This is a genomic window from Thalassospira sp. ABL2_045, assembly GCF_056161285.1.
Genome location: NZ_JBSWYV010000012.1, coordinates 1 through 115,343 on the forward strand (window position 1 = coordinate 1; position 115,343 = coordinate 115,343).

Genomic DNA, 115,343 nt, shown 5'->3' on the forward strand with positions numbered 1-115,343 from the left:
CTGATGTGCCGACCCTGGATGTGTCTGACGCTTCGGGTAACGAAGACAGCGCCATTGCGCTGGACATCGACGCTGGTCTCACGGATTCCAGTGAAACGCTGACGGTCACGATCTCTGGTGTTCCGGATGGTGCGACCTTGTCAGCGGGTACCGATAATGGTGACGGCACCTGGACACTGGGTTCGGATCAGCTTGAAGGTCTGACGATTACACCGGCTGAGGATTTTAGTGGGTCGTTTGATCTTGGTGTGACGGCGACCTCGGCAGATGGATCGGATGTTGCAACCACGACGGACAGCATTACCGTTGATGTTGCGGGCGTCGCGGACGCTCCGACGCTCGACGTCACTGATGCATCAGGTAGCGAAGATTCCGCCATTGCGTTGAATATTGACGCTGGTCTGGCCGATTCCAGTGAGACTTTGACCATCACCATTGGCGGCGTGCCTGAGGGCGCTGTTCTTTCTGCAGGTACGGACAATGGAGATGGCACTTGGACATTGACCAGTGGAGATCTGGAAGGTCTGAGCGTTACGCCTCCGTCTGATTTCAGCGGCAGTTTTGATCTCGAGATCACCGCAAGCACTCAGGACGGCATCGATATCGCATCAGTCACAGACACTGTGATGGTTGATGTGGCCGGCGTTGCTGATGCTCCGACGCTGGATGTCTCCGATGCATCTGGCAACGAAGACAGCGCCATCGCTCTCGACATTGATGCAGGTCTTACGGATTCCAGCGAAACTATGACGGTCACCATCTCGGGTGTGCCGGATGGCGCGAGCTTGTCGGCGGGTGTCGACAATGGCGACGGCACCTGGACACTGGGTTCGGATCAGCTTGAAGGTCTGACGATTACACCGGCTGAGGACTTCAGTGGTTCGTTTGATTTGGGCGTGACGGCAACCTCGGCTGATGGATCTGATGTTGCGACGACAACTGGTTCTATCACGGTTGATGTAACCGGTGTCGCTGATGCGCCGACCCTTGATGTGTCTGATGCAAGCGGTAACGAAGATAGTGCGATTGCCCTTGATATTGATGCTGGCCTAACCGATAGCTCCGAAACCCTGACGGTCACGATCTCCGGTGTGCCTGATGGTGCGACCTTGTTGGCGGGCACGGATAACGGCGATGGCACCTGGACACTGGGTTCGGATCAGCTTGAAGGTCTGACGATCACGCCGGCTGAAGACTTCAGTGGGTCGTTTGACCTTGGTGTGACGGCTACCTCTGCGGATGGATCGGATGCTGCGACCACGACGGATAGTATCACCGTTGATGTGGCTGGTGTGGCTGACGCACCGACACTCGACGTTAGCGATGCGTCAGGTAACGAAGACAGTGCGATCGCTCTCGACATTGACGCCTCACTCGCTGACAGCTCCGAGACGCTGACTTTGACTATCTCCGGCGTTCCGGAGGGCGCGACCCTATCTGCCGGGACCGACAATGGTGATGGCACGTGGACACTGGGATCGGATCAGCTTGAAGGCCTGACGATCACGCCGGCTGAAGATTTCAGCGGGTCGTTTGATCTTGGTGTGACGGCAACGTCGGCAGATGGTTCGGATGTTGCGACGACGACGGACAGCCTCACGGTGGATGTCGCCGGTGTTGCGGATGCGCCGACCCTCGACGTCAGCGATGCATCCGGCAACGAAGACAGTGCAATTGCATTGGATATCGATGCAAGCCTCACAGATTCCAGCGAGACGCTGACGGTCACGATCTCTGGTGTGCCTGATGGTGCGACCTTGTCCGCTGGCATGGATAACGGTGACGGGACCTGGACGCTGGGTTCAGATCAGCTCGAAGGTCTGTCGATCACGCCGGCTGAAGATTTCAGCGGGTCGTTTGATTTGAGTGTTTCGGCAGCTTCGGCAGACGGTGAAGATGTTGCCAGTGTGAGTGATACGATCACTGTTGATGTCGCGGGCGTTGCAGATGCACCGACTTTGGATGTCAGCGATGCTTCGGGAGCAGAAGACAGCGATATTGCGCTTGATATCACGGCGGGACTTTCTGATGCGTCGGAAGTTCTGTCTGTGACGATTTCCGGTGTGCCGGATGGCGCGAGCCTGTCTGCTGGTACGGATAATGGTGATGGCACCTGGAGCTTGGCGTCAGGAGACCTTGAGGGGCTTACCATTACTCCGGGGGATGACTATTCCGGTTCGTTTGATCTTTCGATCAGTGTGACTTCGACCGATGGGACAGATACGGCGACGATTAGCGATACCATCACCGTGGATATTGGCGGGGTTGCCGATACGCCGACACTTGATGTGTCTGATATCTCGGGCGACGAAGATACGGACATCTCATTGGGTATTGATGCCGGGCTGAGCGACAGTTCCGAAACCCTGACGATTACGGTTTCCGGTGTTCCGGATGGCGCAACCCTGTCGGAGGGGACGAACAACGGCGATGGCACCTGGACTCTGAGCCCGGATGATCTGGAAGGTCTGACAATCACGCCTGCTGATGATTACTCCGGGTCGTTTGATCTTGATATCACGGTGACCTCTTCTGATGGCAGCGACACCAACAGTGTCAGTGACACGATTACTGTTGATGTGGCTGGTGTGGCGGATACGCCAACCCTTGAGGTCGAGGATGCCAGCGGTGACGAAGGAGCAAGCGTTGCCCTTGATATTGATGCGGCGGTCACCGATTCCAGTGAAACGCTGACCGTGACCATCAGTGGCGTGCCCGAAGGTGCAAGCCTGTCGGCCGGGACCGATAATGGTGATGGCACCTGGAGCCTGACACCCGCCCAGTTGTCGGGCCTGACCATAACGGCTGCCAGCGATTATTCCGGCACGTTCGAGCTGACCGTTGCGGTGCAATCGCGCGATGGCGAGGATACGGCGACCACGTCAGCCATTCTTGAAGTCACCTTTGACGAAGTTCAGGACGAAGATGAAGTCATCTGGGACCCGAATGATGATGGTGAGATCGAAACCGGTTCGGGCAATGACACGGTTGGTGGCAATAACGGCGATGACACCATCAGCACCAATGCCGGCGATGATACGATCTGGGCCGGGAATGGCGATGATGTCGTGTATGCGGGCAGCGGTGACGATACCATTCAAGGCGGTGAGGGCCGTAACACCCTTGATGGTGGCACCGGCAACGACTACATCACCGGCGGCAGCGACCGTGACACCATTACTTCCAGTGCCGGGGACAACATTGTCTATGCCGGTGAGGGCCGCAACTATATCGAAACCGGCGCGGGCGATGACAGCCTGTATGCCGGAAGTTCGAATGACACCATTCTGGGCGGCGATGGTGACAACTATGTCAGTGCCGGCGAGGGCCGCAACGACATCACCACCGGCGCCGGGAACGACAGCATCCAGGCCGGAAGCGGTAACGACACGGTAAGTGCCGGTGACGGCGATAACTATATCAATGTCGGCGAAGGCAAGAACACCATCACGTCCGGTCTCGGTGAAGACACCATCATGACCGGATCGGGTGATGACGTGATTGATGCGGGTGACGGCGATAACACCGTCACGGCCGGGGAAGGGCGTAATACCATCGATACCGGCAGCGGCGATGACACCATCACCACAGGAAGCGACAAGGACACGATTTCCGCAGGTGATGGCAATGACAGCATCGATGCTGGCGATGGTCGTAACACCGTCTGGGGCGGGGGTGGAGACGATTCGATCCACGGTGCCTGGGGCGATGACACCTTCTATGGTGGGGATGGTAACGATATCCTCAATGCCGATGGCGGTGATAACGAGTTTGACGGCGGTGCCGGTGACGACACCCTGACGGCCGGTTGGGGAGAAGACACGTTCTTTGGTGGCGCTGGCAACGATACGCTTGATGGTGGAGGCAGTGACGACACCCTTGATGGGGGTGACGGCGATGACAGCCTTCTGGGCGGTGCTGGTGATGACGAGCTGATGGGCGGTGCTGGCAGCGACATGCTGCTGGGCGGCGAGGGTGATGACACTCTGATTGGCGGGATTGGCGATGACAGCCTGTATGGCGGCGGCGGATCCGATCTGTTCATCTTTAATATGGGCGATGGCAATGACCATGTAGATGGCGGTGCCAACGGCTGGACAACCGATACCATCGAATTGCACGGCGTTGGCGGCGGCGATATCGACTCGAGCGACTGGACCCTGGTCCTTGATGAGGGCGAGATCACCAAGAGCAAGGGAAGCGCGTTTGAACTCAGCACCGATTCGTCGGGAACAATCGTGTTTTCTGACGGTTCCGAGTTGACATTCTCCAATGTCGAACGTATCGAGTGGTGACGAATTCACATTTCGGATGCCGTCGGGACGAAATCCCGGCGGCATTGCCGGTTTTCTGGGGGTAAATGCCCTGTCACGAGTTGACAGCAATGGTGTGAAGCCCTATACAGCGGACCTCGAATTTTATCGGATTACCTTATTTAGAACGGAGTAAGTGCAGTGAAGCGCACCTACCAGCCAAGCAAACTCGTACGGAAACGCCGCCACGGCTTCCGTTCCCGCAGCGCGACCGTCGGTGGCCGCCGTGTGCTGACCGCACGCCGCGCCAAGGGCCGCAAGCGTCTGTCGGCCTAATGTTGTGACCGTTTCGGTGGAACGCCTTAAAAAGCGGGCGGAGTTTCTCCGCGTTGCGGGCACCCGCCGGAAATGGGTTACACAGGGATTGATCCTGCAGGGCGCACCGCGGCCGGGGATCAAACCGGACACAGAATACGCCGGTGAAGACCGACTCGCACGAGTCGGGTTTACCGTCACCAAAAAGGTGGGAAAGGCCGTCGTCCGCAATCGCGTTCGGCGGCGTTTGCGTGCTGTGGCAGAGCAATTGATGAGCGAACACGCATTGCCCGGTTGGGATTATGTCGTGATCGGTCGTGCCCAGACCATTGATCGGCCGTTCGATAAGCTGGTTGATGATATGCGTTTTGCCCTGCGTCGGGTTCCTGATGCCAAGCCGTCTGCGCCTGATGCGCGCCGTCCCCGCAAGGGGCGCGCCAACAGCAAGCCAGCCGGTACGACCAAGGCAGGAGGCCCGGGAAAATGACATTCATGCGTGCTCCCGGTTTTTTTGCCCGTCTTCTTCAAATCGCAGTTCGCGGTTATCAGCTGTTTTTATCGCCATATATCGGGTGGTCGTGCCGTTATCAGCCGACCTGTTCGGCTTTCATGCTCGAAGCATTGGCCCGTCATGGTGCATTAAAAGGTGGCTGGATGGGATTTAAACGGATAATGCGTTGCCATCCATGGGGTGGTCATGGTTATGATCCCGTGCCCGGATGTGGCTGCGAACACAACAAAGCGTCGTCGGATGGTGAAAACCGGTCCCCGGCGCTTTCGTCATGTAAATAGAATATGCGGTCGGCGCGCGCTGGCTGAACAAAGCGGAAAGAGGCGATGAACGAACAACGTAACCTGTGGGTAGCAATTGCATCGGCAGTTGTGATTCTTATCGGGTGGCAATTCTTCTTTGCGCCCGAGCCTGATCCTCAGGTTCGTGAAGCGCAGGTTCGCGAACAGCTGAATGCGGACGGAACAAACACCCCGCAGGTCTCCAGCCCGGCCGTTCCAGGCGGACAGCCCGCCGTTCCGGCAGTCAAGCGCGAAGACGCGCTGGCCAAGTCGCCGCGTATCAAGATTGATACCCCGCGTGTCGAAGGTTCGATTCGTCTTGTTGGCGGTGTGATCGACGATATCCAGCTTCAGGATTATCGCGAGACCGAAGAAGACGACAGCCCGCTGATCCACGTTCTGAACCCGACTGGCAGCAATGATGCCTATTTCGCGGAGTTCGGTTGGGTTGGTGCGAAAAGCGGCATGACGCTTCCCAACAGCGATACCGAATGGACCGCAAGCAGTGAATTGCTGACACCGGACAGCCCGGTCACCCTGTCCTGGGACAACGGCGAAGGCCTGACCTTCAAGCGCGAAATCGCGATTGACGAGAACTATCTGTTCACCGTCAATCAGTCGGTCGTCAACAATACGGGCGGCGATGTCGTTCTGTATCCCTATGGCCTGATTTCGCGCAAGAACAAGCCGCAGACTGCCGGTTTCTATATTCTGCACGAAGGTCCGCTTGGCGTGATCGACGGCACCCTGACCGAGATCGACTATGACGATCTGGCAGATGATGGTGCGGTCGAGCAGAAAACCACTGGTGGCTGGCTGGGTATTACCGACAAATACTGGCTGGTGGCACTTGCCCCGTCTTCGGACGAGGAAATGACCACGCGCTTTAGCCACCATGTCGCGGACAATGCCGACAAGTATCAGACAGATTATCTTGGTGCGCCGCGCACCATTGCATCGGGATCTGAAGGCGGGGCCGAAACCCGTCTGTTCGCCGGTGCAAAGGAAGTCACCCTGCTTGATACCTATGCCGAGGATTACGGGATCACCAACTTCGATCTCGCGATTGACTTTGGCTGGTTCTACTTCCTGACCAAGCCGTTCTTCCTGTTCTTGCAGTATCTCTATCATCTGGTTGGCAACTTTGGTGTCTCGATCCTGATCATCACGGTCATCATCAAGGCGATCATGTTCCCGCTGGCCAACAAGTCGTACAAATCGATGAGTGCGATGAAAAAGCTGCAGCCGCAGATCACCGAGATGCGCGAGAAGTTCAAGGATGATCGTCAGCGTCAGCAGCAGGAAATGATGGCGCTCTATAAGCGTGAGAAGATCAACCCGGCGTCCGGCTGTTTGCCGATTATCGTTCAGATCCCGGTGTTCTTTGCGCTCTACAAGGTTCTGTTTGTCAGCATCGAGATGCGCCATGCGCCGTTCTTTGGCTGGATTCAGGATCTGTCGGCACCGGATCCGACGTCGCTGTTCAACCTGTTTGGTTTGATCCCGTGGGATCCGCCGCAAATGCTGATGATCGGTATCTGGCCGTTGATCATGGGTCTTACCATGTATCTGCAGCAGAAACTGAACCCGGCCCCGGCTGATCCGACCCAAGCGAAGATCATGATGTTTCTGCCGTTCATCTTTACCTTCATGCTGGCAAGCTTCCCGGCAGGCCTGGTGATTTACTGGGCATGGAACAACCTGCTGTCGATCGCACAGCAGCGCTACATCATGTACAAGATGGGGATTTAATCCCCATCTACCCCTTCACGGGTTGACCTTCCCTTCGGGGAGAATCCCCGATCCATCGGGGAAGGAAAGACGATGACACAAGAAAACCTGCCGTCGGCAACTGCCATTCCGACGCATGAAGACTCAGTGATCGAAGCCGGGCGGAAGCTTTTTAGCCGCCCGGTTAACTTCGTTCTTGGCGTGGCCCAGCTTGAACAGCTGCCGCCGGAGGACAAAACCGAGATCTGTTTTGCCGGTCGTTCGAACGTGGGCAAGTCCAGCCTGATCAATGCGATCACCGGGCGCAAGGACATTGCCCGCACGTCGAACACACCCGGTCGTACCCAGCAGCTGAACTATTTCGATCTGGATGGTGCATGCTATGTCGTGGATTTGCCGGGCTATGGCTTTGCCCAGGCCCCAAAGGATATCGTTGATACCTGGCATGCGCTGATCAAACAGTATCTGCGCGGGCGGGTAACGCTTCGCCGCGTGTTTGTTCTGATCGATTCCCGGCATGGCTTTAAAAAGGCCGATCAGGATATGATGAAGCTGCTTGATGAGGCCGCGGTGCCGTATCAGGTTGTGCTGACCAAGGCAGACAAGCTAAAAAAAGGGCAGCTTGAAAAACGCATAAAGGAAGTAGTCGACGGGTTGGTCAAGCACCCGGCTGCTCTGCCGCAGATTTTTGCGACTTCAAGCGAGAAAAATACCGGACTTGCCGAACTGCGCGCAGAGATTTCAACGCTGCTTTAGAAACGGCGCCCGCAAAGAGCGATAATATGGGGAAGTGACATGAACGAAGAAATCCGTTCTGAAGAAGACCAGTCGGAAGCCAGCGCATACCGCATGCTGGCACGTGCGAAAGTACTCTCCGAGGCTCTTCCCTTTATGCGCCGATTTAACGGCCAGAAAATTGTCGTCAAATATGGCGGTCATGCGATGGGCGATCCGGAACTGGCGCGTTTGTTCGCCCAGGACATGGTGCTGCTCAAACAGGTTGGCATGAACCCGATTGTGGTGCATGGCGGCGGGCCGCAGATTGGTCAGATGCTCAAGCAGCTTAACATCCAATCGGAATTCATCGACGGCCTGCGCGTGACCGATCAGCAGACCATCGACGTCGTCGAAATGGTGCTGGCGGGCAAGATCAACAAGGAAATCGTCTCAAACATCAATGCCGCTGGCGGCGTTGGTGTCGGCCTGTGTGGCAAGGATGCGCATCTGATTACAGCACGCAAGCTGACGCGTACCAAGCGTGATCCGGAAAGCAATATCGAGAAGGTTCTTGATCTCGGCTTTGTCGGTGAACCGGCAACCGTCAATCCGCATGTTCTCGATTGCTTTATTGATACCGACATCATTCCGGTGATCTCGCCAATCGGTGTGGGTGAAGACGGACAGACATATAATATCAACGCTGATACGGCCGCCGGCGCGATCGCCAAGGCCGTTGGGGCAAGTCGTCTTTACATGCTGACCGATGTAAAAGGGATCCTTGATCAGGATAAAAACCTTGTACGGGACGCCGACACCGCCCACATCAACGCTATGATTGCGGACGGAACCATTCAGGGCGGGATGATCCCGAAAACGGAAACCTGCATGGATGCCGTGGAAAACGGGGTCGAAGCCGCTGTGATCGTTGATGGGCGTGCACCGCATGCAGTTCTGCTTGAGCTGTTCACCGAACGCGGTGCCGGCACGATGATCCGGGGTGACTAAAGGTCTGTAATCGTCCGACACTTTCGGTTAGTCCAATTCGACGTATATCTGGCTCCGCTGGGCAATTTGGGGTATGTTGAGGCCAATTGGTATGCGGTTGACGCGTAACATATTGACTTTGTTGGTAAAACACGAGTCCGGGGCACCCGTTGTGACCACAGCGGACGGACGAACAGATATCCCGTCATTGGGATTATGCTGACGCAACTCTCAAGGCGCTGCGCGAACGTGGCCTGCTTCCGACACCCGAACTTTATCATGTCTGGTTTGTCTATTTTGCCGAAGAAAACCCGGAAATCCTTCGGGTCATCGATGCAGTGCGCGCAAGTGGCGAAGACCTGGCCCAAGACACCCTTTTGCAGCTTCATTACCGCTATATCTTTGATCGGCAAGCCGCAGACCTCCTGCAGTGCGGGATGGAAGATTTCTCCGAGCTTGTCGAGGACAGCGACGAATGCCTGACCACAGCGCGCAGCGGTTTGCAGAACTATGGGGCATTGCTTGGGCGGTCGCTTGAGACGCTTAAGGACAACGAACAGGTCAGCCCGGTTCTGAGCGAAGTGATAGAACAGACCGATCAGATGCAGCAAACCGTTGAAGGATTGCATCAACGTCTTGATCGCTATCTTGGCAAGGTCGAACGGCTGCAGCGCGAACTCGAAGAAACCCGTGAGCGGTCCTATACCGATGGCCTGACGCGCGTTTCCAACCGCATGTATTTCGAAGAACAGCTCAATCAGCTTGTTGCCGAACATGATTCCAACATAAAGGCCGAGCCGTTCTGTGTGATGATTGTCGACCTTGACCAGTTCAAGGCGGTCAATGACCGGTTTGGTCATCGCATCGGCGATGAAATCCTTGTTCTGATGGCATCCATGCTCAAAGCCAACATCAAGGGCCGCGATGTTGTCGCCCGCTATGGTGGGGACGAGTTCGCCATCCTTTTGCCCCAGACGCCGCTGGCCGATGCCATGGTTCTGGCAAGCGATATGAGCAAACACATCGCCGCACGTGAAATCAAGTCAAAGCAGTCGGGCATTTCATTTGGCCAGATGACCGTTTCGGTCGGTGTTGCTGAATATGTTGCCAATGAAGGTGGGGCGAAATTGATCGACCGCGCGGACCGGGCGCTGTAACGGGCCAAGAATGAAGGTCGTAACCGCAACTGCGCGGCGTAATCGACGATTTCCAACCTTTGATGCGCACGGCCTGCGATGATTTGCGCGCCCTTTGCATGTGTGCCATGAAGGGCGCGGGCTTGCATTGAAGAGTTCAAAAGCGTATGTAACCAGCGCCCGGCAAGGATAGATGTCCTTGCCGGGCGTTCCGCACTTGCCGCATCCCTTTTGATTTGTGCGGGCGGAAATATTCCCGAATTCGAACTTTGGATCGCAAAAGGCCGAGCATGAAAGAGCCGCGCGTCGTCACATTTGGTTGTCGCCTTAACACCTATGAATCCGAGGTGATGCGCGACCATGCCAAAACGGCCGGGCTTGATGATGCGATTATCATCAATACCTGTGCGGTCACGACCGAGGCCGAACGCCAGGCCCGTCAAAGCATTCGCCGTCTGCGGCGTGAGAACCCGGACGCGAAGATTTTCGTGACCGGATGCGCGGTTCAGGTCAATCCCGACAAGTTCGCCAATATGGGCGAGATCGACCGTATCTTTGGCAACGATGCCAAAATGAAGGCCGAAACATTTGCCATGCCCGATCATGAACGTGTTGTCGTCAACGACATCATGTCGGTCGAGGAAACGGCAAGTCATCTTGTGTCTGGCTTTGAAGGGCGTGCACGCGCCTTTGTGCAGGTCCAGAACGGCTGCGATCATCGTTGCACGTTCTGCATCATTCCGTTTGGGCGCGGGAATTCCCGCAGTGTCCCGATGGGCGAGATCGTCAGTCAGGTACGCGAGCTGGTGGCCAATGGCTATGGCGAGGTGGTTCTGACCGGTGTCGATATCACGTCCTATGGTCATGATCTGCCGGGCCAGCCGACGCTGGGCCAGATGTCGCGCCGTCTTCTGGCACAGGTGCCCGAACTGCCACGCCTGCGCATTTCATCAATTGACCCGGTCGAGGTCGACGAAGACCTGTTTCGTCTGATCGAGACAGAGCCGCGTTTGATGCCGCATATGCATATCAGCCTGCAGGCCGGTGATGACATGGTGCTTAAACGCATGAAGCGTCGTCACTTGCGTCAGGACGTGGTCGATTTCTGCAAAAAGGTCCGTGATCTGCGCCCGGATGTAACGTTTGGCGCCGATATCATTGCCGGTTTCCCGACCGAGACCGATGAAATGGCGGAAAACACCCTGCGTCTGGTCGATGAATGCGGCCTGATTTATCTGCATGTGTTCCCGTATTCCTCGCGCCCAGGCACGCCGGCCGCCAAAATGCCGCAAGTGCCCAAGGACCTGCGCAAGGAACGCGCAAGTGCCCTTCGCGAGGCAGGGGATGTTCAGCTTAACAAGTTCCTGCAATCGCGGATCGGGATGGTCGAGAATGTGTTGGTCGAAAAGGAAAATACCGGCCATACGGAGCATTTTGCTCCCGTTCTGCTGGATCGCGTGATAGAAGCGGGCACAATAGCCAAGGCCAAGGTAACCGGCCTTGAAGATGGAAAACTGATTGCGGAGCTTGCGGGATGAGTGAAGAGGGGAAAAAAAGCTGGTTTAGCCGCCTGAAAGACGGGCTGAAACGGTCCTCCTCAAAACTGACAACCGGGATTTCCGATATCTTCACCAAGCGCCGTCTGGATGATGATGCGCTTGAGGAATTCGAAGATCTTCTGATTACGTCCGACCTTGGTGTCACGACCGCTGCGAAACTGAGCGCGGAACTGGCCAAGACCCGGTTCGACAAGGAAGTCGATTCCGCCGAAATCCAGGAATTCATTTCCGAAGAAGTCGCCAAAATCCTTGATCCGGTGGCCAAGCCGCTGGTGATTGATGCCAATAAGAAACCGCACGTGGTGCTGGTTGTCGGTGTTAACGGATCGGGTAAGACCACGACGATCGGCAAGCTTGCCAAAACCTATAAGGATCAGGGCCTTAAGGTCATGATGGCGGCGGGTGATACATTCCGTGCCGCCGCGGTTGAGCAGCTTATCGTCTGGGGGGAGCGTACCGATTGCCCGGTGGTCGCGCGCGAAACCGGTGCGGATGCCGCAGGTCTGGCATTTGACGCAATTGAGCAGGCCCAGCGCGAAAATTATGACCTTCTGCTGATTGATACGGCCGGGCGCCTTCAGAACAAGGCGCATCTGATGGATGAGCTTAAAAAGATCGTCCGCGTGATCAAGAAGCGCGATGAAACGGCCCCGCATGACACCCTTCTGGTGCTGGATGCCACCACCGGTCAGAACGCCCATTCACAGGTCGAAACCTTTGGCGAGGCCACGGATGTTTCGGGCCTGATCGTGACCAAGCTTGATGGCACGGCAAAGGGCGGCGTCGTCGTCGCACTGGCCGAGAAGTTCGGCAAGCCGGTACACGCGATTGGCGTCGGCGAAGCGGCCGAGGATCTGCGCCCGTTCGAAGCCAAATCCTTTGCCCGTAGTCTTGCCGGTCTTGAAGACTGACCAATCAGCGCTATCTGCGGCAGATTAAGGTGCCCGGAACCCTTTGGGCTTAAAGAAATCAAGGAGCGACTTCGTCACCACGAAGTCGCTCCTTTTGTATTAAATCTGGGCGTATCCACCATCGACGAAGACTTCACTGCCTGTCATGAAGCTGCTGTCATCAGACGCAAGAAATGCAGCGACAGCGGCAACCTCGGCAGGGTCTCCCATGCGGTCAAGTGCAGTGCCGTTGCTCAGGCCTTGGATGATTTCCGGGGTTAGCAACTCTGCAATCTTGTCGGTTTGGGTCGGTCCCGGGCTTAGGACATTTACGCGAATGGACGTCCCGCGCAGGTCTTGCGCCCAACTCCGCACAAGGTTGCGAACAGCTGCTTTTGATGCGCTATAGATGCTCATCGCTGGCGTTCCCATTACCCCGGTTGTGGAGCCGGTCAAAATAACCGAACTTCCGGGCTTCAGGAGTGGCAGGGCCTTCTGCACGGTAAATACAGTCCCTTTGACGTTGATATCGAACGTGTAGTCAAAGTGTTTCGAGGTGATTTCGCCAAGGGGTACGAGCTCCCCAACGCCGGCATTGGCAAATACGACATCAAGCGTTTCACGTTCCGTCCGGATGGTCTCAAAGACGTGATCCAGATCTTCTGGCTTTGTGATATCGGCTTGAAGCCCGCGAACAGAGCCACCGATTTCTGCAACTGCGGCATCAATGACGTCTTTGCGACGGCCTGAAATATAGACAAAGGCACCTTCGGCGACGAAACGCTTGGCAGATGCGAGGCCGATGCCGCTTGCGCCGCCGGTAATCAGAACAGTCTTTCCTGTGAGTTTGGTCATCTTTCTGGTCTCCGAAATTAGGGTTGACCAAAACGATATGGATGAACATACTTTTTAACAAGTATGCACCTTTTAGTAAGTACTATGGCAAACAGTAAAGAAGCAGCAGCTCAACCCTTCATATGTGGCCTTGATGCCGCCTTGCGGGTGATCGGTGGAAAGTGGAAGCCGTTGATTTTGTTCTTCTTGGCCAAGGAGCCAAGAAGATATGGCGAATTGAAGCGGTGTGTTCGCGGCGTCAGCGACAAAATGTTGATCCAGCATCTCAAAGAGCTGGAAAATGATGGCGTTGTTGTGCGCACCGATTATCAGGAAATCCCGCCGCGCGTGCTTTACGAGCTTTCACCGTTCGGGTTCAGCCTGGCGAATGCCTTGGTGCCGCTGTGCAGTTGGGGCGAGGAAAACGCTGATATCATAGGGGAAAACCTGAATGCCAAATCTAAAGGTTGAGCATCAGGCAGGCACGTAAGACCGTGACCGACTGCCGGTTTCGACTCGGTTTTTGGGCGATGTCCCAAAAAAAGCAGCCCGTTGGGCTGCTTTTGTCTTTTTTAGAGTTGCTTGAGAATGTCGTTCAGCCGTTGATGAAGATCATCGGTTACACGGTGGAGCTCGCGAATGGGACCACCGATCTCATCGGGTAGTTTGTCGGCTGGAAGTTTGTCGATCTCGCTCGACAAAAGCTCAGCCTTGTTTTTGACGCCATTGGCAAGCCGCGTATCGGCATTGCCCAGCAACCAACCCATCACCTTGTCGCGGAGCTCTTCAAGATTTTGAAGATCCGGGTCGGGCGAGGCTGCATTGATCCCATATGGGCGCAGGCCCAGTTCAAGCTGTCGTGCAATGCTGCGCAGGTTGCCGGCACTGTCATGACACAGCGCCTTAAGCTCGGCATTTTGGGCCACCGGATAGATCGCCTCAAGGCGCAAGGCGAAATCGACCGTGTCGCGCATGACATCATTGATTTCGTCTTGCTGTGGCAGGGTTTTGCCATCTGAACTGCCGTCGCCTTCGATCTGATCGACAAAGCTGTTGGGGGCAAAGACGGGCAGCACGCCAGCATGGATGGAAAACAGGGCGGGCAGTTTCCCGATGATTTCGCCATCGGCCAGAATGGGGGCACCTTCTTCGCCCTCGACCTTGATGGCGTCGCACTGCATGGTGGTGGCATAGCTGCTGTCATCGACAGAGCCGAATAAAAGTTCGGCCGCGATATCAAGACCGCTTAGCGTATCGACGCTGTCGCGGATGGCAAACATGTGCAAAAGACCATCTTCCGGGCTTTTGGTTTCACTGGGGCGCAAACCACCACCGAAATACCGGCCATTGGTGATCGTCACCTGACGCAATTTCATGTTCTGCGGTGCTTCGTCGCCACAGGTAATCGTCAGGTCGAGTGGATCCATTTCATGCCAGCTTTGCCAGTTGGCAACCGCATAGCTGATCGCGCCCAAGGTGCGTTTAAGGTCCGGGTTAATGCGTTTGCGCGCATCTGCTGGCACTCCGATGCTGGCCGCATTCACAAAGCTTTTGTCATTGACGCTGCCGATATCAAGCATGCGGATCTGGCCATGAATGGCGGCGCGGGCCGCATCAATCAGGTCATCGGGCAGGGTCAATGTGCGGGCAAAATCGTTGGCAGTGCCAAGCGGCACGGGGATCAGAACCACCTTGTTGGCAATAACCGTATCAAGAACGGCGTTAATCGTGCCGTCACCGCCGCCAACGGCAACAATGTCGCCGGGTGCGCATGCGCTGTTGATCTGGTCCTTGATGGCGTCGGGGTCGTCACACAGGGTCAGCTCGGTCTTGTAACCGGCATCCTCGAACACAGTGCGGAGCGGCTGCGCACCGTTGCCGCGCCAGTCTTCAGGCAGTTTTGCCTTGGTCAGCAGCAGGTGAACCTTACCAGTCAGATCAGAGCTTTTCATGACGTTGCACCTTTGTTGTATAGGGCACAAAAAAGAACCGGCGCCCGCAGGCGCCGGTTTATCACATCATAGCTGGATGATCACGAGATCGTTGCACGCAACATCCAGGCTGCTTCTTCGTGGACACCGATCCGCTCGGTCAGCATGTCGGCGGTCTTGACGTCGTCGACATCTTCGGCGGCGGCAACGCCATCGCGAAGCAGACGGGCCATCTTCTCGTGATCTTCGACCAGTTCCTTGACCATGTCGTCGGTGGCAAGAAGCTTGGTCTGATCCGAGATCACCGAGTTTTCCATCATCTCGCTCAGGCCGGTCGGCGCTGCAAAGCCAATTGCACGAATGCGTTCTGCCATATCGTCAATTGCCGTATTGAGATCTTCGTAATGCTCCTCGGTCATTTTATGGAGCGAATAGAAGGTCGGGCCAACCACGTTCCAGTGAACGCCACGAATTTTGGCATACAGTACATGCGACGATCCAACGATCTGCGTCAGCATTTTCGCCAGTTCGCGACGATCCTTGCGGTCCACGCCGGTCTCGACGGGAAATTCCTTCGCAACGGTCTGCATACTGCTATGTGCCATAACTAAAACTCCTTTTGTTTACTGCGCGCCCGTGAAATCGGTTTGCGCATTCTAACTGCGCTGTACCCCGCTTCGTTGGTGGGCGCTTGGGAATGTAACGTCACGTTCTCAAAAAGGTTCCACGAAATAAAATCACCTTAATCGGAACATTCTTTCGAACCGCCCGTTGTGATGGGTAAGCAGCGCGCAAGTAATTGTGCTGTGTTTATTAAACAAGGAGGTTGTGATGTTGAACAAGAATATGCTGATGATCGGTACTGTACTTATGTCTGTTTCGGTAGCGGCTCCGGCCTATGCCGGGTCCGATGCATCTAACACGATGGCAACCGACGATGCGGTAGAGTCCGATGTCAACAAGCTGGGTAATGAAATTGCCGCCCAGTATGAAGAAGCCAAGGACTTTACGTTCGAACAGAAAGAAGATTTTCTTGCCTGGGTCGATAGCAAGTCAGAGCAGCTCGGCGAACAGTATGACGATGTTTCCGCAGAAGTCGAAAATGACAGCGAGGAAGCCGTCGAAGAACTGGCCGAAGCTTGGGACAGCGCAAGCGACGAGCTGAGCGATGCGCTTGAGGATGCCCAAGAGGCATCTGCGGACACCTGGGAAGATGTGAAGGCCAACACTGTAAGTGCGCTTGAAGATGCGCAGAAGGCCATCTCGGACAATCAGACCGCTGAATAAGACGTCACAACCTGAACTCGGCGCCTGACGTCCGAGGTTAGCAGCCCGCCCGGCTTCGGGCGGGCTGCTTTTTGTTTGGGAAATCTAGGAACAGGCAATGTCGCGCGATCAAAAAAAATCAGAACAGCCGATAAAACGCGCAGTCGATTATGCGCAAACCCGACTTGCGAAACTCGCAGAAGGCCGCAAGGGGCTGGGCGGGATCTCCGTCGCGTCATTCCTTGAAACCACCATTATTCCGATTCCGATCGAAGTCATTGTGGCCCCGATCATGGCGGCATCGCGCAAGCGCGGCTTTATTGTTGCCACCGTGACATTGGCGGGCAGTGTACTTGGTGCGCTGGCACTTTATCTTCTGGCCTGGGTGCTGTTTGATGAATTTGCCCAGCCTTTGATTGATATGGTCGGCGGTCAGCAGCAATTTGATGATCTTGAAGCCCAGTTCCAGGAGGGCGGCTTCTGGGTTGTCTTTGCCATCAGCATAACGCCCGTCCCGATGCAGATTGCAGCGCTGGCGGCGGGGGCGGCGTCCTATCCATTCTGGCTGTTTTTGATTGCGATTACCGCATCACGTGCGCTGCGATATTATGGATTGTGGGTGCTGGTTCTTGGCTTTGGGGCCGGAATCGCCAAGATATTCGAGGGCAAAAAGCCGGATCTGAACGGTAAAAACGCCTGAAGCTGACCCAAATCATCGATGAAAAACAAAAAGGCCCAGCATTTTGCTGGGCCTTTTTGTTGGGGAAATCATTTTTTTATTCCGGCTCAATCCGGAAATCGCTGGTGCTTTTGCCATCGGTATCGGGATCTTCTATGTCCTCAGCGACCAAACCGCGACGAATTAGTTCGCGGATTGCGGCAGCGCGCGTCGGCATCCGATGGTCAAATCGCCAGTCATCAATGACCTTAAGCTCGTCATCATCAAGCATGATTTGGAGCTTTTCTGTTCTTTTCGACGTCGGCACGTAGGGTTTCCTGTCAATTACAGCGGTTCTCAGAACCGTCTGAAGCCATTGAAAATCAAAGCGTTCAAGAATTTTGGAGTAAGTTACGTTACCGCTGTTTGTTCCATAACACAACCATCTTGCTGAATATCTGTCAGTTCGATCGCTGATGTAAGTAATGTAAAGTAATCATAAGTGGTAATGCAGGTATAATGATGAAGTGAATTACGTTGTGTAAAGTAAGTTTGTTCCTTGTGTTGTGTAGTCTATGTGTCTTCCTTGTGTTGCCTAAGTAGAGCATACGATTTTTCTTTTCTTTTTATTTTGGTTTGTTACGGTCAGCTCATCCGAACAAGGAGGTTGTGATGTCTGAACAAGTGATGAACGAAATCGAAGATCATGTCCCTGCACTGCGCCGTCATGCGTATCGCCTGACCGGCAGCACCGATATGGCGCAGGACCTGGTCCAGGACACGCTGTTGAAAGCCATCAGCAAAAAGGACCAGTTCGAAGAAGGCACCAGCCTTAAAGCCTGGTTGCACCGTATTCTCTTCAACACGTTCATTTCCGGAAAACGTCGTGAAAAGACACGCGGCCCGCAGGTCGACTGGGATGACCTTGGCGATGTCTATGGTCATGGCAGCAATCAGATGGCGCGCTTGCAGCTTCGTGACGCGGACCGTGTTCTCGAAGAGCTACCCGAACAGGAACGCGAAGCCATCATGATGACGGCTGTTGATGATGTGTCCTATCAGGATGCAGCTGACCAGATGTCCGTTGAAATCGGGACGGTCAAATCCCGCGTTGGCCGCGCACGCCGTAAATTGCGCGCTTCGGTTGGTCGAATCGAAGCCCGTGAACACGCATCACGTTATGTCTCGGAGGCAGCATGATATGAGCCCAGTTCTTGCGATATATGGCAAAGATCACATTCTTGGCTATGTACGCGGGACGCTTGAAGACGACGAAGAAAAACAGGATATCGAAAGTCTGGTCGAGAGTGACCCACGTGCTGCGAAGATTGTGCTTGAGTTGGAGTCTGCCGAATTAGGTGACCCATGGGCACTTGATGAAGCTGTGCAACGAAGATTGAAAAAGTTGCAGGAGCTAGCGGACGAGCACCGATATTCTGGTGTGATGCTAGGGGGCGGTCGAATAGACCATGCATCAAATTGAATTGACATAAATGACCAATGGTCATATAAAGATTGCACATCAGGGTTGATCGTCTTTTCCCTCAACGTCTAAGGCCCTTCCCTGAAATTGCCGAAACCGTCCCCCGGTTTCGGCATTTTTTTTGTCTGCGTTTCCGAGCTGTGATGATTTCAGCGGGGCGTTGTGCTGAACAGGCGGTCGGTTATGATGGGCTCCGCAAAACTGTCATTTGGAATTTTTGAAAATAACTCCGACATATTGTGCATAAGCTTCTGAAACTTCCGGGAAAGGTTTGGTTTGATATCCTTTCGATTGTCTCAAATCCGGCGTTTTGACGTCTGGATTGAAAGAGGTCACAAAGTTTTCGGTTGTCAGAAGACGGGCGGGCGGTGATAAATCTCTCGCTCCAAGGGCTTTTGTCATTGATCCGTCGCTGTTTTATGCTGCGTGATCTGGCAAGAGACCCAAACAACAATAACAAAAAGGAGCATCCAATATGGTTTCTGAAGTCCACGGATCGGTACGCGATCTGTTTGAATTTACCGACGCTGACAAGGCACTTGCGCGCATCAAGGATATTTATGCGACCGGTGCCAATGCCGTCCAGGAGGCCTTTAACCGTTTCGGTCAAGGCCAGCAATCTTCCCCGGTACGTGCCTATTACCCGTATCTCGGCATCGAAGTGCCGCCCGAAAAGCTGCATGTTGAAAGCACGCTGTCATTTGGCGCACCGCGCGATCCGGGTGTTTATGGCACGACCCTGACCCGACCGGATCTGTTTGAAGAATATTACCGCGAGCAGATCGAACTTCTGCTTAAAAACCATGACGTTCCGGTCGTGGTAGGTGTATCGGACCGTCCGATCCCGCTGCCGTTCATGGTTGAAACCGCAACCGACAGCATCGGGCCGAACGACATCCGTCCGATGCAGCTGATCTTTGATATGCCCGATCTGGCACGCACCGACGATGATATCGCCAATGGCGTTCATTACGGATCAAATGCCACGCCCGGACCAAAGCCGCTGTCGCTGTTTTCGGGGGAACGTGTTGATTACTCGCTGGCGCGTTTGCGTCATTACACGGCAACGGCACCCGAACATTTCCAGAAGTTCGTCCTGTTCACCAACTATCAGCGCTATGTCGATGAATTCATCGAATTCGCCAAGGAACAGCTTGAAGACCCCAAAAGCCCTTATGTCGCGTTTGTCGAACCGGGGCCGAAGGTCAGCGTGCGCAAAAACGCACCGAAGGGCTGGGTGGAAAGAGGTGAGGCGGTCAAGCAACTGCCGCAAATGCCGTCCTATCACCTGATCCGTGAAGACGGTCTTGGTGTGACGCTGGTCAATATCGGGGTTGGTCCGTCAAACGCCAAAACGGCGACGGACCATATCGCCGTGCTGCGCCCGCATTGCTGGTTGATGCTCGGTCACTGTGCCGGTTTGCGACGCAGCCAGTTGCTTGGGGATTATGTTCTGGCCCACGGTTATGTCCGTGATGACCATGTACTTGATTCCGACCTGCCGCTGTGGATTCCGGTGCCGCCGATTGCCGAGGTGCAAGTGGCCCTTGCGGACTCGGTCACCAAGATCACCGGTCTTAAGGGCCGTGAAATGAAGGCCCGTATGCGTACCGGCACGGTGGCCACCACCGATAACCGGAACTGGGAATTGCGATACAGCGAATTGTTTGTCCGCCTTAACCAGTCGCGTGCGATTGCGGTCGACATGGAAAGTGCGACCATTGCTGCCAATGGGTTCCGGTTCCGTGTGCCATACGGCACGCTCTTGTGCGTGTCGGACAAGCCGGTGCACGGCGAGTTGAAATTGCCGGGTATGGCCAACAATTTCTATCGCCAGCGCATTGGCCAGCATTTGCAGGTCGGGCTTGATACGATTGATACGCTCCGTCAGGACGTCAATCAGCTCCATTCCCGCAAACTGCGCTCCCTAGACGAGCCCGCCTTCCGCTAGGACGATGTCTGGCGAAACGTCTGGACGTTAAAAGCAAAACCCCGCCTGTGGTAAAATGCCGCAGGCGGGGTTTTGTTATGAAAATGTGACGAATGCCTGCGGGGCCGCTTTTGGCTTTGCCGCCTTAAAGTGATTGCGTATGGTCAGGCAAAATCAGGGTAGGGCAGGAAAACACATGCCAAACGCGACGCCAGGAAACGATACCGCAAACAGTTCAACTGACAATCGAGCCCCAAGCTTGCCGGATGGCGGGATTAGTCTTTGGCAGATTTTCCTGATTTTCCTGCGCCTTGGTCTGACCAGCTTTGGCGGACCCGTTGCCCATATCGGCTATTTCCGAGAAGAATTTGTCGCACGCCGAAAATGGCTCAGCGATGCCCGCTATGCCGATCTGGTCGCCCTGTGCCAGTTTGCACCGGGCCCGGCGAGCTCGCAGGTCGGGATGGGCATTGGCATGGCGCTGGGTGGATTGCGTGGATCCTTGGTCGCCTGGCTCGGCTTTACCATGCCATCCGCCGTTGTTCTGGCCATCCTTGGCATGACGTTTGTCGGATTTGATCTTGGCAGTGTCGAAGGGATTATTCGCGGCCTTAAGCTTGTGGCGGTTGGTGTGGTCGTGCATGCGCTTTTGGGGATGGCGCGCAGCCTCTGTCCGGATATGCCGCGCGCGATCCTTGCGGTTCTGGCGGCTGCGATCATGATTGCCAGTGATACGGTGATGGCACAATTCGCCGTCATCCTGGGCGGAATGGTTGCCGGCTTCTTGTTGCTGAAAAACAAAGTAGGCGAAGATTCCGATCCCGGTCACGCGCCGCGCTCGGCCAAGGGTGCGGTTGTTGCCCTAGTGGTGTTCTTCGCCTTGCTTGTCCTTTTGCCGGTTCTTGCCAGGTTTGATCCGACCGGTCTTTTTGCTGTCATTGACGGGTTTTATCGCAGTGGCGCGCTGGTGTTTGGCGGCGGGCATGTTGTCTTGCCCCTGCTGCAAAATGCGGTTGTGGCGCCGGGCTGGGTAGATGCCGAAACATTCCTGGCTGGTTACGGCGCAACGCAGGCCGTGCCCGGCCCAATCTTTACCTTTGCGGCCTATCTCGGTGCGGCCCTGCATACCGGTTCAGGTGGAACCGGGTTGGCGGTCAGTGCCCTGACCTCACTGGTTACGTTGGTCGCGATCTTTTTGCCGGCATGGCTGTTGGTGGTCGGGCTTTTGCCATTCTGGGATCGCGTGCGTCATATTGCATCGATGCGGGCCGGATTGATGGGGGTGAACGCCGCGGTTGTCGGCCTTTTGGCCGCGGTGCTTTATGATCCGATCTGGACCGGCGCCATTCTTGATGTGTTTGATATTGGCTGTGTGGTGCTGGTCTTTGCCATTCTGCAATGGCGGATCGTGCCGGTCTGGGCCGTGGTTGGTACCGGTGCTGTGATCGGTTATCTGGTCGGGGTTTTGTGACGCGCGCGGCCTTGATCAGCCGTCAGTGGCCTCGACGGGCGCGTCCGCACTATCGGGTTCCGGGGTATCGGTCGGCATGTTGGCTTTGTCCGGGAATACGGCACTCAGCTCGCTGATGAACTGGCGCAGATCAAATGCACTGCGTTTGCGTGTGACGCCAAACCGCACGATCACCAGATCACGCGACGGAATAACCGTCAGGGATTGTCCATCATGACCAAGCGAGAAAAAGGCATCCTCGGGCAGTTGGGTGATGTCTTCGCGCGGCATGCCATCCTCATCCCGGCTGCCGGGCAGATCTAGCCACCAATGCGCTCCATACAAACCATGCGGGTCTTCTGCCGCCGGGCTGGTCGAATACCCCACCCAACCTTCGGGCAGCAGACGTTCATCGTTCCATACGCCATCCTGCAGGAACAGCTGCCCGATCTTGGCCCAGTCGCGCGCCGATGCATGCATGAAGCTTGAAGCGATAAAATACCCTTCCGGGTCGGTTTCGATCACCGCACTGCTCATGCCCAGCGGGCGGAACAGAAGTTCCGTCGGGCGGCTGAGATAGGTTGTGCGTGAACCGCTCAGATTGCGGATCGCAGCCGAAAGGATGTTACTGGCCCCGGAATTATAGGAAAACTCACTGCCCGGCGTGTTTTCAAGCGGTTTGGAAACAGCAAATCCGGCGGCAGCGGGTTCGATAAACAGCATCTGCACCACATCCGATAACGGATTGGCATAGCTTTCATCAAACTCAAGGCCGCTTCGCATGCGCAGCAGATCATCGTAATTGATGGTTGCGCGCGGGTCGCCCGGTTCTGCCTGCCATTCATTGATCAGGACCGGGTCCTGAAGATCGGCAATCATGCCTTCGAACCGCATGCGCCCCAGAATGACGTTGAACACGCTTTTGGTCATCGACCAGCCCGGAAGCGGTGTATCGGCCGTAATCCCCTCAGCATAGCGTTCGGCGACCACTTTGCCATCATGCAGGATAACAACTGCACGCGTTCGGCGTTCGGGATGCAATCCCGGCTCATCCATGACATCAAACAGGATGTTGTTAAGTTCCCTGCGATCGACATTGGCCGGAAGGGATGCGGGCAGAAGCGGGCGCGCCTCAACCGGTTTCATCACCGGCGTTGCGTTGCGCAACTGTGCGATATGCTCGGCATCATCGGCCAGTGTGCAGCCAAGGTTCGGGCGATAAACCGCAAAACGTTTGCGAAAGCCGAAAGCGTGCGCACTGATGGTCTGATTGCGCAAATCGACATTGGTGGTGATCAGCGATAACAGGGGATTATTGTCCGCAAGAACATCGACTTCGCGTGCACGCGTCGATGTCAGGCCATTTACGAAAATGGCGGAACACATGATCTTGGCACTATAGGCCGCCCCGACGGGGGCCAGCCAGATAAAGAAAACAGCAAGAACAGACAGGCCGATCAATATCAGTCCGATAAAGATGGCCTTGATCCACTGCATTCCACTTCCCTAAATCTTTTTGAATTTGTTGGGGTAGGAAAGGGTCGCCTGCTTCGCGGGATAGGTCAAGCCATCGTATCGTATAGTTCCATTACGATTTTTGTCTAATAAAGGCTTTGCTGGAATTCGAATTCCTGATGGAAATCAGGAAACCGGCAAAATAGAACCCGCCCAGAACCGCCGCAGCCCCGGCCCAGCCATTGCGATCAATCATCGCCCCGGCAAAGGGCGGCACGACAACGACGAAAATTTCGGCAAACTGGGCGAGCATCCCTTGCAGGGCAGGCATCGAAAGGCCGTCCTTGGCGATTTTCGGCAACAGCGCAAAGCACGTCCCGGCCACGGCCCCCTGACACACGTTAAATATGATCAGGGCTGTGATGCTCAGCGGGACCGAGGTGCTGACAAACAGGGTCGAGATTGCAACGGCCATGATCGGCAGAAACAGCATCAGGATTTTTCTGCCCGGAACGTCGCGACCCAAAACGGCGCCAGCAGCCACACTGCCGACAATATTTCCGGCAATTGCCGTCGTGCCGATGATCCCGGCCGACAGTGCAATTCCGATATCAAGATTATCGGCCAGCATCGCAGGCATGAAGGCAACGGCGGCTGATGTCGCTCCGGCAAAGGCGCCAAAGGTCAATGCGACCTGAAGGGCGGTACGGGATTTCAAAACACCGATGACGCCCAAAAGTAGCGATCGGCGCGTGCTGCCGGTTTCAGGTTTGTCCATAAAGGCCAAAAGCGGCAGTAAAACAAGGATTGGCAGGGTGCAGGCGCCAACAGCAAGGCGCCAGTCAAGCCAGGTGACCACGGCGGCACTGATCCAGTTGCCCAGTGCAATGCCAACCGGGATAAAGGTGCCCCAGATGCTCATGGCCATGGCGACCAGCTTCGGATTTTTGAATGCCGCCATCCAGCTTGGCGCACCGACGACTATCAGAAGATAGCCAACACTGGTGACAAGCCGCCCGACATATAAAAGCGCGCTTGCACTTGCGGTGGCAAAAATCAGGGCGCCCAAAATCATCATCACACCGCCAAGTACCAGTGATTTGCGCAATCCTGCACGTGCGGCCCAGACCCCAGCGGGAATGGCACAAAGTGCGCCTGCTGCGGTAATCAGCGATGCCACCAACCCAAATTCCGCCTGACTAAGCCCGAACCCCGCGCGCAAATCCGGCGCAATCGGGCCAATCAGCCCGACCTGCATCGAGGCGGTCAGTCCAAGTCCGTAAAGAACAATGACGGCGGTGATGGGCGGCATCGGTCCATTCCATGGGGCATGCATCAGCGGGGCGCGTGACCTGATTACCCGATATCGCCCACTGAAAGCCACGTATGAAATATGCGCGGCCCGATCAGATCAGATGTGATCAGATCAGATCAGATCAGATGTGTTTTGGTTGCTGATCAAAGCCGGTGGTCAGACGAACCGCCGTGCCGTCCGAGAGGAAAAAGCGCTCCCACAGGATATAACTATCGACAATCCGCAATGGATCGCCATCCCGGCGAGAGTTTTCAAAGGTCAGGTGATCAGTCTGATCTTCGTGCCACCCCAGATCATGCAGGCTTTTTTCCGCCGACGCGATTTCCGGGGTGGCAAACCGCCAAAGCGAGGTGCCCAGAAGTGGTGCGACTTCCCGTTGCCATTCGTTTTCACGCGGGCTGGACGCACAAAGCAACCGGTGTGATCGATCTTCGATCAGATGCACGCGTTGTGATGAATGCAAGACCAGCCGTTTGATGGCCTGATCCAGACGGAAATTGCGTTTGTGCGTCATCATTTGATGGATCAGGTCATATTGCAGCGGGGCCGGGCTTTGCGCCCCGCTTTCCCAGCGCGATACGGTCGCCTGTGTTACGCCGAGAATATCGGCCAGACGCGATTGCTTGATATCGCTTGTGCGTCGCCATTGGCGCAAAAGGCGACCAAAATCCTTGTCTGGTGCGGTGCTGTTGGACAGGCGTTTCATGACGATCAACCGGTTTTGGACAGAACCCAATCTATCACAGAATGCGGTGGCGGACAGCCGTGTCGCAATCAGGCGGCAAACCGACCGATATCAATTTGGCAACGGCCATATTTGCGGCTGTCGCAAAGCTCAAACCCATCCAGCGTGATTTCCGGATCACGCGGATCACGCTCGGCCACGATCAGGGTATTGCCATCAATCCAGCCTGCCTTGGCAAGGGCTGCGATGCTGGGTTCGATCAATTCCTTGCCATAGGGCGGATCAAGAAACACCATGCTGGCCGGTTGGCTTGCACGTGGAGGCTTGGTGGCGTCTGCACGCTGGGCACGGGCCTGATCGGAAATACGAAGCGTGTCGATATTCTGTTCAATAATCGCAATCGCCTTGCGATCATTATCAAAAAACACTGCCTGATCTGCCCCGCGTGAAATGGCTTCAAGCCCCAGCGCGCCGGATCCGGCAAAGGCATCCAGAATGACGCCGTCATAAAGCGGATTGAAGTCATCCTCATACCAACGCGATGCGTGGGACAGGATGCTAAACAGTGCTTCGCGCACGCGATCGAGCGTCGGGCGTGTGTCGCGTCCTTCCGGTGCGTTCAAGACCCGGCCACGATGGGTGCCGCCAACAATCCGCATTTGGCTCAGTCCTTCTTGCCGCCGCGCGGGCGGTTGCCAGCAGGCTTGCGACCAGTCGGTTTGCCGGTTGGTTTACCTTGTGGTTTGCCGCGACCACCATCACGTCCGGCGTTGCGTCCGCCGTCACGACCACCATCACGTCCCCCGGCAGCCTTGCCGTCCGCACTGTACCGGCCGCGACCCTTGTTGGTCGGGCGTGCGGATCCGCGTTCTTCGCGCATGTCACGTTCCTGCCGCCCCGAACCGGATGCCGCTTTGCCACGGCCACCTGCGCGCGGTGCGGCACCGATGCGGGGTCCCTTGCGGGCCGTACCCGAACGTTCGCGGGTTTCGCGCTGCTCGGTGGCGTCGTCGGCTTCTGCGTTGGCATCAGGACCGCCTTGCGGCCGTTTTCGCTGGGCCGGTTGGCCAAAAACGGTACGCGGGGCTTTGGGGCGCGCGGTACCGCCACGGGCGACGGATTTCTTTTCGGAAACCTTGGAATAGTCCCCCTTGAAGAAGGCCGCGAGCTGTTCTTTCATCACCTTGCCGGTGACTTCCTCGCACTCGCCCGGGGCCAGATTGCCCAGCTGGAACGGACCATAGGACACGCGCATCAAACGCGTGACTGGCCAGCCGAGATGTTCCATAACACGGCGGATTTCCCGGTTCTTGCCTTCGCGAAGCGTCACCGTCATCCAGGCATTGGTGCCTTTTTGAACATCAACCTCGGCATGGATGGAGCCGTAATTGACCCCATCGACCGTCACACCGTCTTCAAGCTGCTTGAGCTTGGCTTCATCAATCTGACCATGCACGCGCACACGATACCGGCGTGCCCAGCCTGTGGCGGGCAGTTCCAGATAACGGGCAAGCTCGCCATCATTGGTCAGCAACAGCAACCCTTCGGAGTTCAGGTCAAGTCGCCCGACCGAGATCACGCGCGGCACATAGCTTGGCAGATGCTCAAAGACCGTATCGCGGCCCTGTTCGTCGCGGTGGCTGGTGACCAGACCGCGCTTTTTAAACAGGCGCCAAAGACGCGGCTTTTCCTTTTCCGGCAGCGGCTTGCCATCTACGATGATCTCGTCTTCGTCGGTCACGGTGACTGCCGGGGTTTCAAGCTTCTTGCCATTAAGGCGCACAAGCCCCTCGGCGATCATGCGTTCGGCATCGCGGCGGGAGCAAACACCGGATCGCGCAATGCGCTTGGCAATGCGTTCTGGCTTGTTGTCATCCGGGGTGGTGTTTTTGTCGCTCATTTGCGGGCCTCGGAAATCAGGGCGTCAAAAATCTTCGCATCGCCCGAACTGATATGGAATTCGGGATGCCACTGGACCCCGAGACAATAACGATATTTCGGATGTTCAATCCCTTCGATAACACCATCGGGCGCATAGGAATTGATGATCACATCCGGGCCAACCCCGTCAGCCGCCTGATGGTGGGCGGAATTGACCGACAGTGTTTTCACATCGCCAACGATTTTGGCCAGAAGCGTATTGGGCTCAACCGTCACATCATGGCCCGGCTCGTTGCGCGGGTTTGGCTGTTCGTGGGGCAGGCAGTTTTCAATGCTGTCGGGGATATGCTGGATCAGCGATCCGCTCAGAATAACATTCAAAAGCTGCTGACCACCACAAATGCCCAGAACCGGCATGTCGCGCTCAAGCGCGCCTTCGGCCATTGCCCATTCAAATTTGGTGCGCCGATCCTTGGTGACAACAGTGTCATGGGTTTCCGTCGCGCCAAACAGGGTCGGGTCAACGTCAAACGCCCCGCCGGTGACCACCAGCCCGTCAATCAGATCGAGCAGGTCTGGCACCAGCTCAACCTCATGGGGCAGGGGCATCGGAATGCCGCCAGCCTCGGTCACCGCACCGGCATAGTTTTCACGCAGCGCATACCACGGGAATTTGGAATATCCGCCCGGTTCTTCGGAATCGAGAGTGATACCAATGATCGGCTTGCGCGTGGTCATGATGAAAACAACCTTGGTGCTGGTGACGGGATTGAGAATTAAAGTTAGCCGGAAACTACCTGTGTAACCCTTTAAGGGCAACGGCAATTCACGCCGATGGTCCATGCGTTCTGTGCAAACAGCCACCGATTGCAAGCTATACCGATACGCCGTGATGATGGCTTGACCGATGATGTGTGTGGTAGCACTCTGAATGCACACACCCTAAAATGAAGTAAAAACAAGATCAGCCGTGACACGGGACGTTCTTTGTCACAAGGCACAAGCGGGATGGAAAGATCATGAGTGCAGACAGCTATATGGATATGGCGCTTGAAGAAGCCCGTGCCGCCGCCCGGCGCGGCGAAGTGCCCGTCGGTGCCGTTCTGGTCGATGCCGATAGTGGCGAGGTGCTCGCGCGCGCCGGCAACCTGACCGAGGAAATGAACGATCCGACCGCCCATGCCGAAATCCTCGTCATCCGGGCCGCCGCCGGGGCCAAGGGTGAACCGCGTCTGCCCAACTGCGATCTTTACGTCACGCTTGAACCGTGCCCAATGTGCGCGACCGCCATTTCATTTGCCCGTCTGCGGCGTGTCTATTTCGGGGCCTATGACCCCAAGGGCGGCGGGGTGGATCACGGCCCGCGCGTATTTGAAAGCACAAGCTGCCATCACCGCCCGGAAGTCTATGGCGGGATCGGCGAGGTCGAGGCCGCCAAGCTTCTGAAGGATTTCTTTGGCAGCTTGCGCTAGGCGTTTCATTGGTTGGTTGTTTGGGGCCGAAGCTTAGTTTTCCGGCACTTCGCGAAACATCACCATGCCGCCGTGATAAAGCACGTCATTTTCAAAATGGCCATCGGCGGTGAAGCCGGTATCATCCTGATAGGTGATGTAATTGCCCGAGACCTGATAATCGCCCTGATAGGCGGATTGCCGGGTGCCACGGGCCTCGTCATAGCGGCCATTAGCACGCAATTCCTGACGGATATGACCATCTTTTGTCACCCACATGCCGACATAGGGATGGGGCAGGTTTTCTGTGCTTTTGGGCATTTCCGGCTCCTGTTGGCCAAGGGCTGGTGGTGCGAACACCACCAGCAAGGTTAGAAAGCAGAAGAATTGCAGGCCGGTTTTCATCAAAATGCCGATGCGGTCGGACGCACGATCACCTCGTTAACGTCGACGTCTTCGGGTTGATCAAGCGCATAAAGCACGGCCCGTGCAATCGCATCCGGGGTAAGGGCGATCTGACGGAACTGGGTCAGCAGATCCTTGCTGGTCGGATCGGTGATGTCATGACCCAGTTCGGTTTCCACCACGCCCGGTGAAATCGTGGTTACGCGAACATTGGTGCTTTCTTGGCGCAGGCCTTCGGAAATCGCGCGGACCGCATATTTCGTGCCGCAATAGACAGCGGCACTTGGCACCACCGAATGGGCTGCGATCGATGCGGTGTTGATGACATGACCGCGACCCTGTTCCTTAAACAGCGGTAGGACAGCAGCGATGCCGTTCAGGACCCCGCGAATGTTCACATTGATCATGTTGTCCCATTCGGCGGTTTTAAGTTCCGACATGGGCGCAAGCGGCATCACACCGGCATTGTTGAAGATCGCATCAACCCGGCCAAACAGGTTGTGGGCGTGATAAACAAGCGCCTCGACACTGTCGGCATCGGTGACATCGACGGATCGGGTCATGGTTGATCCGCCGGCGGCCTCGATCTCGGCTGCGATCTCGTTGAGGCGTTCGGTGCGCCGTGCTGCCAGAACAACCCGGGCACCATGGCGAGCAAGAAGTTTTGCGGTCGCTTCGCCAATGCCGCTGCTGGCACCGGTGATGATGACGGTTTTGTTTTCGACGTAATTGATCTGGTTCGACATGACATCCTCCGTGTGTTTGCGTCACGGCGCTTAACCTGTCGTCTAAAGTGGGATTTCGAAATACACAGAACTCGAAACCGATTGCCTATTCCTCCAAGTGGCGATGTCTGTGCTTTTCCCGCTCGCCCACGGGTGTATATTCCATGGAAGGAAAACCAAGGGATTCTGGATGGAAAACTATCAAAGACTGTGTGCGCTGATTGACAAATACTGCGATCCGGATGGCACGGCCAAAACTTCGATTGATCCGGTGTCGCTGTATCGTTCAACCGGTCCGTCCCTCAAGGTGCCGACGATTTACCGGCCTTGCCTGTGCCTGATTATCTCGGGCGTCAAGGAAGTCACCCTTGGCGATGAGATGTTTCGATATCAGCGCGGCCAACTCCTGGCGGCGTCGGTAGACTTGCCGATTGTCGGCCATGTGACGGTGGCCAGCACCGATACGCCCTATCGCAGTTTGTCGCTGGATCTTGATGCCAAGACCCTTGGTGATCTGGTGACGGATATGGGCCTTGATCTGGGTATGGATGGTGAAAGCAGCCGCGGGCTTTTTGTCGAGGAAACGTCGCAGGAACTTATGGACTCCGTCCTTCGCGTCGTCGAATTGCTGGATCGGCCTGATGAGAGGCAGGTCATGTTGCCGATGTTGATCCGCGAAGTGCATTATCGTTTGCTGCGCACCGGCAAAGGGATCGAAATCGCGCGTCTGGCAATGGGGGGTAGCACCATGCAGCGCATTTCATCCGTCCTGCGATTGATGAAGGATAACTTTACTAAGCCGCTTCTGGTCGAGGAGCTGGCAAACCATGCCAATATGAGCCCGTCTTCCTTCCATCATCATTTCAAGCAGGTCACGGCAATGAGCCCGCTTCAGTACCAAAAGCGCCTGCGCCTGACGATGGCACGTCAGATCATGCTGGCCGAGATGAAGGATGCGGCAAGTGCGGCCTATGCGGTGGGGTATGAAAGCACATCGCAATTCAGTCGCGAATATTCCCGCATGTTTGGCGCCCCACCGATGCGCGATATCACCGCCATTCTGGGGCAGTCGCGACATCCGGGCGCACACGGAAATATCCCCGGCAGCCAAATCTGATTGCCGGGGATCAAATATGCGTTGTCGTGGTGGCTGGGTTAACCCTGTTGCTGATTACCCAGTGCCGGCAAGTGCTGGAACATCCAGGTTTCACTGAGCGGGCTATCGCCGCGCTTCAGATACATCCGAAGGTCAACCGGATCGGTGCCAGAAGCTTTAAGGTCAAAGGCCGCGCGCCAGATACGCGTATCCATGATCGGTTCGATCTTCGTACGGACAATCTCGCCGCGTGAGGATGTCACAACCACTTCCGGGAATTCGCCATAGGCAAGGGTTCCCAAAACCTCGCCTTCGAACTCGACGGAAAACTTGATCTCGTCTTTCGGGCGGTTGGTGCCGGGCTCTCCGCCACGGCCCATGCGGGTGGCGGTGGCGCGTGCGAGTTCCTTGACCGGGAAAGGATTGTGGGCCTGCCAATGCAGGCGGTATTTGAACTGATAGCTGTTGCCTGCCTTGGCTTCGCCATTGGGCACCCAGAAGGCGGCAATGTTATCGTGGATTTCATCGTCGGTCGGGATTTCGATCAGCTGTACCGCGCCGTCATTCCATTCACCTTTCGGTTCGACCCACAGGCTCGGGCGGCGGTGATAGCGCACGCCATCCAGATAGTTATTTACATCGCGATCTCGCTGCATCAGGCCAAAGCCACGCGGGTTATGGTCGCCAAAGGCCGATGCGCGAATGGTTTCCGGGTTATTGAGCTGTCGCCAGATGCGCTCGCCGCCACCGGTCCAGAGCTCCAACCCGTCGCTGTCATGCACTTCCGGGCGCCAGTCAAAGCGGAATGATTTGTTCTGTTCGGAATACCAGAACATGCTGGTTAGCGGCGCGATGCCCAGCCGTTCGATGTCTTTTCGCACAAACAGATGCTTTTCAACATCCATGGTGACCCCTTCGCCGCGATAAAGCAGGAATTTATAGGCACCCGTGATGCTCGGCCCATCCAGCAGGGCATAGACCGTCACCGGGTCTTCGGGGTTCTTGGCCGGTTCGATAAAGAACTGTCGGAAATCGGGGAATTCTTCGGGGGTGTTGGACGCAGTATTGACCGCGATCCCGCGTGCCGACAGGCCATATTGGCCTTCATCACCAATGGCGCGGAAATACGAAGCGCCAAGAAACGCCGCCCAGTCCTGGGTTTTCCAATCATCACGCGCCTGATTTTCATGCAGGCGGAAACCGGCAAAGCCGCTATTGGCGGGCAGTTGGTGGGCAATGCTGTCTTCAGGCATGTCAAAGTAATCGGGCTTATAGATCACCTCGCGCGCCTGCCCGTTTTCTAAAAGATACATATGCACCGGTTTGGCGAAATACATACCCAGATGGAAGAAGGTCAGCGGATAGGTGCCCGATCCGTCAGAAAACGGCGAATGATCGCGTTTGTAATGCAGCTTGCCATGGGTATCGTAATCGATCTTGCCGACAATTTCCGGGTTCGGGGCAACAGGTGCTTCATAGGGCTCGGTCGCCATTACCTTGGCGCGTTCGATCAGGCTGGCAAAATCAAAGCTTTGCGCATTGCCCAGATCAAGACCGGAGACCTCGGCCATCGCATGGCTATAAAGCGACATTCCCGGCAGGATCAGGCCAGCGGCGGCGATGGATTTCAAAAAGCGTCTGCGTTCCACGGAAGTCGTCATTTTCACCATGTTCCGATGATTGCGTTACTCGGCAAAGCATACCGGGCAGTGTGGAGGTAATCGGGACGAATGATGGCAAATTCAAGGTGACGATACGCTGACCTGACACGGACGCGCGGCGCTTGACGAACAGTGTTATTTGTGTGAAATCAATTTCTTGTCGGTATCCGAAATTCGGATAAAGGGAATTCGATGTGGTCTGGTCTTGCCAGATCATTGACCGAAGCTGCCCCCGCAACTGTAGGCGGTGAGCATTTTCTGATTTAGCCACTGGGTAATGCCCGGGAAGGCCAGAAAATGCAGTGACCCGTGAGCCAGGAGACCTGCCGACATAAGCACGACGGACCGGGCGGGGTGCCCCGGAGGATGTCGGTACATGTCGCGTTATCCGCAGGTTGGAGCTCATTCTATCTGCGTTTAATCCCGAACATTTCCCGCCATTTTTCAGCACGCTAGCCAGTCCCTTGACGAGAGCAACTGTGATGTTATGTTATAACATAACATTTATGAGGCGGGTTGGTTCCATTCCATAAAAAGGGTTTCGATCTGCCTCCGTGAGAGGACAATGACGTGATTACAATGAACAAACAGGGTCTGGCAGTCGGGGTGATTGCTGCTGGATTGGCATTCATGAGTGTGGGCGCTCAAGCAACCGATTATCCGCTGACGCTTGAGAATTGCGGGCGCAGCGTGACTTTTGAAAAGGCACCGGAACGCGTTGTTTCGCTTGGCCAAAGCAATACCGAAATCCTGTATCGGTTGGGATTGGCTGACAAGGTTGTCGGAACCGCTGTGTGGTTTAATCCGGTGGCAGAGAAATACCGCGAAGCCAATGCCAAGGTGAAGCGCCTGGCCGATAATGATCCCAGCTTTGAAAGTGTTGTTGGTCAGAAACCAGATCTTGTCACCAACCAGTATCAGTGGCATGTCGGCCCGAACGGTGCGGTCGGCACGGTCGCGCAGTTCAATGAGCTGTCCATTCCGGTTTATACCGCACCGGCCGATTGTGTCGGCAAGGATAACAGCACGGGTGGGGATGGTACGCGCCTTGATGCGTTTTCGATGGATCTGATCTATCAGACGATCAGCGAAATGGCCCTGATCTTTGACGTTGAAGATCGCGGTGAAAAGCTTGTTGCAGACCTGCGCGCCCGTGAACAGGCGGCGCGGGCCAGTGTCGAAAGCATCGATGGTAGCGGTATCAGCGCCCTTTTCTGGTTCTCAAGCGCCGAGATTGATGTTGATCCCTATGTTGCCGGGCAAAAAGGTGCACCGGGTTATATCGCCAATATCCTGAATGTCAGAAATGTCATCGACAGTGACGATGAATGGCCGAAAGTCGGTTGGGAAACTATTGCGCGCGCCAATCCGGACATTATCGCAATCGGCAAAATGGAACGTCGCCGTTTCCCGGCTGATGACTGGGAGCTGAAAATGAAGTTTCTCAAATCCGATCCGGTGACCAGTCAGATGGATGCGGTTCGCAATGACCGGATTGTGGTGATTGACGCAATGTCGATGAATCCGACGATCCGTACCATCGATGGTATTGAATTGATGGCCAAGGCGATTGTCGATCTGCGCCAGAGCCAAATCAATTGACGGTCCTGCTATCTTCAATCGTCGGACGTCGCACCAGCGCAGCTTTTGCTGCGCTGGTGTTGCTTGGCCTCGCGCTCGCCTTTGCCGCGTCGGTGGGGGAAACATCCATCCCGATCCGTACGGTGATGGATACCATCGCCAATCATGTGTGGGGTGCCGGTTACGCGATTGATCCGATTGATTCCGGTATTGTCTGGAACTATCGCCTGAGCCGGGCGGTGGTTGCTGCGTCCTGCGGGGCGGCATTGGCCCTGTCCGGCGCAGTCCTGCAGGCACTTTTACGTAATGCGCTTGCCGATCCCTATTTGCTTGGTATTTCTGCCGGGGCGTCAACGGGGGCGGTCAGTGTTGCGATGCTCGGTATCGGGGCTGGCATGTTTGGCATGTCGGAGGGCGCGTTTATCGGCTCTGTCGTGGCGTTTGCCTTTGTCTCGCTGCTGGCGTTGCAGGCAGGACGCGGCACCGGTGCGATCATTTTGGCGGGTATTGCCGGTGCGCAGCTTTTTAATGCCCTGACGTCGTTTATCGTCACAAAGTCCGCGAGTGCCGAGGAAGCTCGCGGCATCATGTTCTGGCTTTTGGGTAATCTAAGTGGTGTGCGCTGGCCGGATGCGTCACTTGCCCTGCCGATCGCCATTGTTGGATTGCTGGTCTGTCTTTGGCATGCGCGCGCACTTGATGCCTTTACCTTCGGTCGGGACTCAGCCGCATCACTTGGTGTGCCGGTGCGTCGTGTTTACGTCATCCTGATTGGGGTTTCGGCGCTGATGACGGCGGTGATGGTCAGTATTGTCGGATCCATCGGGTTTGTCGGGCTGGTTATTCCGCATGCGGCGCGTTTCTTCGTTGCCAATCGTCATGGGCTTTTGTTGCCCTTGTCCGCATTGATCGGCGCACTTTTCCTTGTCGGGGCGGATGTGATTTCCCGGGTGATTGTGCCGGGGCAGGTTCTGCCAATCGGGGTGATTACGGCCCTTGTCGGTGCGCCGGCCTTCGCGCTTATTCTCTGTCACGGAAGGGTCTTGCGATGACCTTGGAACTTCGCAATGTCGACTGGTCGGTCGGTTTCAAAAAGATCGTGCGGGATGTCAGCTTGCGCGTTGAGCCGGGCGAATTCCTTGGCGTCATCGGCCCGAATGGATCGGGTAAAACCAGCATGATGTCGGTTTTGGCCGGTATCCGCCCGCCATCTGATGGCATGGCGCTGCTTGACGACCAAGCAATGGGCAAGGTTGGGCGTCGCAATCTGGCGCGCCGGATCGGATTTGTCGAACAGCAGGCCGATACCATTGATCGCATCACCGTGCGCGAAGCTGTTTCGCTTGGGCGGACACCCTATCTCAGTCTGCTCTCGCCTTGGTCCGGGGGCGATGATGATATCGTTGCCAACGCGCTTGAACGGGTTGCGATGGCCAATATGGCGGACCGCATATGGCACACATTGTCCGGTGGGGAAAAGCAACGGGTTCATATCGCCCGTGCACTGGCACAGCAACCTGATTACCTGTTTCTGGATGAGCCGACCAACCATCTTGATATCCGTCATCAGCTTGGGCTTTTGGAGCTGGTGCATGATTTGCCGGTGACTGTGGTGGCTGCTCTGCATGACCTGAACCATGCAGCGCTGTTTTGTGATCGGATCGCGATGATGGATGGGGGACAGCTGATCGCAATCGGAACGCCGCGCGAGATTTTGACCCGCAAGAATTTGCGAGATGTGTTTGGTGTCGAGGCCGATATCGAAATCGAAAGCGATGGTCGTTGTCACATCCGATATCGGGTCGGTGGCGAGATGGATGTTGAAATCAAGAAAGGCCGGGTTGCGTAAACCGGCCTTTCTTGGTTTCGGATGTTTAATCCGATTATATCTGTTCGCGGGCAACCGCGCGCCAGCCGATATCGCGGCGACAGAAACCACCTTGCCAGTCAATCGCATCAACCGCCTCATAGGCGCGTCTCTGGGTTTCGGTCACCGTCGCACCACGTGCGGTCACGCCAAGAACGCGGCCACCGGTCGCGACCAGCTTGTCGCCATCCATTTTGGTGCCAGCATGCAGGACCTTGACCTTGTTCATGGCATCTGCCGCCGGGACGTTCTTGATCTCGGTACCTTTTTCATAAGACCCCGGATAGCCCTTGGCGGCCATGACGACGATCATGGCGGTTTCGTTGTGCCATTCGGGTTTGACGTTGTTGAGTGTGCCGGTCGCGGCACCATCGAGGATATCAAGCACGTCGGATTTCAGACGGGTCATCAGGACCTGACATTCCGGATCGCCGAAACGGATGTTGTATTCGATCAGTTTCGGATTGCCGGCATCATCAATCATCAGACCGGCAAACAGCACGCCCTTGAACGGATGACCTTCATTTGCCATGCCCTTGACGGTCGGAATGATGATCTGATCCATGACCTTGGCTTCGACTGCATCGGTAAAGACCGGGGCCGGGGAATAGGCGCCCATGCCGCCCGTATTGGGGCCGGTATCGCCTTCGCCAACAGCCTTGTGATCCTGGGCTGCGACCAGCGGAATGACGTTTTCACCATCGCAAACAGCAAAAAATGAGGCTTCCTCACCTTTGAGGAATTCCTCGATCACGATTTCTGCACCGGCATCGCCAAACTTGCCGCCCACCATGCATTCGTCAATGGCAGCAAAGGCTTCGTCATTTGTCATACAAATGGTGACACCCTTGCCAGCCGCCAGACCATCGGTCTTGACCACAATCGGCGCACCCTGTTTTTCGACAAAGGCCTTGGCGTCCTTGGGCTCGGTAAAACGGCCATACGCCGCAGTTGGCACGCCGAACTTTGCCACCATGTCCTTCATGAAGCCTTTGGAGCCTTCAAGCTGGGCTGCGGCCTTGGAACAGCCAAAGGATTTGATGCCCTCGGCATCAAGCGCATCGACAAGACCCGCAACCAGCGGCGCTTCCGGGCCGACAACGACCAGATCAACCGCGTTGTCCTTGGAAAATTTCACCAGACCATCAATGTCGCTATCTGAAATCGCAACGCATTCGGCCGAATCCGCAATGCCGGCATTGCCCGGTGCGCACCACAGTTTGGAGATGCGCGGGCTGCGCGCAATCGCCCAGCACAGTGCGTGTTCACGTCCGCCGCCGCCAACGACCAGAACCTTCATGACTTTATCCTTCGACTTGTCCGATTGCTTGATGGTCCAAGCGTGATGAACTAGGCTTGTTGCCAAGTACGCCACGCCCTGCATTTCATGCGGGCTTTTAGCATAAAGTACCCTTGATGACGCAAGATTTGTTCGACCCTTACGCCCCGGTTCCCGAAACGCCTGCAAAATCGGGAAATACGCCCGAATTTTCGGTTTCCGACCTGTCAAACGCGCTGAAACGCACAGTCGAGGATGCCTTTTCCTTTGTCCGGGTGCGCGGCGAAATTTCCGGGTTCAAGCGTGCTGCCAGCGGGCATCTGTATCTTGCACTCAAGGACGACAAGGCGGTGCTGGATGGCGTGTGCTGGCGCGGGCAGGCGGGCAAGCTTGGCCTTGTGCCCGAAGACGGCATGGAAGTCATCGTCACCGGACGACTAACGACATTCCCCGGTCGGTCGAAATACCAGATCGTCATCGAGACGATGGAAGTGGCGGGCGAAGGCGCGCTTTTAAAGCTTCTGGAAGAACGCAAAAAGAAACTCGCCGCGGAAGGTTTGTTTGAGCCGGAACGCAAAAAGCCGATCCCGTTCCTGCCTGATGTCATTGGCATTGTCACATCACCCACCGGGGCGGTGATCCGTGATATCATGCACCGCCTGCGCGATCGTTTTCCGCGCCGGGTTCTGCTGTGGCCCGTGCTGGTACAGGGGCAGGGGGCGGCTGATCAGGTCGCTGAGGCCGTGCGGGGTTTTAATGATCTTTTGCCCTATGGCCAGATCCCGCGTCCCGATGTGCTGATCGTTGCGCGCGGTGGCGGGTCACTTGAAGATTTGTGGTCGTTTAACGAGGAAGTTGTCGCCCGTGCGGTGGCTGAATCTGACATTCCGGTGATATCGGCCGTCGGGCATGAAACCGACACCACCCTGATTGATTTTGTCTCTGATCTGCGCGCCCCAACCCCAACCGGGGCGGCGGAAAAGGCTGTGCCGGTGCGAAGCGAACTGATCGGGCAGGTCGAGGAAGATGGTCTGCGTCTGGCACAGGCTGTGCGGCGTTTGGGTGTTGAGAAGAAAACAGCTCTTGAAAGTCTGGCGCGCGGTTTGGGTGATCCCAAACGCATGCTCGAAGAACGCAGTCAGACCCTTGATAACTGGGCGGATCGATTGCCGCGCGCGGCCGTCAATGTCACGCAGCAGGCACGTGCACGCTTGAATGAAGCCAGTGCGCGACTGGTCAGTCCGCGTGAACAGCTTTCGGAAAAACGCGGACGTCTGGAAAATGCCGCCCTGCGTTTGGACGGGGCGATGAAATCGGCCCTGCAGATGCAGCAATCATGTCTTGATCGGGCAAGTGCCGGTCTGCGCCCTCGTGATGCCAAACGTGATATGGCACGCGCCGACAAGCAGATCATTGATCTGGCCAGCCGTCTGCAGAGGGCAGTTCGCAATACCCTGACGCGAGAGGCCGAAGGGCTGGCGCGTTATGACAGGCTTCTGGAGAGCTATTCCTATCGCAATGTACTCAAACGCGGGTTCGCGGTGGTGCGTGATGGCGCAGGTAACCTGATTGGCAAGTCGGCCGATATCGTTGCGGGTGAGGGCTATGATCTTGAAATGGGCGATGGCGTTACCCGGGTAACAGCAGGCGAGGGTGTCGATGTCAAATCCGCTTCTGACGCGGGTGGTGGCTCGCCAGAAGCGCATAAAGAATCATCCGCCGAACCGGCAGCAGCGAAACCCGAAAAGCCCACCAAGCCAAAACCGGCAAAGAAGAAAAACCCGCGTCCTAAGGACGATGACAGGCAAGGGAGCCTTCTGTAATGCGTAAAACCATTTCCGGCATGCTGGCGCTGGCTGGCCTTTTGGTGATTGGCGCGTCTGCCCAGGCCGCCGAGCCGACCTACAAGGGTGCGTTTGTTCAGGGCGGGATCGTGTTTGGACAAACCGATGCCGGATCGAAGGTGCTGCTTGATGACGAGGCAATTGACACAATCGCACCCGATGGCCGGTTTGTTTTGGGCTTTCCGCGCGACTACGAAGGCCCGGCACGGGTCAGCATCCAGCATGCCGATGGCAGCATCGAGGCGTTCAGCTACGAGATAACGGATCGCGAATTTAACATTCAGCGAATTGATGGGCTGGCCCCCAAAATGGTCAATCCGGACCCGGAAGTGATCAGCCGCATTCAGGATGATTCGCGTCAGGCGCGTGAAGCGCGAACCGAACGCTTTTCCGAGGACTTCCTGCAAAGTGGTTTTATCTGGCCGGCAGTTGGTCCGATCAGTGGCGTTTACGGATCACAACGCATCCTGAACGGGGAACCGCGCGCACCGCATTGGGGCATTGATATCGCCGTTCCGGCTGGCACGCCCGTCATCGCACCGGCAGATGGTATTGTGACACTGGCGCATCCCGATATGTATTTCTCCGGTGCGACCCTGTTTATCGACCACGGCCTTGGTGTTGTGTCGGCCTTTTTGCACCTGTCGGAGATGGAGGTGCAGGTCGGCGATGTCGTGCGTCAGGGCGATGTGATTGCCAGGGTGGGATCATCTGGGCGATCAACCGGCCCGCATCTGGATTGGCGGGTGAATGTTGGTGCTGCCAGAATTGATGCCCAATTGCTGGTGCCGCCGATGGAAGAAGCGCGCAAAACGGCAAATGCCAATAACTGAGCGGAACTAAGATCATGAAAACCCACGGAGCTGTTGCCGCAGGACATTCTGTTACCGCAAATGCGGCGGCCCGTGTACTGGAAGAAGGCGGCAATGCCTTTGATGCGGTGATTGCCGCGATGTGGGCAGCCTGTGTGGCCGAGCCGGTTCTGGCATCCCTTGGCGGCGGTGGGTTTGTTATGGCCAGACCTGCCGGGAAAACGCCGCGGCTTTATGATTTCTTTGTCGAGACCCCGCTTGAAAAACGATCCCGTGAAAACCTTGAATTTGAAAGCCGCCTTGCGACATTTGCCGGTGGCGTGACGCAGGAATTTCACGGCGGCTATGGATCAGTCGCTACGCCGGGCGTGGTTTCGGGGCTTTTTGCCGTGCATGACGATCTGGCCAAACTGTCGATGGCGCAATTGGCCGAACCGGCGATCGAGGCCGCAAAGGATGGCGTAAAACTTGATGCGTTTCAGCGCTATGTCATGGGCATTGTCGAGCCACTTCTGGCCTTTTCGCCCGATAGCCGACAGGTGTTTGGCAAGGCGGGCGAAACCAACCCGGACAATTTCGATTTGCTTGATGCCGGTGTGGCCCATCGCCAGCCTGATCTGGCCGACAGCATTGCCTATCTGGTCGAAAGTGGGGCGGAAGGATTTTATAAGGGCGATCTGGGCTCCAAGCTCGCATCTGAATGTGCGGCGCATGGTGGCTACCTCACCGCGCAGGATTTGGCGCATTATCGGGTTCTGGTCCGTGATCCGCTGTTGGTGTCCGGGCGCAAGGGACGGTTTGTTCTTAACGCACCACCAGCGTCTGGCGGGGTTCTGGTCGGGTTTGGTTTGAAGCTGGCGCGTGAAATGGCGCTCGGTGGGTTTGGTTCGGAACGTCATCTTGAGGCGATGTCACGGATCATTCATGCCACCGGTCTTGCCCGTGGGGAGTATGGGGCAAGTTCCATCATTCTCGGCGATGAGTTGTGTGAGCGGTATCGATCAATGATTGGCGAACGGCCGCTCAGTCAGCAGGGAACGACCCATATCTCAGTCGTGGATGCCGATGGCAACCTTGCGGCCGCGACGATTTCAAATGGCTCCTCATCGGGCCGTGTTGTGCCCGGGACCGGGATCATGATGAATAACATGCTGGGCGAGACCGATCTTTCACCCGACGGTTTTCATAACTGGCCGTGCGGGGTTCGGATGACCTCGATGATGACGCCAGCCCTTTATCTGGGCGAGGACGGAGCGTCGGTTGCGCTTGGGTCGGGCGGATCAAACCGCATCCGGTCGACCATGTTGCAGGTATTGCTCAATATCGATGCGTTTGACATGACCCTGCATGGGGCGATTTCTGCACCGCGTATGCATGTCGAGGATGATCTTTTATCGGTTGAGCCCGGATTTGATGGCGCATTGCTGGATGGGTTGAGCCTTGCCAATCAGCATCGCTGGGAGTGCGAGGACATGTTCTTTGGCGGCGTGCATGCAGCCAAGGTCAGTGGTGACGGGGACATGCTTTCGGCGATTGGCGATGGTCGGCGCAATGGCCATCAGGTCATTGTCGGTCAAAGCGGGTAATTGATATGGCGGGGCTTAGCGGAACCGCTTAACAACTGCGAAGATCAACGAGAAGATCATGACCAGAATGATGGCGACGGTGGCGATCAAAAGCGCCTGCTTGGTGCGTAATTCGTAGGCCTGCTTGCGCTCTATATAGACGATGACATCGCGGCGCAGCTGATCCATCTCCGGGACGACATCAAGGCTGTTGAGATACAGCGTGGCGCCCGCACGTGCGAGAAGATCGTTTGTCTGGTTCATCTCGCGGGTGAAGACGGCAAAGCGTTCCTCGGTATCGGCCAGATCATCAAGAAGGTCGGCGTCATCCTGCCCGGCAGCGGCGATTGTAATCGTGGTTCGGGTCAGATCGCGGGCATCATCCTCGATACAGTCCGAAAGAGATTTCCGCGGTTGGTCGGTTGTACATTCAACCTGTCGCTTGCCGAATTCTTCAAGGGCGCGGCGAATATGTCCCTTGAGTTGCTGATCAAGTTCGGAAATCCGCAACCGGATATCGCGCGCCGTATCGCGAATGGTCGTATCATCCTGATCAAGCGCCATTGTTGGCCAGGCAACAAAGAGCGACCCTGCAAGGATAAGACACAAAATGATCAGCAAGCGGCGCAAGAAAGGTGGGCTCCGAAGACGCGTTCAACAAGAAGCGAAACCCCAGTCTGTGCCAACAGGGTTCCCATTCGGTTAATGCCACTATCAATTCGTTTGTATCGGGTTTATTTCGGCCAGCGTCGATGAAGCCATAGCCACTGTTCGGGGCGTTCGCGGATCCAGCTTTCCAGAGTGGCGTTGACTTCGGTCATGATCGCCAGGGTGTCTTTGTGGCGGTCGCCTGTGCGCGGAACTGATAGTGCCGGATAAAAGGTCATGCGGAAATGCACGCCATTGAGACGTTCGACCCGGACCGGAATAATTGGTGCGTCATATTTGATGGCAAACTGGGCCAATGCCGGGGCTGTCATCGCATCACGGCCAAAGAACGGGACGGCGATACCGTCGGCCATTTTTTGGTCCACCAGCATACAGGCGTGGCCGCCTTCTTTCATAAAGCGGGTCAGTTTGCGCGCACCATCGGGGCCTTTTTTAACCAATTGCCCCCGAAATGTTTTGCGCGCCCGCATAAACAGATTGTCGACCCACGGGTTGTCCGGTGCGCGATAGACACTCATCATGTCCATCTCAAGCACGGTGGCGATGCACATGCTGACTTCCCAGTTGCCGATATGACCGGTGAAGAACAGGCCCGGCTTGTCATCATCTTTTGTCGCGAGTCCATGTTCGGCCCCAACGATTTCAATGTTCGGGCCCCCCGGTTTCAATTTGTGCAGGTGGGGGATTTCGCCAACAGACCGACCCAGATTTTCCCACATGCCGATGATGATCTTATCGATCTCTTCCGGGGATTTTTCGGGGAAAGCCGCGACCAGATTATTGCGCGCCTTCTTGGTCTGGCCGACCTTGGGGCCAAGTGTGCGCAACAGCCAGCCGCCAAAGGCCGATGCCGTTCCAATCGGCATTGCGGCAAACATCCAATAGGCCAAATACGCCCCGAACCCCTGTAGCGGGTGGGAGATGTATTTCTGGCGCATCTTGTAGAGCTGGCTGTTCTTATCCATCGGCGAGTACTGACGTCACGATCTTTGCAAGCTGATCTGGTGCCTCGAACACCAGACGAATATCGAGACTGCTTATGCCGTGCCGGCTTTGGCTTGGCAAGCGCATCAAGTCCTTTTGGGTGGTGACAAGCCGTGCATCAAGCCGTGTTGCGGCTGCGCGCAGGTCGGTCAGCTCCTGGGACGTGAAGGGATGGTGATCCGGGAAATCGCGGGTCTCGATGATCTGCGCCCCAGCCTGTTTCAGGCTGTCATAGAATTTGGACGGGCGCCCAATACCGGCAAAGGCCAGAAACCGTGCCTGATCAAATGCTGCCGCGTTGGTTGGCGCAACAGCCGCCCTTAAGACCGGAACAGAAGCCGGCAGGTGGGTGATGAATTCAGGTGTCTGATCGCCAATCAGGATGATGGCCCGAACCTTTTCCAGACCACTGATCAGGGGTTCACGCATCGGACCTGCGGGCATGACGCGGCCATTGCCGATACCGTAAGTGCTGTCGATCACGGCAAAGCTGCAATCCTTGATCAGGGTCGGGTTTTGCAGTCCGTCATCGAGAATGATCGCATTGGCCCCGGCACCACAGGCCATTTCTGCACCCAAGGCACGGTTGCGTGAAATCCATGCCGGGCCGTGCTGGGCGAGTAAAAGCGGTTCGTCCCCGACCTTGTCTGCGGTATCAGCTTGCGGGTCCACCCGATGCGGACCTTCGATGGATCCGCCATAGCCGCGGCTGACAAAATGCGGGGTGCGGCCAAGCTTTGTCAGCAGCGCATAAAGCGCCACTGCGGTTGGGGTTTTACCGGCCCCGCCCACGGTGAAATTGCCAACGCAAAAAACCGGGCAGCCGGGATGACGTGGTGTCGTGGTCAGTTTGCGAAAACAGGCGCCGGCGCGCCAAGCCGCAGAAAGCGGACTGAGGAGCTTCGGGATAACCCCGTCATGCTGCCAAAATTCCGGATCACGCATGATCGACCTCTTTGATGGCCTTTTGTGTCATCAAGGGACGCAGGGCATCCATGGTACGGTCGAGAACTTCGGCCTTGGAATTCGCATAATCCAGGGCAGCTTTGGCGATTTTTTCGGCACTGTCCGGATCGCGAAGCAGGGCGGTGACTTGGCGTGCCAGATCATCGGCATCGCTTGCCGGGCGGCAGGCGCCACTGGCCAGCATTTCGGAACTGATGGCTGCAAAGTTGCTCATATCCGGGCCATGCAGGATGGCGCAGTCAAGGCGTGCCGGTTCAAGCGGGTTTTGCCCCCCGCCGACACAAAGCGTCTTGCCCATAAAGACAATCGGCGCGATGCGGTAAAACAGGCCAAGCTCACCCATCGTATCGGCAAGATAGACATCGGTACCGGGTGTGATGTCATGTCCAAGGCTGCGACGCGATACCTGAAGACCCTGGGCAACCAGATCGGATTCGATATCATCGGCGCGATCAGGGTGACGCGGTACGATGATGGTCAAAACACCTGTATGGTCCTTGGCGAGTTTCTTGTGCACATCACCGGCAATTTCTTCTTCGCCCTTAAACGTGCTTGAAGCCAGCCAGACCGGGCGGCTGCCGATTTGTTGCTGCAGCTTGGCGAGTGCCGTTTCCTCTGCAGGTAGTGGGGGGGCTGCGAATTTCAGATTGCCGACAGTTTGAACAGAAGAAGCACCTAGTTTTTCAAACCGCGCAGTTTCCTTGCTGCTTTGGGTCAGGATCACATCAAAGGCGGAAATCACCGGGCGGATAAAGGACGGATAGCGTGAGTATTCCTTGAAACTCTTTTCCGAAATACGCCCATTCAGCAGGGCCAGTTTGACGCCAGCTTTTTGCGCCTTGGTTAAAAGGTTCGGCCAGAAGTCGCTTTCCAGCCAAAGCGCGACATCGGGCTTCCAATGATGGAGGAACCTTGCAACGCAGACTTGCCGGTCAATTGGCACGAACTGGTGAATGACACCCTTGGGCAGGCGGGCATGCATCATGGTTGCCGAGGTGACCGTGCCTGTGGTGACCAGAATGGAGGCCTCCGGATATCGACGGCGGATTTCATCAATCACCGGCAGGGCCGAAAGGGATTCACCAACACTGGCGCCATGTATCCAGACCAGATGGCCTTTGGGGCGTGCGGCACCGGGATGACCAAACCGCTCGCCAATGCGGCCAGCATCTTCCTTGCCACGGTTTTTGCGCCGGTTGAGATACAGGTTAACCACCGGGCCGAGAAGGCGGGTCGCGGCGCGATAGGCGTAAAACAGGCTCATGACCCGGTATCCCCCGCAGCCATCGCTGATCGCTTTTGCTTGGGCAATTCATCTGGGCCCGCTGGCGGGATCACATCAAGGCCAAGTTTGCTGTCGGTTTCCTGGGTCAGTCGGGTTAGCGCCTCTTCAAGCTCGATCCGTTTGGCTTCAAGGCCGGCTTCATCAAGTTTGCGATCAACAAAAATCGGATCGCCCCAATGAAAGACCCCGCGCGAGAAGGGCAACGGCAGAACAAAGCGATCCCAGCTGCCAAACACCTTCCGGTTCGAGGCTGAATAGGTTAGCGGAAAGACAGGAACACCCGCCATGCGAGCCGCCTGAATGACGCCGTCAGAAGCGCGCATGCGCGGACCGCGCGGGCCATCCGGGGTCATGCCGACCACTTCACCGGCTTTCAGCGCCTTGAGGATCTGGCGCAGGGCGGCTGCACCGCCCTTACCCTTGCCGGTCGATCCGGCGATGGTTTTGATATCAAACTGGGCCACCGTGCGTGAGATGATTTCCCCGTCGCGGTGCGATGAAATCAGCATGTTAAACGGCCGGTCGCCGCCAACAGAACGCCACGTATAGGGCATCATCAACAGACGCTGATGCCAGAAGGCGACAATAAACGGCTTGCCCTCTGTCAGGTAATGGGCTGGATGATCACCGCCTTCGGTGCGCCAGCGTCCGGTAGCACGGATCAGGCGCACATATGCTGCTGCAAGCCAGCACAGAGTGCTGCGCATTGTGTCGCTTTTTATGATCCGTTTATGCCACTGCACGCCCGATTGTCCCGAAGTTGCCCGGATCAGTTTCCGTTTTCTTCCGAGAATTGCAAGTTATAGAGATGGGCATAAGCCCCTCCTTGCTCTAGCAATTCATCGTGTTTGCCCTGTTCGGTCACGCGACCGTTGCTGATCACACAAATCTTGTCGGCATCAACAATGGTCGACAGACGGTGTGCGATCACAAGGGTGGTACGCCCCTTCATCAATTCGGAAAGCGCGCCCTGAATATGGCGCTCAGATTCCGTATCAAGGGCGGAGGTCGCTTCATCAAGCAACAGGATCGGCGCGTTTTTGAGCATCGCACGTGCAATGGCGATACGCTGACGCTGACCACCGGAAAGCTTCACGCCATGCTCGCCGACAATCGTGTCATAGCCATGTTCAAGCTGCCCGATGAAATCATGGGCGGCGGCCTGCCTTGCGGCTTCTTCGATCTCGGCATCGGATGCACCGGCCCGGCCATAGGCGATGTTGGCCCGCACCGTGTCATCAAACAGGGTGATTTCCTGACTGACGAGTGCTGTTGCCTTGCGCAGGCTTTCAAGCGTCACATTGCGGATATCCTGCCCATCAATGGTAATCGCACCCTGATTGATGTCATAGAAACGCGGGATGAGGTTCAGAATGGTTGATTTGCCTGCTCCCGACGGGCCGACAAGGGCCACGGTTTCGCCCGCCTTGATATCCAGATCAATCTCGCGAAGAGCAGTGATTTCCGGGTTATAGGCAAAGGCAACGTTTTTGAAATTGATGTTGCCACCCGAAACCACGAGGTCCTTGGCGTCCGGGGCGTCCTTGATTTCAGGTTCGATATCCAGAACCGTAAAGACGCGCTGGGACGCGGCGAGGCCCTGTTGCAGGGTGATGTTGATGTTTGCCAGGCGTTTAACCGGCTCGTAGGCCAGAAGAAGGGCGGTGATAAAGGCAAAGAAGCTGCCCGGGTCACTCGCCCCATCAATCACGCGGCTGCCGCCATAAATGATGATCGCGGTGATGGCTGCACCACCAAGCGTTTCCATGATGGGCGATGAACGTGCGCTGACCGTTGATGCCTTGAAGCTCAGCTTGAAGACGGTTTCAACCAGCTTGCCCATGCGTGAACATTCATAGGGCTCCATACCGTAGGCCTTCACATGGCGGATGCCCTGGAAGGTCTGTTCAAGCAGGGTGGCGAACTCGCCAATCTGCTGCTGGGTATTTGCGGAAACCTTGCGCATGCGTTTACCCAGTCGCGCAATCGGATAGATCGCAGCGGGGAATACGGTAAACGCGATGATCGCAAGCAGCCAGTCCTTGTAGAACATCACACCGACCAGAACCACGGCCGTCAGCAGGTCCTTGCCAAACCCGGTGAGCGAGTTTGAAACAGCCGCACGCATCGCAGTGATGTCATTGGTGAAGCGCGTGATCAGCTTGCCGGTATTGGTGCTGTGGAAGAAGCCGATATCAAGGCGAATGACATGTTCATAAAGGCTGTTTTGCAGATCCGCCAGAATACGCCCGCCGACATAGCTCATCAGAACGGTCTGGCCATAATTGGCAAAGCCCTTGAGCGCGAAGGATCCAAGAACAGCCGCCCCGACCGGTACCAGCATGTTTTCCTGCTTGTTGATGAAAACATCATTGATGATCGGATCCATCAAAAGCGCATAAAGGCCAGTCGCACCAGCCATTGCCGCCATACACAGAAGCGCAAGAAGGATCTTGCCGAAATAGGGTGCAACGGCATCCTTAACGATGCGTTGGACCAGCGGCCATGTGCCCCAATGTTCTGCAGTATGGTCGAGGGAATTCTTGGGCAATAATCTGTTCCTGATCTTCGAAGCCATTTCCACGTTGTATCAACGTGATACTATCTCTATGGATATGGCTGCAAAATATGATTTAAGTGCACGCGCTGTTGCTATCATGCCGGGCCATAGGCGGCAAGCCGCAGCGCGCGTATTCGGGACACAAAATCGACTGTGCGTGCAGTGACCGCGCAGCGACATATAAGACAAATAAATGAACGAGCAACTCCACGCACTTGTTGAACATACCCTTGCCCAGGGCGTGGGTGCACGCGTTTTCCCGCTGCGCTGGGAGAACCGCCGCATCTGGGTCAAACAATCGGTCGCGGCCAAGCACAAGGTCTGGCATCGCGTTCAACGCTTTGCCGCTAATATTACCGGTATTCCATTGCTGCGCCCGACAGTGTCGCCGGGCGGGCAGCAAGGACTTGAAAGCGAGGCGGCAACCTTGCGTAAACTTGCGTCGGCAGGTGTGCTGGTTCCCGATCTGATTGATGTCGGGGAAAGCTGGATTGCCATTGGTGATAATGGCCGCATCCTGCAAAGCTGTATCGATGATGATGTGCAAAAGGGCGATGATGACGCCATCCGCGCCCATGTTGTTAAGGCCGGCACTGCTTTGGCAGGTTTGCATGGTGAAGGCATAGCGCATGGTGCGCCGTTATTGCGGAACATGACGCTGCGCGATGATGGTCAGATCGGCTTTATCGATTTTGAAGAAGATCCGAACGCCCGCATGCCGTTAATTGATGCGCAGGCGCGTGACGTCTTGCTGTTTGTGTTTTCCATCCAGCGAGAATTCAAAAAACGCCCGGAACTGCTGCGTGCCGGGTGGCAGGCCTATGTCCAGGCTGCAGGCGAAGATGCCCCGCAGTTGGTGCCACTGCGCAAGGTAATCCGGCTCTTGCGCCCGGTTTACCTGCTGCTGCGCCCATTCCGACGTTGGCTGGGCACCGATGCGCTCAACGGGCTTTGGGCCTATCGGACCTTGCGTAAAAGTCTTTATCGCTAGTCTCCGCCAAGGCCTATTGTGCAGGTTGGCCGATGGGGGCTGTGCCCGCATTTGTGTCGGTTTCCCGGTCTTGGTCAGACGCATCCGGTTTTGCTGTGCTGGCGTTTGCCACATCATCAAGCGATACCCGGATGGCCTCAATCCCGTCAAACCCACCGGAAAACGGTGCGAGATTGTGCAGGAACTGGTTGGCGGAGTTGCGCCAGCTATATTGTTCGGCCAGTGCGCGGGCATCCTCGCCTTTTAGTTCCAACGCGGCCAAGGCGGCCTCCCGCAGATCGGCGTCAATCGCACCGGCCTTGGTGCCACGCACGATATCGGCTGGTCCCTGCACCGGGAAGACGGCGACCGGGGTGCCAGATGCCAGTGCCTCAAGGATGACAAGGCCGAACGTGTCGGTCTTGCTGGGGAAGACAAAGACATCGGCGGACGCAAAGGCGGTTGCGAGTTCTTCGCCGACCTTTTTACCCAGGAACTGCGCGTTGGGATATTTGCCCTTGAGCTCGGCCAGTTGTGGTCCATCACCGACCACGAATTTTGTGCCGGGGAGGTCAAGATCCAGGAAATGGCCGATATTCTTTTCCACTGCCACACGGCCAACAAACAGCCAGTGCGGTTTCGGGAAGTCGCCGAAGCTGGCATCAGACCGGGGGCGGAACAGATCAAGGTCCACGCCGCGCGACCAGATATGAAGGTTGTTGAACCCCCAGTCGGACAGTTCCTGACGCAGGGTTTCGGTCGCCACCATGACGGATTGCGATTTGCCGTGGAAATGCTTCATGCCGCGATACAGGATCGAAAGCGGCAGGCGCCAGCGGGCATGAATATATTCCGGGAAGCGCGTGTGATAGGCGGTTGAAAACGGAATGCCGTTTTTAAGGCAATAGGCCCGGGCGGCCTGACCCAGTGGTCCTTCGGTTGAGATATGAATGGCAACCGGATGCAGGGCCTCGATCATTTTGGCCATCTTGCGTTTGGCAAACAGGGCCAGCCGGATTTCCGGATAGGTCGGGCAGGGAATGGTCTTGAACTGATCGGGCGAGATGACATGGACGTCATGTCCCATCTCGCCCAGCTCGCCGCGTACGGTTTCAAGGGTACGGACAACACCGTTGACCTGCGGATACCAGGCATCGGTTACGATCAGTATTTTCATGCAGTCTTTCCAATCGGTGCATCATTGCCCTTTTTCGAAGAGCCGGATGCAGAGTTGCCCGCGCTGTGGGCGGTACGGAACATGGAAATCAGTTTGCCAAGGCCAAGTGACGGGGTGCTGACAGCATCGCGGCCGGGGCTGGAATGGCTCATTGCCATCTGTCGCATTTCAGCCCAATGCAGCAATTCAAGCTGGCCATCCTTGTCTTCGACAAGGGCGGTGCAGCTTTCGACCCAGTCACCATCGTTGCAATATAGGACATCGCCGATTTCGCGTTTTTCTGCGTGATGGATATGCCCACAGACCACGCCATCCACCTTGCGTTTGGCAGCTTCGTGGGCAACGGCGTTTTCAAAGTTGCAAATAAACTGAACCGCGTTTTTGACCCGGTTCTTGAGATAGGCCGAAAGCGACCAGTACCCGTATCCCAGACGGCGGCGCACGCCGTTGAAATAACGGTTGAGCGCGATCGCAAGGTTGTAGGCCGTGTCACCCAGATAGGCGAGCCACTTGGCATATTTGACGACCCCGTCAAACTCATCGCCGTGAATGACCAGCAGGCGCTTGCCATCGGCGGTGACATGGATGTCGTTCATTTTGACGTCGACATGGCCAAAGGTCATGTCGACAAATTCACGGGCGAATTCATCATGGTTCCCGGGGACGAAGATGACTTTGGCGCCATTCTTTGCCTTTTCCATGATTGTCGTGATCACGGCATGATGACTTTCGGGCCAGTACCAGCTTTTCTTGAGCCGCCAGCCGTCAATGATGTCACCCACCAGATAGTAGGTGTCTGCCGTTACTTCATTGAGGAAATCCAATAGAAGGTCTGCCTGACATCCACGTGTCCCCAGATGGACGTCTGAAATCCAGACCGTGCGGTAATGCGGTTGCAGCGTCATCGCTGTCATTGCCGCTCCTCCGTATCCTGCCAAAAGGATGGCTGGAATTCGACAAAGTTTCGTGCCGAATACTGTCCCCAACCAGTATCCGTTTAAAACAAATCGTTCGATTATATAACCCGTTCACAGAAATTTCGCGGTTCTGTAAAGCAACTGTTACACGTTTTATTTCATATGGTAGGGTAAGTGATAAATTTATTTCATTTTTATTTCGGAAGTGGGTCCAAATGACCGAAGCGGATGTGACTGTCATCTTCAATCCACGTGCCGGGGGCAATAAACAGCGGTTTCTGTCCCAGATATTGCAACATGCCGGTATCAAGGTGGAATTGCTTCAGACCACCCATCCCGGTCACGCCCGCGAATTGGCGCGCAAGGTGCGTGCCCATCAACGTCTGTTCGTTGCTGGCGGTGACGGGTCACTGAATGAGGCGCTCAACGGCTTGCTGGATGCCCAGATCGACGGTCACGAAGTCCCGCCACTGGGCATTATACCGCTGGGCACTGCCAATGTGTTGGCGGTTGAGGTAGGGCTTGAGATCAAGGCACGCGCGATTGCCGAGTATATCAACAATCCCGGCATGGTCTGGGTCCGGCCGGGGTTGGTGAATGGTCGGGCATTCTTTTTGATGGTTGGTATGGGGGCCGATGCCGACACTGTGGCCAATGTGTCGCTGCGGCTCAAACGTCTGATTGGCAAGGGCGCCTATGTTCTCGAAGGTCTTCGCAATATTTTCTTTCCACATCATCGCGATTTTGAAGTCAATATCGGCCGGGAAAACTACCGTGTGGCGGGCGTCGTTGTAACCCATGCGCGCCACTATGGCGGCGCGTTCATTATTTCGCCTGAAGCCAGTTTGACCGCCAACAGTCTTGATGTGGTGATGATGCCCGGCAACGGGATCGGTGCCCTGTCACGGTATGGCCTGGCGCTGACGCTGAATCGTTTGCATGCCCAAAGTGATGTGTCGGTGGTCCGCTCTGAACGCATCACGATCACCAGCCATTGCGGCCCGGCCCCGCTTCAGATTGACGGGGAAAGTGCCGGCAAGCTTCCCTGTGAAATCAGCTTGTCACCCTATCCGGTGCGGCTGATGGTGCCACCGGCCTATGCCGATTTGACATCAAGATCAGATAGCCCGCCACAGGAACTGCTTCGGATTGCAGCGGACTAGCGACGGGTGCTTCCTCGCGGTTAAACCGCGTGCAGATCCATTTTCGCGACCACAATTTTTAATTAAACTTCATTTAAGAACGCTGTCCTGAACCGTCAGGCGTTTTCGCGCCGGCTTCATCGCTGATCCCCGGCATTTCAAGGTTCATCATATTTTTATGATGATAAAGAAGCGACTCCTTGAAGTTGCATTTCTCTTTACCACTTTAATTTCAAGGCGTCACGGGCGCCTTACCCCTCCTCATATGAGGATATTGGGGGCGTGGAAAGTTCCGTTAGACCGAAGTGGCGAGCGTTGATGAACGTCATCGCCTTCCAAGGAGAATGACAATGGTTTCGGGGTCCTCTGCTTTGGTTCTTAACTCGGGGATGTTGGCTAATATGCGCATCAAATCAAAAATTCTGGCTGGTTTTGCTGTTGTTCTGGCAATTCTGATCGCGGCCCTTGCCTTTGCCTATGTCACCTTTGTCGCAGTCTCGCATGATGTTGATGAATATGCCCATTATGTTGAAGAAGCGTCCCTGATCAGCGAGATCGAAACCCAATTTTTGCGCTTTAACAGCCACACGCGGGAATTTGCCAATACGGCAGACCCGGCCGATGCCGAAGCAGTATTTACCTATGCCAAGCAGCTTGAGCTGATGCTTGATGATGCCCAGGGGCAGTTTGTCGGCCAAGAACACCGAAGCCGCATCCAGCATATCGGCGAGGAGCTTGACGCGTATCTTGCAAGTTTCGCCTCTGCCAAAAGCCTGAGCGACGAATATCATTCCCTGATCCTTGATCGCCTTGAACCGGACGGGATCAAGATCGTGGCTGACCTCGACAAGCTTGTTGCCCATGCCCAGAACACCAGCGATATGGAGCTTCTCAAACGCTCGGTCGCGGCACGCGAACATGCGCTTCTGGCGCGCCTCTATGCCAATATCCTGATTGGCCGTCAGGATGACAGCTTTGGCGCCAAATCGGCGGATGAATTTGCCAAGCTTGAAACCGCTTTGGGGCAGATTGGTAATCAACCGCTAACAGGTGATCTGAAAGCTGTGCTGGATGATGCCAAGGAACTGTTTGCCGATTATCGGCAGGTGTTTGACAAGGTGCGCGCAGATGAGCTTGAAATTGTTGCCACGGTCCATGGCACCATGCGCGAAGCATCCGAGGGCATCATTGCCGATGCCGAGGCGCTGAAACATGACCTTGCAGTGGCAGAACAAAACATCTTTGAAAAGGTCGTTGCCGAAATCATCCTGGCCGAGACCGAAATCCTGATCGCATCCATTGGCGGGGCGGTTTTGGGCATGATCCTGGCCTGGGTGATGGGCGATCGTTTGTCGCGTCCGATCATTGCCATAACCGCGATCATGCGCCGTCTTGCCGACCGTGATCTTTCCGTCGAAATTCCGGGACAAACCCGCAAGGACGAAATCGGTCAGATGGCGCAGGCGGTTCAGGTGTTCAAATCCAATGCCATCCGCAATGATGAGCTTGAAGCAGAGGCCCAGGCACAGGAAGAACGTGCCAAGGAACAGCATCGCCAGTTCATGAACCAGACGGCAGACAGCTTTACCAACAGTGTCGGAAGCATCATCGAAGCGGTGGCGGCTGCTGCTGTGGAATTGCAGGCTACCGCGACGGGCATGTCCCAGATCGCAAACACTGCGTCAGAGCAGACAACCGCTGTTGCCTCGGCCAGTGAGCAGGCAAGTGGCAATGTGGACTCTGTTGCCTCGGCGACCGAAGAACTCAACAGTTCAATTGAGGAGATCAACCGTCAGGTCGTCTTTTCGACCGAGATCGCCAAAACGGCCGTTGATCAGGCCCGTGAAACCATGCGTGGCATTCAGGAACTGGTCGAGGCATCGAACAATATCGATCACGTGCTGAAACTGATTACCGATATTTCCGATCAGACCAACATGCTGGCGCTTAATGCGACGATCGAGGCATCCCGTGCCGGGGATGCCGGCAAAGGCTTTGCCGTTGTCGCCAACGAGGTCAAAACCCTGTCAGCCCAGACGGCCAAGGCGACGGAAGAAATTCGCAAGCAGGTCGACAGTCTTCAGGGCCGTACCGGCTTTGCGGCCAGTCAGATTGATCTGATCAGCAAAACCATCACGGAAATGGATGGGGTTGTCGCGACGATTTCCTCGGCGGTGGAGGAACAGTCAGCCGCCACCCGCGAGATTGCCTTTAACATCGAACAAGCGGCAACCGGGACAACTGTTGTGAGCTCCAACATCGTTACGGTTTCTCAGGCCGTAACCGAGGCGGGCACAGCGTCGAGTGACGTTTTGACCGCTGTCAGCACCTTGTCTGAGAACTTTACCACCCTGAAAGGTGCCACTGACAGCTTTGTCAGTACCATTCGGGCAGCTTAGGTCTCCACCCCGACCTGAGTACCCGAAACTCCCAAGTACCCAAGAAGTACCCAAACTGAAAACGCCCGGCCAAATGGACCGGGCGTTCTTTTGGGATCAGCGGCATCAAGCGCCGGTGCTATTGGCCGGCCAGCGTCATGCCATCAATGCGAAGGGTGGGTGCGTTGGTGCCGTATTTGAAGGTGAGGTCATTGGCCGGAACAACCGACTTGAACATGTCTTTCAGGTTCCCGGCTACGGTAATTTCCGACACCGGATAGGCCAGTTCGCCATTTTCAATCCAATAGCCCGATGCACCGCGTGAATAATCACCCGTAACACCATTGACGCTGCTGCCGATCATCTCGGTGATATAGAGCCCCGATTTGATATCCTTGATCATGTCTTCGGGCGAAATCGTGCCCGGTTCCATGTAAAGATTGGTGGTCGATGGCCCCGGCAGGCTTCCGGCACCGCGTGATGCATTGCCGGTTGATTTCAGGCCCAACTGACGGGCTGAACGTAAATCCATGATCCAGGTTTTCAGAACACCGTTTTCGATCAGATGGCGTTTCTGGTTTGCCACCCCTTCGGCATCAAACGGTTTGGATCGAAGTCCACGTTTGCGATGCGGGTTATCAATGATGTTGATATGCGGGGCAAAGATTTCCGTATCCATGGCGTCAAGCAGGAAGCTGGTGCCACGCGCAATGCCCGAACCGTTAATCGCACCCGAAAGATGCCCAACGATGGATGCCGAAACACGCGGATCATAAATCACCGGCACCTGCGCGCTTTTGACCTTGCGCGGGTTCAGGCGACGCAGGGTTTTCTCCGCCGCCTTTTTGCCGATATCGACCGGATCGCGCAGATCGGTCGAAAAGACCGCGCTGTCATAGTCGTAATCGCGTTCCATGCCCGTACCGGTGCCCGCCAGAACAGAGACCGAGATATGGCTGCCCGACCCGGCATAGGAATTGGCAAAGCCGTTGGTTGCGGCCAGCGTGATTTGATGGCGACCCCAGCCGGCTTCGGATCCTTCGGAATTGGTGATGCCCTCGACCGAGCGGGCGGCTTCTTCACAGGCACTGGACCATTCGATCAGCTTGTCCTGATCAACTTCGCCCGGTTCGCAAAGCTCAAGCGCCTCGACATCAAACGTTTCGGCAAGCTCAGATGGATCAGCAATGCCGCAATAGGGATCTTCCGGCGCATTTTTTGCCATGGCGACCGCACGTTCGACCAGCTCATTCAGCGCTGCATCACTGGTATCAGATGACGATACCACCGCCTGCTTCTTACCAATCAGAACCCGAAGGCCAAGGTCAGCCCCCTCAGAGCGTTCAAGCTTCTCCATCTTGCCCAGACGCTGGGCAACCGAAAGCGATGTGCCTTCGACATAAACGGCATCGGCGTCATCTGCGCCAGCCTTTTTGGCCTGCGCGAGAAGATCATTGATGCGATCAAGTGTCATGTCGGTCTTGGGCATGGAGGCTCCCTTGTCTCGAAATGGGTCTCTGAATGAATTTCTTACGTTATAGGCGGCGAGATCGCATTCGCATAGGGGCGAAACACAAACCCTGTTTTCAAGTGTGATCAACCGCCTGTGACAAAGGTGGTTTTCGTTGCGCATGCGGGCAAGGGCGAAGGCGATGCTGTTTTCGCGAATGCTTCTGATATAGTGGGTGATAACACGCAAGATAGGCAGCAAAGAAGCTGTGGCACGGGGACCAAATGACGAAGCGATTTTTAAGACATGGCCTGATGACTGGCGCTGTTTCGATGATGTTGGCGGCCTGTAATCACACGCCAGCCGAACCGGTGACGGAACAGCCCGAAAATTCCGCAGATAGTGGTGTCTGGGAACTTAACGCTGATGGCCGCACCGACCCGGTCTCAAGCGCGCAGCTTTACAGCGAGATGCGCTGGCAGGGCGGGCAATATGCCCGGAACTATCGCCATCAGATGCTCACAGGTGATTTTACCTGCGATGACAAGGTCGACCGGATTGCTGGCTGGGTCGATCTTGATAGTCCCGAAGGGCCGCAATTTGCCCTGTTGTTCGTAACCAATCATGGCGGCAAGGCGCAAAGCGAAATCCGCTATATCCCGTTCGAACAATCCGAACAGTTTGCCCTGTGCGTCTATGATGAAACAGCCCCGCCGGTCCTGAGCTGGCAGGAAAACAGCACCGAATACATGTCTGAAATCATCGGCGATGCGGATATGTGCAATTTCGCCATCCGCATTGATGATTTCATGTGCGATGCGCCGCAGTTCTACTATTCCGAAAAGCCAGCCGAGAACGGTGATCACTGGTTGTTCTTCAGAAATTGACATTGTTTATTGTACGTACTACATATAATCATGATCAAAAGCTTTTCCAGCAAAGACACTGCGAACTTGTTCAATGGTGTCCGTGTCGCCAAGTGGCTGCGCCCGATTGAGAAGGCGTCTCTGCGAAAGCTAGATATGATTGATTATGCTGAGGCGATAGAGGATCTGCGTTCACCGCCCGGAAACCGATTAGAGGTGCTGCGCGGTCAAAGACAAGGCCAACATAGCATTCGAATTAACGATCAATGGCGCATCTGTTTTGTCTGGCGTGATGGCGGTGCAGAAGATGTTGAAATTGTTGATTACCATTGAAGGAGGCCGTTATGCGGATAAGAACTGCGCCCGGTGAAATCCTCAAAGAGGAATTTATGATCCCCTTGGGATTAAGCGGGAACGTATTGGCAGACCGTATCAAGGTCCCTGCCAATCGGATCAACGACATCGTGCGTGGACGACGTGTTATTACCGCTGATACAGCATTGCGCTTGTCGCGCTATTTTGGCACGACCGCACAATTCTGGCTGAACGCGCAAACAGCGTATGATCTATCGGTTGCGTGCGCGACCGAGGGCGAGAAAATTGTAGCCGAAGTCGAACCGCATGCCGCGTAAATGCGGTTCGATTGAAGGGTGTAATAATGGTTTGCTCGCGTAAGACAATGCGACCCCCCAATAACATAAGCCAAGAGACTGAACTGCTGAGTGAAACTGTTGCCAAAAAGCGTTCGGAACCATGGAGCCCACAAAACAAGGCTGCGCTGGATGCCAGTAACGATTATGTTGCTCGGAACGGTATTCCATTGGCGCCGCATCGAAAATTTTACCATCCACGCATGCTGGTTTTTTAGAATCTTCGTCTAGCTGTTCGCGATCAATCCCGCCAGATTTTCTTGCCCGATCCGGGCAGGCCATAGCGTTCCCATTTCTGATCAACACGGTCGATGATTTCATCTTCCATATAGATCTTTTCACCCCATTCGCGGTTGGTTTCGCCTGGGAACTTGTTGGTGGCATCAAGGCCAAGCTTGCCGCCCAGACCCGAAACCGGGGATGCGAAATCAAGGTAATCAATCGGCGTGTCGGTGACGGTAGTAATGTCGCGCACCGGGTCCATCCGGGTCGAGATCGCCCACATGACGTCCTTCCAGTCGCGCACATCAATGTCGTCATCCACGACGATAACGAACTTGGTGTACATGAATTGGCGCAGGAATGACCAAACCCCCATCATCACGCGCTTGGCATGACCGGCATAGGCCTTCTTCATCGACACAACCGCGATCCGATAGCTACATCCCTCTGGCGGCAGCCAGAAATCGACGATTTCCGGGAATTGCTGCTGCAGGAGCGGGACAAACACATCATTGAGCGCTTCGCCAAGCACGGACGGCTCATCTGGCGGGCGGCCGGTGAAGGTCGAAAGATAGATCGGCTTTTTGCGCATGGTGATCGCGGTGACGGTAAAGACCGGGAAATCTTCGACCGAGTTGTAATACCCGGTGTGATCGCCATAGGGACCTTCGGGGGCGTACTCATCAAGCGAGACATATCCTTCCAGCACGATCTCGGCCGTGGCCGGGACCTTGAGCGGGACGGTCTTGCAATCGACCAGCTCGACCTTTTCGCCGCGCAGAAGACCGGAAAATTGATATTCTGACAGGGTATCTGGCACCGGGGTGACGGCGGCAAGGATCGTGCCTGGATCAGCGCCGAGAACGATGGCGGCTGGCAGCGGATCACGCTTTTCCTGTTTCCAGCGGGCATGATGTTGCGCGCCACCGCGGTGCTTGAGCCAGCGCATGATGGTCTTGTTCTTGCCCAGCACCTGCATGCGGTAAATGCCAAGGTTAAAGACATCACGCTTGTCGCCGCCTTTTTCACCGGCACTTGGTCCCTGGGTCACGACCAGGGGCCAGGTGATCAGCGGGCCGGGTTCGCCGGGCCAGCAGGACTGAACCGGGATTTGCGAAAGATCAACGTCATCGCCTTCCAGCACCACTTCCTGACAGGGGGCCTTTGAAACCGTTTTGGGCTTCATTGCCATGACGGTTTTGGCAAGCGGCAGCATGGAGAACGCTTCGCGGATGCTGGCCGGTGGTTCGGGCTGCTTGAGAAAGGCCAGCGTTTCGCCGACTTCACGCAATTCTTCCGGCTTGCGGTTCATGCCCGCCGCCACACGGTCGACCGTGCCAAACAGGTTCACCAGAACCGGCATGTCATATTTTTTGCCGTCATCGCCCACGACATTTTCAAACAGAACGGCCGGGCCGCCTTCGGCTAGAAGGCGCGTCTGGATTTCTGTCATTTCAAGGTTGGGGGAGACCGGTTCGGTGACGCGGACAAGGCGGCCGGACTTTTCCAGCGCATCCATGAAGTCACGAAGGGATTGATAGGGCATGGCACCTGTCATCTGCAAAGCTTTGAAACCTGATTGCCTTCATACGCCGCGGAGCGGAACGGGACAACCTTGCTGTTATCAAATACGTCATTTGTAACGGGCGAGATCCATCCCTACATGAAGGATCAATGCTGCGCCGCACGGGGATGCATAATTTTGCGGTTTTGGTCTGCGCATCATTTGGTTATACATGGGCAAGGAATTGAGTCGCGTGACCCACAACACGCGACCTGGCAACTCACCAAAAGCATGAAGGACGCACAGATGGCCAAGTACTGGGTTATCGGGGGCACCTATCAGGATACCGGTTTTGATCAGTCGATTGGCGAAGAAACCAAGATTGGTCCGTTTGGCAGCTTCGAAGAAGCCGAACAGCAATGGTCTAAAATGGCCTGGCAGTCGGTTGACGACGCAAATTCGCGTTATCGTATCGAACGCCTTGAAGAATACTGGGTCGTCGGTGGCGAATATGAAAGCACCGACTTTGAAAACCCGGTTGGCGGCGACGAAGAGCGTCACGGCCCGTTCGCGACATTCGGCGATGCAGAAAAAGCATGGTCGAAACTGGCATGGCAGCATGTTGATGACTGCAACTATCGCTATCGCGTCGTAGAAGGCTAAGCCGGACCGACCAGATATGTTTTCGTTATCTGATGCGCAACTCGTCACGGATCCCGTGCTGCGCGAACAGATCGAACAGCATCCACGCGCGCAGGAACTCCTGCGCGCGTTTTTGTATCCTTATGCTGCACCCGATCATGATTTTTTGTTCAAGGGCGGTGCGTATTCCAAGGTCGGCGCGGACACGGTTCCAGACCTGATCTGCGGCCGCACCCCGGTTCTGGCCGTTGGTTCAAACCGTGCACCGGTTCAGCTCAGCCGGAAATTCACCCATCAGAACCTGTCAGACGAAATACCGGTCACCCATGGCTGGCTGGCGCATCATGACATTGTCTATTCCACGCACTTGACCGGTTATGGCGCGGTTCCGGCAACACTGGCACCGTCACCGGGCACACGCGTGCGGGTTTCAATAACCTGGCTCACAGCCCAGCAGCTTGCCCATATGCATGTGACCGAATCAGTCCCTGCCCATTACAGCTATCAGCAACTGCATGGCCGTGATCTTGAACTTGATTGCGGCATACGACCTGATCACATCGGCATGTACCAGTCCGTGCGCGGGCATGTTTTCGGGCATGGTGATATTTATGCCTTGTCTGCCATTCGCGCGGAAAACAGGCGATTTCCTTCCAAAACCCAATGGGAAATCATGGCGCTTTTCGCAAAACTTGCAAAGCAACCCATGCGGGCCGAGTTCATACTACGTATGATTGATGATCAAGCCTTGCGTAACGCGCTGGCCGGGCAGTTTACAATAAAATAAATCACCCCCTTTTTATCCTTGAAGTAGCTCCCATATGTATACCGCTGAAGGCATCAAATAGCTCATTAAGTGTTTGATGTAATTCGAATAATTTATGGTTTGTGATTTATTCTGAGTTCTTGGGTCAAGTCGGGTTAACCGTCCTTGCGACCTTGTTTAAAACGAGCAGTTAAAAATTAAATCCCGTCGGCACCGGACACTTAACAGTGCTGGCAATTGCTGCAGCTCTTTTGGGGGGAGCTGATCGCGCAGTGTGTCCACGCCGCGCGTAGGTCTGTGTGTTCTTATAAGGGGGACAGCCATGTTCGGCTTCCAGTCCGACGATAAAAACGTCATCAGTGCGATTAAGCGATCGCTTGCAACCATCGAATTCACGGTTGATGGGACGATCATTGACGCAAATCCGAATTTCCTCAAGCTGATGGGCTATGAGCTTTCGGAAGTGCGCGGCAAGCATCACAGCATGTTTGTTGATCCTGAATTCGTTAAAACCGAAGACTATCAGAAGTTCTGGACGAATATGGAGGCCGGGGCCTATTTCACGGCCGAGTATCAGCGTTTTGCCAAAGGTGGCCGGGAAGTCTGGATTCAGGCGACATATAACTCGGTCGTAAACAAGGCTGGCAAGACTTACAAAGTGATCAAGATCGCAAGCGATATCACCGCGCGTAAACTACAGGCCACCGACTATGCCGGGCAGATTGACGCCATTGGTAAATCACAGGCAGTGATCGAGTTCGACCTTTCGGGCAATATCTTGAGCGCCAATGTGAACTTCCTTAATGCGATGGGCTATACGCACAAAGAAGTGGTCGGCAAGCATCACAGCATGTTTGTGACCCCTGAATACGCAAACAGTGCGGAATATCAAGATTTCTGGGCGCACCTTCGTGCCGGTGAGCATCTTTCTCGCGAATTCCAACGCTTTGGCAAGGATGGCAAGGAAGTCTGGATTCAGGCCAGCTACAATCCGATCCTTGATATGGCCGGTCGGCCGTTCAAGGTCGTGAAATATGCCACCGACATTACGGCTACCAAATTGCAGGCAGCCGATCACGCCGGTCAGATCGATGCCATCAACAAGTCGCAAGCCGTGATTTCGTTCGACCTGGATGGCACCATCCAGACGGCCAACGAAAACTTCCTCAAGACGATGGGCTATAACCTGTCCGAGATTCAAGGCAAGCACCACAGCATTTTCGTAACCCCACAAAATGCCAAAAGTCCCGAATACAAAGCATTTTGGGAAGAATTGCGTCGGGGTGAATACAAGGTGGCCGAATTCCAACGCGTTGGCAAAGGGGGGCGTGAAGTCTGGATTCAGGCGAGCTACAACCCGGTGATGGACATGAATGGCCGTCCGTTCAAAGTGGTCAAGTTCGCGACCGATATTACCAAACAGGTTAAGGCCCGCCGTAAAGTCAAAGACCTTTCCGAGACATCAAGCTCAAGTGCCGAAGCCGTCGCCAGCGCGTCTGAAGAAATGCTGGCAGCTATCCAGGAAATCAGCGAAAGCATGCAGCGCTCGCAAGTGGAGATGCGCGACATCGTCGCCAAAACCAGCGAGGCGAATGAAGTTCGCGGGGATCTTGAAACAACCTCGGAATCAATGGCGGGTGTCGTGCAAATCATTCGTGATCTGGCCGAACAGGTGAACCTGCTGGCCCTGAATGCAACGATTGAAGCGGCCCGTGCGGGCGAGGCTGGCAAGGGCTTTGCAGTGGTTGCAAACGAGGTCAAAAACCTTGCCAATCAGACTGCGCGTGCGACCGACGAGATCGAAACCCAGATTCAGGCGATGATCGACATCACGCACCGTGTTGTCGCCTCGACCCAGGGCATTTCCTCGTCTGCAGATACCGTAAGCGATTATGTCAATTCCATCGCCTCGGCGGTTGAAGAGCAGACAAGCGTTACACAGGATATCTCGAAGAATATCCAGTTTGTCTTTAGCGGCATTTCCGAACTGAACGAGTGCGTGAGAAGTCTCGTCAAGTAGGACAGTCAGACGCAGATATACAAAAGCCCGGCATGCCGATTGGTCTGCCGGGCTTGTGTTTTGACTGGGAACTCAGGTGCGGTCGGGGAGCAACTGCCAAATCCGGGTGAACTTGCTGTCAGTGTCTTCGACTGCGACGTCGACCGGCACGTCATAGGTTTCCAACTCGTCGATATTGTGTGTCGGCGCGTATGTCCGGCCCGGATCGGCCAGAATGACCTTGGTGCCCAGGCGGGCCTCGGCCATCAGCCACTGCAAGACGGCATTTGCCATATCCTGCTGGTAACAGACGTCACCAGCAAAAATCACATCCCAGCGCTTTTCCGGGGCCGATGTCCCCACAAGGTTTTCGGTGGTGGTCGGGATTTCGACACCGTTATGCTTGGCGTTGAGCCGGGTCGCGGTAATCGCCACCGGATCGATGTCATTGGCAAGAATTTCAGCTGCCTCGGCCTGCACACAGGCAATCGCCTGCATGCCACCGCCACAGGCAAAATCAAGCACCCGTTTGCCACGCACCAATTCCGGGTGATCAAGGATATAGCGCGTGATGGCCTGTCCACCCGGCCATGCAAAGGCCCAATAGGGCGGCGGGATATCGAGGACGCCCAAAATATCCTCGGTCGCCTGCCAAAGCGGGGTGATGTGGGTAGCCAGATACATCTCGATTTCCGGTGCCAGGGGCACCCGGGCCGGTACGGTAAATGTCTCGATCAGATCGGCAAATTGCGGATCATCGACATCGGGTACCAGTGCATCGGCAAAGACATTGTCGCTCATTTGGCGGTTCACCTTGAAAAAGGGGTGTTTTGTTTAAGCGGCTGCAATCAGATGCGAAAGCACGATGGCAACAAGGACCAGCAACCCGTAATCGCGGTTGGACTTGAACCGCTTCAGGCAGTTGGCCGCGTCATCAAGTTTGACGGTGGCAACCTGCCAGCCAAGGTGGATACCAGCAAGCCCCAGCAATACGAAATAAGACCAATGCAAATCCGCCAGCATGCCCGAAATGCCCAGCAGAAGGGTGGTCATGGTATAGAACCCCTTTGCCCATTTCGGCGTGGCATCGCCCAGATGCAGTGCCAGTGACTTCAGGCCGATCTTGGCATCGTCATCCTTGTCCTGATGGGCATAGATGGTGTCATAGCCAAGCGTCCAGAAAAAGCCCGCCGCATACATGGCAATTGTGGCCGGTTCGACCGTGCCGGTCACCGCAGCCCAACCAACCAGTGCGCCCCAGTTAAAGGCAAGGCCAAGGCAGGCCTGCGGCCAATAGGTGATCCGTTTCATGAACGGATAGGTGATGATGATCGGGATCGAACAGATGCCGACAATGATTGCCTCAATGCGGAACTGCACCAGAATGCCAAGCCCCAGCAACATCATGAAACCAAGGAACAGCAAGGCCTGCCAAACTTTGACCTGCCCGCTTGGCAGCGGGCGAGTGGTGGTGCGTTCAACCTGACCATCAAAATTGCGATCGGCCAGATCGTTGATCACGCAGCCGGCCCCACGCATGACGATCGCGCCAAGCCCAAACAGGGCCATCATGATGACGATTTGCTTTGCGTTGATCTCATCGAACAGGCCACCAGCCATGGCGGTGGACCACCAGCAGGGCAGCAGCAAAAGCCATGTGCCAATCGGGCGATCAAGGCGCAGCAGTTTCAGATAGGGACGCACAGGTCCCGGCATGAAGCGATCAATCCAGCCATCCTGTGGCATATCGTTTTTGGACGTCTGTATTGGCTGGTTGACCTGTGTCATAATTGGCCTATCTGATAAAAAACTTTTTCAAGATGCCGTAAAACGGCTTTGGGGACTTTTATGACCGCTGATGCCACGCGTGCCCGCCAACGCCTTTTCGTTCGTGATCCTATCATGGCCGATAGCGAAATCGAACTTGCTCCCGAACAGTCTCATTACCTCGAACATGTCATGCGCCTCAAGCCCGGAACGCCGGTAAAAATTTTTAACGGCCTGGACGGGGAGTGGCTTGGCACGATCAGCGCCCTTCGCAAGAAGAAGGGCAGCGTCACTGCCGAGCGCCGGTTGCGTGATCAGGGCACAGAGGTCGGTCCGACTCTTGTCTTTGCACCGATCAAAAAACAACGGCTTGATTTCCTGATTGAAAAATCGGTCGAGCTTGGGGTTGAAAGATTGCAGCCGGTCATCACCCAGCATGGCATCACCGACAAGGTCCGCCTTGATCGTTTGCAGTCACAGGTTATTGAGGCGGCCGAACAGTGCGAGCGCCTGACTGTGCCTGAGGTTTGCGAGCCTGTGCGTCTTCTCGACTGGGTCGCAAATGTGCCGGAAAATCACCATCTGCTGTTTTGTGATGAAACCGGTTCCGGGTCACCAATTGGTGAAGTGCTAAGTCAACTATTGGCAAAGGGCTCTGGCTCGTTTATCGACAATATCAATGTTGTTAACCATGCAATCGTGATTGGACCCGAGGGCGGCTTTAGCGCCGACGAACTTGAACGTATCCGCAAACAGCCTTTTGCAACGCCTGTTAGTCTCGGTCCGCGTATCCTGCGTGCCGAAACGGCCGCAATCGCAGCTTTGACCGTATTTCAGGATCGTATCGGCGATTGGTCGCACCGACCCGTTGCGAGAGATTAGGGGAAGCCCTTATGACTGTCAGCGCCTCCACTGGTGACAGCCCGGTTATTGAAAGCCGGCGCCAGCTCGTCGAATGGTTTGAGTCCGGCTGTACGCCGAAAAAGGACTGGGCCATCGGCACCGAACACGAAAAATTCGCCTATACCCGCGATGATCTGCGCCCCATTCCCTATGAAGGGGAACGCGGGGTTAAAATGCTGCTCAATGCCCTTGCCAAACATTATGACTGGGAACCGGTCATCGAGAACGGCAATGTCATTGCGCTTACCAAGGACAAATGTTCCGTATCCCTCGAACCCGGTGGGCAGATCGAGCTTTCCGGTGCACCGCTTAAAAACATTCACCAGACCTGTGGTGAAGTGCATACGCACCTTCATGAAGTCCGCGAGATTTGCGATGGGCTTGGCATTGATATGCTTGGCGTCGGACACAATCCGAAATGGAAGCGTGAAGACATTCCGTGGATGCCCAAGGGGCGTTACAAGATCATGGGTGAATACATGCCCAAGGTCGGAAACCTTGGTCTGGACATGATGCTGCGGACCTCGACCATTCAGGTCAATCTCGACTTCAGCTCTGAAGCCGACATGGTCAAGAAATTCAAAACGTCGCTGGCCCTTCAGCCGGTGGCGACCGCCCTGTTTGCGGCGTCCCCGTTTGTCGATGGCAAACCAAGCGGCTTCCTGTCGGCACGCTCGAACGTCTGGACCGATACCGACCCGGATCGCTGCGGCATGTTGCCGTTTGTGTTCGAAGACGGTTTTGGCTTTGAGCGGTACGTTGACTACATGCTCGATGTGCCGATGTATTTTGTCTATCGCGATGGCAAGTATCTTGATGCTTCGGGCAAGTCGTTCCGTGATTTCATGGATGGCAAGCTTGATGTCGTGCCGGGCGAACGTCCGACCATGAATGACTGGTCAGATCACATGACCACCGCCTTCCCGGAAGTGCGTCTTAAGAAGTTCCTTGAAATGCGCGGGGCCGATGGTGGACCGTGGAAACGCATCTGTGCGCTGCCGGCCCTTTGGGTTGGGTTGCTCTATGATGACGCTGCCCTTGATGCCGCATGGGATCTGGTCAAGGACCTGTCGGTTTCTGAGCGCGAAGCCCTTCGTAATGATGTTCCGCGTACAGCCCTTGCGACCCCGTTTAAGAACGGCACGGTTCAGGATCTTTCAAAGGAAGTTCTGGCAATTGCCCGTCAGGGGCTTAAGAACCGTGGCCGCATGGATGGCTATGGTGATGATGAAAGCCACTTCCTCGACAGCCTTGATGACGTCGCGCAAAGCGGCCGGACCCTGGCCGAGGAATTCCTTGATAAGTATGAAACCGAATGGAACGGTTCGGTTGATCCGCTGTTCAAGGAATATGCCTATTAAGGGCGCATCAGAATTTGCAAAAAAGGGCAGTGAAATCACTGCCCTTTTTTCATGTCTGCAGATCGCATGAATTGCTGGTTACTGTGCAGCCTGACCAAGCCGGGTTTGGGCGGCAAACCATTGTTCGATGGCTTCGACCTGATCAGGCTGCATCCCGATGCCAAGCTTGGTCCTGCGCCACAGAACATCTTCTGCGTTGCACGCCCATTCATTGGCCATCAGGTAGTGGAGTTCAGCCTCATACAGGCTCGGGGTAACTTCTGCCCCCAAATCATCCAGTGATGCCGCCGCGCCGATGATTTCTGTAATCGCCGTGCCATAGCTGCGCACCAGTCGATACAGCAAGGCTTCTGGCAACCAGTCATATGTTGCCCTGGCCTTGGCAAGGAATGCATCAAAGTCCCCGTCGAGCATATCACCGCCGGGCAGAACGGCCTTTGCAGTCCAGTCCCTGGCATTGTTGCCCAGAACCGGGGCCAGTTTCTGCATCGCATGTTCGGCAAGCCTGCGATAGGTGGTGATCTTGCCGCCATAGATCGACAGGATCGGGGCCGCGCTGCCGGTGTCGCCGGTATCAAGATCAAACACGTAGTCGCGGGTTACCGCGGACGCGTTGGCGTTCTTGTCATCATAAAGCGGGCGGACACCGGAATAATCCCAAACCACGTCCTTGCGGCCAAGCGGCTTGTCCAGATAGCCATTCACCAGATCAAGCAGATAGTCGACTTCCTGATCGCTGATTTTGACCTGTGCCGGGTCGCCATTATAGGCAACATCGGTGGTCCCGATCAGGGTGTGGTCCTGCTGATAGGGGATGGCAAAGGCAATGCGCCCATCTCCATTCTGGAAGATATAGCAATGATCATGGTCATGAATGCGCGGCACGACAATGTGGCTGCCCTTGACCAGTCGAAGACCGGCAGCCTTTTGGCCAAGTCCGGCATTTTCAACCATCTCGGTCACCCACGGCCCGGCACCATTGACCACTGCTTTGGCCTGAACCGACTGTGGGCTGCCATCAGGGCCGATCAGTTCGGCATTCCAGTGATCATGATGACGCACCAGTGACGCGCATCTGGTCCGGGTGCGGATTTCTGCACCGCGCACCTCGGCGTCTTGTGCGTTCAAAACCACAAGACGGGCATCATCAACCCAGCAATCGGAATAGGAAAAACCGCCGGTAAAGTCGGATTTCAACGGTTCGCCTTCGGGTGTGTCCTTAAACGAAACAGCGCGTGAGCCCGGCAGGCGTTTGCGTTTTGCCAAATGGTCATACAGGAACAACCCGGCGCGCAGCATCCATTTCGGACGCAGGCCCTTGTGATGGGGCAAAACAAACGTCAATGGCCAGATGATATGTGGGGCAGCGCTCAAAAGAACTTCGCGTTCCTGAAGGGCTTCGCGCACCAGTCGGAACTCGTAATGTTCAAGATAGCGAAGACCGCCATGGATGAGTTTGGTCGAGGAGGAAGAGGTGGCCGAGGCAAGGTCGCGCTGTTCGACCAAAAGAACAGAAAGTCCGCGACCGGCGGCATCACGGGCAATACCAGCCCCGTTAATGCCGCCGCCAACGACCAGAAGGTCGTATGTTTTGGTCACGTCAGATCACCTTTTTACGCAGGTAAGCTGAGATGGCTTCGCCAATAATGACCAGACCAATAATTGCCAGCAGGATCGTGGCAACCGTTTGCCAGGCAAAGGTATCAATCGCCCCCTGAAGGATGATGCCGATACCGCCAGCCCCGACCAGACCCAGAACCGTACTTTCACGCAGGTTGATGTCCCAACGCAGAATGGATACGGCAAAGAAGGTCGGCATGACTTGCGGAATGACGCCATACACCAGAATCTTGAAGCGCGATGCGCCAACGGATTCCAGGGCTTCGATCGGTGCACGGTCGATTTCCTCAATCGCCTCGCCCAGCAATTTGCCAAGGAACCCAAGCGATCGGAAAATGATCGCCAGAATACCGGCCAGAACACCCGGTCCGAACACAGCAACAAACAGCAGTGCCCAAATGATGGTGTTGACCGAACGCGACGACACCAGAATGAACCGGCCAAGCCACAGCGTGAAACGGTTCGGGGTGGTGTTCTGTGCCGCGATCAGGGCAATCGGAAGGGACATGAATACCGCAAAGAAGGTCGCGATCGTTGCGATATTGACGGTTTCAAGCAACGTCCAGCCGATTTCCTGCCAACCTTCAAGCGATGGCGGGAACATGCGGGCAAACAGATCGCCCATCTGGGCCGGGGCATCCCAAAGCCACGGCCAGATGACATTGATCGTGGAGAGCGACCAGACAACGGCGAGTGCGACAAGTGCGGTCAGGCCGTAACGCCGCCAGCGTTCCTTGGTGGTGTAGCGGGACCATTCGCGATTGGCGATTGCTTCCGGTCCGGTAGGTTGGGTGGTGGCTACCATAGGTTCCTCCTGATCCGGCCGCTGATGGCCTCGCTGACAAGGATCACACCGATGATGCAAAGGGTAATCGCCAGCGCAAAGTCATAGTCGTAACGCCCAAAGGCATTAAGAAGGGTCGATCCGATACCGCCCGCACCAACGATGCCAACAATGGCAGATGCGCGCAGGTTGCTATCAAGCTGATAGATCGAAAGACCAATCTGACGGGGCATGATTTGCGGGATCACGGCATAAAGTAGGGTGACAAATGTCGCCCCGCCGGCTGCCCGGATCGCTTCAACCTGACCCCAGTCGATTTCCTCGATCCGTTCGGCCAGCATTTTGGCAACGAACCCGATGGAATAGACCGTCAGCGTCAGGATGCCCGCCAGCGGGCCAAAGCCGACCGCTTTGACAAACAGGATGGCGACAATGACCGGATGGAAGGAACGCGCAACAATGATGACACCGCGCCCGATGGTATAAAGCCATTTGGGTGCGATGTTTGATGCGGATGCAAAGGCAATCGGAACGCTCAACGCCAGACCAAGCAGGGTTGAGACGATGGCGATCTTGATGCTTTCCATAAAGCCGTCAAACAGCAACTCGCCGCGCAGGAAGCTTGGCGGGAAGGCGCCCTTGAAGATACGGATAGCACGCGGGACACCGTCCTGAATACGCTCCCAGTCGAATGGCAGGGACGTTAATGCCCACCATACATAGGCCGCAACCGCCACCAGAATGCCCCAGCGCAACACGGGGTTGGCAATAAAGGGGGACTTCTTCCAGGTGCGGCCCGTTGATTGAACGGTGCTGCTCATCGTGCCGCGACCTCGCGCAGGTGATTGCTGCTTTCGGCACCACCGCGTTCTTCGGCCGGGACACCGGCATAAATTTCATCCATCGCGTCATTGTTCAGGTCAACCGGCTCGCCATCGAAAATGATGCGGCCAAAGCGCATGCCAACGATACGCTGGGTATATTCCTTGGCTTCGTTGACGTTATGAATGTTGATCAGAACCGGCAGGTGCAGCTCGGATGCGAGCGCGCGCAGCAGTTCCATGATCTGACGGGATGTTTTCGGATCAAGCGATGCCGTCGGTTCATCGGCAAGCAGGATTTCAGGTTCCTGCATCAGGGCGCGGACAACACCGACACGCTGGCGTTCACCGCCGGAAAGTTCATCAGCCCGTTTGTCGGCATAATGGGCGATACCGACGCGTTCCATCAAATGGAAGGCGCGATCAATATCTTCCTGCGGATATTTGCGCGTCACGGCGCGCCATGCCGGCAGATAGCCCAGACGACCGGACTGGACGTTTTCCATGACCGTCAGGCGGTCAATCAGGTTAAAGCCCTGAAACACCATGCCGATGCGCCGGCGTGCCAAACGCAGCGCCTTGCCTTCGAGGCTGGTCAGTTCAGTGCCATTGAGTTCGATGGAGCCCGAAGACGGTTCCACAAGGCGGTTGATACAGCGCAGCAGGGTACTTTTACCTGCGCCCGAAGCACCAATGATGGAAACAACACTCTCGCCCGGGACTTCAAGGTTCAGGTTCTTCAACACGGCCTTTTCGTCGCCATAGCGTTTTACAAGTTCTTTGATACGCAGCATTGCGTTACCCCGAATAATATGGGTGGCACAGGGCCTGCCAAGGCAGGCCCTGCAAAGTTCGGATCGATTGGAAAGTCAGGAATTACTTGAGGTTGTCCGGGGTGTATTTGACACCGTTGGCAGCCTGAATTTCGCGGATAACCGCCCAGTCATCCTGATAGGTGATCGGCAGGAACTTCGAGACACCTTTGAATTCTTCACCAAGGGCGGTGCCCTTCATGTCAAAGGTAAAGAAGGCTTCCTTGATCTTTTCGACCAGTTCCGGCGCGAGGTTGTAGGCATAGTTGAACGAAGTGGTCGGGAAAGGCTTGCTTTCATAGATGATTTTGACTTCGTTCGGATCATAGAGATCGCGCTGGGCCATACGTTCGACAACTTCCGAGGCAACCGGGGCTGCATCATAGTCACCGGCGACAACGCCAAGGATCGACTGATCGTGCGAACCGGAATAGACAACTTCGTAATCCTGTTCCGGAACGACGCCCTGACCCGGAAGCAGTGCGCGCGGTGCCAGGTTGCCCGAGTTCGAGGTCGGCGAGGTATGCGCAACGCGTTTGCCTTTGAGGTCCTCGACCTTGTCGATGCCACTGTCGGTACGGGTGTAAAGCTGAAGCGTATAGCCAAAGCGACCATCATCGGCCCCCATCAGGGCAAACGGAACGGCACCGGCAAGGTTGACAGCAAACGGGGTCGGACCGGTCGAGAAGCCGGCAACGTGCAGACGACCTGAACGCATGGCTTCGACTTCTGCCGAGTTCGACTGAACCGCAAAGAAGTGCACGTCTTTGCCGGTAACGTCTTCAAGATGCTGGAGGAACGGGTCCCAGATGTCAGCATAGACGGCCGGGTCTTCGACCGGGGTATAGGCAAAGACAAGGGTGTCGGGATCAACAAGCTGATCTGCGGCCGGGGCATCGGCAACAAGGTCACCGTCCATGTCGCAATAAATCGGATCAAGATCGCCGCGCGCGATGCAGTCATCTGCTGCGGCAGCCGGGGTGGATGCCATGCCGACCATGCCGATTGCGGCAAGGAGGGTGGTCAGTTTTAAACTATCGGTTTTTTTCGGATGTGAAAACACTGGTTTTGCACCTTTCTTCCCTGTGATTGACGGTTTTCCGCCATTTTGAGCGTGGTTTTGTTGTTTTTATTGTTGCTTTAACCAACATTATGAATTTGAAAAAGTTGGAAAATCAACACAAAACTGTAACAAAATGTTTCGGTCAGGGTTGCTAAGATGGCTGTCTTCGGCACAAAACCGGCCATAATTGAGGGGGGTGTGGCTTTGCGTTTAGGAAAAAAAGAGCGTCAGCAACGTATTCTGCAAGAGTTACAAGTTCACCCCCATGTGAGAGTTGCCACACTTGCCGAACGATTCGACGTTGCAACCGAAACCATCCGCCGTGATCTTGATGCGCTGAGCAGCGATGGCCTGATCAAACGCGAGTTCGGCGGGGCATCGGCCCGCCCCATGGGCCATCAGCCGGATCTGGCAGAACGCCAGCTTTCTGCTGTTGCCGGGTTTGAGCGGATTGGCATGATGGCCGCTGACATGGTGCGGTCCGGCGATGTCGCCATGATCGATGCCGGATCAACCGTGGCCCAGATTGCGCCGTTTCTGGCAGCTCGTACGACAAAGCTGCCCCGCACGTTTCTCACCAACTGTTATGCAGTGGTGCATGGCATGGCCGAGCTTGTGGATCATGATGATGTCCTGATGTGTCCGGGGCAGTTTGATCGACGGGAAAATGCCGTCTATGGCAACGACACCATCGAATATCTGCGTCGTTTCCATGCCAATATCGCCTTTATCGGTGCATCGGGCATATCCCGACAGGGATTTAGCGACGTCAATCGCCGGGCGGTGGCCGTTAAGCGCGCCATGATGGAACGCTCCGATGAAACATGGTTGATGGTGGATCATACGAAGTTTGATCAACGCTATCTGGAAAACGTTGCCCCGCTGGAAGAACTGACCGGCATCATTACCGACCGCCAGCCGGAGCCGGAATTCGCATCCCAGCTTGAACGCGCGGGCATACGGCTTTTGGCATGGCGTGATGACCTCCAATAGGTTGCCTGCATCACCTCAGCATTTTTGAAAATAAGATTTGTTCGCAATTGAGTTTGCGTTCACCCGGATTTCAAACCATATTCCGTGCGCAACATATCAAAGTGTTGCGTGCCGGGTTCCCGCCCCGGTCAGTTTGTTTCTGACACGGAGGATTTTGATCGTGACCAATTCAGTGACCACCCGTACCGAACAAGACACCATGGGCGAAATTGATGTGCCCGCCGATCGGTATTGGGGGGCGCAAACCCAGCGATCCAGACAGAATTTCCGCATTGGTGGTGAACGCATGCCCGATGCCCTGATCAAGGCGTTCGGGGTTCAGAAACTGGCAGCTGCGCGCGCCAATGCCGCGCTTGATAATCTTGACCCGGAACTGGCCAAGGCGATTGAAGCTGCCGCCACCGAGGTGGCCGAAGGCAAGCTTCTGGATCATTTCCCGCTGGTTGTCTGGCAAACCGGATCGGGCACCCAGACCAACATGAATACCAACGAAGTGATCGCCAACCGGGCGTGCGAGATCCTTGGCAAGCCGACGGGCAAACGCGAACCGGTCCATCCCAACGATCACGTCAATCGCGGGCAGTCATCCAATGACAGCTTCCCGGCCGCGATGCATATCGCCGCCGTGGTCGAAATCGAAGAAAAGCTGAAACCAGCCCTTAAGCATCTGCGCACGACCCTTGATGCCAAGGTCGCGGCCTTTGACGACATCGTCAAAATTGGCCGTACCCACATGCAGGACGCGGTGCCCCTGACCCTTGGACAGGAGTTTTCCGGTTATGCCGCACAGATCGCGCTGGGGCTGGACCGGATTGAAGATGCGCTTAAACGGCTGCGCAAACTGGCACAGGGCGGCACCGCCCTTGGTACGGGTTTGAATGCGTCCGATGGCTTTGATGTCGAATTTGCCAAACAGGTTTCAAAGATCACCGGGCTTGAGTTTGAAACGGCCGAAAACAAGTTCGAAGCCCTGGCCGCCCATGATGCCTGTGTTGAGATGTCGGGTGTTTTGAATGTGCTGGCGACGTCGCTGATGAAAATCGGGAACGATATTCGCCTGCTGGGGTCCGGTCCGCGCTGTGGTCTGGGGGAACTTGTCCTGCCGGCCAATGAACCCGGATCATCGATCATGCCGGGCAAGGTCAACCCGACCCAGGCCGAGGCCCTTACCATGGTGTGCGCGCAGGTAATGGGCAATCATGTTGCGGTCACGGTTGGCGGATCAAACGGGCATCTCGACCTGAACGTGTTCAAGCCGGTGATCATTTATAATCTGTTGCAATCAGTGCGCCTGATTTCCGATGCATCGGTCAGCTTTGCCGATAACTGTATTGCCGGTCTTGAGGCCGATCAGGAAAAGATTGATCACTATGTCGAACAAAGCCTGATGCTGGTGACCGCCCTGGCGCCGCATATTGGCTATGACAATGCAGCTGCAGTCGCCAAAAAGGCACACAAGGACCGCAGCAGCCTCAAAGAAGCCTGCATCGCGCTTGGCTTCCTTGACGGGGCAAAGTTTGACGAACTGGTGCAAGCCCGCGACATGATCTGATTGATGACGGAAAAGGCCGGGCAATCACACCCGGCCTTTTGGCTTAGTGTGCGTAGGCCGTGTTTAACATCGCGGGCACAATGCGATTGTGAAACGGCATCACAGCAGCAAGGTAGGCACGCCCCAGCGCATTGTTGCGCCGAACCAGCGTGATGCTTCGCACCAGTGTCCGGTTGGCATCAATTGCCTCGGTTTCAAAGACGATACGAAAATTCAGATGATGGTCATCAAGACCAAGAATGACCGACTGGTCGCTTTCGCTGATGATCGGAAAAGGGCCGATGGTTGAAGTTCCGGGATCAACCATATCAGCGTCGGTTTTAAGGCCAAGCGGCCTGACAAGAAGGTTCCGAAGGGCGAGTAGGCGATGATACCATTGGGGGGCCGAGTTAATCACATGCCGTGCTGCCTGCTGCGCGGACAGGTTTGGTTGCTTGGCGGTGATGACAAATGAGTCTCCCCAGTCGGCATCGGACAGGCCCGGATGTGGAAGGTGGACTGCAGACCCGGTTGCGCGATTTGTCATCTTGTCGTTTCCGCATGGTGGAATTCACATGGAAATTAGTCCGAAATTGGTCGAATGCAATGATCAATATCATTGCAGGTGATCTTTGAATCAGGCATATCCAAGTCATGCTTACGCGCAAACGTCATAACCGCCGGGCAGGTGGCCTGTCACTTCGCCGTGTCGTTCAGACATGGCTGGTGGCGTTTGTCGTTTTGTTTGCTGGTGTGACCCAATCGGGCTTGATACCGGCCCTGCTGAGTGGGCAGGCCAGTGGCATTTCAACTGCGTCGGCCGCCGAAATTGCGCCGGGTGATGACTATTTTCTGATTTGCACGCCTACGGGCATCAAGATGGTCTCGGTTGATACGCTTGATGGAGTGTTGGCTTCTGACGCATCCGGGCAACCTGACGAGATGCCCGCCCATGCGTTTTGCCCTCTTTGTGCAAACCATCACGGGGCGATGGCGGTGATCGAACTGCCTTACAACGCACCGGTTGCTGTTACCCATCATGTCAGCTTTGCAACGGCGATAATACTGGCAGCGGGCAATGATGTCCCACGTATTCGCCATTCCCGCGCACCGCCGGTTTCCATCTGATTTCAAAGACCAGTCAAAACACGATTACTGAAATCGCAGACCTGTACACACAGGCTGTTTAACGGATGGAATATCATGAAAAAGCTTTTTGCAATTGTTGCGACCGTTGCGTCGCTGTTTATCGTCACCAACGCCTTTGCCGCCGATATCGAAATCAAGGACGCTTGGGCCAAGGCATCCAAGGGCATGGTGCGTAATGGCGCTGCGTTCTTTGATGTTGTCAATCACGGTGGCCCGGACCGCATTGTCGGAGTTCGCAGCAAACTTGCCGACCGTACCGAACTTCACACCCACATCATGGAAAATAATGTCATGAAAATGCGGGAAGTGAAGGGCGGCGTTGAAGTTCCGATGCATGGCACGGTTCATTTCAAACCGGGCAGCTATCATGTGATGTTCATTGGCCTGAACAAAGCCCTTGAAGAAGGCCAGAAGATCGACATCGTTCTGGAACTTGAAAAGGCCGGCGACATTCCGGTGACCATTGATGTACTCAATACCATGTCCAAGGGGCCGAAAGGTGGCAAAGGTATGGATCACGGCCATGATCATGGTCATGACCACGACCACAAGAAATCACACAGCAACTAAGTTGCGTCTGATCGTGGCCTGAATTTTCAGGCCAAAGGGATCGAAGGGGGAAGGTTTGCGCCTTTCCCCTTTCCCTTTTTTTCGTCAGAATGGCGGCGATGATCACGGTTGGGAACAAGGAGCCCATCATGTCAGATGCCATCACCATCGACGATTTGATCGCCAAGCTTGACCTGCAACCGCATCCCGAAGGCGGCTATTACGCCGAGACGTTCCGGGCGTTTGAAACCTGTAATCCCGGTAACCGGTATCTTGGTGTGCGCAGCACGGGGACCGCGATCTATTACCTTCTGACACCTGATACCTTTTCGGGCATGCATATCCTGACCAGTGACGAGATTTTCCATCACTATCTCGGCGATGCGGTCGAACAGCTTCAGCTGTTTGAAGATGGCACGCACAGGAAGGTGGAAATTGGCAAGGACCTGCTGGCGGGGCAAAAGCCGCAAATGATCGTGCCCAAAAATGTCTGGCAGGGGGCGCGCCTTAAACCCGGTGGCAAGTTTGCGCTTCTGGGCTGTACCGTTGCGCCGGGCTTTGATTTTGCTGATTTCTCGATGGGCAAACGCGCGGCGCTGAGCGCAAAATGGCCAGCAGCGTCCGAGATGATTACGGCATTGACGCGTGACTGATTTTCGGGCGATATCGTCCTGACACCAACCAAGAGTTGGCATTGCCAGTTCTTGCGCTACCCCGAAATACAGGATTTGCCCCATGCAGTTCGATACCTGGCTTCTGTTTGCCGGGGCGGCAATCGCATTGGCGATGGCGCCCGGCCCCAATAACCTTCTCGCAATCTTTAATGGTGCGCGTTATGGCGTGTCGTCTGCGGCCGTTGGCGGTATTGGCCGTGTTGTGGCGTTTATCCTGATGATCTCGATCACGGCTGCCGGACTTGGCGTTGTGCTTGCCGCCAGTGAAACGGCCTTCTTCGTGATCAAATGGGGCGGGGCGGTTTACCTGATATGGCTTGGTATCAAAAGCTGGTTTGCCAAGGTTAACGATGACGGGGACGTCGCAGGCCAGATGGCTCTGATGGAAAACCCGGGGCCCTTCAAGCTCGCCAAGACGGAGTTCCTCACTGCGGTGGGCAACCCGAAGGCGATCCTGATTTTTACCGCGTTCTTCCCGCAGTTCCTTGATCCAGCCGAGGCCTATGGTCAGCAATTCCTGGTCATGGGCGTGACCTTCATTACGATGGAAGTCAGCGTCTTGCTGGGCTACGGCCTTTTGGGCGGACAGGTCAAAGGTTTGATCAAGTCCGCCCGCCATATGCGGGTTCTTAACCGTGTATCCGGATCGCTTCTGGTCGGGGCTGGTGTCTTGTTGGCCCTGACCGACCGGTCACGGACAGCAGCCTAGTTTCAGAACCAATCATCGAGAAGTGCGCAGGGGCGCAGCTTTTTTCAAAGCGCGCCCCCTTGCTCCCTTGTCTACCTGGATAGCTGTTAGCTTTCCGGGCGATCGCCTGTTGTCAGGCGATTTCTTCGACCCGATGACACGCCACTTCGCGGCCCTCGAAATTGCGCAGTTCCGGGCGGACTTTTGCGCATTCCTCGGTCGCGAACGGGCAGCGTTTATGGAACGCACAGCCCGATGGCGGGTTGATCGGTGATGGCAGTTCGCCGGTCAGCGGTTCTGCCTTCACACGTTGTGTCGGATCGATCTTTGGTGCCGATGCCAGAAGCGCCCGTGTGTAGGGGTGCAGCGGCTTGGCAAAGATTTCGTCAGTCGGTCCCTTTTCAGCGACGCGACCGAGATACATCACCATGACGTCATCTGCAATATGTCTGACGACAGAAAGATCATGCGAGATGAAAATATAGGCGACATTCATCTCTTCCTGCAGGTCCATCATCAGGTTGAGAACCTGTGCCTGGACCGAAACGTCAAGGGCTGAAACCGGCTCGTCGGCAACGATGACCTTCGGTTCAAGGATCAGCGCGCGCGCGATGGCGATACGCTGACGCTGGCCACCGGAAAACATATGCGGATAGCGCTGATAGAATTCCGGGCGTAGGCCAACCTTTGCCATCGTGGCGCGCACACGTTCTTCACGCTCTTTGCGGCCCAGGCTATCCATGTTCAGAAGAACCGGCTCGGCCAGGATCTGCCCGACCTTTTTACGCGGGTTCAGTGACCCGTAGGGGTTCTGGAAAATCATCTGAACCGTGCGGCGGAACTGCTTGGCTTCCTTGTCCGACAGATCGCCGACTTCGGTGCCGTTGAGTTTCAGCGCGCCCGAGGTCGGCTTTTCAATTAGGGTCAGCTGACGACCCAGCGTCGATTTCCCGCAGCCCGATTCACCGACAACCGCGAGGGTCTTTTGCGCTTCGAGCGTGAAGGACACGCCATCAAGTGCCTTGACGGAGGCATTGGGTTTGCCCAGGCCACGATTAACTTCATAGTGACGGACAAGATCATCGGATTCCAGAAGCGGAACACCGGGTTTGGCATCCAGAAAACTCATTACACAGTCTCCCCGGTGGTCATGCCAGTCGGCTGGCCCTGATCATTGAGCGGATAGAAGCAGCGCACATCGCGTCCCTTGAAGTCGGAAACTTCCGGGCGCGCCTTCACGCAGCTTTCATTGGCATAACGGCAACGCGGAGCCAGCAGGCAACCCGCCGGGCGGTCATATTGACCAGGAACCACGCCCGGGATGGTTCGAAGCCTGTCATGGCCTTCGGAACGTTCCGGCAGGGCTTCAAGCAATGCCTGGGTATAGGGGTGGCGTGGTGCGGCAAAGATGCTATCAGCCGGGCCACTTTCAAACAGCTGACCGGCATACATGACCTGAATGCGGTTGGCGGCTTCGGACACCAGTGCCAGATCATGGGTGATCAGCAAAAGACCCATGTCGCTGTCTTCCTGAAGCTTCAGCAACAGGTCGATGATCTGGGCCTGAATGGTGACATCAAGGGCCGTGGTCGGCTCATCGGCAATCAGAAGGCGCGGGTTACATGCAATCGCCATGGCAATGACGATACGCTGGCTCATACCGCCGGAAAGCTGATGCGGATAGGCCGTCATGCGCGACTTCGGATCGGGAATGCCGACCTGATTAAGCAGATCAAGCGTGCGCTCGCGGCGCTGCTTCTTGTTGCCGCCCTCATGGACCTTAAGGGCCTCCATGATCTGGGCTTCGACCGTGAAGCACGGGTTAAGGGCTGACATCGGATCCTGAAAGATCATGGCAATGTCTTTGCCCGTGATCTCGCGGCGACGTTTGGCCGGCATGTTCAGAAGATCCTGACCATCAAAGGTCAGGGCATCTGCACTTACACGCCCGGGAAAATCGATGAGACCCATGACGGCAAGCGATGATACCGACTTGCCCGAACCTGATTCACCGACGATGCCAAGCACTTCGCCGCGATCAACGGAGTAGCTTACGGAATCAACAGCACGAAACGGCTTGTCTTCGGAGCCGAACTCGACTGTCAGGTTTTTTACTTCGAGAAGAGCCATGACTTACCGTTTCATCTTGGGATCAAGGGCATCGCGCAGGCCATCACCCATCAGGTTGAAGGCAAGCACGGTGACAAGGATGCAAAGGCCGGGGAAGGTGATCACCCACCAAGCCGAACCCACGAATTCACGGGCTTCGGACAGCATGGTGCCCCATTCCGGCAGCGGCGGCTGTGCACCAAGGCCAAGGAAGCCAAGGGCAGCAGCGTCAAGGATCGCACTCGAAATACCAAGCGTGCCCTGAACGATCAGCGGTGCCATGCAGTTTGGCAGGATGTTCACGAACATCTGGCGGATATGTCCGGCACCGGCAATTTGCGATGCGATGACATATTCCTTGTTGAGTTCGGATACGACCGACGCACGGGTCAGACGCACATAATGCGGTAGCTGAACAATCGCGATGGCCAGCATGGCATTTTCAAGACCCGGGCCGAGAATGGCGACAATCGCAAGCGCCATGATCAGGCTGGGCAGGGCCAGCATGATATCCATCAGGCGCATGACCCCGACTTCGACCCAGCCCCGGAAGTAACCGGCAACCATGCCAAGCACGATGCCAGAAATCATCGACAGGATGACAACCGCCACACCGATGGAAACCGACAACTGGGCGCCATGGATCAGGCGCGACAGGATGTCACGACCCACCGCGTCGGTACCAAGAAGGTAACGCGGATCAGCACCTTCCATCCAGATGGGTGGTTTCAGGAACGCGGTACGGTCCTGTGCGATCGGATCAAATGGCGCAATCCACTGGGCGGTCAGCGCCAGAAACAGAATGATCGCGATGACGACCAGACCGGCAAATGCGCCGCGGTTCTTTTTGAAATAGTCCCAGGTCTCGCGCAGCGGGCTCGGCGGTGCGCCGATTGGCTCAACGGCTGCTTCGGCAGTATTGGATGCCGGGGCTGCGGACGGGGTGGTGTTCTCGCTCATCTTTCGCAGCTCCCTTAACGCTTATACCGAATACGGGGGTTTACGATCCCGTACAGCAGGTCAACGATCAGGTTCACGGCCATGACAAGGAAGGCAATCATCAGAATGCCGCCCTGAATGGTCGGATAGTCGCGCCGGTTCATGGCTTCGATGATCCATTTGCCAATGCCTGGCCACGAGAAAATCGTCTCGGTCAGGATCGCACCAGCCAAAAGCACACCGACCTGAAGGCCGATCACAGTGATCACCGGGATCAGGGCATTGCGCAGCGCATGCACCATAATGACACGGATCGGCGCCAGACCTTTGGCGCGGGCAACGCGAATATATTCCTCGCCCAGCACTTCAAGCATGGAAGAGCGCGTCATGCGCGCAATCACTGCCATCGGGATGGTACCCAAGGCAATAGTGGGCAGGATCAGGTGGCTAACGGCGCTGGAAAAGGCCCCTTTTTCACCACTCAACAGGCTGTCGATCAGCATGAAACCGGTGACCGGTTCAAAGAAAAACATGACTGACAGACGCCCGGAGACCGGTGTCCAGCCCAAGGTCGTCGAAAAGAACATGATCAGAAGAAGCGCCCACCAGAAAATCGGCATCGAATAGCCCGTAAGCGATAACGACATTGTCAGGTGGTCAATCCATTTGCCACGATGCATCGCGGCCAGAACCCCGAATGGAACGCCAAGTATCACGGCAAACAGGATGCCCATCAGGGCCAGCTCGACTGTCGCCGGGAACAGGGTCAGGAATTCATCGATAACCGGCTTCTTGGTGACAAAGGATTTACCAAGATCGCCCTGGAAAACACCCATCAGGTAATCGAAATACTGGACAATAATTGGCTGGTCAAAGCCGTATTGTGCCTGAAGTTCTGCATATCTTTCCGCATCGACGCCACGCTCACCGGCCATCATCAAAATGGGATCGCCGGGAATAAGGCGGATCAGGAAAAATACCAGAAGGGTGACACCGAAGAAGGTCGGGATGATGTCCCCCAAACGGCGAAACAGGAATCCTAGCATGCCATCGGGCCTTTTTATCTCCGGGCGGTTTGTCCGTCCGGATGTCTTTCTCTCTTTTACGAAATTGCAAAGAGGCCCGGAAAACCGGGCCTCTCTGACTAGATTTTGGTGCGCTTACTCAGCGAGATCTACACCATAGAAGATGTGACCACCGAATGGATCGATTTTGTAGTCAACAACTTCGTTGCGGATCGGCTCGAAGACGATCGAGTGTGCGATGGTTGCCCACGGTGCTTCACGTTTGAAGACGACCTGTGCTTCCTCGTACAGACGGGTACGCTCGAGAACGTCCGAGGTGGTTTTTGCCTGCTGAATCAGGTTGTCGAACTCTTCGTTGCACCACTGTGCACGGTTCGAACCACCAACTGCGTCACAACCCAGAAGGACTGCGAGGAAGTTGTCGGGGTCGCCGTTATCACCGGTCCAACCGAGCATGAAGGTACCCTGCTCACCTTTTTTGGTGCGCTCAAGGTATTCGCCCCACTCGTAGGAAACGATTTCGGCATTCACACCAATCGCAGCCCAGTCAGCCTGAACGAGTTCTGCCATACGGCGTGCGTTCGGGTTGTAAGGACGCTGAACCGGCATGGCCCAGATGTCGGTGGTGAAGCCGTCCGGATAACCAGCTTCTGCCAGCATGGCTTTGGCTGCTTCCGGATCATAGGGATCATCAACGGTGTCGTTGTTGTAAGACCAGATGGTCGGCGGGATCGGGTTCTTCGCCGCTGAACCGGCACCCTGATAAACACCTTCGATGATGGCGTCTTTGTTGATCGCCATGTTCAGTGCTTTACGAACCTTGGGATCGGTGAACGGTTCTTTCTGGGTGTTGTAACCCAGATAACCAACGTTCAGACCTTCCTGGCTCAGCAGGTTGACGTCTGCGTCTGCTTCCATTTCTTCCAGATCAGCCGGGTTCGGGTACGGCATGACATGGCATTCGCCAGCTTTAAGCTTCTGGTAGCGAACGGTGCTGTCCGGGGTGATGGCAAAGATCAGGTTATCGATTGCTGCCGCACCTTCCCAGTATTCCGGGAATGCCTTGTAACGGATAACCGCGTCTTTCTGGTAAGCCACCAGCTGGAACGGACCAGTGCCGACCGGGTTCAGGTCAACATTTTCCGGGGTGCCAGCTTCCATCATGACATCGGCATATTCAGCCGAGAGAACCGATGCGAAATCCATGGCCATGTTGGCGATGAACGGTGCTTCCGGACGGTTCAGGACAAATTTGACGGTATAATCGTCAACCTTGACGATGTCCTTGATCAGGTCGGGCATCGACATGGCGTTGAAGTACTCGTAAGAGCCGCCGGAAACACCATGATACGGGTGTTCTTTGTCGAACTGACGCATGAAGGTGAAGATCACGTCATCCGCGTTGAAATCGCGGCTCGGAGTGAAGTCTTCGGTGGTGTGGAACTGAACACCTTTACGCAGATTGAAGGTGTATTCCAGGCCATCAGCCGAAACGTCCCAGCTGGTCGCGAGACCCGGAACGATGGTGGTGGTACCGCGTTTGAACTGTACCAGGCGGTTGAAGACCTGACGCGAGGACGCATCAAAGGTCGTGCCGGCGGTGTACAGCGACGGGTTGAAGCCTTCTGGGCTTCCTTCCGAGCAATATACCAGGGTTTTTGCCGAAGCGGCAGTCGGAGCAGCAAGTGCGGTGGCTGCAAGCAGGCCTGCACCAAGTGCCACTTTGACGAAATTCGCTTTCATTAAATGCCTCCCTCAAGGCTGGTCCGAACAAATCAATGCTGTCTGCGTGACATTGATCCAGTCACGTTTGACAGTGCTTTTTGCATCGGACGAGGTTTACCCGATCCAACAGGTATGAATGTTGGCAATCGACGAAGGAAAGTAATCAGGGTTTCTACGTATCGTCAACGGTTCCTGCGGGATTTTACGTAGGCGGGGCAGGGGCCGAAATGATGAATTTAAGTCAAGTGTTTGTTATTTTTATGAAATTCACTGTCCACTTTCGTCGGGGCAGCTGTGCATTTTTTTCAAAGCTCGGCGGGTGAAATCGGTAAATCACGTGTTTGAAATGTGCTTTCAAACGATTCATATCTTATTGAAACATAATGATTCGTTCGATTTCACCCTGGCTTCACAGGTGATTTTCTACCCTAGGGTGGTTTTGAGTTTGGTGATTTGCACGATATCCGTGTTCCAGGCAGCAACAAATCGATAAACATCCGCACCAAGCGATGGCCAGCCATGGAACATCAGGCCGGCATCGCGCAGTTTGCCCGCGAGTTGCGGGGCCATTTTGACAAATAGCTCATTCCCTTCTGCCGCATGTGTCAGTTCCGCACCTTGCGAGATCAGAACGTCCGCAAGCGCTTTTGCGGCGTCGTTGGCATGGGCGGCATTTTTCAGCCAGACATCATCCTTGATATAGGCCAGAAGCTGGGTTGCCAGATAGCGATGCTTGGAATGCAGATGGCCGCTGCGTTTGCGGGCCTGCTCGACCCGGGCTTTCAGGCTGGTGTCAAAAAGAACAATCGCATCGACCGCCATCGCCCCGTTTTTGGTCGCCCCGAAACTGATGGCATCGACCCCGGCTTTCCAGGTGACATCCGCCGGATGGCATTTCAGATGGGCCATCGCATTGGCAAAGCGCGCACCATCCATAAACAGGCGCAGGTCATGCTTGCGACAGATGTCGCCAATCGCCGCGACCTCATCGACAGAGTAAACCGCACCCAGCTCGGTCGCCTGCGTAATCGCCACACATTCTGGCGCGACAGAATGCACACCGCGATCAACAAGGCCAGAGATAAAGGCATCAAGGTCGCCTGCTTCCAGCTTGGCTGCCGGGCCGTCCATCGGCAAAAGCTTTGCGCCGCCGGTAAAGAAGGCAACGCCTGTGCTTTCATCCTCGTTGATGTGGGCTTCGTGATGGCATACGACCCCGCCATAGGGGGACACAAGGGCAGACAGGCTGATGCAATTTGCTGCTGTGCCCGTTGCCACCGGAATAACGGCAACGTCCTTGTCAAACAGCTCGGAAAAGGCAGCGTCAAGGAGCTGGCTGATATCGTCGCTGCCATAGGCCGGGGCGTTGGCAGACGCGTCTTTTGTCAGGGCTTCGAGCACTTGCGGGCAAAAGGGCGATACATTGTCCGAGGCAAAATTCATCTTGGTTCTCGTATTTTTGGGTGGCGTCAGGGGCGTGGGTATCACACGCAATCGATTGAGATGGCAAGCCCGTGTTATTGGTCAATGGTGTCTGGCAGGGCCTTGATCATTTCAATCGGGCTGTTCCATGCGCAGACAAACCGATAGGCATCCGGACCAAGCGATGGCCATGGGCGAAACACGATGCCTGCATCACGCAGCTTTGCGGCCAATGTATCGCTCATGTGAATAAACAGCTCATTGCCTTGCGGCGCAAAGGCGGGCGTTGCCCCCAAGCTTGATAGCGATTTGGCAAGGGCTTGTGCCGCAGTGTTGGCATGGAGGGCATTTCGCAGCCAAAGATCATCCTCAAGATACGCCAGAAGTTGTGCCGCAAGATAACGGTGCTTGGAAAACAGATGACCGCCCCGCTTGCGGTTTTGTTCCGTTTTGCGCCGGAGTTCAGGATCAAACAGAATGATCGCATCTACCGCCAACGCACCGTTCTTGGTGGCACCGAAGCTTAAGACGTCAACGCCGGCCTTCCATGTGATTTCGGACGGATGGCAATCAAGCGCTGCAACGGCATTGGCGAAACGTGCCCCATCCATGAACAGTCGCATATCGTGTTTCTGGCAAACCGATCCAATCGCCTGAATTTCGTCCACGCTGTAGACCGTCCCGAACTCGGTACTTTGTGTGATTGCAACACATTCGGGGTCGACGGAATGCATGCCGTTTCGAACATGGTTGTTCAAATTGGCATCAAGTGCGTCCGCCTCGATCTTTGCCGATGGGCCATCCATGCCAAGCAGTTTGGCGCCGCCGCCATAAAACGCGACGCCGGTTGATTCCGTGACATTGATATGGGCCTCGTAATGACAAACCACACCACCAAATGGCGACACCAGGCCCGACAGTCCGATCACATTGGCTGCCGTCCCGGTGGCCACCGGAACGACGCACACGTCGATCCCGAACAGTTTTGAAAAGGCGTCATCAAGCTGTTGGCTTTTGTCGTCCGCGCCATAGGGAAGCGCACTGGCATCGCTTTCGGCCGCGATGGCGGCAAGGATCTCCGGACAGATTGGTGTGACATTGTCAGATGAAAAGTTCATTGGGGCCTCAACGGGATCGGGCAAAAGCCCTTTGCGATGCAAAATGGCGTGCTTGGCGGTTAACCAACAGTGTTTGGAATTTGTGCGCTTGGCAAGTCGGCTATTTGCTGGTTGCGATAAACACACCATCCCAATCGGCCGGTGGCGGGGTTTCTTTGAACAGTGCAATGCGTTCAGCGTACAGGTCATAGAGGCCTTCAAGTGATGCAAACTCGCGCGCAGAACTCCGGCATTGTTCGATCAACCCTTGAGCCTCTTCCCACCTTTGGCCGCGATAGGCCAAAAGCATCGATGCATGCAAATCACCAAAGGTTTTGAATGCAGGTGTCGACGCCATCTCGGTATCGCCAAGCAGGGCAAAAATATGCACTGCTTCGCTTTTGCCTTTGACCGCAATCAGATCCAACTCAATGATCGCAAAATCGTCACTGACCCGTGTGGCGACATCCTCGCCCAGGACAACATCGACACCGTAATTCTTTGACTGCCCTTCGAGGCGGGAGGCGAGATTGACCGCGTCGCCAAGTACGGAATAATCAAACCGTTGGTCCGATCCCATATTGCCGACAAGGCAATCGCCGCAATTGATCCCGATCCCGACATTCAGCGGCAGGAAAATCTCATTGGCCTCCTCGGCTTCGAGTTTTCGAGCATCGTTCAATTGTTTCAGGGCGCTACGCATGGCAAGGGCGCTGTCACAGGCATGATGGGCGTGGTTTTCAACATCGAGTGGCGCATTCCAGAACGCCATGATGCAGTCGCCCATATATTTATCAATCGTGCCTTCCCGATCGAGGATGCATTCGGTCAGCGGGGTCAGTAGCCGGTTGATCAGACGGGTCAGGCCTTGCGGATTGGATTTGAAACCTTCCGAGATCGCGGTAAATCCGCGAACATCGCAAAACATCAAGGTCAGATCGCGGGTTTCCCCGCCCAGTTTCAGTCTTTCCGGGTGCTCGGCCAGTTGCTCAACAAGGGCAGGCGACAGATAGTTGGCAAAGGCTGCGCGCACTTGCCGACGTTCGCCCTCTGTCCGCATGAAACCAAGGGAGCTGGTCGCAAGATACACGGCTGCCAACCCTACAATCGGATAAAGTGGATCAATCAGAACCAGTTGCTGCGTATAGGCCCACCAGGAAATACCAATTGCACTGGCCGCAATCGCCAAGCCGATCACTGCTGGCCACACCGCCCCAAGGCGCGGGACGGTCAAGACAAAGAATATACCAACGATCAAAAGAACGAGCATCTCGATCTCTGCCGCCCAATAAGGACGGGTCAGGAAATGCTCCAGCAGCATTTGTTCGAGCATCTCGGCATGGACTTCGACCCCGGGGATCACCCGATCAAGCGGTGTGGAACGCAAATCAAGCAAGCCGGCCGCACTGGTTCCCAGCAGAACCATTTTGTTCTGCAGGATTTCAGACCCCACCGTCCCGTCAAGGATATCGGTTGCAGACAAGTACCGGTCTTTTTGATGGCCGGTGAAATGGACCCACATATTGCCGCCATGATCGGTCGGGATGGTCACGGCACCAACACGCACAGACGCAATGCCTTCAGAGCTTGTCCAACGCGTGCTGCCACTGGCGCCCGACATGCGCACCAACATGGTCTTGGGCGCATTTTGCAGAACGCGCAGCATTTCAAGTGTCAGGGTCGGATAAACCGGCTTGCCGATGACAGGCTGATCATGATCAATCGCTGCCAGCAACGGTACACGTCGTACAATCCCGTCCTGTCCCGGCGAGACATTGACCAATGCATTGCCGGTTGCCGCACCTTCGATCACATCAAGGTTTTTTGCCGCACTTGGCAGGACAGGGACGAAGTCCGAAAGCTTGCGTCCTGCTTCGCCAGCAGCGCTGAAATTGCCAACCTGGCGGGGCAGGGTTTCAAACGTCCCGTTGCGCAGCTGAATGGCCGTGATCACATTGCCGGTACCCTGAATGAACTGGGCAAAGAGTTGATCGTGATCTGGCAAAGCTTCGGCCATTTCCGCGATGCGATCATTCTCTGGGCCTGATGGCCAATCTTTGATGACGCGTGTTGGTGATGTGCGATCCGGTTCGGCGAAAACCATATCAAAGCCGACAACAGCCGCGCCATTGGCGCGCAGCCGATAGAGCAACTCCGAGAGTTTCGTGCGCGGCCAGGGCCATTGGCCTTCGCTTGCCAAGCTGCGCTCATCAATATCAACGATCCGCACGCCGACATCGTCAAAATCTCGTGGGGATATCTGCTGATAAAGATCGAAAACCGTCAGACGCAACTGATCTATTACGGGCACATTCTGCCAGCGCAACACGATGCAGGTGAACAGAATGGCCAGTGGTAAGATATACTGCAGGCCTGTCAGGAGGCCGGATTGTCTGATGCGCATCGGGCGTTACGTTTCCGTTTGTCGGCTCAACCTATTCCAGTGTTGCTGAACCAGACGCACCAGCACTTACTGCTGTGGTTGTGAGTTTGAAATCCACGTTATGTGCATCGGTAAAGGTCGCCGTCGCATCGCATCCGCCGTTCGTACAATTTTCGTCAGGTGTAAAACTGCTGCCAGAGAACGTAACGGCGCCGCTCGAACCGCTAAAATCGACTGTGTTCGTCTTCATGTCACCCTGAGATACGGAAGTCAGAAAGGTGCCACCATCCTCGATATTTTGGAAAGTTATCGATAACTGCCTTGAAGCGAAGTTTACCGAAGTGACAAAGTTATAGGAAAGGCTGCCGCTACTTACAGCGATTGTACCTGTCGAGACACTACCACTCGTAACTTGGCGAAGGCCATCATATGTGAATGCGCTTGAAGACGAAGACGAAGACGAAGACGAAGACGAAGACGCGCTTTCTGTATTGTTGTTCAAAATCGAAGTGGTTTCAGCAGCGTTTGATGCACTATTCACGGTCCCCATTTGTGCCATGGCAACGTTGATCGCCTGGGCACTGGAAGAGCCGGTCTGGTTCTGAGCCTGTCCAGCCTGTTGTTGAGTAACGACAGGTTGCTGGCTACTTGCCGATCCGGATGGTGAACCGTTGTTGCCGCCAGATGATGCGCCGTCGCTACCTCGCGAAGCGGTCCGGACGACGTTTGTTGAAAAGTCAAACGTTGCCGCGCCGGTCGGGAAACGGGTTGGTTGGGTGACGGTGTTGCCCGAAACAAATACACCGAAATTCTCGCCGGTCACGTTTTGAGAACCGCCATTCTGGTTAAAGGCGGCAAAGGCGCCCGGGCGTGATGTTGTATCATTACGCGACAGACCCGGCCCCTGATTGACCGCCATGAAGACCGGCTGGTTTGCTGTATTCGGATCCGTGGTATCAAAGCTGCCGGGTACAATCCGGTTCGCCTGCTCTGCCGTCATCGAACGGATGAGGCCGATGGTGCCGCGAATGCCGATTGAACCAACTGGCAGGTTCACATCCATGCTAGACGGATTGTTGAGCGGAATTTTGCCGGTGACGAAGCGCATGACGCCCTTGGCCATGTCGGCAACAATGCGACCGTCGCCGGTTACCGGATCATAGACGAATTCATCAATCGCGATGTCGCTGTTCGGGCCGATGGTAAAGACGGTCTCGTCAAGCAGGAGGACTTGCATACCTGCGCCGGCTGACGTGGTGATACGATCCCCGAGATAAACCGGCATGCCGCTTTCAACCAGAACGCCGACTTCTCCAGTCACTTTGGCCAGCGTAATTTCACCGGTGACTGCGGCGGATACACCGGCCATTTCGGCCTGCACTTCTGCCTGTGCCGGTTGCGGTGCAATCAGCAAAGTGGCGACCAGAAACGGCGCACACAGCAAAGCTGTTGCAGTCAGTCGTCGGATCGATTTATTGCAGGTCAGAGGCGAAATCTTGGCCTTGTTCATCACTAGAACTCCCAGCGGCGTGTCAGAAATATCTGAGCACGGGCATTATGGTATTCATAGTTGGGAATATTTGAATTTGTGTTCAGATACTCGCCTGTAATCGACCAGTTGATTGGCGCGAGAAAGCCAAGTACCTGATTTGCCGTTACGCTATCCCCAAACAAGTCGGTCGGCAATATCGTTAATAGTGGTGCACCATATGTCAGGCGTGTCCGTATCGTGCGATCCGTCCGGTGTTGCGGCGAATTCCCGGTCGTCAGGAAATCCGGATCGCGATACTGGTCCATGCCATAGCGGATGCTGCCGCTAATGTAACTTCCCCCACCAAACAGATAAGCATGGATCAGCTCGCCGCTCAAGCTATTGTAACTGTGATAGTTTCTGGCGGCATCCTTCATCCCGGCAGACAGGTTCACTGTCGTGCGGTTGTTTGGCGACCAGGTATAGTTCCCGCCAAGCCGTGCGCCATATCTTTGGCCGGAATGCAGGCGAAGGGCGCTTGATTCAGAGGTGTTCTGATAACGCTCATCGGAATAACTGACCGCACCATTGAGGTTAAAGAATGGGCGTACGTTCCAGTCCAGGCGCAGGCGACCGGTTCTGGCGGTCAGATATTTCTCACGCGAAAGCGATTGGGCGGTCTGGCTGAGTGTCGGGGTCAGCATCCAGTATCCGCCGCGAATGCGTGCACCGACATCAACCGAGAAAGAGCCAAGGTCAAGCGCATCCAGCTGGACCTGATCACTGCCATAGCCGGTTACAGCAGCAAAGACTTCATGGCCTTCCTGATAGCCAAGGTCGTAACTGATGTCATAGCGAAGCGCCCCGATATAGGCGATGTCGTTATTTGGTTTATCACCGCTTGAGGTGATGGCAGTCGGTGTGCCGGTCAGAAGCTGGATCTTGTCATTCGGCGCCGAATTGCGGTTGCTGTCGATCTGGCTTCCCAGCGTCAGGGTCATGCTTTGCGACAAACGCTTTCGGCGGCGCTCGATCGCGCCGACATATTGTCGGATGTTGCTTTCGACCTCTGGCGAGATATTCATCTGCAAAAGGCGTTCAAACTGAGTGCGTGCCTCATCAAGGCTATCGAGGCGATAAAGCACAATCGCATAGTACAGGCGCACTGGTGCAAGATCCGGGTCCAGCACGAGAATGCGTTCAAGTGTTGCCGAAGCACCGCGAACTTCACCGCGCGCCAATTGCGCCTTTGCCCAGCGGAAGTTCAGAACAATGTCGTCGGGATTTGCAAGGATATCGGCATAGGTGATGTCGCCGCCATCGTCTGTCCGCATCAGGAAATTCGCCCGTGCGGTAACGTCGGTCAGTCGTTCGAAATCTTCCGAGAACTGGCGCGCCTCATCTGTTCGCACATCAATACTTTGCTGTGCGCGGGCTTCGACCATTCCGATTGCAAGCACCGTCATGCCCGTCATCATCGACGCGGTCACGTACTGCCATATGCCTGTCTTCAAACTGTTTTCCTACCATTGGCAGGTCATGGCAGCTGCCGTGTCGAAAGCCTGTCACGGGCAAAGGTTGGTGACGAAACCCGATTGGCGACCATAACCTGTTTGGAACGTATCCAATCAGACTATTGTCTTTGAAAACCAAGGGATAGCCATTCGGCAGGGTGGTTTGTGTCAGTGTACGAGGATAGGTTTTTTATCCTTGCGAATAATAAATTTACCGGAAGGTAGCATGTGTCCTATACATAGGGCACTCAGGGTTATACCGCAGTGCCGCCAACTGTCAGACCATCAATGCGCAAGGTCGGCTGCCCGACGCCAACCGGAACGCCCTGGCCATCCTTACCGCAGGTCCCGATGCCGTTATCGAGTTCCATATCATTCCCCACCATCGAGACCTTGGTCAGGCTGTCCGGTCCATTGCCGATCAGTGTCGCGCCCTTGACCGGTGCGCCAAGCTTGCCGTCTTCGATGAGATAGGCTTCTGAGGCTGAGAACACGAACTTGCCCGACGTAATATCGACCTGCCCACCGCCGAAGTTGACGGCATAGATGCCGTTCTTGACGGATGCGAGAATTTCTTCCGGTTCCTTGTCCCCACCGAGCATATAGGTGTTGGTCATACGGGGCATTGGTGCATGGGCATAGGATTGACGGCGTCCGTTGCCGGTGGATTTCACCCCGGTCAGACGCGCATTGAGGCGATCCTGCATGAAGCCCTTGAGAATGCCGTCCTCAATCAGGACGGTTTGCTGGGTTGGTGTGCCTTCGTCATCAATCGAAAGCGACCCACGGCGGTCATGAATGGTGCCGTCATCGACAACCGTGACACCTGGCGATGCGATCCGCTGCCCGAGAAGCCCGGCAAAGGCAGATGTGCCCTTGCGGTTGAAATCGCCTTCAAGCCCGTGGCCAATGGCCTCGTGCAAAAGAATGCCGGGCCAGCCCGGACCAAGCACCACGGTCATTTCACCGGCGGGGGCGGCAACCGAATCAAGGTTCACAACCGCCTGACGAAGTGATTCATCAACCGCCTTCTTCCAGGTCTTTTCATCAAAGAACCCGTCATAACCGATACGGCCACCTTCGCCGTGCGAACCGGTTTCCATGCGATCGCCCTGTTTGACGACGACCGAAACATTGAAGCGTACAAGTGGGCGAATATCGCCAATGCGCTGTCCGCCGGAACGCCAGATCTGTACGGCCTGCCAATTGCCGGAAATCGATGCCGAAACCTGCACAACACGCGGATCCCGTGACCGGGCATAGGCATCAATCTGGGCCAGCAGATCGACCTTGGCTTCAAAGGTTGCTTCACCCAACGGGTTCACATCGGAATAAAGCGACACATTGGTGCCAATTGATCCCAGATCGACCTTTCCCGAACGGCCCGATCCAACTGCCTTGACGGTTTCGGCCGCACGCGCAACCGCGTCATTGGACAGTTCATTGGAATGTGAAAAGGCGGTGGCTTCATCGGCAACAGCGCGCAGACCAAAGCCCTGAGCGGTATCAAAGTTCGCACTGCGCAGGCGGCCATCATCCCATACAAGGCTTTCGGATTGGCGGTATTCAAGGAAAAGTTCGCCGTCTTCGGCCGTGCCAAGCGCATCATTGACCTGTGATTCAAGCCGGTCGCGATCAAGATCGCCCTTGGCGAAAAACAGGTTGTCGGTGGTGCGAAGATCGGTCATGGAACCTCCTTGGGGCCGGGATTATTCGGCCAGAGAAAATGTCTTTCCCGGTATGACATAAAGGTTGAGGCAGTATTTTTCCTTACTCAATTTAGGGTTTCTGGTGCCGTCAACTTTCGCCTATACAGGTACTTGTTCGGGCCAAAGCCAAAGCAATCGCCCGAATGGTTTATATAGACTGCAATAACCAATTATGAAAGCCCGTGGCAATGTTTGTCGAACATCCCCAACGCGTCGCCCTTCATAATGAAATTCACGCCCGACCCTTTGGCGGTGTGACGAGCCCGGCGCGGTGTTCCTGCCTTGCCTTTCAAACGGGTGAGGATCTTGATCAGGATGTGCGCGATCATTTCACGGCGTTTTGCAATCGTTATAGTCTGACACCGCCCGCCCCGGATCAGAAATACTTTGAAGCTGCTTGTGATGGCTTTTCGGTGATTTGGGAACGCCACGCGGAATTCACGGTCTATGTATTCAAACGGACCGAACCGTTCGATAACCCGTTTGAAGACCCGGTGATCAATCTGGTGCCGCGCGACTGGCTTGATGCAACGCCGGGCCAATTGCTGGTTGGGCTGCACATTGTTGTCGACAAGTCTGAGCGCGGAGACGAGGAGCTTTCAAGGCTGTTTGATCATAATGGCCTGACCGGCAGCCGGATCCTCGGCGGTACCGCACAGGTCTGGACGGATTTTCGTCTGCATGGCGATGGCTTTGGCCGCATTCTGATCAGGGATTGCGGTCTGGAACACCTTCAAGCCGGGCGTCTGGTGCAGCGTCTCAAGGAAATTGAAGTCTATCGCATGATGGCGTTACTGGCCTTTCCGCTGGCGCACGATGCAACGCCAAAGGTGTCCGAAATTGATACGCGCCTGTCGGAAATCACCGCCGAGATGGCCAGCAAGAGCCAAACCAATGACGAAGAGACATTGGCAAAGCTGACCGATCTGGCCGCCCAGACCGAGGAAATGGCAGCATCGCTTAATTACCGTTTCAGTGCAGCACGGGCCTATTACCGGATCGTGCAGGCGCGCCTGGGTGAGTTGCGCGAAGAACGGATCGAGGGCATGCAGACCATTGCCGAATTTCTGGAACGTCGATTGGCACCGGCCATGCGGACATGTCAGAATATCGGGGACCGGTTGGAGGTTCTCTCAAAACGTGTCGCGCGGGCCAACAATTTGCTTCGGACCCGTGTTGATATCCTGCTTGAGGCACAGAACCGTGACCTTCTGGCGAGCATGGATCGCCGGGTGAAGTTGCAGCTTCGCCTGCAACAAACCGTCGAGGGGCTGTCGGTCGCCGCCATCACCTATTACGCGGTGGGACTATTGGGCTATCTGTTCAAGGCGATCAAGGATACCGGTGTCCCGATCAATGACCGCGTTGCCACGGGCGTTGCGGTGCCGCTCGTCCTCGGCGCGATCTGGTTTGCCATGCACCGCATTCGCAAGGCCCTGCACAAGGCAGACGACTAGCTTCGAAGCCGATAGGCGGCATACGTTGCGGTGCAGACCAGAACAACCGCACCAGCCTGATGCGCGACGCCAAGCGGCAACCAGACAACGCTGAGAAGCGTTGAGATGCCAAGGGCAACCTGAAGGCACGCCGCCGCCAGAACCAGATGGGTGGCAAGGCGTTGTTTGGCATCAAGGCCCCATTTGCCAGCAGACCACCAAAAGACCAGCACCATGACAAAGGTCAGTTTCGCCAGCCAGCGGTGATCCCACTGTACGGTCATGTGGTCTTCAAATGGCGCGAGCCACGTCGGATCAAAGACATAAAGCCCGTCCGGGATCAGTTGGCCATCCATCAGCGGGAAGGTGTTGTAAACATGCCCGGCATTAAGACCAGCGACAAATCCACCGGACAGGGCCGTAAACACGATCAGGCCCAATAACTGCCATGCGCTCTTTGATGCGCCAGTCGATGCGCTGCGCGGGCTCAATTGCTGCAGGCCGACCCAAAGCAGGGCGATGAAAATCACGAGTGCTAGTCCGAAATGCGCGGTCAGGCGGTATTGGCTGACGTCTGGTCGATCAACCAGACCGCTCATCACCATATACCAGCCCATCAGACCCTGCAGACCGCCCAGGATGAAAAGCCCCCAGAGCTTCCACTTGGTGGCGCGATCAATCGATTTCTTGGCCAGGAACCAGACAAAGGGGATAAAGAACACCACCCCGATCAACCGGCCCCAAAGACGGTGGATGAATTCCAGCCAGAAGATCGATTTGAAATCCTCGACCGACATCCAGGCATTGATTTTCTGAAACTCGGGATATTGGCTGTACTTGATGTAAAGCGCTTGCCAGTCCGCTTCATTCATTGGCGGGATGATGCCGGTGAAAGGCCGCCATTCCACAATCGAAAGCCCGGATTCCGTCAGGCGCGTCAGGCCGCCGATCACCACCATGATGAACACCATCGCCGCACAGGAAAACAGCCAGATGGCGACGTTTCTGTTGGCTTGTGGTTGTACAAGGCTGACTTCGGACAGGGCGGGGGCGGCACTGCTGGACATCTGGACGCTCTCTTGACGATATCTTCTGGCGGATGTGTTTTTGAAATTTGGCCCAATATAGGGCGATTTTGCAAAAATTGCAGGAAAAGCTTTACGGAAAATCCGGGAGGCTGGATCAGCGTAGAGTGATTTAATAAATACTTACATTTAGTGTTATTTATATATAAAACACATAAAAAATGTATTGAATAATTTCATATCCACACTCATAGTGATGGGTAATAGAGAGAAACCCGCATTAGAGGATCGACGATGTTTCCCATCAATCTGGACCTGACGCGACTTTCGGTCGCTTTGGTCGGCAACGGTCAGGCCACCCTGAACCGTTTGCGCCAGTTTGACGGTGATGGGGCAAAATACGTCACCGTCTATTCAGAAGACCCGATACCCGAACTGGCCGAGCAGGCCGGCGACCGGCTGCAGCGCTATTTGCCGAATTCGGCAGATATCAATGCCGCCTCGATCATGTTTATCATCGACCTTGATATGAAAAAGGCCGCTGAGCTGGCATTAACGGCCAAGGCTGTCGGGACGATTTCCAACGTTGAGGACGTAAAGCAATATTGTGATTTTTCGTCGCCTGCGCGCATTCAGCGCGGTGATCTGATGATCACGGTATCGACCAACGGACATAGTCCTCGGCTTGCCGGCCGTATTCGTCGTGCGCTTGAAAAATGGTTGGTGCCAGGCTGGGACAAACGCTTGCAAGAGCTGTCCAAACAGCGGGAAAAATGGAAGGCCGACGGGGCTGACATGCAGACCCTGCTGCGCAAGACCGATGAATATATCGATCAGCGGAGGTGGCTGCCATGAATGTCATGCGTGAAGAAGACATCGTCACCGGCGGCTCCATGTCGGTTGAAGAAGCCACAGATCGTGCAGCCCGTTTGCTAGATCAATATGGCCACCTTCAGGGTGTTTCGCTGATCGAGCCGATGGTGCATCAGGAATTCAATGGTCGCATCACTATGACCTCCTCCTTCGGGACAGAGGCTGCAGCCCTGCTGGCGTTGGTCGCGGAAGTGGACCCGAACCTGCCGATCATTTTCCTTGATACGCGCAAGTTGTTTGGTGAAACGCATACCTATCGTGAACAGCTGGTGGATCAACTGGGCCTGACCAATATCAAGATCATGCGCCCGGACGAGGAAAAGCTGAAGGCCGAAGACCCCAACGGGATGCTGTTTGCATCTGATGTGCCGAAATGCTGCTACCTGCGCAAGGTGGAGCCGCTTCAGCGCGCGCTTGAGGGCTATGACGCCTGGCTGACCGGACGCAAACGCTTCCACGGCGGGGAGCGTGATGCCCTTCCGGTGGTCGAGCCTGCTGGATCGCGCATCAAGATCAATCCGCTGGCGGGTTACAAGCGCGAGGATATCGACGATATCTTTGAGCACCGTGCGCTTCCGCGTCATCCGCTGCAGGCCGAAGGTTTCCTGTCCATCGGGTGCATGCCCTGCACGGAGCGTGTTGACCCCAACACGACCGATGTCCGTGCCGGACGTTGGGCCGGGCAGGACAAGACCGAGTGCGGCATTCACTACATCATCTAAGCCAAATCAGGCTTTCACGAAAAACCCGGCCATCTGGCCGGGTTTTCTCATTCAGATCGTGATGCCCTGAAGTTTCCTGAACAGGGTGACCGCATAACGATCTGTCATGCCGGAAATGTAATCCATCACCCGCATCAGGCGACTATAGAGGTCCGGGGCTGCCATCAGTTTGCCCGACAAAAGCTTGTCAATCCGATCCGCCTGTGGTGGCAGGCGTTTACCGTGATTTTTATGTTCGTCAATGTCGATGGCCGCGCGGACAAAGCTGTCCAGCAGGCCATTGATGACCTCAAAACCGGCCATTTCAATTGGCAACACATGCGGGGCGTTGTAAATCTTTTGCACCGCCAGCTTTTTGCAGGCCTTGGCATGCGGGCCAAGTGGTGTGTTGGCCAGAAGGTCACCTTCGATGGTGCCGGCAAGCAGTGCGTCTTCATGTTCGATGAAGGCATCAACGGCGGCCTTGACCAGATTGCCAATCGCCTTGCCACGCAGGAAGCCGATGCGGTCATTTTCCGATTTCTCGGCATACCAGCCTTCAGCCCGCAGGTCATTCCAGCGCTGCTCGGCATCGCCGTCATATTTTTCCGGATGGCGGGCAATCGGGGCAAGCGCGCGTTCAACTTCCTCGAAACTGACACAGCCCAGTTCCCAGCCATCTTCTAGATCTACGACGGAATAACAAATGTCATCAGCCGCCTCGACCAGATAGACCAGCGGATGGCGCCGCCATGCCCCGTCAAATCCTTCAAGCGGTGACAGGCCACAAACCCTGGCAATCGCATGGGCAATATCGCGTTCAGCCTGATAATAGCCGGGCTTTTTAAGGCCGGTATATTCCTTGCGGCGCGCGTCGGGCACAGACGTGCTGCGCGGATATTTGATGAAGCTGCCAAGTGTGCCGTAAGTCAGGTTAAGCCCACCATCAAAGCGCTTCATTTCAAGCTGGCTGATGATGCGAAGCCCTTGCGCATTGCCTTCGAAATGGCGCAAATCTTCAAGTTCCGGCCCGGAAAGACGTGAGGTCAACTCATCCTTGGCAAGGCGCGATGTGGTGAACCATTCATTGATGGCATCTTCGCCGGAATGCCCGAATGGCGGGTTGCCAATATCATGCGCAAGGCAGGCCGCCTGAACCATATAGCCGATATCGGCCACCGTGGTTTCCGACCCCTTGGGCAGGTTTTTTACGATATGCGCACCCGCCATCAGGCCAAGTGACTGCCCGACCGAGCCGACCTCAATCGTGTGGGTCAGGCGGGTATGGACATGGTCATTGTCCGAAAGCGGATGAACCTGCGTCTTGTTTTGCAGGCGCCGGAAGGAGGATGAGAAAATCACCCGGTCGACATCGATCTGAAACGGGCTTCGGCCATCTGGCGTGGGATAGGGCGCGCCTTCGGGCAAGCGGACCTTGCCATCCTTGAATTCAAGCCGATGCGAAGAAAGAAGATCTTCCCAGCGCATTTTATCGCCAGACCCTTGTGCAGACGACGCCACTTTTTACCCCTGTCCGTATCGAATGTTCTTTTCAGATGTTGTTCTTTGGCAACTTTAACGGGCCGGGGAGTCCGGTGCAATCGGACAAAGGCATTTGCCGCCGATTGCACCGAATTTGTTGGCAATCAGCCAAAGAACCAGCTTTGCGGGTTATCAATCGGACGCCCATTCAGGGCACGCAACATGCCAATCACATTACGCCCGATAAACCACGCGGTGGTGTAAAGCCCCATCAGGCCGACAATCGCCCAGCCCAGAAGCGGGATCCAGCCAATCACGAAGGTGAAGAAGCCAAGAATGATCGCGTACAGGATGCTGATCCAGAATGTGCGGATTACAAACGTGTAGTGGCTGTTGGTCCAGTGATTGTCGTCTTCGCGCGCGACATAGGATACGATCAGCGCGATCAGCCCGGTGGCAAAGGCGGTAAACAGGGTTGCGATCATAAGCCCGTAACAGACAAGGGCCGTATTCCCGCCGCGCTCGTCGGTAAAGCGCGGTGCCGTGTCAAAAGACGCATCCTGACCGTGGATATGGTCGTTCATGGATAAAATCCTATCAAAGTTGTCGTAATCCCCATCGCGTCTTGCTCATCATATAACCTAAAAGTTTAAAAATGCTATTCCCCAGTTGCGGCCTTTGTTGCCAAAGCCGGTTTGGGGCGTGCGATTGTCTGCCATCACACAATTTTTACGCCTGATTTGCCGGGTTTTACCTCGACTCTTGGCAAATTCGCCCTACATTTGGCGCCATGTTGTTAATTGACCAAAAACAGGAATTTCCGCATGTCGGACTATGATTTTGATTTGTTTGTTGTCGGTGCCGGTTCGGGCGGCGTGCGCGCAGCCCGCGTGGCATCGGGATATGGCGCAAAGGTCGCCATCGCCGAAGAAAGCCAGGTCGGTGGTACCTGTGTGATCCGGGGCTGCGTGCCGAAAAAACTGCTGGTTTACGGCGCGCATTTTGCCGAGGATTTCGAAGATGCCGCGTCCTATGGCTGGACCCTGCCCGAGGAGCCGAGCTTTAGCTGGAAGACGCTGATTGCCAACAAGGATGCCGAGATCGAGCGTCTCAATGGCATTTATAAAAAGCTTCTGGCCGGTTCAAACGTCGAACTGTTTGAAAGCCGCGCGGTGCTCAAAGATGCCCACACCCTTGATGTCGGTGGCAAGACGGTGACCGCCGAGCGCATCCTGATTTCAGTGGGCGGCACGCCGGTCATGCCTCACATCCCAGGCATCGAACATGCGATTTCATCCAATCAGGCGTTTCATCTGGAAACCCTGCCCGAAAGGATTGCCGTTGTCGGCGGCGGTTATATTGCGGTTGAGTTTGCCGGTATCTTCGCCGGTCTTGGCGCGAATGTGACCCAGTTTTATCGTGGTGATCAGATCCTGCGCAGCTTTGATAACGATATCCGTAACCATCTGGCTGAGGAAATCGTCAAAAAGGGCATTGATCTGCGGCTGCACACCAATGTCACGGCGATTTCGAAAAACGATGACGGCTCGCTGACCCTGACGCTGACCGGTGGTGGTCATCAGGAAGTCGATGCCATCATGTTCGCCACGGGCCGTGAACCGAAAACCCATGGTTTGGGTCTTGAGCAGGCCGGTGTTGAACTGAACGACAAGGGTGCGATCCTGACCAATGCCGGTCTGCAGACCAGCGTTCCGAACATCTATGCGGTTGGTGATGTCCGCGATCACGTGCAACTGACCCCGGTCGCGATCAAGGAAGGCATGTCATTTGCTGATACTGTCTATGGCGGCAAGCCGTGGTCGATGGCCTATCAGGCAATCCCGACCGCCGTCTTTAGCCAGCCGCCGGTCGGTACCGTCGGCTTGACCGAGGAAGAAGCGCGCGACAAAGGCAAGGATATCGATATCTACAAATCGACCTTCAAACCGATGCGCCACACCCTGTCGGGCCGTGATGAAAAAACGCTGATGAAGCTGATCGTCGATAAGACCACTGACGTGGTGCTGGGTGCCCACATGGTCGGCCCAGATGCCGCTGAAATCATTCAGGGTATCGGCATCGCGGTGCGCATGGGTGCCACCAAGGCCCAATTCGACCAGACCGTTGCGGTCCATCCGTCAGGTGCCGAGGAATTCGTTACCATGCGCTCCCCGGTCAGCGATTGATCGTTAGCGGACGCAATCATGAAGAAGGGCGGCGCCATCTGGCGCCGCCCTTCTTTATTTGATTCGGTTATCGCCCAGTAATGCCCGGGAAGATGATCAGCAGGGCAACCGCCAAAATCTGCAGGCAGATAAACGGCAGGAGGGCCTTGAAAATATCGCCCAGTGATATGTCCGGTGGTGCCACGGATTTAAGGTAAAACGCGGCGGGTCCGAAGGGTGGCGACAGGAAGCTGACCTGCATGTTCATGGCAAACAGCACCCCGAACCAGACCGGATCGAAGCCGAGCTCTTTTACGATTGGCACAAAAATCGGCATCGTCAGAAGGGCGATGCCGACCCAATCAAGAAACATGCCCAGCACAAACAGGATCAGCATCATGAACAGGATGATGATGGTTGGATCATCGGAAATGCCGGTAATGAGCCCGGAAACAAACTTGATCCCGCCCATCAGGTTAAACACACCAACAAGGGCGGATGCGCCGATACCGATCCAGACAATCATGCCACATGTCGACAGCGTCTGAACGGCGGCGGCTTTGATCATGGATAGCGAAAATTCACGGCGCAGGATCGTGGAGGCAATCACGCCGGCCACGCCAACGGCTGATGCCTCTGTCACCGAGGCAATCCCGCCATAGATCGATCCCAGAACACAGAACACGACCAAAATCGGCAGAAACAGGCCTTTGAGCAGGCGAATCTTTTCCGCGTGCGGGATTTTTTCGGTCTGGGGCGGTGGGGCAACATTGTTACCGGTGTAGGAGCGAAACAGGATATAGGCTACGTAAAAACCGGCCAGCATGAAGCCCGGCAAAAAGGCCGAGGTAAACAGATCGCCGATCGATACATTGGCGGTCAGGCCGTAAATGATCAGAACGATTGATGGCGGCACCATGGTGCCAAGTGACCCACCGGCACAGACCACCCCGATCGCCAGGTTCTTGTCATACCCCTGACGCAGCATCTGGGGCAGGGCGATCAAACCAAGCAGGACAATCTCGCCGCCGATAATGCCGCTCATCGCGGCCAGGATCACCGCGACAAAGATCGTTTGAACCGCGACGCCGCCCCGAAGTCTGCCGCCAAAGAGCCGCATGGCATCAAACAGATCGCGCGCAATCCCGGACCGGTCGAGGATCGCCGCCATCAGGACGAACATCGGCACCGAGACAAACACAAAGGATGAAACGAATGAATAGACGCGGCTGGTAATCAGCGGCACGGCCATCGGGCCAAACCAGCCCAGCGTGAAAATCAGTGCGATCAGCAGCGTGACAAACGCCAGCGGCATCCCGGTAATAAGAAAACCAAGCAGCATGACGAACATGGCAAGCGTGCCGTATTCAATGCCAAGGGACTGTAAATCAAACATCATGCCGGTTCCTGAATGCGCATGTTCGCATGTCGAATTTCAAATATGGACGGGATTGCTGCGTTACTCGGTGGCGTCTTTGCCGCCAAGTCCGCGCATGTAATTGATCGCAAGAATGATGAATTGCACGGTGAGTGCGATCATCACGATCAGCAAAAATATTTTAAGCAGCGACGGAAATGGCGGGTTCCAGGCCGATCCGCTGGTTTCCAGGCGAACTGAACCATCCGGTGCAAAGGCCGCCCGCCCCACCATCAGCCAGGCTGCCCAGGCAAAGAAGCCTGACGCCACCGCACAGATCAGCGAGATCGCAATATCAAGGAAGCGGCGCAGTTTCGGGCCAGCAATGTCATAAATGATGACCACGCGGATATGCTTGTCACGCGATGCACAGAAAAGGCCACCAAACACAAAACCGATCCCGCACAGGAAGGTCGTGGTTTCATGGGCCCAGAGTGTCGGTCTGTCAAAGACATGCCGCATGACGATTTCAATGATCAGAACACTCATCGAGGCCAGAAAGCCGATGGCAAACACAGTGCCGGTTTTCTCGACCATTTTGCCAAAAAGGCCCGACACTGCCGGGACGGTTGTCGTTTCCGGTTCTGGCAGGGTCGGTGCGTTCTGTTCCGCGGGATGGGTCATCACAGATAATCCTTCGGGGTCGTAATACAAGCAGCCTGCAATCTGGCAGCGGGGGAGGCCGCGTTCCAATCACATCGTCTCAAAACGTGATGAGATGCCAGACTGCATCGGGGAGACAAATTCGAGTTCGCACAACGTCATACCCTAGGACTGCTGTGATCCGGGCAAGGGATCAGGGTGTTCTTGCCCGGATCGGGTGCTTGGGGTCTTAGATCATGCCCTGCGCGGTCAGATATTCCATCAGGGTATCATAAACCTTCTTGGCATTCTCGGAACGCGCAGCAGCCTTTTCCCACTGTTCGGTGGCAATAGCGCGGAACTTGTTGCGTTCTTCCTGCGACCAGTTGTGAATGGTGATGTCACCCTTCGCACGCGCCTCGGCAACGGCCTTCATGTCCTTGGCAACCAGCTGGGAAACTTCATCCTGTGCAAGGTCGCGGACCGAAACCGTCAGGATTTCCTGAAGGTCGGCCGGCATGCTGTCCCACTTGGTCTTGTTCATCGAAACTTCGACCAGCGGCATAGAATGGAAGCCCGGATAGACTGGATGTTTAGCGATGTCGTGCAGGCCTTGTGCCTGGTTGGTCGAGAAGACGGTATAATCGGCAGCCTCGATCACTTTTTTATCAAGGGATGTAAAGACTTCCGAGCCCGGAATGTTGACCGGGGTTGCGCCGGCCGCAGCAAACACTTCGTTCACCATGCCTTCTGGCGCACGCATTTTAAGACCTTTAAGGTCATCAACACCATCAAGCGGGACCGCGGAAACAAAGGCCTCAAGACCCGGGGTGGTGGCACCAATGAAGTGCAGGCCATATGGCTCGACCAATGAATTCATCAGCTCCTTGCCGCCGCCATATTCCATGAAACGGAACATTTCCTGCGGATCGGACCAGGCGCCAACCGGGTTCGCGATCAGCCCGAACGCCGGATCCTTGCCCGAGAAATAGCTGGTATCGGTGATGTGACCATCAAGAATGCCAGCGGCAATCGCATCCTGGGTTTCGTTATGTTCGACAACCGAACCAACCGGCAGCATTTCGATCGAAATGCGGCCGCCGGTCAGGGTGCCAACACGTTCTGCCCATTCCTGCTGAATGATGAAGTTCGGGTTGCCGGCCGGATCGCTCGACTGGAATTTAAGGTCGTAATCCTGCGCATTTGCCGCAAAGGGTGCGGCGGTGGTCATGGTGATGGCAAGCGCTGCGCCAGCCAGTGTTTTCAAGGACGTTTTCATCTGTTTTCTCCCTGGGTTGATTATTTTACGTCAGTTTCCGGTGCCGATCTGGCATCTGATGCTGCGTAACGCTGCTTCAAACCCGAAGCAGCGGTTTGGACGATGTCTTCAAGCGGGCCTTCGATTGAGACAGCCAGCGGGTCTTCATCGGGGCCCGGCGGTTCAAGATCGTGAAGCTGACTGTCAAGAAGTTGCGAGGGCATGAAATGACCTGCACGGCTGTTCATGCGCTCGAATATCAGGTCGCGGGGACCATTGAGGAAAACGAAGCTGACCTCCCCCAGGCGCGTGCGCAGATAATCGCGATAGCGACGCTTGAGCGCAGAGCAGGCGATAAAAACGGTTCCGGGAAACGGGTTGCCGCGCGGGGTCGTCGGATCGGTGGATTGGCCGATATGCTCGGCCGCGGTTGAAACGGCGTCCAGCCACGGCCAGCGCATTTCATCATTAAGCGGCAGGCCACGGCTCATATGGTCAACATTGGCCTTGGGGTGGTGGTCGTCTGCATCCAGCCACGCATTATCCGTGGCCGCAGCAAGGCGGCGTGCTGTTTCGGTTTTGCCCGATCCGCACACGCCCATGACGACAACATATCTGGTCTGCCGATTCATAAGGTTCTTCGTTCTCACTGGTTTTCAGGGCTTGGTTTTACTCTTGGACAGCCCTGTCGTGTTATGATGTTAGCGCTAACATAATGTTAGCGCTAACATCACGTCAACACCCTATTTCAAAAGAAGGCACAAGGTGCTTGTCGATGCGGAAAAGACGTAATAAATGTAAGGGTATGAGGAAACGCAAAGGGGCCGGGCGGCCAACCATTTCTGACGTTGCCGAGAAGGCCGGGGTCAGCACCATTACCGTTTCACGTGCCTTGCGTGATCCCTCAAAGGTGTCCGATCACCTGCGCCGCAAGATCGATAACGCGGTGAAAAAGCTTAATTATGTGCCGCATTCCCATGCCAGTGCGCTGGCATCGACTCGCTCCAACATCATTGGCGTGATCGTGCCGTCGCTGACCAACAACGTGTTTGCCGATACGCTCCGCGCGATTTATGACGCCTTTGATCAGGGCGCCTATCAGGTGCAACTCGGTAACTCCCGCTATGTCGCGAAAGAGGAAGAGCGCCTTGTGCGCACCTTCCTCGGTCAGGGGCCGTCCGCCATGATCATTGCCGGTACCGATCAGACCGATGTCACGCGCGAGCTTCTTGAAAACGCGCCCTGCCCGGTGGTGCAGATCATGGAAATCGGTGATGACCCGATCAACATGATGGTCGGTTTTTCGCATTTCGAAGGCGGGCGTGCGGCGGGCATTCATCTGGTGCAAAAGGGCTATAAACGCATCGGTTTTTTGGGCGCGCGCATGGATCCGCGTTCGCACCGCCGTATGGAAGGCTTCAAGGAAGCCATGCGATCAGGGGGTCGATATGACCCTGACCTGATCATGACAACCACCACATCGTCCAGTGTCACACTTGGTGCTGAGCTGATCGGGCAATTACGCACACGTCGCCCGGATCTTGATGCCGTGTTCTGTAACAACGATGACCTGGCCCTTGGTGCGCTGTTTGGTTGTCAGAAAGCCGGCATTTCTGTGCCGGGTGACATGGGAATTATCGGCTTTAACGATCTTGAAATGATGGCAGCAAGCTATCCGTCTCTGACCTCAATCCGTACAGACCGCTATGCAATTGGTAAGCATGCGGTGGCGATGATCCAGGCTGCGCTTGATGGCGAAACGCCTGAACAGAAGATCATTGATGTGGGGTTTGAATTGCAGCAGCGCGAAAGCACATCGCGCAAGCGTTAGAGACTTATCCAGACTTGTTCTTAATCAGCGTCCGGCAACGGGAACCGTTCTGCCAGTTCAACCAGTTCGGCGCGCGGCCCGGCGATCTTGATGTGCGTGCCATCGGTATCAAACTGACGATCCAGAATGGTGATGCCATCCTGTGCACAGGCTTGCTCGAGCGTTCCGGCATCGGAAAATCCGGCAAACAGTTCCGCTTCGCCTTGCGGAATATAGTCTATTATTTCAGCAAACTCGCAGACGGCATTGGCTGCCCCGCTATAGGCGCGGACCAGCCCACCAGTACCCAGTTTTGTGCCACCAAAATAGCGCGTCACGATGACGGCCACATTTATCAGATCACGCCCCTGAAGAACCTTAAGACACGGAATACCTGACGTGCCTGATGGTTCGCCGTCATCCTTGCCATGCTCGATCAGCTGGTCTTCGTCATTCAGATAGCGATAGGCGTTCACATGATGGTTGGCCTTGGGATGAAGGGCGCGCAGCTCATCAATCCGCTTGGCGAGGTCGTCATGAAAAACGAGTTCGGCCAGAAAACGCGATTTCTTTTCTTCGGTTTCAGCAAAGGCAGGGCGGGCGATGGTTTTCATGATGGTTTGCTATCAGAAAGCAGTCAGGAGTGCCAGCGTCACAAGGTTCGGGCCTGCAATCAAAAAGGGCGGACAGTTTCCCGTCCGCCCCCGATATCGTCATTTGCGCGGCAGCTTAAAGCGGCACGTCAAGGCTGAGCCGGAACTCGGCATCGGTTGCGCTGTCGACCGACTGGCTAAAGCTGCTGGCCATCTGGCTGCCATCTGGCAGGAAACCAAACGTCACCGGCATATTGCCAACGACTTCAACGCTATGAGCCTGATAGCCAGAGACGCCGATACCGTCATAACCGTACTTGGCCGAGACCGAGCCACCATCTGTAAATACCATCATGGCACCGATTTCGGAACGTGCGCGCAGGGTTTCGGTGCTGACCGCCGTGCCATCATTGCGTTCGATATCTGGTGATTTAAAGTCCCAGATCCCCTTGAGCGAGAAACTCGGCGTGATGGAATAATCATCGGTGCGATACCACAGGCGCGAGATTTCCGGGCCAAAGCTCAGATTGCCGGTCGAGACTTCCTGTGCGCCAATCCGGTTTCCGTTCGAGGTCGTGAAGGCCTTTTGCTCTTCCTGGAAGAAATTGACACCCAGTTGCGGGAAGATGTCCCAATCCTGATATTTAAGCTCGCCGGTCAGGGTCGATTCAACCTGCCAACGTTCGCCCTGATAATCTTCCCAGCCGGCATTTTCCGGATTGATCCGGTGATCGGCCTGTCCCCAGGCCACACGGGCATCAAGGATCAGCTTTTCGGCAGGTTTGGTGACAATATAAGGGCCGATCATCCAGCCCTGACCCTTGCCTTTGCTGTCCTGACCGCTCAGCGTCTGTTCATACAGGTCATACTGAACCAAAAGGCCTAGAAGCGTGCTTTTGTCATAGCGATAATCCGCGCCCACCATGAACAGGCCAAAATTGCTTTCGCCTTCGGTGCCGCCGCGTTCATCGGTAATGCCTTCCCAGCGGCCCTTCATCCAGATGTTGAACGGGCTTTCAAAGCTACTTTCCTGGCTGGTTGGTTTGCTGGCCGGGTTAAGTTCATCAATGCCGAGCTTGGGGTCCCAGGCCATCACCTGATTAAGACTTGCGGCAAAGCTGCCCTTGCCTTCCGAAAGCTGCAATGCGACCGGCAGGGAGAAGTCCTTGCCACTGCCCGACAGGGCGGTCTGTACAGGTTCGATTGCGCCAAACAGGGTGCTGAAATTACTAGTGCCAAAGCCGCGTCCGGTCATCAAGCCCGAAAGATTGACGCTTTGCGACGTCATGTTGCGGATATGGGTTGAAACCACATCCTTGATGGCGGTTTTGGTTTCTTGCACGGTTGGGCCAGTGTCTTCTTCGACCGGGGGCAGGGTGTTTTCAAACATCAAGATGCTATAGCTGCCCAGCGTATTGTCGCTGGCGTCACGCACCGTGGCCGAGAAGTTGATGTTGCGTCCCGGAACGTTCGGAAGATTGAAATTGATCGATTGCCCGTTGTTGCTTGCGCCTGACAGGACAAAACCTTGCAAATCTGAAAGGCACTGTGACGACGCACTACAGGACGCAACCTCATTAATGCGGAAGGTGATCGAAGACTTCCCTGCGGGAGAGCTTGTCTCAAGCGTTGTGTGTCCTTGGCTGCCTGTACCTGCACCGCCTGCGACATCTTCTAGCGAATAGACACTGTCGGCAAATGTTGCGCCGCCGCTCACCGAAAAGGTGACGCTTCCGCCGTCCGGAACTGGTTGTGAACTATCGATGTTCCAGGAGACGCCCATCGTGTCACCGGCAATGTTCTCCTGGGTCTTGTTGTTGATGTTCTCATGGAAAATTGAGGAAACCAGCCAATGCACCGTGTAGGCCTGTGCATTCATCGGCAGCAGCATTGATCCCAGCGACAGCGCAGCAAATGACAGTGCGCCAACTATTCTACCTGAATAGCGCATATTTAATTCCCCATAGTTTGACCCCAAAGGCAATAAATGCTTTGTTATCAGGTTACTATGGGAGGTTTGTGTGGGTGTCAAATAGGTGAATTATGGTCATGTAATGTAAGGGGTGCTGGCTAAAAATTAGGGTTTTCTATTTTGAGTAGCGGGTTGTCAGAAAGATGAGGGATGCTCGCATTAAAGCACAATCCCATGTCCAGCAAAGGGGCTGGGCCAGACACTGGATGTGTTTGTGCGATTGCGGCGGCGTGACTTTTGTCAGTGCGAAATGAATTGTACTACTATTGCGATTAAGTTGCTGATCTATAAGTCAGAAACTGTCAGATTCTGTCAGAAATTGTCGCGTTTTGGTAATTGAATATTCGCGCCGTACATGTGCGCCTTTAGTTCGGGATGCTACGCCGTAAACAGTTTGCCGACCAGAATGACGCCAAAAACGATCAGCATGATCAGAACAACCTTGCGGAAGGTTTCCGCATCCATGCGATCGCGCACCCGCGTGCCCAGTTTGGTGCCAAGATAGACCGGCACCAGCCCGGCCAGCGAGATCCAGAGCGTATCAAGCGTGAACATCCCAAGCCGCGCCAGACCAAGTGCCATCACAATGCTTGAAAGGCTGAACGAGATATTGATGGCCGTCAGGAAGCGTTTGGGGTCAAGGCGCAAGGAAAGCAGGAAGGGCAGGACCGGCATGACCTGTGATCCGGTGATGCCGTTGATCAGGCCCGTGGCAAAGCCCGAAACGGGGGCGAGGACTTTGGCAAGCCTGTCAGACAGCGGCTTGCCATGACGAAACAGTGTGATCGCGCCGTAATTCATCAGGACCAGGCCAAGCGCTGCACCAGCGAGAATGCTGTCGACCAGTTCCAGCACGGCAAGCCCGATCAGGATGCCGGGAATGGTGGCAAGAAACATCGGCCAGAACCGGCTGACGGTTTCGCGAAAATGGCCGGCCTGGGCCATGATGATCGAATTGCTGACCAGTGACGGGATGATCACGAGCGGCATCCCTGCCTTAAGGCCCAATCCAAGTGCAAGGATCGGCAAGGCAGATGTCGAAAACCCAAGACCCGTTGCCCCTTTGACGAAGGCCGCGACGAAATAGGCGCAGGCAATGATGGCAATCGTTTCAAGGGTCATGGAGCGTCCATGTTAAGGTCGACGGAGGCGGCAGTGTGGGCCTAAAGTCTTGGGGGCGCAAGCACTTGACGTTATGCGCAGCTGGAAGTGGTCAGGAACCGCGATCTGCCGGAGGGGATATGAGCCGCACGAGCCAAAATCAAACGTTACCCCTGTCAGGGGGATGTCAGTGCGGGGCTGTCCGCTATGAACTGACCCAGCCGCCATCGCAGGTCTATATCTGCCATTGCCGGGAATGTCAGATGCAATCGGCATCCGCCTTTGGCATTTCAGCCATCACTGCGCCGAGCGATATCCGCATCATCACCGGGAAGCCCAAAACATGGTCGTGTGCGACGCGGGGTGGCGGAGCGATGCCGTGTCATTTTTGCCCGGACTGCGGTACGCGATTGTTCCATGGGGATTTGGCCGGGGGCGATCCTGTCAGTGTAAAAGGCGGATCGCTGGACGTGCCGCCGGATCTGAGCGGTGCGATGCACATTTGGGTCAAACGCAAGCTTGAGGGGGTGATGATCCCCAAGGATGCGGTTGTGTTTGCGGAAGAACCGGAATCCTGAAGTCATCCGTGACGTTGATATCCGGATTCGCATGCCATTGTCTGGCATGACCATATGGTGATTGAACCCCATACTTCCATAATGGTGTGGTTATGGGTGGAATTTTGCGCCGAATTTTGACGGTTTGGTAAAAAATTGCGGAAAAATCACCTGCGCATGTCGACAAGGGGTGGAAATGCGATGGCAAAACCCGTATCAAGTCTGGCCCGGTTAAATGACCGGTCAAGCGGGCGGGATTCCGCCAGATACCCGGATATGTGATATAATGGCGGCATGATGATGAACATGCCGGATTGAGAGGAAGCAAATGAGCAAGAGCTGGAGCATTGAAAGCTGGCGCAACCTGCCGATCAAGCAGGTGCCGACTTATCCTGATGCACAGGCCTTAAAGGCCGTAGAGCAAGAGCTCGGCAGCTATCCTCCTTTGGTGTTTGCTGGCGAGGCGCGTGCGCTCAAGGAAAAACTTGGTGAAGTCGCAGAAGGCAAGGCCTTCCTGCTGCAGGGCGGTGACTGCGCTGAAAGCTTCAAGGAATTTCATCCGAACAACATTCGCGACACCTTCAAGGTGATGCTGCAGATGGCGGTTGTCCTGACCTATGGCGCATCCTGCCCGGTGGTCAAGGTTGGCCGTATGGCCGGCCAGTTTGCCAAGCCGCGTTCATCTGATACCGAAACCATCAACGGTGTTGAACTGCCAAGCTATCGCGGTGATGTGGTCAACGGCATCGAGTTCACCGAAGAAGCCCGTATTCCCGACCCGCAGCGCCAGATCCGCGCCTATAACCAGTCGGCGGCGACCCTTAACCTGCTGCGTGCCTTCGCGCAGGGTGGTTTTGCCGATCTGACCAAGATCCATCGCTGGAACCTGTCCTTTGTGGATGGCAGCCCGGCGGCAGAACGCTATCGCAAGATGACCACGCAGATCGATGAGGCGGTCGCCTTCATGGAAGCGTGCGGCATTACCGCCGACAGCGCACCGCAGCTCCGCGAGACGGATTTCTATACCTCGCACGAGGCGCTGTTGCTGGGTTACGAGCAGGCGCTGACCCGTCAGGACAGCCTGACAGGCGAATGGTATGACTGTTCGTCGCACATGCTGTGGATTGGTGACCGTACCCGTCAGGCCGATCATGCCCATGTTGAATTCCTGCGTGGGGTGAAAAACCCGATCGGCATGAAATGCGGCCCGACTATGGATGAGGATGATCTGATCCGTCTGATCGATATCCTCAACCCGGAAAACGAGGCTGGTCGCCTGACCCTGATCGCACGTATGGGTGCCGACAAGGTGTTTGATAACCTGCCGCGTCTGGTCAAGCGCGTTAAGGACGAAGGCCGCAAGGTCGTCTGGTCCTGCGATCCGATGCATGGCAACACGATCAAGGCATCGACGGGCTATAAAACCCGTCCGTTCGACGCGATCCTGTCTGAGGTCAAAAACTTCTTTGACGTGCACAAGGCCGAAGGCACCCACGCCGGTGGCGTTCACTTCGAGATGACCGGAACCGATGTAACCGAGTGCATCGGTGGTGCACGCGAAGTCACCGAAGATGCGCTTTCGGATCGCTACCACACCCATTGCGACCCGCGCCTCAATGGCGGACAGGCGCTTGAGCTTGCCTTCCTGATGGCCGAAATGATCAAAAAGGAACGCGACAGCGTCCGCGCAGAGCAGATGGCTGCTTCTGCTTGATTTGATCCTTTGGGTTGATATTGTGACGGGCGCTCGCTTATCGAGCGCCCGTTTTTTAGTGCATTTTTTCAGGTGTTTGTTGCGGTGAAACTCCCAGCTTTTTCCCAGTTTCAGGGCGCCGAATTTAACGAGAGGAAGCTGTATCTCTCTGTAATTTTCGCGATCATTGTCTTCAAGATAGCTGTTTTGATGATCTGGGGGCCGGGAATTGCACCGGATACAGGGGGGTATACCCGCTTCGCTGCGCTGATCCTCGAGGGAACCGATTGGTTGAGGAATGCGGGTCTTGAGGACACTGCGATGCCGACCACTGTCTTCAGGATAGCCGGATATCCTATGTTCATTGCGCTGGCACAATTGATCTCTGCTGAGAACTGGCAGTGGATTGTTGTTGTTTCACAGTTTGCTCTTTCCGCGCTATCGCTCTTCAGTTTGTCTCGCTTGATCTCAGCTCTGGGAATGCGTCCGTTTCTCGGGGCGTTCTTTTTGATGGCAACAGGTTTGTCGTTTTCGCTGTTGCTGGACAACATGATCCTGACAGACAGCTTTGCAACCAGCCTTTTTATGATTGTGCTAAGTGAGAATGCGATAGCTACTTTGCGTGGTCGTCCCCTGAGGTTCGCCCAAGCGTTACTCTTCGGCGTGCTGATCACACTTGCCTTCTTGATGCGCGAAGGGGTTGCAATCCTCTCAATCCTGTTTGTTGTTCCGTTTTTGGTTCGCGCTCTTGTCGCCGAAAATCAGAGGTTGCGCTCGTTTGCTGCGGCAGCGGTGTTCTTCGTTCCAATTGTTTTAATGACACAGGCATATGCGTCTTGGAATGAAAGTCGGACTGGTCACCGCTTCGTTACGTCGGGCGGTCAAACGGTTTATCTGCAGGGACTGGTCGATGCGGCGGAAAAGGATCAACGTATATTCTCTGGACAAGAACCTATAGAAGTGACAGCGCGAGAACACGTAAAGGATTACGCGTTTTCCGAAGTTATCGCCATACAGGCAAGTTTGTTCAAACAAGGATTTGTCGCGCCTGAATTGGCTAATATGTCAAAGCAGAAGTACTTTGAGAGTTGGATTGAGTATCCTGGTTCCATGCTGCGGATGACGGTGGGGCATATACGTGAAAACTATGCGACGCTCACTTTTCGTCCGTTCGGTGCAGTAAGACAGACCGGACTCTGGGTAAATGGCGAAAAGCCATGGTCCGACTATCGTGAACTTCGAAAGGATGTGTTCAACGATGCTGGTTCTATGGTTTTGTTCGTCGGTGAAATGGTCGAACGTGTAATTGCGATTATCATTACCATCGCTTTCGTCATCGTGCCGATTGTCTGGGTTGTACGCCTGTGTCGGCGTAAGGTTGGCGGACATAGAAAGATTGACGGGCATAGAGAGGTATTAGTTTGCTCTGCTCTATGGGCTTTCTACTTCGGGGTTCTGATTGCCCACGCCATGGTGCATTTGGAAACACGCTATTTAGCGGCAGTTATCCCGTTTTCAACTTTAATTGGATGTTTTTGTCTTCAGCGGATATTTGAGCGCATAAAAATTCGTCGCCTCAACTGGTGATCTCATCAACAGGATTATGTATCCATTTTTGTCCTGCAATAAATTGCAGCGGGGAAGCAATTGCAATAACAAATAGAGGGGCCCAGACTTCAGGGATGCTGATGCTCAACGCTAACCACATAAGCCCGGCGAAAATCGCCGAATAACCAGCGTAGATTGTCAGGGACTTTCCTGCATTTTTCAGCGATAGCTTCGCGCTGAAAACAAATGGCGCCATCATTACTGTCTGAATGGCAAACGCGACTGCTAGTGCGCACCAGTATGACGTCATTGCCGACCAATACTGTAAAAGGAACAGATAGGTGGAATAACTGGCGCAAGTTGTTAATGCGCCAAGTCCAACAAATTTGACAATCCGCACGGTCAATTAAGGCTCTCTCTTTTTTGCGAGAGCGAAAATGGACACGCCAAAAGGCGGCTTTACCACCTTTGCGAGTTTGAGGTCGACGGCAAAAACCTTTTTTAGAATCCAATTAACCATAGGGGAATTGAGCTGGTTCTCGCTTTCTAGTTTTGGTTGGCATATTCGAATGAGTTGGCGAGCGGCCCAAATCGGAGCGAAAAGCAAAAAATTAAAGTAATGAGTCTTTTCGATTTCAAGGTCGGACGCAGAGATAAGCGTTGACAATTGGTGAATCCTGTAGCGTCGCTGATGATGGGAAACATCATCCTGTAGTCCCCAAAGAGCCATAAAGGCTGGTACAGTTATCAGGGCGTGTCCACCATTTTTCAGTACGCGTGAAATTTCCGAAATTGCCTTTTTATCGTCGTCAATATGCTCAATGATGTCTGTAGCAAGTACTAGGTCGAAAAGTTCATCGGGAAAAGGTAAGTGTTTGATGTCTCCTTTGATAACTTCTCCCAACCCCTTTTCACGGCAATAACGGATTGCATCGTGGCTAAAATCGAGCCCCAAATAATCACTGTAGCCTAATTCACGCAACATTCTCAGGTTTGTGCCTGTGCTGGTTCCGGTATCAAGAATTCGACTGTTTGCCGAAAGGTTTATTTTAGAAATCTCTTCGGAAAAGAGTTTCCTTCTTCCCACAAACCACCAGTGGGTTTCCTCAACAACGGCTTCTGCTTCGTAAGTGGAAGATTCCATTATTTCAATGCCTGGCTGATTGATTGTAGGGGGCTCTGTTGTAGAGATAACCATATCCACAGGAAAAATCGGTTATCTCGTTTTCCTATGCTGTGCGAAGCCCACTGTTGGTTTGCATAGGTTTTCTCAGTTCCAGGAAGAGCTCTGGGTGATTGAACCTCGGGCATCTTGCGCATCCAGTCTGCTAAAGGAATACCAAAGCCTTTCTTTTTGCGCTGTAGAGTTTGTTTAGGAAGCAACGGTTCAAGCGCTTTTTTGAGCAGATACTTTCTTTGACCATTACGCATTTTGAAGTGCGACGGCAGTTTGGCGCAGAAATCGACGATGTCATTGTCAAGGAAGATTGCGCGCGTTTCCAGTGAGCACATCATGGATGCTCGATCAACTTTGGTCAGGATATTATTCTGCAGGTAAAGGTTGGTGAAGAATGTGAGTAACCGATCTGTTCTGTTCGCAGCAGGGTTGCTATCCCAGATTTCCATGGCCTCAGAGTAAAGGTCTTCAAGAGATAGCGGCTCCTCAAAAAATTCCTTCATCTGATCCGGGAAAAGCGGAGCCATCCAGACAGGAGCCCATACCGATTCCGGATAAGATAATCCGGCAAGCGTACGGCGCAGCTTGAAGTCTAGGCTCATGTTGCGACTAGATTTCGGCAGCGCATTTGCAAGTCCGGTAAACAATTTGTGTGCGAGGTTGGGTACGTATTTTTGGTAAGTTTGTGCTGGCTTGAGTGCAAGAAAAGGGTCATATCCAGCAAAAAGTTCATCCGCCCCGTCGCCAGAAAGTGCAACAGTTACATGTTCCCTTGTGAATTTGCTCAGTAGATAAGTCGGCAGCACAGAAGCATCACCGATTGGCTCGTCCAGTTGCCCAAGAACTTTCGGGATTAAGTCCCGCGCGTTGGTAAGGTTGAGTGTTTTGAGATGATGTTCGGAGCCAGCATGATTGGCCACTAACTGCGCATAAATAGATTCATCATAGGACGCTTCTTCGAAGCCAATTGTAAAGGAAGATACTTTCTTGCCTTTGGCTTGCTCACTTGCCGCACATAGAATTGCGCTTGAATCAATACCACCACTCAGGAAAACCCCCAGAGGCACGTCACTAACAAGTCGGCGGGATACGGATTGTGAAATCAGTTCCTGCAGCTGTTCGGCAAGCTTGTCATCGTTTGTA

108 protein-coding genes and 1 riboswitch (1 of these 109 running past the window's edge) are annotated in these 115,343 nt (G+C 55.3%); of the genes, 51 read left to right on the forward strand and 57 right to left on the reverse strand.

What is annotated here, in order from left to right:
• The 10 genes from ACXAIA_RS15940 to ftsY all read left to right on the forward strand — a co-directional run.
• Positions 1–4,295 (forward strand): beta strand repeat-containing protein (locus ACXAIA_RS15940; RefSeq protein ID WP_475350193.1); only part of this gene is annotated, 4,295 nt, incomplete at its 5' end.
• A 159-nt stretch (positions 4,296–4,454) separates the two neighbouring features.
• A complete protein-coding gene (rpmH, locus tag ACXAIA_RS15945) occupies positions 4,455–4,589 on the forward strand; it encodes a 50S ribosomal protein L34 (protein WP_007091264.1) in 135 nt (44 codons plus the stop codon).
• Positions 4,590–4,605: 16 nt separating this feature from the next.
• Positions 4,606–5,055, forward strand: coding sequence for a ribonuclease P protein component (gene rnpA / locus ACXAIA_RS15950; protein ID WP_475350294.1), 450 nt, complete (start codon positions 4,606–4,608; stop codon positions 5,053–5,055).
• A gap of 5 nt (positions 5,056–5,060) precedes the next feature.
• On the forward strand, positions 5,061–5,360 hold the full coding sequence (gene yidD / locus ACXAIA_RS15955) for a membrane protein insertion efficiency factor YidD (RefSeq protein WP_475350194.1): 300 nt from the start codon (positions 5,061–5,063) through the stop codon (positions 5,358–5,360).
• A gap of 45 nt (positions 5,361–5,405) precedes the next feature.
• Positions 5,406–7,112 carry a membrane protein insertase YidC gene (gene yidC / locus ACXAIA_RS15960; RefSeq protein WP_475350195.1) on the forward strand — a complete coding sequence of 569 codons (1,707 nt, stop codon included), beginning with the start codon at positions 5,406–5,408 and terminating at the stop codon, positions 7,110–7,112.
• 72 nt (positions 7,113–7,184) lie between these two features.
• The gene (gene yihA, locus ACXAIA_RS15965) at positions 7,185–7,847 is read left to right on the forward strand and encodes a ribosome biogenesis GTP-binding protein YihA/YsxC (protein WP_475344721.1); all 663 of its coding nucleotides are present in this window, start codon (positions 7,185–7,187) and stop codon (positions 7,845–7,847) included.
• A gap of 39 nt (positions 7,848–7,886) precedes the next feature.
• Positions 7,887–8,816 (forward strand): acetylglutamate kinase, encoded by a 930-nt coding sequence (gene argB, locus ACXAIA_RS15970; protein ID WP_475344723.1) that lies wholly within the window; start codon positions 7,887–7,889, stop codon positions 8,814–8,816.
• Between the two features lie 317 nt (positions 8,817–9,133).
• Positions 9,134–9,952: a GGDEF domain-containing protein gene (locus ACXAIA_RS15975; RefSeq protein ID WP_475350196.1), complete on the forward strand. Its 819-nt coding sequence runs from the start codon at positions 9,134–9,136 to the stop codon at positions 9,950–9,952.
• 269 nt (positions 9,953–10,221) lie between these two features.
• The gene (gene mtaB, locus ACXAIA_RS15980; protein WP_475350197.1) at positions 10,222–11,469 is read left to right on the forward strand and encodes a tRNA (N(6)-L-threonylcarbamoyladenosine(37)-C(2))-methylthiotransferase MtaB; all 1,248 of its coding nucleotides are present in this window, start codon (positions 10,222–10,224) and stop codon (positions 11,467–11,469) included.
• Positions 11,466–12,401 (forward strand): signal recognition particle-docking protein FtsY, encoded by a 936-nt coding sequence (ftsY, locus tag ACXAIA_RS15985; RefSeq protein WP_475350198.1) that lies wholly within the window; start codon positions 11,466–11,468, stop codon positions 12,399–12,401. The genes mtaB and ftsY overlap by 4 nt, the downstream gene beginning before the upstream one ends.
• A gap of 99 nt (positions 12,402–12,500) precedes the next feature.
• On the opposite strand, the gene ACXAIA_RS15990 is transcribed toward ftsY, so the two are convergent.
• Complete coding sequence (locus ACXAIA_RS15990; RefSeq protein ID WP_475350199.1) at positions 12,501–13,235, reverse strand: SDR family NAD(P)-dependent oxidoreductase; 735 nt, start codon at positions 13,233–13,235, stop codon at positions 12,501–12,503.
• Between the two features lie 84 nt (positions 13,236–13,319).
• On the opposite strand from ACXAIA_RS15990, the gene ACXAIA_RS15995 reads away from it, so the two are divergent.
• Positions 13,320–13,685 (forward strand): winged helix-turn-helix transcriptional regulator, encoded by a 366-nt coding sequence (locus tag ACXAIA_RS15995; RefSeq protein WP_475350200.1) that lies wholly within the window; start codon positions 13,320–13,322, stop codon positions 13,683–13,685.
• Positions 13,686–13,786: 101 nt separating this feature from the next.
• On the opposite strand, the gene ACXAIA_RS16000 is transcribed toward ACXAIA_RS15995, so the two are convergent.
• Together ACXAIA_RS16000 and ACXAIA_RS16005 are read right to left on the reverse strand one after the other, a co-directional pair.
• Positions 13,787–15,166 (reverse strand): diacylglycerol/lipid kinase family protein, encoded by a 1,380-nt coding sequence (locus ACXAIA_RS16000; RefSeq protein ID WP_475350201.1) that lies wholly within the window; start codon positions 15,164–15,166, stop codon positions 13,787–13,789.
• An 80-nt stretch (positions 15,167–15,246) separates the two neighbouring features.
• A complete protein-coding gene (locus ACXAIA_RS16005) occupies positions 15,247–15,750 on the reverse strand; it encodes a Dps family protein (protein ID WP_475350202.1) in 504 nt (167 codons plus the stop codon).
• A 226-nt stretch (positions 15,751–15,976) separates the two neighbouring features.
• Between ACXAIA_RS16005 and ACXAIA_RS16010 the strand changes: the two genes are divergently transcribed.
• Together ACXAIA_RS16010 and ACXAIA_RS16015 are read left to right on the forward strand one after the other, a co-directional pair.
• Complete coding sequence (locus tag ACXAIA_RS16010; RefSeq protein WP_475344735.1) at positions 15,977–16,432, forward strand: hypothetical protein; 456 nt, start codon at positions 15,977–15,979, stop codon at positions 16,430–16,432.
• A gap of 97 nt (positions 16,433–16,529) precedes the next feature.
• Positions 16,530–17,111, forward strand: a complete 582-nt coding sequence (locus tag ACXAIA_RS16015) for a YqaA family protein (protein WP_475350203.1) — start codon at positions 16,530–16,532, stop codon at positions 17,109–17,111.
• Between the two features lie 76 nt (positions 17,112–17,187).
• Here the strand turns inward: ACXAIA_RS16015 and ACXAIA_RS16020 are convergent, their stop codons facing one another.
• The gene (locus ACXAIA_RS16020) at positions 17,188–17,397 is read right to left on the reverse strand and encodes a hypothetical protein (RefSeq protein WP_475350204.1); all 210 of its coding nucleotides are present in this window, start codon (positions 17,395–17,397) and stop codon (positions 17,188–17,190) included.
• A 344-nt stretch (positions 17,398–17,741) separates the two neighbouring features.
• Between ACXAIA_RS16020 and ACXAIA_RS16025 the strand changes: the two genes are divergently transcribed.
• Together ACXAIA_RS16025 and ACXAIA_RS16030 are read left to right on the forward strand one after the other, a co-directional pair.
• Positions 17,742–18,269, forward strand: a complete 528-nt coding sequence (locus ACXAIA_RS16025) for a sigma-70 family RNA polymerase sigma factor (protein WP_475344740.1) — start codon at positions 17,742–17,744, stop codon at positions 18,267–18,269.
• A 1-nt stretch (position 18,270) separates the two neighbouring features.
• Positions 18,271–18,552, forward strand: coding sequence for a hypothetical protein (locus ACXAIA_RS16030; protein WP_475350205.1), 282 nt, complete (start codon positions 18,271–18,273; stop codon positions 18,550–18,552).
• A 204-nt stretch (positions 18,553–18,756) separates the two neighbouring features.
• Here ACXAIA_RS16030 and ACXAIA_RS16035 read toward each other — a convergent pair whose 3' ends face one another.
• Positions 18,757–18,954, reverse strand: coding sequence for a hypothetical protein (locus tag ACXAIA_RS16035; RefSeq protein WP_475350206.1), 198 nt, complete (start codon positions 18,952–18,954; stop codon positions 18,757–18,759).
• Between the two features lie 73 nt (positions 18,955–19,027).
• On the opposite strand from ACXAIA_RS16035, the gene ACXAIA_RS16040 reads away from it, so the two are divergent.
• On the forward strand, positions 19,028–20,503 hold the full coding sequence (locus ACXAIA_RS16040; protein ID WP_475350207.1) for an AMP nucleosidase: 1,476 nt from the start codon (positions 19,028–19,030) through the stop codon (positions 20,501–20,503).
• A 175-nt stretch (positions 20,504–20,678) separates the two neighbouring features.
• Complete coding sequence (gene chrA, locus ACXAIA_RS16045) at positions 20,679–21,953, forward strand: chromate efflux transporter (RefSeq protein ID WP_475350208.1); 1,275 nt, start codon at positions 20,679–20,681, stop codon at positions 21,951–21,953.
• 15 nt (positions 21,954–21,968) lie between these two features.
• On the opposite strand, the gene ACXAIA_RS16050 is transcribed toward chrA, so the two are convergent.
• The 6 genes from ACXAIA_RS16050 to ACXAIA_RS16075 form a co-directional block, all read right to left on the reverse strand.
• On the reverse strand, positions 21,969–23,429 hold the full coding sequence (locus ACXAIA_RS16050) for a serine hydrolase domain-containing protein (RefSeq protein WP_475350209.1): 1,461 nt from the start codon (positions 23,427–23,429) through the stop codon (positions 21,969–21,971).
• A 91-nt stretch (positions 23,430–23,520) separates the two neighbouring features.
• Positions 23,521–24,699, reverse strand: coding sequence for an MFS transporter (locus tag ACXAIA_RS16055; protein ID WP_475350210.1), 1,179 nt, complete (start codon positions 24,697–24,699; stop codon positions 23,521–23,523).
• Between the two features lie 124 nt (positions 24,700–24,823).
• Complete coding sequence (locus ACXAIA_RS16060) at positions 24,824–25,408, reverse strand: helix-turn-helix domain-containing protein (protein ID WP_475350211.1); 585 nt, start codon at positions 25,406–25,408, stop codon at positions 24,824–24,826.
• 68 nt (positions 25,409–25,476) lie between these two features.
• A complete protein-coding gene (rsmD, locus tag ACXAIA_RS16065) occupies positions 25,477–26,046 on the reverse strand; it encodes a 16S rRNA (guanine(966)-N(2))-methyltransferase RsmD (protein WP_475350212.1) in 570 nt (189 codons plus the stop codon).
• Positions 26,047–26,051: 5 nt separating this feature from the next.
• Positions 26,052–27,287 carry a pseudouridine synthase gene (locus ACXAIA_RS16070; RefSeq protein ID WP_475350213.1) on the reverse strand — a complete coding sequence of 412 codons (1,236 nt, stop codon included), beginning with the start codon at positions 27,285–27,287 and terminating at the stop codon, positions 26,052–26,054.
• Positions 27,284–28,006: a gamma-glutamyl-gamma-aminobutyrate hydrolase family protein gene (locus ACXAIA_RS16075; RefSeq protein WP_475350214.1), complete on the reverse strand. Its 723-nt coding sequence runs from the start codon at positions 28,004–28,006 to the stop codon at positions 27,284–27,286. Before ACXAIA_RS16075 ends, ACXAIA_RS16070 begins: the two co-directional genes overlap by 4 nt.
• Before the next feature lie 281 nt (positions 28,007–28,287).
• On the opposite strand from ACXAIA_RS16075, the gene ACXAIA_RS16080 reads away from it, so the two are divergent.
• Positions 28,288–28,740 (forward strand): nucleoside deaminase, encoded by a 453-nt coding sequence (locus ACXAIA_RS16080; RefSeq protein WP_044826992.1) that lies wholly within the window; start codon positions 28,288–28,290, stop codon positions 28,738–28,740.
• Positions 28,741–28,773: 33 nt separating this feature from the next.
• On the opposite strand, the gene ACXAIA_RS16085 is transcribed toward ACXAIA_RS16080, so the two are convergent.
• Both ACXAIA_RS16085 and ACXAIA_RS16090 read right to left on the reverse strand, forming a co-directional pair.
• On the reverse strand, positions 28,774–29,040 hold the full coding sequence (locus ACXAIA_RS16085) for an Atu4866 domain-containing protein (protein ID WP_475350215.1): 267 nt from the start codon (positions 29,038–29,040) through the stop codon (positions 28,774–28,776).
• Positions 29,041–29,123: 83 nt separating this feature from the next.
• Positions 29,124–29,870, reverse strand: a complete 747-nt coding sequence (locus ACXAIA_RS16090) for an SDR family oxidoreductase (protein ID WP_475350216.1) — start codon at positions 29,868–29,870, stop codon at positions 29,124–29,126.
• 169 nt (positions 29,871–30,039) lie between these two features.
• On the opposite strand from ACXAIA_RS16090, the gene ACXAIA_RS16095 reads away from it, so the two are divergent.
• Positions 30,040–30,966 (forward strand): AraC family transcriptional regulator, encoded by a 927-nt coding sequence (locus ACXAIA_RS16095; protein ID WP_475350217.1) that lies wholly within the window; start codon positions 30,040–30,042, stop codon positions 30,964–30,966.
• A gap of 38 nt (positions 30,967–31,004) precedes the next feature.
• Here ACXAIA_RS16095 and ACXAIA_RS16100 read toward each other — a convergent pair whose 3' ends face one another.
• Positions 31,005–32,606 (reverse strand): OpgD/OpgG family glucan biosynthesis protein, encoded by a 1,602-nt coding sequence (locus ACXAIA_RS16100; protein WP_475350218.1) that lies wholly within the window; start codon positions 32,604–32,606, stop codon positions 31,005–31,007.
• Between the two features lie 144 nt (positions 32,607–32,750).
• A riboswitch (cobalamin riboswitch) is annotated at positions 32,751–32,951 on the forward strand.
• 234 nt (positions 32,952–33,185) lie between these two features.
• On the opposite strand from ACXAIA_RS16100, the gene ACXAIA_RS16105 reads away from it, so the two are divergent.
• The 3 genes from ACXAIA_RS16105 to ACXAIA_RS16115 are packed head-to-tail and all read left to right on the forward strand — an operon-like array spanning position 33,186 to position 36,036.
• Positions 33,186–34,208: an ABC transporter substrate-binding protein gene (locus ACXAIA_RS16105; RefSeq protein WP_475350219.1), complete on the forward strand. Its 1,023-nt coding sequence runs from the start codon at positions 33,186–33,188 to the stop codon at positions 34,206–34,208.
• Positions 34,205–35,239 carry a FecCD family ABC transporter permease gene (locus tag ACXAIA_RS16110; RefSeq protein WP_475350220.1) on the forward strand — a complete coding sequence of 345 codons (1,035 nt, stop codon included), beginning with the start codon at positions 34,205–34,207 and terminating at the stop codon, positions 35,237–35,239. The genes ACXAIA_RS16105 and ACXAIA_RS16110 overlap by 4 nt, the downstream gene beginning before the upstream one ends.
• A complete protein-coding gene (locus ACXAIA_RS16115; protein WP_475350221.1) occupies positions 35,236–36,036 on the forward strand; it encodes an ABC transporter ATP-binding protein in 801 nt (266 codons plus the stop codon). The genes ACXAIA_RS16110 and ACXAIA_RS16115 overlap by 4 nt, the downstream gene beginning before the upstream one ends.
• A gap of 34 nt (positions 36,037–36,070) precedes the next feature.
• Here ACXAIA_RS16115 and purD read toward each other — a convergent pair whose 3' ends face one another.
• Entirely contained in the window at positions 36,071–37,354 is a 1,284-nt protein-coding gene (gene purD, locus ACXAIA_RS16120; protein WP_475350222.1) for a phosphoribosylamine--glycine ligase, read from the reverse strand.
• A gap of 116 nt (positions 37,355–37,470) precedes the next feature.
• Between purD and xseA the strand changes: the two genes are divergently transcribed.
• From xseA to ACXAIA_RS16135, 3 genes are read left to right on the forward strand one after another with little or no spacing between them, the layout of a single operon-like run.
• Positions 37,471–39,156, forward strand: coding sequence for an exodeoxyribonuclease VII large subunit (gene xseA / locus ACXAIA_RS16125; protein WP_475350223.1), 1,686 nt, complete (start codon positions 37,471–37,473; stop codon positions 39,154–39,156).
• On the forward strand, positions 39,156–40,010 hold the full coding sequence (locus ACXAIA_RS16130) for a M23 family metallopeptidase (protein ID WP_475350224.1): 855 nt from the start codon (positions 39,156–39,158) through the stop codon (positions 40,008–40,010). Before xseA ends, ACXAIA_RS16130 begins: the two co-directional genes overlap by 1 nt.
• Before the next feature lie 14 nt (positions 40,011–40,024).
• Positions 40,025–41,575 carry a gamma-glutamyltransferase family protein gene (locus ACXAIA_RS16135; RefSeq protein ID WP_475350225.1) on the forward strand — a complete coding sequence of 517 codons (1,551 nt, stop codon included), beginning with the start codon at positions 40,025–40,027 and terminating at the stop codon, positions 41,573–41,575.
• A gap of 15 nt (positions 41,576–41,590) precedes the next feature.
• On the opposite strand, the gene ACXAIA_RS16140 is transcribed toward ACXAIA_RS16135, so the two are convergent.
• The 6 genes from ACXAIA_RS16140 to ACXAIA_RS16165 form a co-directional block, all read right to left on the reverse strand.
• On the reverse strand, positions 41,591–42,184 hold the full coding sequence (locus ACXAIA_RS16140) for a hypothetical protein (protein WP_475350226.1): 594 nt from the start codon (positions 42,182–42,184) through the stop codon (positions 41,591–41,593).
• Between the two features lie 104 nt (positions 42,185–42,288).
• Entirely contained in the window at positions 42,289–43,188 is a 900-nt protein-coding gene (locus tag ACXAIA_RS16145) for an LpxL/LpxP family acyltransferase (protein WP_475344781.1), read from the reverse strand.
• Positions 43,181–44,152, reverse strand: a complete 972-nt coding sequence (gene lpxK, locus ACXAIA_RS16150; protein WP_475350227.1) for a tetraacyldisaccharide 4'-kinase — start codon at positions 44,150–44,152, stop codon at positions 43,181–43,183. Before lpxK ends, ACXAIA_RS16145 begins: the two co-directional genes overlap by 8 nt.
• Positions 44,145–45,437 carry a 3-deoxy-D-manno-octulosonic acid transferase gene (locus ACXAIA_RS16155; protein WP_475350228.1) on the reverse strand — a complete coding sequence of 431 codons (1,293 nt, stop codon included), beginning with the start codon at positions 45,435–45,437 and terminating at the stop codon, positions 44,145–44,147. The genes lpxK and ACXAIA_RS16155 overlap by 8 nt, the downstream gene beginning before the upstream one ends.
• A complete protein-coding gene (locus ACXAIA_RS16160) occupies positions 45,434–46,165 on the reverse strand; it encodes a lysophospholipid acyltransferase family protein (protein ID WP_475350229.1) in 732 nt (243 codons plus the stop codon). The genes ACXAIA_RS16155 and ACXAIA_RS16160 overlap by 4 nt, the downstream gene beginning before the upstream one ends.
• A gap of 62 nt (positions 46,166–46,227) precedes the next feature.
• On the reverse strand, positions 46,228–48,036 hold the full coding sequence (locus tag ACXAIA_RS16165) for an ABC transporter ATP-binding protein (RefSeq protein WP_475350230.1): 1,809 nt from the start codon (positions 48,034–48,036) through the stop codon (positions 46,228–46,230).
• 175 nt (positions 48,037–48,211) lie between these two features.
• Here ACXAIA_RS16165 and ACXAIA_RS16170 point away from each other — a divergent pair, with 175 nt between their 5' ends.
• A complete protein-coding gene (locus tag ACXAIA_RS16170) occupies positions 48,212–49,009 on the forward strand; it encodes a hypothetical protein (RefSeq protein ID WP_475350231.1) in 798 nt (265 codons plus the stop codon).
• Positions 49,010–49,022: 13 nt separating this feature from the next.
• On the opposite strand, the gene ACXAIA_RS16175 is transcribed toward ACXAIA_RS16170, so the two are convergent.
• Positions 49,023–50,165 (reverse strand): glycosyltransferase family 4 protein, encoded by a 1,143-nt coding sequence (locus ACXAIA_RS16175; RefSeq protein WP_475350232.1) that lies wholly within the window; start codon positions 50,163–50,165, stop codon positions 49,023–49,025.
• Positions 50,162–51,079, reverse strand: a complete 918-nt coding sequence (locus ACXAIA_RS16180; RefSeq protein WP_475350233.1) for a UDP-2,3-diacylglucosamine diphosphatase — start codon at positions 51,077–51,079, stop codon at positions 50,162–50,164. Before ACXAIA_RS16180 ends, ACXAIA_RS16175 begins: the two co-directional genes overlap by 4 nt.
• Positions 51,080–51,297: 218 nt before the next feature.
• On the opposite strand from ACXAIA_RS16180, the gene ACXAIA_RS16185 reads away from it, so the two are divergent.
• Positions 51,298–52,245: a diacylglycerol/lipid kinase family protein gene (locus ACXAIA_RS16185; RefSeq protein WP_475350234.1), complete on the forward strand. Its 948-nt coding sequence runs from the start codon at positions 51,298–51,300 to the stop codon at positions 52,243–52,245.
• A gap of 380 nt (positions 52,246–52,625) precedes the next feature.
• Positions 52,626–54,623, forward strand: coding sequence for a methyl-accepting chemotaxis protein (locus tag ACXAIA_RS16190; RefSeq protein WP_475350235.1), 1,998 nt, complete (start codon positions 52,626–52,628; stop codon positions 54,621–54,623).
• Between the two features lie 118 nt (positions 54,624–54,741).
• Here ACXAIA_RS16190 and ACXAIA_RS16195 read toward each other — a convergent pair whose 3' ends face one another.
• Positions 54,742–56,091: a TldD/PmbA family protein gene (locus tag ACXAIA_RS16195; protein WP_475350236.1), complete on the reverse strand. Its 1,350-nt coding sequence runs from the start codon at positions 56,089–56,091 to the stop codon at positions 54,742–54,744.
• A gap of 275 nt (positions 56,092–56,366) precedes the next feature.
• On the opposite strand from ACXAIA_RS16195, the gene ACXAIA_RS16200 reads away from it, so the two are divergent.
• The 4 genes from ACXAIA_RS16200 to ACXAIA_RS16215 are packed head-to-tail and all read left to right on the forward strand — an operon-like array spanning position 56,367 to position 57,786.
• Positions 56,367–56,939, forward strand: coding sequence for a hypothetical protein (locus tag ACXAIA_RS16200; RefSeq protein ID WP_475350237.1), 573 nt, complete (start codon positions 56,367–56,369; stop codon positions 56,937–56,939).
• Between the two features lie 30 nt (positions 56,940–56,969).
• A complete protein-coding gene (locus ACXAIA_RS16205; protein WP_417830250.1) occupies positions 56,970–57,251 on the forward strand; it encodes a type II toxin-antitoxin system RelE/ParE family toxin in 282 nt (93 codons plus the stop codon).
• Positions 57,252–57,262: 11 nt separating this feature from the next.
• A complete protein-coding gene (locus ACXAIA_RS16210; RefSeq protein ID WP_475350238.1) occupies positions 57,263–57,550 on the forward strand; it encodes a HigA family addiction module antitoxin in 288 nt (95 codons plus the stop codon).
• A gap of 47 nt (positions 57,551–57,597) precedes the next feature.
• Positions 57,598–57,786, forward strand: coding sequence for a type II toxin-antitoxin system CcdA family antitoxin (locus ACXAIA_RS16215; RefSeq protein ID WP_475350295.1), 189 nt, complete (start codon positions 57,598–57,600; stop codon positions 57,784–57,786).
• 23 nt (positions 57,787–57,809) lie between these two features.
• Here ACXAIA_RS16215 and ACXAIA_RS16220 read toward each other — a convergent pair whose 3' ends face one another.
• On the reverse strand, positions 57,810–59,336 hold the full coding sequence (locus ACXAIA_RS16220) for a UbiD family decarboxylase (protein WP_475350239.1): 1,527 nt from the start codon (positions 59,334–59,336) through the stop codon (positions 57,810–57,812).
• Positions 59,337–59,600: 264 nt separating this feature from the next.
• Between ACXAIA_RS16220 and ACXAIA_RS16225 the strand changes: the two genes are divergently transcribed.
• The 3 genes from ACXAIA_RS16225 (at position 59,601) to ACXAIA_RS16235 (ending at position 62,722) form a co-directional block, all read left to right on the forward strand.
• The gene (locus tag ACXAIA_RS16225; protein ID WP_475350240.1) at positions 59,601–59,957 is read left to right on the forward strand and encodes a DUF4170 domain-containing protein; all 357 of its coding nucleotides are present in this window, start codon (positions 59,601–59,603) and stop codon (positions 59,955–59,957) included.
• A gap of 16 nt (positions 59,958–59,973) precedes the next feature.
• Positions 59,974–60,723 (forward strand): hypothetical protein, encoded by a 750-nt coding sequence (locus ACXAIA_RS16230; RefSeq protein WP_475350241.1) that lies wholly within the window; start codon positions 59,974–59,976, stop codon positions 60,721–60,723.
• Between the two features lie 301 nt (positions 60,724–61,024).
• On the forward strand, positions 61,025–62,722 hold the full coding sequence (locus ACXAIA_RS16235) for a methyl-accepting chemotaxis protein (protein WP_475350242.1): 1,698 nt from the start codon (positions 61,025–61,027) through the stop codon (positions 62,720–62,722).
• 72 nt (positions 62,723–62,794) lie between these two features.
• Here the strand turns inward: ACXAIA_RS16235 and ACXAIA_RS16240 are convergent, their stop codons facing one another.
• A complete protein-coding gene (locus tag ACXAIA_RS16240; RefSeq protein ID WP_475350243.1) occupies positions 62,795–63,502 on the reverse strand; it encodes a class I SAM-dependent methyltransferase in 708 nt (235 codons plus the stop codon).
• 33 nt (positions 63,503–63,535) lie between these two features.
• Entirely contained in the window at positions 63,536–64,489 is a 954-nt protein-coding gene (gene ubiA, locus ACXAIA_RS16245; RefSeq protein WP_475350244.1) for a 4-hydroxybenzoate octaprenyltransferase, read from the reverse strand.
• Positions 64,490–64,549: 60 nt separating this feature from the next.
• On the opposite strand from ubiA, the gene ACXAIA_RS16250 reads away from it, so the two are divergent.
• The gene (locus tag ACXAIA_RS16250; RefSeq protein WP_475350245.1) at positions 64,550–65,350 is read left to right on the forward strand and encodes a 16S rRNA (uracil(1498)-N(3))-methyltransferase; all 801 of its coding nucleotides are present in this window, start codon (positions 64,550–64,552) and stop codon (positions 65,348–65,350) included.
• An 11-nt stretch (positions 65,351–65,361) separates the two neighbouring features.
• The gene (locus ACXAIA_RS16255) at positions 65,362–66,732 is read left to right on the forward strand and encodes a glutamate--cysteine ligase (RefSeq protein ID WP_475350246.1); all 1,371 of its coding nucleotides are present in this window, start codon (positions 65,362–65,364) and stop codon (positions 66,730–66,732) included.
• Positions 66,733–66,810: 78 nt separating this feature from the next.
• On the opposite strand, the gene glpD is transcribed toward ACXAIA_RS16255, so the two are convergent.
• The 5 genes from glpD to phnD all read right to left on the reverse strand — a co-directional run bounded on the left by glpD (position 66,811) and on the right by phnD (position 71,832).
• Entirely contained in the window at positions 66,811–68,331 is a 1,521-nt protein-coding gene (gene glpD / locus ACXAIA_RS16260) for a glycerol-3-phosphate dehydrogenase (RefSeq protein ID WP_475350247.1), read from the reverse strand.
• A 1-nt stretch (position 68,332) separates the two neighbouring features.
• Positions 68,333–69,157, reverse strand: coding sequence for a phosphonate ABC transporter, permease protein PhnE (phnE, locus tag ACXAIA_RS16265; protein WP_475344835.1), 825 nt, complete (start codon positions 69,155–69,157; stop codon positions 68,333–68,335).
• A complete protein-coding gene (gene phnE, locus ACXAIA_RS16270; protein ID WP_475350248.1) occupies positions 69,151–69,957 on the reverse strand; it encodes a phosphonate ABC transporter, permease protein PhnE in 807 nt (268 codons plus the stop codon). Before phnE (ACXAIA_RS16270) ends, phnE (ACXAIA_RS16265) begins: the two co-directional genes overlap by 7 nt.
• Complete coding sequence (phnC, locus tag ACXAIA_RS16275; protein ID WP_475344838.1) at positions 69,954–70,751, reverse strand: phosphonate ABC transporter ATP-binding protein; 798 nt, start codon at positions 70,749–70,751, stop codon at positions 69,954–69,956. The genes phnE (ACXAIA_RS16270) and phnC overlap by 4 nt, the downstream gene beginning before the upstream one ends.
• 82 nt (positions 70,752–70,833) lie before the next feature.
• On the reverse strand, positions 70,834–71,832 hold the full coding sequence (phnD, locus tag ACXAIA_RS16280) for a phosphate/phosphite/phosphonate ABC transporter substrate-binding protein (protein WP_475350249.1): 999 nt from the start codon (positions 71,830–71,832) through the stop codon (positions 70,834–70,836).
• Positions 71,833–71,988: 156 nt separating this feature from the next.
• On the opposite strand from phnD, the gene ACXAIA_RS16285 reads away from it, so the two are divergent.
• Together ACXAIA_RS16285 and fumC are read left to right on the forward strand one after the other, a co-directional pair.
• On the forward strand, positions 71,989–72,825 hold the full coding sequence (locus ACXAIA_RS16285) for a DeoR/GlpR family DNA-binding transcription regulator (RefSeq protein ID WP_475350250.1): 837 nt from the start codon (positions 71,989–71,991) through the stop codon (positions 72,823–72,825).
• A gap of 160 nt (positions 72,826–72,985) precedes the next feature.
• On the forward strand, positions 72,986–74,377 hold the full coding sequence (fumC, locus tag ACXAIA_RS16290; protein ID WP_475350251.1) for a class II fumarate hydratase: 1,392 nt from the start codon (positions 72,986–72,988) through the stop codon (positions 74,375–74,377).
• 43 nt (positions 74,378–74,420) lie between these two features.
• On the opposite strand, the gene ACXAIA_RS16295 is transcribed toward fumC, so the two are convergent.
• Positions 74,421–74,903 carry a DUF2867 domain-containing protein gene (locus ACXAIA_RS16295; RefSeq protein WP_475350252.1) on the reverse strand — a complete coding sequence of 161 codons (483 nt, stop codon included), beginning with the start codon at positions 74,901–74,903 and terminating at the stop codon, positions 74,421–74,423.
• Between the two features lie 107 nt (positions 74,904–75,010).
• On the opposite strand from ACXAIA_RS16295, the gene ACXAIA_RS16300 reads away from it, so the two are divergent.
• From ACXAIA_RS16300 to ACXAIA_RS16315, 4 genes are all read left to right on the forward strand, one after another.
• Positions 75,011–75,484 carry a hypothetical protein gene (locus ACXAIA_RS16300; protein WP_475350253.1) on the forward strand — a complete coding sequence of 158 codons (474 nt, stop codon included), beginning with the start codon at positions 75,011–75,013 and terminating at the stop codon, positions 75,482–75,484.
• A 75-nt stretch (positions 75,485–75,559) separates the two neighbouring features.
• Complete coding sequence (locus ACXAIA_RS16305; RefSeq protein ID WP_475350254.1) at positions 75,560–76,075, forward strand: copper chaperone PCu(A)C; 516 nt, start codon at positions 75,560–75,562, stop codon at positions 76,073–76,075.
• A gap of 128 nt (positions 76,076–76,203) precedes the next feature.
• Complete coding sequence (locus tag ACXAIA_RS16310; protein ID WP_475350255.1) at positions 76,204–76,707, forward strand: cupin domain-containing protein; 504 nt, start codon at positions 76,204–76,206, stop codon at positions 76,705–76,707.
• A gap of 82 nt (positions 76,708–76,789) precedes the next feature.
• Positions 76,790–77,437 (forward strand): LysE family translocator, encoded by a 648-nt coding sequence (locus ACXAIA_RS16315; protein ID WP_475350256.1) that lies wholly within the window; start codon positions 76,790–76,792, stop codon positions 77,435–77,437.
• Positions 77,438–77,549: 112 nt separating this feature from the next.
• Here the strand turns inward: ACXAIA_RS16315 and ACXAIA_RS16320 are convergent, their stop codons facing one another.
• The 11 genes from ACXAIA_RS16320 to tldD all read right to left on the reverse strand — a co-directional run bounded on the left by ACXAIA_RS16320 (position 77,550) and on the right by tldD (position 92,789).
• Entirely contained in the window at positions 77,550–78,545 is a 996-nt protein-coding gene (locus tag ACXAIA_RS16320; protein ID WP_475350257.1) for a peptide ABC transporter ATP-binding protein, read from the reverse strand.
• Positions 78,545–79,546, reverse strand: a complete 1,002-nt coding sequence (gene dppD, locus ACXAIA_RS16325) for a dipeptide ABC transporter ATP-binding protein (protein ID WP_475344855.1) — start codon at positions 79,544–79,546, stop codon at positions 78,545–78,547. Before dppD ends, ACXAIA_RS16320 begins: the two co-directional genes overlap by 1 nt.
• A 3-nt stretch (positions 79,547–79,549) precedes the next feature.
• On the reverse strand, positions 79,550–80,485 hold the full coding sequence (locus ACXAIA_RS16330; RefSeq protein ID WP_475350258.1) for an ABC transporter permease subunit: 936 nt from the start codon (positions 80,483–80,485) through the stop codon (positions 79,550–79,552).
• Between the two features lie 14 nt (positions 80,486–80,499).
• Complete coding sequence (locus ACXAIA_RS16335) at positions 80,500–81,510, reverse strand: ABC transporter permease subunit (protein WP_475350259.1); 1,011 nt, start codon at positions 81,508–81,510, stop codon at positions 80,500–80,502.
• A gap of 114 nt (positions 81,511–81,624) precedes the next feature.
• Positions 81,625–83,232: an ABC transporter substrate-binding protein gene (locus ACXAIA_RS16340; protein WP_475350260.1), complete on the reverse strand. Its 1,608-nt coding sequence runs from the start codon at positions 83,230–83,232 to the stop codon at positions 81,625–81,627.
• A gap of 405 nt (positions 83,233–83,637) precedes the next feature.
• On the reverse strand, positions 83,638–84,657 hold the full coding sequence (locus ACXAIA_RS16345) for a threonine aldolase family protein (RefSeq protein WP_475350261.1): 1,020 nt from the start codon (positions 84,655–84,657) through the stop codon (positions 83,638–83,640).
• A gap of 74 nt (positions 84,658–84,731) precedes the next feature.
• Positions 84,732–85,754, reverse strand: coding sequence for a threonine aldolase family protein (locus ACXAIA_RS16350; RefSeq protein ID WP_475350262.1), 1,023 nt, complete (start codon positions 85,752–85,754; stop codon positions 84,732–84,734).
• Between the two features lie 100 nt (positions 85,755–85,854).
• Positions 85,855–88,137, reverse strand: coding sequence for a CHASE2 domain-containing protein (locus ACXAIA_RS16355; RefSeq protein WP_475350263.1), 2,283 nt, complete (start codon positions 88,135–88,137; stop codon positions 85,855–85,857).
• A gap of 31 nt (positions 88,138–88,168) precedes the next feature.
• Positions 88,169–89,530, reverse strand: a complete 1,362-nt coding sequence (locus ACXAIA_RS16360; protein WP_475350264.1) for a FecR family protein — start codon at positions 89,528–89,530, stop codon at positions 88,169–88,171.
• A 98-nt stretch (positions 89,531–89,628) separates the two neighbouring features.
• On the reverse strand, positions 89,629–91,101 hold the full coding sequence (locus tag ACXAIA_RS16365) for a hypothetical protein (protein WP_475350265.1): 1,473 nt from the start codon (positions 91,099–91,101) through the stop codon (positions 89,629–89,631).
• A gap of 254 nt (positions 91,102–91,355) precedes the next feature.
• A complete protein-coding gene (gene tldD / locus ACXAIA_RS16370; RefSeq protein ID WP_475350266.1) occupies positions 91,356–92,789 on the reverse strand; it encodes a metalloprotease TldD in 1,434 nt (477 codons plus the stop codon).
• Between the two features lie 209 nt (positions 92,790–92,998).
• On the opposite strand from tldD, the gene ACXAIA_RS16375 reads away from it, so the two are divergent.
• Positions 92,999–94,267: a DUF3422 family protein gene (locus ACXAIA_RS16375; protein ID WP_475350296.1), complete on the forward strand. Its 1,269-nt coding sequence runs from the start codon at positions 92,999–93,001 to the stop codon at positions 94,265–94,267.
• On the opposite strand, the gene ACXAIA_RS16380 is transcribed toward ACXAIA_RS16375, so the two are convergent.
• Positions 94,264–95,313 (reverse strand): COX15/CtaA family protein, encoded by a 1,050-nt coding sequence (locus ACXAIA_RS16380; RefSeq protein WP_475350267.1) that lies wholly within the window; start codon positions 95,311–95,313, stop codon positions 94,264–94,266. The genes ACXAIA_RS16375 and ACXAIA_RS16380 overlap by 4 nt on opposite strands.
• Positions 95,314–95,565: 252 nt before the next feature.
• Here ACXAIA_RS16380 and ACXAIA_RS16385 point away from each other — a divergent pair, with 252 nt between their 5' ends.
• Together ACXAIA_RS16385 and ACXAIA_RS16390 are read left to right on the forward strand one after the other, a co-directional pair.
• The gene (locus ACXAIA_RS16385) at positions 95,566–96,126 is read left to right on the forward strand and encodes a precorrin-2 dehydrogenase/sirohydrochlorin ferrochelatase family protein (RefSeq protein ID WP_475350268.1); all 561 of its coding nucleotides are present in this window, start codon (positions 95,566–95,568) and stop codon (positions 96,124–96,126) included.
• Positions 96,123–96,866: a phosphoadenylyl-sulfate reductase gene (locus ACXAIA_RS16390; RefSeq protein ID WP_475344888.1), complete on the forward strand. Its 744-nt coding sequence runs from the start codon at positions 96,123–96,125 to the stop codon at positions 96,864–96,866. Before ACXAIA_RS16385 ends, ACXAIA_RS16390 begins: the two co-directional genes overlap by 4 nt.
• A gap of 51 nt (positions 96,867–96,917) precedes the next feature.
• Here ACXAIA_RS16390 and ACXAIA_RS16395 read toward each other — a convergent pair whose 3' ends face one another.
• Together ACXAIA_RS16395 and ACXAIA_RS16400 are read right to left on the reverse strand one after the other, a co-directional pair.
• Positions 96,918–98,366: a deoxyguanosinetriphosphate triphosphohydrolase gene (locus ACXAIA_RS16395; protein WP_475350269.1), complete on the reverse strand. Its 1,449-nt coding sequence runs from the start codon at positions 98,364–98,366 to the stop codon at positions 96,918–96,920.
• 125 nt (positions 98,367–98,491) lie between these two features.
• Positions 98,492–98,911 carry a DUF4870 family protein gene (locus tag ACXAIA_RS16400; RefSeq protein WP_475344891.1) on the reverse strand — a complete coding sequence of 140 codons (420 nt, stop codon included), beginning with the start codon at positions 98,909–98,911 and terminating at the stop codon, positions 98,492–98,494.
• A 240-nt stretch (positions 98,912–99,151) separates the two neighbouring features.
• On the opposite strand from ACXAIA_RS16400, the gene gor reads away from it, so the two are divergent.
• A complete protein-coding gene (gene gor, locus ACXAIA_RS16405) occupies positions 99,152–100,513 on the forward strand; it encodes a glutathione-disulfide reductase (protein ID WP_475350270.1) in 1,362 nt (453 codons plus the stop codon).
• 67 nt (positions 100,514–100,580) lie between these two features.
• On the opposite strand, the gene ACXAIA_RS16410 is transcribed toward gor, so the two are convergent.
• The 4 genes from ACXAIA_RS16410 to ACXAIA_RS16425 form a co-directional block, all read right to left on the reverse strand.
• Positions 100,581–101,891 (reverse strand): TRAP transporter large permease, encoded by a 1,311-nt coding sequence (locus tag ACXAIA_RS16410; RefSeq protein WP_475350271.1) that lies wholly within the window; start codon positions 101,889–101,891, stop codon positions 100,581–100,583.
• 60 nt (positions 101,892–101,951) lie between these two features.
• Positions 101,952–102,533 carry a TRAP transporter small permease subunit gene (locus tag ACXAIA_RS16415; protein WP_475350272.1) on the reverse strand — a complete coding sequence of 194 codons (582 nt, stop codon included), beginning with the start codon at positions 102,531–102,533 and terminating at the stop codon, positions 101,952–101,954.
• A 208-nt stretch (positions 102,534–102,741) separates the two neighbouring features.
• Positions 102,742–103,770, reverse strand: coding sequence for a TRAP transporter substrate-binding protein (locus tag ACXAIA_RS16420; protein WP_475350273.1), 1,029 nt, complete (start codon positions 103,768–103,770; stop codon positions 102,742–102,744).
• A 20-nt stretch (positions 103,771–103,790) separates the two neighbouring features.
• Complete coding sequence (locus tag ACXAIA_RS16425; RefSeq protein ID WP_475350274.1) at positions 103,791–104,381, reverse strand: gluconokinase; 591 nt, start codon at positions 104,379–104,381, stop codon at positions 103,791–103,793.
• A 173-nt stretch (positions 104,382–104,554) separates the two neighbouring features.
• Here ACXAIA_RS16425 and gntR point away from each other — a divergent pair, with 173 nt between their 5' ends.
• Positions 104,555–105,580: an HTH-type transcriptional regulator GntR gene (gene gntR, locus ACXAIA_RS16430; RefSeq protein WP_475350275.1), complete on the forward strand. Its 1,026-nt coding sequence runs from the start codon at positions 104,555–104,557 to the stop codon at positions 105,578–105,580.
• A 20-nt stretch (positions 105,581–105,600) separates the two neighbouring features.
• On the opposite strand, the gene ACXAIA_RS16435 is transcribed toward gntR, so the two are convergent.
• The 3 genes from ACXAIA_RS16435 to ACXAIA_RS16445 form a co-directional block, all read right to left on the reverse strand.
• On the reverse strand, positions 105,601–106,173 hold the full coding sequence (locus ACXAIA_RS16435; RefSeq protein WP_475350276.1) for an IMPACT family protein: 573 nt from the start codon (positions 106,171–106,173) through the stop codon (positions 105,601–105,603).
• Positions 106,174–106,288: 115 nt separating this feature from the next.
• A complete protein-coding gene (locus tag ACXAIA_RS16440; RefSeq protein WP_475350277.1) occupies positions 106,289–108,103 on the reverse strand; it encodes an autotransporter outer membrane beta-barrel domain-containing protein in 1,815 nt (604 codons plus the stop codon).
• Positions 108,104–108,502: 399 nt separating this feature from the next.
• Positions 108,503–109,246: a sulfite exporter TauE/SafE family protein gene (locus ACXAIA_RS16445; protein WP_475350278.1), complete on the reverse strand. Its 744-nt coding sequence runs from the start codon at positions 109,244–109,246 to the stop codon at positions 108,503–108,505.
• A 119-nt stretch (positions 109,247–109,365) separates the two neighbouring features.
• Here ACXAIA_RS16445 and ACXAIA_RS16450 point away from each other — a divergent pair, with 119 nt between their 5' ends.
• The 3 genes from ACXAIA_RS16450 to ACXAIA_RS16460 all read left to right on the forward strand — a co-directional run bounded on the left by ACXAIA_RS16450 (position 109,366) and on the right by ACXAIA_RS16460 (position 113,062).
• Complete coding sequence (locus ACXAIA_RS16450) at positions 109,366–109,803, forward strand: GFA family protein (protein ID WP_475350279.1); 438 nt, start codon at positions 109,366–109,368, stop codon at positions 109,801–109,803.
• 307 nt (positions 109,804–110,110) lie between these two features.
• Positions 110,111–111,496, forward strand: a complete 1,386-nt coding sequence (locus ACXAIA_RS16455; protein ID WP_475350280.1) for a class II 3-deoxy-7-phosphoheptulonate synthase — start codon at positions 110,111–110,113, stop codon at positions 111,494–111,496.
• An 84-nt stretch (positions 111,497–111,580) separates the two neighbouring features.
• Positions 111,581–113,062 carry a hypothetical protein gene (locus ACXAIA_RS16460; protein ID WP_475350281.1) on the forward strand — a complete coding sequence of 494 codons (1,482 nt, stop codon included), beginning with the start codon at positions 111,581–111,583 and terminating at the stop codon, positions 113,060–113,062.
• Here the strand turns inward: ACXAIA_RS16460 and ACXAIA_RS16465 are convergent.
• The 3 genes in view from ACXAIA_RS16465 to asnB are tightly spaced (at most 6 nt apart) and all read right to left on the reverse strand, a layout consistent with a single transcriptional unit that may run on beyond the window.
• Entirely contained in the window at positions 113,052–113,423 is a 372-nt protein-coding gene (locus tag ACXAIA_RS16465) for a GtrA family protein (RefSeq protein WP_475350297.1), read from the reverse strand. The two genes, ACXAIA_RS16460 and ACXAIA_RS16465, sit on opposite strands and share 11 nt — an antisense overlap.
• Before the next feature lie 6 nt (positions 113,424–113,429).
• Positions 113,430–114,167, reverse strand: coding sequence for a class I SAM-dependent methyltransferase (locus ACXAIA_RS16470; RefSeq protein ID WP_475350282.1), 738 nt, complete (start codon positions 114,165–114,167; stop codon positions 113,430–113,432).
• Positions 114,167–115,343: the 3' portion of an asparagine synthase (glutamine-hydrolyzing) gene (gene asnB, locus ACXAIA_RS16475; RefSeq protein WP_475350283.1), read on the reverse strand. The gene runs 698 nt beyond the window's last position; 1,177 of the gene's 1,875 nt are visible here — the last part of the coding sequence; its start codon lies beyond the right edge, outside the window; it ends in the stop codon at positions 114,167–114,169. The genes ACXAIA_RS16470 and asnB overlap by 1 nt, the downstream gene beginning before the upstream one ends.

Coding starts and splice junctions, on each gene's coding strand:
- ACXAIA_RS16085 (WP_475350215.1), bottom strand. CDS start 29,040: ATGCCCAAAAGCACAGAAAACCTGCCCCATCCCTATGTCGGCATGTGG.
- ACXAIA_RS16300 (WP_475350253.1), top strand. CDS start 75,011: ATGCTTACGCGCAAACGTCATAACCGCCGGGCAGGTGGCCTGTCACTT.
- ACXAIA_RS16115 (WP_475350221.1), top strand. CDS start 35,236: ATGACCTTGGAACTTCGCAATGTCGACTGGTCGGTCGGTTTCAAAAAG.
- ACXAIA_RS16450 (WP_475350279.1), top strand. CDS start 109,366: ATGAGCCGCACGAGCCAAAATCAAACGTTACCCCTGTCAGGGGGATGT.
- ACXAIA_RS16330 (WP_475350258.1), bottom strand. CDS start 80,485: ATGAGCGAGAACACCACCCCGTCCGCAGCCCCGGCATCCAATACTGCC.
- tldD (WP_475350266.1), bottom strand. CDS start 92,789: ATGACCGATCTTCGCACCACCGACAACCTGTTTTTCGCCAAGGGCGAT.
- ACXAIA_RS16190 (WP_475350235.1), top strand. CDS start 52,626: ATGCGCATCAAATCAAAAATTCTGGCTGGTTTTGCTGTTGTTCTGGCA.
- ACXAIA_RS16415 (WP_475350272.1), bottom strand. CDS start 102,533: ATGACCCATCCCGCGGAACAGAACGCACCGACCCTGCCAGAACCGGAA.
- ACXAIA_RS16175 (WP_475350232.1), bottom strand. CDS start 50,165: ATGAAAATACTGATCGTAACCGATGCCTGGTATCCGCAGGTCAACGGT.
- ACXAIA_RS16025 (WP_475344740.1), top strand. CDS start 17,742: ATGTCTGAACAAGTGATGAACGAAATCGAAGATCATGTCCCTGCACTG.
- ACXAIA_RS16180 (WP_475350233.1), bottom strand. CDS start 51,079: ATGACAGCGATGACGCTGCAACCGCATTACCGCACGGTCTGGATTTCA.
- ACXAIA_RS16440 (WP_475350277.1), bottom strand. CDS start 108,103: ATGCGCTATTCAGGTAGAATAGTTGGCGCACTGTCATTTGCTGCGCTG.
- ACXAIA_RS16310 (WP_475350255.1), top strand. CDS start 76,204: ATGTCAGATGCCATCACCATCGACGATTTGATCGCCAAGCTTGACCTG.
- ACXAIA_RS16420 (WP_475350273.1), bottom strand. CDS start 103,770: ATGAAAACGTCCTTGAAAACACTGGCTGGCGCAGCGCTTGCCATCACC.
- ACXAIA_RS16400 (WP_475344891.1), bottom strand. CDS start 98,911: ATGAACGACCATATCCACGGTCAGGATGCGTCTTTTGACACGGCACCG.
- gor (WP_475350270.1), top strand. CDS start 99,152: ATGTCGGACTATGATTTTGATTTGTTTGTTGTCGGTGCCGGTTCGGGC.
- ACXAIA_RS16235 (WP_475350242.1), top strand. CDS start 61,025: ATGTTCGGCTTCCAGTCCGACGATAAAAACGTCATCAGTGCGATTAAG.
- ACXAIA_RS16220 (WP_475350239.1), bottom strand. CDS start 59,336: ATGCCCTATCAATCCCTTCGTGACTTCATGGATGCGCTGGAAAAGTCC.
- ACXAIA_RS16380 (WP_475350267.1), bottom strand. CDS start 95,313: ATGTCCAGCAGTGCCGCCCCCGCCCTGTCCGAAGTCAGCCTTGTACAA.
- rsmD (WP_475350212.1), bottom strand. CDS start 26,046: ATGCGGATTGTTGGCGGCACCCATCGTGGCCGGGTCTTGAACGCACCG.
- ACXAIA_RS16050 (WP_475350209.1), bottom strand. CDS start 23,429: ATGCAGTGGATCAAGGCCATCTTTATCGGACTGATATTGATCGGCCTG.
- ACXAIA_RS16035 (WP_475350206.1), bottom strand. CDS start 18,954: ATGACAAAAGCCCTTGGAGCGAGAGATTTATCACCGCCCGCCCGTCTT.
- ACXAIA_RS16135 (WP_475350225.1), top strand. CDS start 40,025: ATGAAAACCCACGGAGCTGTTGCCGCAGGACATTCTGTTACCGCAAAT.
- ACXAIA_RS16075 (WP_475350214.1), bottom strand. CDS start 28,006: ATGACCACGCGCAAGCCGATCATTGGTATCACTCTCGATTCCGAAGAA.
- ACXAIA_RS16200 (WP_475350237.1), top strand. CDS start 56,367: ATGACTGGCGCTGTTTCGATGATGTTGGCGGCCTGTAATCACACGCCA.
- phnE (WP_475344835.1), bottom strand. CDS start 69,157: ATGGTAGCCACCACCCAACCTACCGGACCGGAAGCAATCGCCAATCGC.
- ACXAIA_RS16225 (WP_475350240.1), top strand. CDS start 59,601: ATGGCCAAGTACTGGGTTATCGGGGGCACCTATCAGGATACCGGTTTT.
- argB (WP_475344723.1), top strand. CDS start 7,887: ATGAACGAAGAAATCCGTTCTGAAGAAGACCAGTCGGAAGCCAGCGCA.
- ACXAIA_RS15995 (WP_475350200.1), top strand. CDS start 13,320: ATGGCAAACAGTAAAGAAGCAGCAGCTCAACCCTTCATATGTGGCCTT.
- ACXAIA_RS16230 (WP_475350241.1), top strand. CDS start 59,974: ATGTTTTCGTTATCTGATGCGCAACTCGTCACGGATCCCGTGCTGCGC.
- ACXAIA_RS16305 (WP_475350254.1), top strand. CDS start 75,560: ATGAAAAAGCTTTTTGCAATTGTTGCGACCGTTGCGTCGCTGTTTATC.
- ACXAIA_RS16340 (WP_475350260.1), bottom strand. CDS start 83,232: ATGAAAGCGAATTTCGTCAAAGTGGCACTTGGTGCAGGCCTGCTTGCA.
- ACXAIA_RS16390 (WP_475344888.1), top strand. CDS start 96,123: ATGAATGTCATGCGTGAAGAAGACATCGTCACCGGCGGCTCCATGTCG.
- ACXAIA_RS16030 (WP_475350205.1), top strand. CDS start 18,271: ATGAGCCCAGTTCTTGCGATATATGGCAAAGATCACATTCTTGGCTAT.
- gntR (WP_475350275.1), top strand. CDS start 104,555: ATGAGGAAACGCAAAGGGGCCGGGCGGCCAACCATTTCTGACGTTGCC.
- ACXAIA_RS16215 (WP_475350295.1), top strand. CDS start 57,598: ATGCGACCCCCCAATAACATAAGCCAAGAGACTGAACTGCTGAGTGAA.
- chrA (WP_475350208.1), top strand. CDS start 20,679: ATGCCAAACGCGACGCCAGGAAACGATACCGCAAACAGTTCAACTGAC.
- ACXAIA_RS16040 (WP_475350207.1), top strand. CDS start 19,028: ATGGTTTCTGAAGTCCACGGATCGGTACGCGATCTGTTTGAATTTACC.
- ACXAIA_RS16350 (WP_475350262.1), bottom strand. CDS start 85,754: ATGAACTTTTCATCTGACAATGTCACACCAATCTGTCCGGAGATCCTT.
- ACXAIA_RS16410 (WP_475350271.1), bottom strand. CDS start 101,891: ATGATGTTTGATTTACAGTCCCTTGGCATTGAATACGGCACGCTTGCC.
- purD (WP_475350222.1), bottom strand. CDS start 37,354: ATGAAGGTTCTGGTCGTTGGCGGCGGCGGACGTGAACACGCACTGTGC.
- ubiA (WP_475350244.1), bottom strand. CDS start 64,489: ATGACACAGGTCAACCAGCCAATACAGACGTCCAAAAACGATATGCCA.
- phnC (WP_475344838.1), bottom strand. CDS start 70,751: ATGCTGCGTATCAAAGAACTTGTAAAACGCTATGGCGACGAAAAGGCC.
- ACXAIA_RS16355 (WP_475350263.1), bottom strand. CDS start 88,137: ATGCGCATCAGACAATCCGGCCTCCTGACAGGCCTGCAGTATATCTTA.
- ACXAIA_RS16195 (WP_475350236.1), bottom strand. CDS start 56,091: ATGCCCAAGACCGACATGACACTTGATCGCATCAATGATCTTCTCGCG.
- lpxK (WP_475350227.1), bottom strand. CDS start 44,152: ATGCGTGATCCGGAATTTTGGCAGCATGACGGGGTTATCCCGAAGCTC.
- ACXAIA_RS16055 (WP_475350210.1), bottom strand. CDS start 24,699: ATGCCGCCCATCACCGCCGTCATTGTTCTTTACGGACTTGGACTGACC.
- ftsY (WP_475350198.1), top strand. CDS start 11,466: ATGAGTGAAGAGGGGAAAAAAAGCTGGTTTAGCCGCCTGAAAGACGGG.
- ACXAIA_RS16000 (WP_475350201.1), bottom strand. CDS start 15,166: ATGAAAAGCTCTGATCTGACTGGTAAGGTTCACCTGCTGCTGACCAAG.
- ACXAIA_RS15990 (WP_475350199.1), bottom strand. CDS start 13,235: ATGACCAAACTCACAGGAAAGACTGTTCTGATTACCGGCGGCGCAAGC.
- ACXAIA_RS16240 (WP_475350243.1), bottom strand. CDS start 63,502: ATGAGCGACAATGTCTTTGCCGATGCACTGGTACCCGATGTCGATGAT.
- ACXAIA_RS16130 (WP_475350224.1), top strand. CDS start 39,156: ATGCGTAAAACCATTTCCGGCATGCTGGCGCTGGCTGGCCTTTTGGTG.
- ACXAIA_RS16010 (WP_475344735.1), top strand. CDS start 15,977: ATGTTGAACAAGAATATGCTGATGATCGGTACTGTACTTATGTCTGTT.
- yidD (WP_475350194.1), top strand. CDS start 5,061: ATGCGTGCTCCCGGTTTTTTTGCCCGTCTTCTTCAAATCGCAGTTCGC.
- phnE (WP_475350248.1), bottom strand. CDS start 69,957: ATGAGCAGCACCGTTCAATCAACGGGCCGCACCTGGAAGAAGTCCCCC.
- ACXAIA_RS16090 (WP_475350216.1), bottom strand. CDS start 29,870: ATGTCGAACCAGATCAATTACGTCGAAAACAAAACCGTCATCATCACC.
- ACXAIA_RS16105 (WP_475350219.1), top strand. CDS start 33,186: ATGAACAAACAGGGTCTGGCAGTCGGGGTGATTGCTGCTGGATTGGCA.
- ACXAIA_RS16315 (WP_475350256.1), top strand. CDS start 76,790: ATGCAGTTCGATACCTGGCTTCTGTTTGCCGGGGCGGCAATCGCATTG.
- ACXAIA_RS16080 (WP_044826992.1), top strand. CDS start 28,288: ATGAGTGCAGACAGCTATATGGATATGGCGCTTGAAGAAGCCCGTGCC.
- ACXAIA_RS16095 (WP_475350217.1), top strand. CDS start 30,040: ATGGAAAACTATCAAAGACTGTGTGCGCTGATTGACAAATACTGCGAT.
- ACXAIA_RS16470 (WP_475350282.1), bottom strand. CDS start 114,167: ATGGAATCTTCCACTTACGAAGCAGAAGCCGTTGTTGAGGAAACCCAC.
- ACXAIA_RS16015 (WP_475350203.1), top strand. CDS start 16,530: ATGTCGCGCGATCAAAAAAAATCAGAACAGCCGATAAAACGCGCAGTC.
- ACXAIA_RS16160 (WP_475350229.1), bottom strand. CDS start 46,165: ATGCGCAGCACTCTGTGCTGGCTTGCAGCAGCATATGTGCGCCTGATC.
- ACXAIA_RS16145 (WP_475344781.1), bottom strand. CDS start 43,188: ATGGATAAGAACAGCCAGCTCTACAAGATGCGCCAGAAATACATCTCC.
- ACXAIA_RS16210 (WP_475350238.1), top strand. CDS start 57,263: ATGCGGATAAGAACTGCGCCCGGTGAAATCCTCAAAGAGGAATTTATG.
- mtaB (WP_475350197.1), top strand. CDS start 10,222: ATGAAAGAGCCGCGCGTCGTCACATTTGGTTGTCGCCTTAACACCTAT.
- ACXAIA_RS16425 (WP_475350274.1), bottom strand. CDS start 104,381: ATGAATCGGCAGACCAGATATGTTGTCGTCATGGGCGTGTGCGGATCG.
- xseA (WP_475350223.1), top strand. CDS start 37,471: ATGACGCAAGATTTGTTCGACCCTTACGCCCCGGTTCCCGAAACGCCT.
- ACXAIA_RS16385 (WP_475350268.1), top strand. CDS start 95,566: ATGTTTCCCATCAATCTGGACCTGACGCGACTTTCGGTCGCTTTGGTC.
- ACXAIA_RS16375 (WP_475350296.1), top strand. CDS start 92,999: ATGTTTGTCGAACATCCCCAACGCGTCGCCCTTCATAATGAAATTCAC.
- ACXAIA_RS16060 (WP_475350211.1), bottom strand. CDS start 25,408: ATGAAACGCCTGTCCAACAGCACCGCACCAGACAAGGATTTTGGTCGC.
- ACXAIA_RS16320 (WP_475350257.1), bottom strand. CDS start 78,545: ATGAGTTTTCTGGATGCCAAACCCGGTGTTCCGCTTCTGGAATCCGAT.
- ACXAIA_RS16435 (WP_475350276.1), bottom strand. CDS start 106,173: ATGAAAACCATCGCCCGCCCTGCCTTTGCTGAAACCGAAGAAAAGAAA.
- ACXAIA_RS16170 (WP_475350231.1), top strand. CDS start 48,212: ATGAACGAGCAACTCCACGCACTTGTTGAACATACCCTTGCCCAGGGC.
- ACXAIA_RS16005 (WP_475350202.1), bottom strand. CDS start 15,750: ATGGCACATAGCAGTATGCAGACCGTTGCGAAGGAATTTCCCGTCGAG.
- ACXAIA_RS16155 (WP_475350228.1), bottom strand. CDS start 45,437: ATGAGCCTGTTTTACGCCTATCGCGCCGCGACCCGCCTTCTCGGCCCG.
- ACXAIA_RS16285 (WP_475350250.1), top strand. CDS start 71,989: ATGGCTGTCTTCGGCACAAAACCGGCCATAATTGAGGGGGGTGTGGCT.
- ACXAIA_RS16165 (WP_475350230.1), bottom strand. CDS start 48,036: ATGGCTTCGAAGATCAGGAACAGATTATTGCCCAAGAATTCCCTCGAC.
- ACXAIA_RS16185 (WP_475350234.1), top strand. CDS start 51,298: ATGACCGAAGCGGATGTGACTGTCATCTTCAATCCACGTGCCGGGGGC.
- ACXAIA_RS16455 (WP_475350280.1), top strand. CDS start 110,111: ATGAGCAAGAGCTGGAGCATTGAAAGCTGGCGCAACCTGCCGATCAAG.
- ACXAIA_RS16100 (WP_475350218.1), bottom strand. CDS start 32,606: ATGACGACTTCCGTGGAACGCAGACGCTTTTTGAAATCCATCGCCGCC.
- ACXAIA_RS16255 (WP_475350246.1), top strand. CDS start 65,362: ATGACTGTCAGCGCCTCCACTGGTGACAGCCCGGTTATTGAAAGCCGG.
- ACXAIA_RS16295 (WP_475350252.1), bottom strand. CDS start 74,903: ATGACAAATCGCGCAACCGGGTCTGCAGTCCACCTTCCACATCCGGGC.
- ACXAIA_RS16335 (WP_475350259.1), bottom strand. CDS start 81,510: ATGCTAGGATTCCTGTTTCGCCGTTTGGGGGACATCATCCCGACCTTC.
- ACXAIA_RS16345 (WP_475350261.1), bottom strand. CDS start 84,657: ATGAATTTTGCCTCGGACAATGTATCGCCCTTTTGCCCGCAAGTGCTC.
- yihA (WP_475344721.1), top strand. CDS start 7,185: ATGACACAAGAAAACCTGCCGTCGGCAACTGCCATTCCGACGCATGAA.
- ACXAIA_RS16250 (WP_475350245.1), top strand. CDS start 64,550: ATGACCGCTGATGCCACGCGTGCCCGCCAACGCCTTTTCGTTCGTGAT.
- dppD (WP_475344855.1), bottom strand. CDS start 79,546: ATGGCTCTTCTCGAAGTAAAAAACCTGACAGTCGAGTTCGGCTCCGAA.
- ACXAIA_RS16445 (WP_475350278.1), bottom strand. CDS start 109,246: ATGACCCTTGAAACGATTGCCATCATTGCCTGCGCCTATTTCGTCGCG.
- ACXAIA_RS16205 (WP_417830250.1), top strand. CDS start 56,970: ATGATCAAAAGCTTTTCCAGCAAAGACACTGCGAACTTGTTCAATGGT.
- yidC (WP_475350195.1), top strand. CDS start 5,406: ATGAACGAACAACGTAACCTGTGGGTAGCAATTGCATCGGCAGTTGTG.
- ACXAIA_RS16070 (WP_475350213.1), bottom strand. CDS start 27,287: ATGAGCGACAAAAACACCACCCCGGATGACAACAAGCCAGAACGCATT.